Source organism: Shewanella sp. KX20019 (genome assembly GCF_016757755.1).
Classification (GTDB): domain Bacteria; phylum Pseudomonadota; class Gammaproteobacteria; order Enterobacterales; family Shewanellaceae; genus Shewanella.
The window spans coordinates 4,786,728-4,902,070 of record NZ_CP068437.1; the positions used below are offsets into that span (position 1 = coordinate 4,786,728).

87 protein-coding genes, 3 tRNA genes, 10 rRNA genes and 1 pseudogene (2 of these 101 cut by a window edge) are annotated in these 115,343 nt (G+C 44.4%); 41 read left to right on the forward strand and 60 right to left on the reverse strand.

Annotation, left to right across the window (positions count from 1 at the left end; genetic code table 11):
- The 3 genes from JK628_RS20725 to JK628_RS20735 form a co-directional block, all read left to right on the forward strand.
- Window positions 1–450, forward strand: the 3' portion of a protein-coding gene (locus JK628_RS20725) for a 3-ketoacyl-ACP reductase FabG2 (protein ID WP_202286797.1). 276 nt of this gene lie to the left of the window's left edge; the window shows 450 of its 726 coding nt (coding positions 277–726); its start codon lies off the left edge, out of view; its stop codon occupies window positions 448–450.
- Complete coding sequence (locus tag JK628_RS20730) at window positions 447–1,688, forward strand: beta-ketoacyl-ACP synthase (protein WP_202286798.1); 1,242 nt, start codon at window positions 447–449, stop codon at window positions 1,686–1,688. The genes JK628_RS20725 and JK628_RS20730 overlap by 4 nt, the downstream gene beginning before the upstream one ends.
- Before the next feature lie 165 nt (window positions 1,689–1,853).
- A complete protein-coding gene (locus JK628_RS20735) occupies window positions 1,854–2,180 on the forward strand; it encodes a rhodanese-like domain-containing protein (protein ID WP_202286799.1) in 327 nt (108 codons plus the stop codon).
- Window positions 2,181–2,243: 63 nt separating this feature from the next.
- On the opposite strand, the gene JK628_RS20740 is transcribed toward JK628_RS20735, so the two are convergent.
- From JK628_RS20740 to JK628_RS20765, 6 genes are all read right to left on the reverse strand, one after another.
- Window positions 2,244–2,837: an FMN-dependent NADH-azoreductase gene (locus tag JK628_RS20740; protein WP_202286800.1), complete on the reverse strand. Its 594-nt coding sequence runs from the start codon at window positions 2,835–2,837 to the stop codon at window positions 2,244–2,246.
- A 190-nt stretch (window positions 2,838–3,027) separates the two neighbouring features.
- Complete coding sequence (locus JK628_RS20745) at window positions 3,028–3,489, reverse strand: thioesterase domain-containing protein (protein ID WP_202286801.1); 462 nt, start codon at window positions 3,487–3,489, stop codon at window positions 3,028–3,030.
- A 6-nt stretch (window positions 3,490–3,495) separates the two neighbouring features.
- On the reverse strand, window positions 3,496–3,933 hold the full coding sequence (gene dtd / locus JK628_RS20750) for a D-aminoacyl-tRNA deacylase (RefSeq protein ID WP_202286802.1): 438 nt from the start codon (window positions 3,931–3,933) through the stop codon (window positions 3,496–3,498).
- Between the two features lie 21 nt (window positions 3,934–3,954).
- Window positions 3,955–4,524 carry a hypothetical protein gene (locus JK628_RS20755; protein ID WP_202286803.1) on the reverse strand — a complete coding sequence of 190 codons (570 nt, stop codon included), beginning with the start codon at window positions 4,522–4,524 and terminating at the stop codon, window positions 3,955–3,957.
- Window positions 4,521–5,477: an alpha/beta fold hydrolase gene (locus JK628_RS20760; protein WP_202286804.1), complete on the reverse strand. Its 957-nt coding sequence runs from the start codon at window positions 5,475–5,477 to the stop codon at window positions 4,521–4,523. Before JK628_RS20760 ends, JK628_RS20755 begins: the two co-directional genes overlap by 4 nt.
- 5 nt (window positions 5,478–5,482) lie before the next feature.
- Entirely contained in the window at window positions 5,483–6,442 is a 960-nt protein-coding gene (locus tag JK628_RS20765) for a virulence factor BrkB family protein (RefSeq protein WP_202286805.1), read from the reverse strand.
- A gap of 110 nt (window positions 6,443–6,552) precedes the next feature.
- Here JK628_RS20765 and JK628_RS20770 point away from each other — a divergent pair, with 110 nt between their 5' ends.
- From JK628_RS20770 to JK628_RS20815, 10 genes are all read left to right on the forward strand, one after another.
- Complete coding sequence (locus tag JK628_RS20770; RefSeq protein ID WP_202286806.1) at window positions 6,553–6,777, forward strand: hypothetical protein; 225 nt, start codon at window positions 6,553–6,555, stop codon at window positions 6,775–6,777.
- Window positions 6,778–6,823: 46 nt separating this feature from the next.
- Entirely contained in the window at window positions 6,824–7,471 is a 648-nt protein-coding gene (locus JK628_RS20775; protein ID WP_202286807.1) for a DUF2959 domain-containing protein, read from the forward strand.
- 82 nt (window positions 7,472–7,553) lie between these two features.
- Window positions 7,554–8,462, forward strand: coding sequence for a helix-turn-helix domain-containing protein (locus JK628_RS20780; protein ID WP_202286808.1), 909 nt, complete (start codon window positions 7,554–7,556; stop codon window positions 8,460–8,462).
- Window positions 8,463–8,794: 332 nt separating this feature from the next.
- Window positions 8,795–9,199, forward strand: a complete 405-nt coding sequence (locus JK628_RS20785; RefSeq protein WP_202286809.1) for a hypothetical protein — start codon at window positions 8,795–8,797, stop codon at window positions 9,197–9,199.
- Between the two features lie 297 nt (window positions 9,200–9,496).
- Window positions 9,497–10,198 (forward strand): hypothetical protein, encoded by a 702-nt coding sequence (locus JK628_RS20790; RefSeq protein WP_202286810.1) that lies wholly within the window; start codon window positions 9,497–9,499, stop codon window positions 10,196–10,198.
- A gap of 41 nt (window positions 10,199–10,239) precedes the next feature.
- Complete coding sequence (locus tag JK628_RS20795) at window positions 10,240–10,767, forward strand: fimbrial protein (RefSeq protein ID WP_202286811.1); 528 nt, start codon at window positions 10,240–10,242, stop codon at window positions 10,765–10,767.
- A 68-nt stretch (window positions 10,768–10,835) separates the two neighbouring features.
- On the forward strand, window positions 10,836–11,579 hold the full coding sequence (locus tag JK628_RS20800) for a fimbrial biogenesis chaperone (RefSeq protein ID WP_202286812.1): 744 nt from the start codon (window positions 10,836–10,838) through the stop codon (window positions 11,577–11,579).
- On the forward strand, window positions 11,576–14,089 hold the full coding sequence (locus tag JK628_RS20805) for a fimbria/pilus outer membrane usher protein (RefSeq protein ID WP_202286813.1): 2,514 nt from the start codon (window positions 11,576–11,578) through the stop codon (window positions 14,087–14,089). Before JK628_RS20800 ends, JK628_RS20805 begins: the two co-directional genes overlap by 4 nt.
- Window positions 14,086–15,339 (forward strand): fimbrial protein, encoded by a 1,254-nt coding sequence (locus JK628_RS20810; protein WP_202286814.1) that lies wholly within the window; start codon window positions 14,086–14,088, stop codon window positions 15,337–15,339. The genes JK628_RS20805 and JK628_RS20810 overlap by 4 nt, the downstream gene beginning before the upstream one ends.
- Entirely contained in the window at window positions 15,305–16,084 is a 780-nt protein-coding gene (locus JK628_RS20815; RefSeq protein ID WP_202286815.1) for a fimbrial biogenesis chaperone, read from the forward strand. Before JK628_RS20810 ends, JK628_RS20815 begins: the two co-directional genes overlap by 35 nt.
- 38 nt (window positions 16,085–16,122) lie before the next feature.
- On the opposite strand, the gene JK628_RS20820 is transcribed toward JK628_RS20815, so the two are convergent.
- Complete coding sequence (locus tag JK628_RS20820; RefSeq protein ID WP_202286816.1) at window positions 16,123–16,497, reverse strand: winged helix-turn-helix domain-containing protein; 375 nt, start codon at window positions 16,495–16,497, stop codon at window positions 16,123–16,125.
- Between the two features lie 458 nt (window positions 16,498–16,955).
- Between JK628_RS20820 and JK628_RS23525 the strand changes: the two are divergent.
- Together JK628_RS23525 and JK628_RS20825 are read left to right on the forward strand one after the other, a co-directional pair.
- Window positions 16,956–17,045 (forward strand): annotated as a pseudogene (locus JK628_RS23525) (DUF2959 domain-containing protein); the annotation flags it as partial.
- A 182-nt stretch (window positions 17,046–17,227) separates the two neighbouring features.
- Window positions 17,228–18,442, forward strand: coding sequence for a 4Fe-4S binding protein (locus JK628_RS20825; protein ID WP_202286817.1), 1,215 nt, complete (start codon window positions 17,228–17,230; stop codon window positions 18,440–18,442).
- Window positions 18,443–19,448: 1,006 nt separating this feature from the next.
- Here the strand turns inward: JK628_RS20825 and typA are convergent.
- Entirely contained in the window at window positions 19,449–21,278 is a 1,830-nt protein-coding gene (gene typA, locus JK628_RS20830) for a translational GTPase TypA (RefSeq protein ID WP_237524245.1), read from the reverse strand.
- A 718-nt stretch (window positions 21,279–21,996) separates the two neighbouring features.
- Here typA and glnA point away from each other — a divergent pair.
- From glnA to JK628_RS20855, 5 genes are all read left to right on the forward strand, one after another.
- Window positions 21,997–23,406: a glutamate--ammonia ligase gene (gene glnA / locus JK628_RS20835; RefSeq protein WP_202286819.1), complete on the forward strand. Its 1,410-nt coding sequence runs from the start codon at window positions 21,997–21,999 to the stop codon at window positions 23,404–23,406.
- 210 nt (window positions 23,407–23,616) lie between these two features.
- Window positions 23,617–25,794, forward strand: coding sequence for a carbohydrate-binding family V/XII (locus tag JK628_RS20840; protein ID WP_202286820.1), 2,178 nt, complete (start codon window positions 23,617–23,619; stop codon window positions 25,792–25,794).
- A 206-nt stretch (window positions 25,795–26,000) separates the two neighbouring features.
- Window positions 26,001–27,215, forward strand: a complete 1,215-nt coding sequence (locus JK628_RS20845) for a dicarboxylate/amino acid:cation symporter (protein WP_202286821.1) — start codon at window positions 26,001–26,003, stop codon at window positions 27,213–27,215.
- A gap of 221 nt (window positions 27,216–27,436) precedes the next feature.
- A complete protein-coding gene (locus JK628_RS20850) occupies window positions 27,437–27,865 on the forward strand; it encodes a hypothetical protein (protein ID WP_202286822.1) in 429 nt (142 codons plus the stop codon).
- A gap of 40 nt (window positions 27,866–27,905) precedes the next feature.
- On the forward strand, window positions 27,906–28,220 hold the full coding sequence (locus tag JK628_RS20855; protein ID WP_202286823.1) for a helix-turn-helix transcriptional regulator: 315 nt from the start codon (window positions 27,906–27,908) through the stop codon (window positions 28,218–28,220).
- A gap of 72 nt (window positions 28,221–28,292) precedes the next feature.
- Here the strand turns inward: JK628_RS20855 and JK628_RS20860 are convergent, their stop codons facing one another.
- Window positions 28,293–29,312 carry a WD40/YVTN/BNR-like repeat-containing protein gene (locus JK628_RS20860; protein WP_202286824.1) on the reverse strand — a complete coding sequence of 340 codons (1,020 nt, stop codon included), beginning with the start codon at window positions 29,310–29,312 and terminating at the stop codon, window positions 28,293–28,295.
- A gap of 252 nt (window positions 29,313–29,564) precedes the next feature.
- Here JK628_RS20860 and JK628_RS20865 point away from each other — a divergent pair, with 252 nt between their 5' ends.
- Window positions 29,565–29,867, forward strand: coding sequence for a hypothetical protein (locus tag JK628_RS20865; protein ID WP_202286825.1), 303 nt, complete (start codon window positions 29,565–29,567; stop codon window positions 29,865–29,867).
- Between the two features lie 49 nt (window positions 29,868–29,916).
- On the opposite strand, the gene JK628_RS20870 is transcribed toward JK628_RS20865, so the two are convergent.
- Both JK628_RS20870 and JK628_RS20875 read right to left on the reverse strand, forming a co-directional pair.
- The gene (locus JK628_RS20870) at window positions 29,917–31,014 is read right to left on the reverse strand and encodes an aminotransferase class V-fold PLP-dependent enzyme (protein WP_202289913.1); all 1,098 of its coding nucleotides are present in this window, start codon (window positions 31,012–31,014) and stop codon (window positions 29,917–29,919) included.
- 37 nt (window positions 31,015–31,051) lie between these two features.
- Complete coding sequence (locus tag JK628_RS20875) at window positions 31,052–32,227, reverse strand: PrnB family protein (protein WP_202286826.1); 1,176 nt, start codon at window positions 32,225–32,227, stop codon at window positions 31,052–31,054.
- A gap of 165 nt (window positions 32,228–32,392) precedes the next feature.
- Here JK628_RS20875 and JK628_RS20880 point away from each other — a divergent pair, with 165 nt between their 5' ends.
- The 5 genes from JK628_RS20880 to JK628_RS20900 all read left to right on the forward strand — a co-directional run bounded on the left by JK628_RS20880 (window position 32,393) and on the right by JK628_RS20900 (window position 36,351).
- Window positions 32,393–32,848: an Lrp/AsnC family transcriptional regulator gene (locus JK628_RS20880; RefSeq protein ID WP_202286827.1), complete on the forward strand. Its 456-nt coding sequence runs from the start codon at window positions 32,393–32,395 to the stop codon at window positions 32,846–32,848.
- A 119-nt stretch (window positions 32,849–32,967) separates the two neighbouring features.
- A complete protein-coding gene (locus JK628_RS20885) occupies window positions 32,968–33,570 on the forward strand; it encodes a TetR/AcrR family transcriptional regulator (RefSeq protein ID WP_202286828.1) in 603 nt (200 codons plus the stop codon).
- A gap of 123 nt (window positions 33,571–33,693) precedes the next feature.
- Entirely contained in the window at window positions 33,694–34,851 is a 1,158-nt protein-coding gene (locus JK628_RS20890) for an iron-containing alcohol dehydrogenase (protein WP_202286829.1), read from the forward strand.
- A gap of 104 nt (window positions 34,852–34,955) precedes the next feature.
- Window positions 34,956–35,633 carry a type 1 glutamine amidotransferase domain-containing protein gene (locus tag JK628_RS20895; RefSeq protein ID WP_202286830.1) on the forward strand — a complete coding sequence of 226 codons (678 nt, stop codon included), beginning with the start codon at window positions 34,956–34,958 and terminating at the stop codon, window positions 35,631–35,633.
- Between the two features lie 94 nt (window positions 35,634–35,727).
- Window positions 35,728–36,351 (forward strand): glutathione S-transferase family protein, encoded by a 624-nt coding sequence (locus JK628_RS20900; protein ID WP_202286831.1) that lies wholly within the window; start codon window positions 35,728–35,730, stop codon window positions 36,349–36,351.
- 78 nt (window positions 36,352–36,429) lie between these two features.
- Here JK628_RS20900 and JK628_RS23500 read toward each other — a convergent pair whose 3' ends face one another.
- Window positions 36,430–37,011, reverse strand: a complete 582-nt coding sequence (locus JK628_RS23500) for a type II secretion system protein (protein WP_272931635.1) — start codon at window positions 37,009–37,011, stop codon at window positions 36,430–36,432.
- 211 nt (window positions 37,012–37,222) lie between these two features.
- Here JK628_RS23500 and JK628_RS20910 point away from each other — a divergent pair, with 211 nt between their 5' ends.
- From JK628_RS20910 to glnG, 3 genes are all read left to right on the forward strand, one after another.
- Window positions 37,223–37,741 carry a DUF4124 domain-containing protein gene (locus JK628_RS20910; protein WP_202286833.1) on the forward strand — a complete coding sequence of 173 codons (519 nt, stop codon included), beginning with the start codon at window positions 37,223–37,225 and terminating at the stop codon, window positions 37,739–37,741.
- A gap of 179 nt (window positions 37,742–37,920) precedes the next feature.
- A complete protein-coding gene (gene glnL, locus JK628_RS20915; protein WP_202286834.1) occupies window positions 37,921–38,961 on the forward strand; it encodes a nitrogen regulation protein NR(II) in 1,041 nt (346 codons plus the stop codon).
- 17 nt (window positions 38,962–38,978) lie between these two features.
- Window positions 38,979–40,388, forward strand: coding sequence for a nitrogen regulation protein NR(I) (glnG, locus tag JK628_RS20920; RefSeq protein ID WP_202286835.1), 1,410 nt, complete (start codon window positions 38,979–38,981; stop codon window positions 40,386–40,388).
- Window positions 40,389–40,493: 105 nt separating this feature from the next.
- Here glnG and JK628_RS20925 read toward each other — a convergent pair whose 3' ends face one another.
- The 4 genes from JK628_RS20925 to JK628_RS20940 form a co-directional block, all read right to left on the reverse strand.
- Window positions 40,494–41,048 (reverse strand): porin family protein, encoded by a 555-nt coding sequence (locus JK628_RS20925; protein WP_202286836.1) that lies wholly within the window; start codon window positions 41,046–41,048, stop codon window positions 40,494–40,496.
- A gap of 240 nt (window positions 41,049–41,288) precedes the next feature.
- Window positions 41,289–41,843 (reverse strand): porin family protein, encoded by a 555-nt coding sequence (locus tag JK628_RS20930; RefSeq protein ID WP_202286837.1) that lies wholly within the window; start codon window positions 41,841–41,843, stop codon window positions 41,289–41,291.
- A gap of 173 nt (window positions 41,844–42,016) precedes the next feature.
- Window positions 42,017–42,886, reverse strand: coding sequence for a cation efflux pump FieF (gene fieF, locus JK628_RS20935; protein WP_202286838.1), 870 nt, complete (start codon window positions 42,884–42,886; stop codon window positions 42,017–42,019).
- A 106-nt stretch (window positions 42,887–42,992) separates the two neighbouring features.
- The gene (locus JK628_RS20940; protein ID WP_202286839.1) at window positions 42,993–43,475 is read right to left on the reverse strand and encodes a Spy/CpxP family protein refolding chaperone; all 483 of its coding nucleotides are present in this window, start codon (window positions 43,473–43,475) and stop codon (window positions 42,993–42,995) included.
- A 258-nt stretch (window positions 43,476–43,733) separates the two neighbouring features.
- Here JK628_RS20940 and JK628_RS20945 point away from each other — a divergent pair, with 258 nt between their 5' ends.
- Window positions 43,734–44,417, forward strand: coding sequence for a response regulator (locus JK628_RS20945; protein WP_202286840.1), 684 nt, complete (start codon window positions 43,734–43,736; stop codon window positions 44,415–44,417).
- The gene (locus tag JK628_RS20950; protein WP_202286841.1) at window positions 44,418–45,785 is read left to right on the forward strand and encodes an ATP-binding protein; all 1,368 of its coding nucleotides are present in this window, start codon (window positions 44,418–44,420) and stop codon (window positions 45,783–45,785) included.
- 152 nt (window positions 45,786–45,937) lie between these two features.
- Here JK628_RS20950 and JK628_RS20955 read toward each other — a convergent pair whose 3' ends face one another.
- Window positions 45,938–46,585, reverse strand: a complete 648-nt coding sequence (locus tag JK628_RS20955) for a TetR/AcrR family transcriptional regulator (RefSeq protein WP_202286842.1) — start codon at window positions 46,583–46,585, stop codon at window positions 45,938–45,940.
- 121 nt (window positions 46,586–46,706) lie between these two features.
- On the opposite strand from JK628_RS20955, the gene JK628_RS20960 reads away from it, so the two are divergent.
- Window positions 46,707–47,576, forward strand: coding sequence for a LysR family transcriptional regulator (locus JK628_RS20960; protein WP_202286843.1), 870 nt, complete (start codon window positions 46,707–46,709; stop codon window positions 47,574–47,576).
- A gap of 181 nt (window positions 47,577–47,757) precedes the next feature.
- On the opposite strand, the gene JK628_RS20965 is transcribed toward JK628_RS20960, so the two are convergent.
- From JK628_RS20965 to JK628_RS20980, 4 genes are all read right to left on the reverse strand, one after another.
- The gene (locus JK628_RS20965; RefSeq protein ID WP_202286844.1) at window positions 47,758–48,885 is read right to left on the reverse strand and encodes a hypothetical protein; all 1,128 of its coding nucleotides are present in this window, start codon (window positions 48,883–48,885) and stop codon (window positions 47,758–47,760) included.
- A gap of 159 nt (window positions 48,886–49,044) precedes the next feature.
- Complete coding sequence (locus JK628_RS20970; RefSeq protein ID WP_202286845.1) at window positions 49,045–50,289, reverse strand: hypothetical protein; 1,245 nt, start codon at window positions 50,287–50,289, stop codon at window positions 49,045–49,047.
- 481 nt (window positions 50,290–50,770) lie between these two features.
- A complete protein-coding gene (locus tag JK628_RS20975) occupies window positions 50,771–51,124 on the reverse strand; it encodes a cytochrome c3 family protein (protein WP_202286846.1) in 354 nt (117 codons plus the stop codon).
- Window positions 51,125–51,152: 28 nt separating this feature from the next.
- Window positions 51,153–52,673 carry a flavocytochrome c gene (locus JK628_RS20980; RefSeq protein ID WP_202286847.1) on the reverse strand — a complete coding sequence of 507 codons (1,521 nt, stop codon included), beginning with the start codon at window positions 52,671–52,673 and terminating at the stop codon, window positions 51,153–51,155.
- Between the two features lie 460 nt (window positions 52,674–53,133).
- Between JK628_RS20980 and JK628_RS20985 the strand changes: the two genes are divergently transcribed.
- On the forward strand, window positions 53,134–54,066 hold the full coding sequence (locus JK628_RS20985; RefSeq protein WP_202286848.1) for a LysR family transcriptional regulator: 933 nt from the start codon (window positions 53,134–53,136) through the stop codon (window positions 54,064–54,066).
- Between the two features lie 71 nt (window positions 54,067–54,137).
- On the opposite strand, the gene acuI is transcribed toward JK628_RS20985, so the two are convergent.
- On the reverse strand, window positions 54,138–55,118 hold the full coding sequence (gene acuI / locus JK628_RS20990; RefSeq protein ID WP_202286849.1) for an acrylyl-CoA reductase (NADPH): 981 nt from the start codon (window positions 55,116–55,118) through the stop codon (window positions 54,138–54,140).
- A gap of 236 nt (window positions 55,119–55,354) precedes the next feature.
- Between acuI and exaC the strand changes: the two genes are divergently transcribed.
- The 3 genes from exaC to JK628_RS21005 all read left to right on the forward strand — a co-directional run bounded on the left by exaC (window position 55,355) and on the right by JK628_RS21005 (window position 59,519).
- Window positions 55,355–56,875, forward strand: a complete 1,521-nt coding sequence (gene exaC, locus JK628_RS20995) for an acetaldehyde dehydrogenase ExaC (protein ID WP_202286850.1) — start codon at window positions 55,355–55,357, stop codon at window positions 56,873–56,875.
- A gap of 207 nt (window positions 56,876–57,082) precedes the next feature.
- Complete coding sequence (locus JK628_RS21000; protein ID WP_202286851.1) at window positions 57,083–58,636, forward strand: YjjI family glycine radical enzyme; 1,554 nt, start codon at window positions 57,083–57,085, stop codon at window positions 58,634–58,636.
- A gap of 7 nt (window positions 58,637–58,643) precedes the next feature.
- The gene (locus JK628_RS21005) at window positions 58,644–59,519 is read left to right on the forward strand and encodes a YjjW family glycine radical enzyme activase (protein WP_202286852.1); all 876 of its coding nucleotides are present in this window, start codon (window positions 58,644–58,646) and stop codon (window positions 59,517–59,519) included.
- A 3-nt stretch (window positions 59,520–59,522) separates the two neighbouring features.
- On the opposite strand, the gene JK628_RS21010 is transcribed toward JK628_RS21005, so the two are convergent.
- The gene (locus JK628_RS21010) at window positions 59,523–60,455 is read right to left on the reverse strand and encodes a LysR family transcriptional regulator (RefSeq protein WP_202286853.1); all 933 of its coding nucleotides are present in this window, start codon (window positions 60,453–60,455) and stop codon (window positions 59,523–59,525) included.
- 234 nt (window positions 60,456–60,689) lie between these two features.
- On the opposite strand from JK628_RS21010, the gene trmL reads away from it, so the two are divergent.
- The gene (gene trmL / locus JK628_RS21015; RefSeq protein ID WP_202286854.1) at window positions 60,690–61,151 is read left to right on the forward strand and encodes a tRNA (uridine(34)/cytosine(34)/5-carboxymethylaminomethyluridine(34)-2'-O)-methyltransferase TrmL; all 462 of its coding nucleotides are present in this window, start codon (window positions 60,690–60,692) and stop codon (window positions 61,149–61,151) included.
- 750 nt (window positions 61,152–61,901) lie between these two features.
- Here the strand turns inward: trmL and rrf (JK628_RS21020) are convergent.
- The 6 genes from rrf (JK628_RS21020) to JK628_RS21045 form a co-directional block, all read right to left on the reverse strand.
- Window positions 61,902–62,017: ribosomal RNA gene (gene rrf / locus JK628_RS21020) — 5S ribosomal RNA — on the reverse strand.
- A gap of 171 nt (window positions 62,018–62,188) precedes the next feature.
- Window positions 62,189–65,093 (reverse strand): 23S ribosomal RNA (locus tag JK628_RS21025).
- Window positions 65,094–65,490: 397 nt separating this feature from the next.
- Window positions 65,491–67,033: ribosomal RNA gene (locus JK628_RS21030) — 16S ribosomal RNA — on the reverse strand.
- 1,552 nt (window positions 67,034–68,585) lie between these two features.
- Window positions 68,586–68,701 (reverse strand): 5S ribosomal RNA (gene rrf, locus JK628_RS21035).
- 171 nt (window positions 68,702–68,872) lie between these two features.
- A 23S ribosomal RNA gene (locus JK628_RS21040) occupies window positions 68,873–71,777 on the reverse strand.
- A gap of 397 nt (window positions 71,778–72,174) precedes the next feature.
- A 16S ribosomal RNA gene (locus JK628_RS21045) occupies window positions 72,175–73,717 on the reverse strand.
- Together the 16S, 23S and 5S rRNA genes form the textbook arrangement of a ribosomal RNA operon.
- Before the next feature lie 1,484 nt (window positions 73,718–75,201).
- Here JK628_RS21045 and JK628_RS23585 point away from each other — a divergent pair.
- The gene (locus JK628_RS23585) at window positions 75,202–75,402 is read left to right on the forward strand and encodes a helix-turn-helix domain-containing protein (RefSeq protein WP_443020021.1); all 201 of its coding nucleotides are present in this window, start codon (window positions 75,202–75,204) and stop codon (window positions 75,400–75,402) included.
- 720 nt (window positions 75,403–76,122) lie between these two features.
- Here the strand turns inward: JK628_RS23585 and rrf (JK628_RS21060) are convergent.
- The 9 genes from rrf (JK628_RS21060) to JK628_RS21100 all read right to left on the reverse strand — a co-directional run bounded on the left by rrf (JK628_RS21060) (window position 76,123) and on the right by JK628_RS21100 (window position 86,362).
- A 5S ribosomal RNA gene (gene rrf / locus JK628_RS21060) occupies window positions 76,123–76,238 on the reverse strand.
- Window positions 76,239–76,253: 15 nt separating this feature from the next.
- Window positions 76,254–76,329: transfer RNA gene (locus JK628_RS21065), tRNA-Thr, on the reverse strand.
- A 70-nt stretch (window positions 76,330–76,399) separates the two neighbouring features.
- Window positions 76,400–76,515, reverse strand: a 5S ribosomal RNA gene (gene rrf / locus JK628_RS21070).
- A gap of 171 nt (window positions 76,516–76,686) precedes the next feature.
- Window positions 76,687–79,591: ribosomal RNA gene (locus tag JK628_RS21075) — 23S ribosomal RNA — on the reverse strand.
- 392 nt (window positions 79,592–79,983) lie between these two features.
- Window positions 79,984–80,059 (reverse strand) — tRNA-Ala (locus JK628_RS21080).
- Between the two features lie 64 nt (window positions 80,060–80,123).
- A tRNA-Ile gene (locus tag JK628_RS21085) sits at window positions 80,124–80,200 on the reverse strand.
- 89 nt (window positions 80,201–80,289) lie between these two features.
- Window positions 80,290–81,832: ribosomal RNA gene (locus JK628_RS21090) — 16S ribosomal RNA — on the reverse strand.
- 847 nt (window positions 81,833–82,679) lie between these two features.
- Entirely contained in the window at window positions 82,680–85,403 is a 2,724-nt protein-coding gene (secA, locus tag JK628_RS21095) for a preprotein translocase subunit SecA (protein ID WP_202286855.1), read from the reverse strand.
- Window positions 85,404–85,462: 59 nt separating this feature from the next.
- Window positions 85,463–86,362, reverse strand: a complete 900-nt coding sequence (locus tag JK628_RS21100) for a M23 family metallopeptidase (RefSeq protein WP_202286856.1) — start codon at window positions 86,360–86,362, stop codon at window positions 85,463–85,465.
- 27 nt (window positions 86,363–86,389) lie between these two features.
- Here JK628_RS21100 and JK628_RS21105 point away from each other — a divergent pair, with 27 nt between their 5' ends.
- Window positions 86,390–86,842, forward strand: coding sequence for a DUF721 domain-containing protein (locus tag JK628_RS21105; RefSeq protein ID WP_202286857.1), 453 nt, complete (start codon window positions 86,390–86,392; stop codon window positions 86,840–86,842).
- Window positions 86,843–86,849: 7 nt separating this feature from the next.
- Here the strand turns inward: JK628_RS21105 and lpxC are convergent, their stop codons facing one another.
- From lpxC to mraZ, 15 genes are all read right to left on the reverse strand, one after another.
- Window positions 86,850–87,770 (reverse strand): UDP-3-O-acyl-N-acetylglucosamine deacetylase, encoded by a 921-nt coding sequence (lpxC, locus tag JK628_RS21110; protein ID WP_202286858.1) that lies wholly within the window; start codon window positions 87,768–87,770, stop codon window positions 86,850–86,852.
- A gap of 177 nt (window positions 87,771–87,947) precedes the next feature.
- Complete coding sequence (gene ftsZ / locus JK628_RS21115) at window positions 87,948–89,120, reverse strand: cell division protein FtsZ (protein WP_202286859.1); 1,173 nt, start codon at window positions 89,118–89,120, stop codon at window positions 87,948–87,950.
- Window positions 89,121–89,151: 31 nt separating this feature from the next.
- Window positions 89,152–90,387: a cell division protein FtsA gene (gene ftsA, locus JK628_RS21120; protein ID WP_202286860.1), complete on the reverse strand. Its 1,236-nt coding sequence runs from the start codon at window positions 90,385–90,387 to the stop codon at window positions 89,152–89,154.
- A 3-nt stretch (window positions 90,388–90,390) separates the two neighbouring features.
- Window positions 90,391–91,155, reverse strand: a complete 765-nt coding sequence (locus JK628_RS21125) for a cell division protein FtsQ/DivIB (RefSeq protein ID WP_202286861.1) — start codon at window positions 91,153–91,155, stop codon at window positions 90,391–90,393.
- A 105-nt stretch (window positions 91,156–91,260) separates the two neighbouring features.
- Entirely contained in the window at window positions 91,261–92,730 is a 1,470-nt protein-coding gene (gene murC, locus JK628_RS21130; protein ID WP_202286862.1) for a UDP-N-acetylmuramate--L-alanine ligase, read from the reverse strand.
- A gap of 1 nt (window position 92,731) precedes the next feature.
- Window positions 92,732–93,829, reverse strand: a complete 1,098-nt coding sequence (gene murG, locus JK628_RS21135) for an undecaprenyldiphospho-muramoylpentapeptide beta-N-acetylglucosaminyltransferase (RefSeq protein WP_202289916.1) — start codon at window positions 93,827–93,829, stop codon at window positions 92,732–92,734.
- 8 nt (window positions 93,830–93,837) lie between these two features.
- The gene (gene ftsW, locus JK628_RS21140; protein ID WP_202286863.1) at window positions 93,838–95,058 is read right to left on the reverse strand and encodes a cell division protein FtsW; all 1,221 of its coding nucleotides are present in this window, start codon (window positions 95,056–95,058) and stop codon (window positions 93,838–93,840) included.
- On the reverse strand, window positions 95,051–96,367 hold the full coding sequence (gene murD / locus JK628_RS21145; protein ID WP_202286864.1) for a UDP-N-acetylmuramoyl-L-alanine--D-glutamate ligase: 1,317 nt from the start codon (window positions 96,365–96,367) through the stop codon (window positions 95,051–95,053). Before murD ends, ftsW begins: the two co-directional genes overlap by 8 nt.
- A 14-nt stretch (window positions 96,368–96,381) precedes the next feature.
- Window positions 96,382–97,464, reverse strand: coding sequence for a phospho-N-acetylmuramoyl-pentapeptide-transferase (mraY, locus tag JK628_RS21150; RefSeq protein ID WP_202286865.1), 1,083 nt, complete (start codon window positions 97,462–97,464; stop codon window positions 96,382–96,384).
- Complete coding sequence (locus JK628_RS21155; protein WP_202286866.1) at window positions 97,464–98,831, reverse strand: UDP-N-acetylmuramoyl-tripeptide--D-alanyl-D-alanine ligase; 1,368 nt, start codon at window positions 98,829–98,831, stop codon at window positions 97,464–97,466. Before JK628_RS21155 ends, mraY begins: the two co-directional genes overlap by 1 nt.
- Window positions 98,828–100,297 carry a UDP-N-acetylmuramoyl-L-alanyl-D-glutamate--2,6-diaminopimelate ligase gene (murE, locus tag JK628_RS21160; protein ID WP_202289917.1) on the reverse strand — a complete coding sequence of 490 codons (1,470 nt, stop codon included), beginning with the start codon at window positions 100,295–100,297 and terminating at the stop codon, window positions 98,828–98,830. Before murE ends, JK628_RS21155 begins: the two co-directional genes overlap by 4 nt.
- Entirely contained in the window at window positions 100,294–102,030 is a 1,737-nt protein-coding gene (locus tag JK628_RS21165) for a peptidoglycan D,D-transpeptidase FtsI family protein (RefSeq protein ID WP_202286867.1), read from the reverse strand. Before JK628_RS21165 ends, murE begins: the two co-directional genes overlap by 4 nt.
- The gene (ftsL, locus tag JK628_RS21170) at window positions 102,027–102,341 is read right to left on the reverse strand and encodes a cell division protein FtsL (protein WP_202286868.1); all 315 of its coding nucleotides are present in this window, start codon (window positions 102,339–102,341) and stop codon (window positions 102,027–102,029) included. Before ftsL ends, JK628_RS21165 begins: the two co-directional genes overlap by 4 nt.
- 8 nt (window positions 102,342–102,349) lie before the next feature.
- Window positions 102,350–103,306 carry a 16S rRNA (cytosine(1402)-N(4))-methyltransferase RsmH gene (gene rsmH, locus JK628_RS21175; RefSeq protein WP_202286869.1) on the reverse strand — a complete coding sequence of 319 codons (957 nt, stop codon included), beginning with the start codon at window positions 103,304–103,306 and terminating at the stop codon, window positions 102,350–102,352.
- 29 nt (window positions 103,307–103,335) lie between these two features.
- Complete coding sequence (mraZ, locus tag JK628_RS21180; protein WP_202286870.1) at window positions 103,336–103,794, reverse strand: division/cell wall cluster transcriptional repressor MraZ; 459 nt, start codon at window positions 103,792–103,794, stop codon at window positions 103,336–103,338.
- 579 nt (window positions 103,795–104,373) lie between these two features.
- On the opposite strand from mraZ, the gene JK628_RS21185 reads away from it, so the two are divergent.
- On the forward strand, window positions 104,374–104,700 hold the full coding sequence (locus JK628_RS21185) for a hypothetical protein (RefSeq protein WP_202286871.1): 327 nt from the start codon (window positions 104,374–104,376) through the stop codon (window positions 104,698–104,700).
- On the opposite strand, the gene glpK is transcribed toward JK628_RS21185, so the two are convergent.
- The 7 genes from glpK to leuA form a co-directional block, all read right to left on the reverse strand.
- Window positions 104,697–106,178 (reverse strand): glycerol kinase GlpK, encoded by a 1,482-nt coding sequence (gene glpK / locus JK628_RS21190; RefSeq protein ID WP_202286872.1) that lies wholly within the window; start codon window positions 106,176–106,178, stop codon window positions 104,697–104,699. The two genes, JK628_RS21185 and glpK, sit on opposite strands and share 4 nt — an antisense overlap.
- A 10-nt stretch (window positions 106,179–106,188) precedes the next feature.
- Window positions 106,189–106,710 (reverse strand): nuclear transport factor 2 family protein, encoded by a 522-nt coding sequence (locus tag JK628_RS21195; RefSeq protein ID WP_202286873.1) that lies wholly within the window; start codon window positions 106,708–106,710, stop codon window positions 106,189–106,191.
- A gap of 201 nt (window positions 106,711–106,911) precedes the next feature.
- Window positions 106,912–108,225: an outer membrane protein transport protein gene (locus JK628_RS21200; protein ID WP_202286874.1), complete on the reverse strand. Its 1,314-nt coding sequence runs from the start codon at window positions 108,223–108,225 to the stop codon at window positions 106,912–106,914.
- Window positions 108,226–108,737: 512 nt separating this feature from the next.
- Window positions 108,738–109,343, reverse strand: coding sequence for a 3-isopropylmalate dehydratase small subunit (gene leuD / locus JK628_RS21205; protein WP_202286875.1), 606 nt, complete (start codon window positions 109,341–109,343; stop codon window positions 108,738–108,740).
- 11 nt (window positions 109,344–109,354) lie between these two features.
- Window positions 109,355–110,755, reverse strand: coding sequence for a 3-isopropylmalate dehydratase large subunit (leuC, locus tag JK628_RS21210; protein WP_202286876.1), 1,401 nt, complete (start codon window positions 110,753–110,755; stop codon window positions 109,355–109,357).
- Between the two features lie 2 nt (window positions 110,756–110,757).
- Window positions 110,758–111,852, reverse strand: coding sequence for a 3-isopropylmalate dehydrogenase (gene leuB / locus JK628_RS21215; protein ID WP_202286877.1), 1,095 nt, complete (start codon window positions 111,850–111,852; stop codon window positions 110,758–110,760).
- Between the two features lie 64 nt (window positions 111,853–111,916).
- Complete coding sequence (gene leuA / locus JK628_RS21220; protein WP_202286878.1) at window positions 111,917–113,488, reverse strand: 2-isopropylmalate synthase; 1,572 nt, start codon at window positions 113,486–113,488, stop codon at window positions 111,917–111,919.
- A 517-nt stretch (window positions 113,489–114,005) separates the two neighbouring features.
- On the opposite strand from leuA, the gene JK628_RS21225 reads away from it, so the two are divergent.
- A protein-coding gene (locus JK628_RS21225; RefSeq protein WP_202286879.1) for a histidine kinase crosses the window boundary here: on the forward strand, window positions 114,006–115,343 show its 5' portion. It continues 411 nt past the right edge of the window; the window shows 1,338 of its 1,749 coding nt (coding positions 1–1,338); its start codon is at window positions 114,006–114,008; its stop codon lies off the right edge, out of view.

Below are 115,343 nucleotides of genomic sequence, written 5' to 3' on the forward strand. Positions count from 1 at the left end.
GATACCACCTTCCCTGCGATGACAGCATCTGAGTGGGACAGTGTAGTGCACACTAATTTGGATGGGTTCTACAATGTTATCCATCCGACTGTCATGCCAATGGTCCAAGCAAGACAAGGTGGTAGGATCATCACCATGGCCTCTGTTTCTGGTATTGCAGGCAACCGTGGCCAAGTCAATTACAGCGCCTCAAAAGCGGGCATCATAGGTGCCACTAAAGCCTTGTCGCTTGAGCTGGCAAAACGCAAAATCACTGTAAATTGTATCGCGCCGGGGCTGATTGAAACCGATATGGTGGCAGATATTCCTAAGGATATGGTTAACACTATCGTTCCGATGAGACGCATGGGCAAAGCCTCAGAAATAGCAGGACTGGCTAACTTTTTAATGTCGGAAGATGCCGCTTATATCACTCGCCAAGTGATCTCCGTTAATGGTGGCATGATATGAGCCATCTACCACGTAGAGTCGTCGTCACAGGCATAGGTGGAGTTTCCGCCTTAGGCCATGACTGGCCATCGATAGCGAATAATCTAAAGGCACAGAAAAACTGCGTTGTTCGGCTTGATGAATGGGATAAGTTTGAGGGATTAAATACCCGTTTAGCCGCGCCGATCACCGACTTTGAAAAACCGGCACATTATTCTCGCAAGAAAATACGCTCAATGGGGCGCGTTTCCATCATGGCAACACGCGCCAGTGAATTAGCTTTGATTGATGCCAACCTGCTTGATGATCCTGTGGTGACATCGGGCGCTATGGGTATTGCATATGGCTCATCAACTGGCAGCACCGACCCTATTATTGCTTTTGGCGATATGCTCAAAAGCGGTGATATGTCAGGCGTTACTGCAACCAGTTACATTCGAATGATGGCTCATACCACTGCCGTTAATGTCGGGGTGTTTTTTGGCTTAAAAGGTCGAGTGCATACCACAAGTAGTGCTTGCACCTCGGGCAGCCAAGGGATTGGTTACTCCTATGAAGCGATAAAATATGGCCAACAAGACTTGATGCTAGCAGGCGGTGGTGAAGAGCTATGCCCAACTGAAGCAGTGGTGTTCGATACTCTATTTGCCACCAGCACTCAAAATGATGCTCCATCAAAAAACCCAAAGCCATTTGATAAGCAGCGTGATGGCTTAGTGATTGGTGAAGGTGCTTGCACCTTAGTGCTTGAAGAGCTGGAACACGCCCAAGCCCGTGGTGCTAAAATCTATGCCGAAATTATTGGTTTTGGTACCAACTCCGATGGTTTGCACGTCACTCAACCAAATGCTGCCACGATGGAAACATCTATCCGACTGGCACTTAAAGATGCAGATATTGAAGCCAGTGCTATTGGTTACGTCAATGCCCACGGCACAGCGACAGACCGCGGTGATATCGCAGAGACTCAGGCCACCAGCGCAGTGTTTGGCCCATCGCAACCTATCTCATCACTAAAAAGTTACACCGGCCACACCTTAGGGGCTTGTGGCGCTCTTGAAGCTTGGGCAAGCATACAGATGATGAACGAGGGCTGGTTTGCGCCAACACTTAACCTCACTGAGATTGATCCCGAGTGTGGTGAGCTTGATTACATCAAAGATGATATTAGATTACTCGAGACAGATTATGTCATGAGTAACAACTTTGCCTTTGGCGGAATTAATACTTCGCTTATTTTTAAGAAGTGGTCTAGATAACAAATCTACAGCTACCAACCACATTCAATGAGAAGACGGGTTAGTGCACATAGCCGTTATACCTATAATGGAAAACAATCCATTAGAAAAAACTTATTGAAATAAACCTAATAAACGGTTTTAATAGTAACACTATTTTTTAAACTGCTATGGGAAGGAAAATCCATGTCTGAAGTTATACTTTCAAAGCTGTCTAACTGCCAACCTGGAGATAAGTGTTGGCAGCTTATCGAACAAGGTGCTACCGTCATTGATGTTCGTAGCCCTCAAGAGTTTGCCAGCGGACATCTACCCCATGCTATCAATGTTCCGCTAGATACCTTAGCGAGATGGGTTGAATGTATCGATAATTCAAAGCAGATTTTCCTATTATACTGCGGCGCAGGGATCCGGGCGCAAAAGGGCTGCGATATACTTAACGCCAGCGGTTTAGCCAGTGTCGTTAATGCTGGTGCCCTTAAAGATCTATTGGCTTGTAAGCCACAGCGCTAGCATCGCTTAACAACAAAAAGGCCGCTAATGTTAGCGGCCTTTTTGTTGTTAAGTGAAAAGTCATTATGCGCCGAGCAATGCCAGTTGTTGCTTTGCTTGCGCTAAGCCCTGCTCTGTTGCTTCAGGCCCCATTGCCAGTGCTTCGCCGTAGACGAATTCGACATCATCGATCCCGATAAAACCAAGCACGGTGCTAAGATAGGGAACGATATGATCAGAAACAGTATTTCTGTGCACGCCGCCTCGAGTACTAATGACGATAGCCTGCTTACCCTTGATTAAGCCTACTGGGCCATTTTCGCCATAGGTAAATGTCTCTCCAGCGCGCGCAATGAGATCAATCCAGTTTTTAAGCTGAGTCGGTATTGAAAAATTGTACATCGGCGCAGCGATCACAATAGTATCGTGATCTTTAAGCTCTTGAATTAGTTGATTAGACAATGCGACTACATCTTGTTGACGTTGAGATAAATCATCCCCACCTCTCATTGCAGATGCGATTTCACCATCTAAAACTGGAATGGGCTCTGCAGCAAGATCACGTACTGTAATTTCCTTTCCTTGAGCCAAATACTCTTGGCTAAGATGCGTAATCAATTGAGACGATTGCGAGTAATCACCTAAGATACTCGATTTCAATACTAAAACTTTCGACATAATGCACTCCATATAATAATGATCAAGCTAAGATGAATTGCATCGCTCAATCGAATAACGACAGTTTAGAGTGCTATAAAAAACAAAAATAGCGGATAAAGTTCGGCTTACCGTTCGATTAAATAGAAAGAAACTAGCAGCTAACTTCGCCAGCAGAACAAATCAAAACCACGAGTAAGCCTCGAATAGATCATGCAGAAGATTTAGGCAGACTAATAAAAACACCGTCGAACACGGCAGATAGTTTATCGGCGCAAAATAACTCTACGGTTAATGGAATCCGAGCACGCTTGCCTCGCTGCAACACTGACAGATCAGCACCTGCCCATGTTGTTATAGCCACAGGCGCCGCGTCTATTGGCGCGATATAGCGGATATGCGCGTCCGCCAGTACAATATCACCATCAATTTCGGCCAACTGTTGCTGCAACCACACCATGCCCCAACCTGTTAATGTCATCAGCGTATAAATACTGCCCGCAAACATGGTCTGATGCAGATTAACATTAGGTGCTAATGGTGCAGTGACACTAAATTCTTGATCTGTAAACGACAGCGGCCTAACCTGCATAAATTGGCTAGCGGGAATGGTTTGGTACCATGTTTGCTGCAATTGCGTCAGTAACGCAGTTTCATCATAAGACTGCTTCATCGCCAACTACATCTGCAGGTTAAACGTCACCGGGCCATCATTCACCAAGGAGACTTTCATATCTGCGGCAAATTCACCGGTTTGGGTATTCACCCCTTTCGACTGACAAAAATCAACAAAGGCGTGATAGAGTTGTCGCGCTTGATCCGGTGTGCCCGCCCCGGAAAAGCTCGGACGCAGTCCCCGCCCAGTATCTGCGGCCAAGGTAAACTGCGAAACAATGAGTAAACTACCGCCCGCCTGCTCAAGATTTAGATTCATCTTGCCATTTTCATCAGAGAACACGCGGTAACTCATGACCTTGGTGGCCAGTTTTTCCATTTTTGCAATATCATCTTCTCGCTCGACACCGAGCAACACCAAAAGACCTTTGTCTATTGCTCCAATGGTTACACCATCAACGACCACATTTGCTTCACTCACACGTTGAATCAAGGCTATCACTTAACACTCTCCGACTTAAACTTAAATTGATTTGAGTTGTTGCATCACAGGGATTGGTTTAATCACATCCTCTGAGCCTTCTGGCAGTGATTTTCCAACCTGACGCAAACCTTCATCGGTCCAAAGTATAAAGCGACGGATCTCCTCCATGCTTATGGTATCAACAAACGTTGCTGAGCCTTGCACCTGAATCACAGCGCCTTGCTCTCTCACCACAAACTTGGCGAAATTAAGCTTTTGATTGAGTGTACCGATCATTATCAAGATCTCTTTGCTGCCTACATATTTAGGGTGAATAGCATAAAAACGGCTCATCAAGATACGGTCGATACCATCAGGATTGATGCTTGGCTGCAGGATAAACTGACTATTATCAAAGTTTACCGCCACCCCATTAGGCCCAGCTTGAGTTGCTAAGTAATTTTTGCTAATTAAGGCTTCTAACAGCTTTGTTGACGCTTGTTCATTTGTCATGTCACCCAAAGTCACACTATCTGCTGCAATCGTCGTCACTTCAACGTCAGTGTTGTTTTCAGTTGCAGCGCAAGCAGAAAGGCTTAAGACCAAGCTCGCGATTAGTAATTTGTTCATCGGATATAAATTCCTTTCTCTATTTTTTGGGCCATTTCCCGTATGGCGTTCATGATTGCATTCGCCATTTTGACGTCTGCCAATGCATGATAGCCGCCGTTAACTTCCATCACTTTTATCTGATGATTTTCCTTATCTTGCAAAAAATTATGTACAACACCACTCGGACAAACCCAGTCTAACTCTCCTTGAATAATGAGTGTTTCCGCTCGAATATCCATCACAACTTCAGACAGTAACTCAAAAGCACCAAAGTAGTTATTAGCCACATAATATAGCTCAATGCTTGCTAGCGCCTGACTGAGAACGGTATTGTCATCAAATGACTCACACCCGGGGTAAGCTAACGCGACTTCCCAATTTAACCAACGCCTAACAAAATCCTGCCGAATGCTGGTAGAGGTATTTTCAAACCCATCTCGGTAACAGCTGAATAGTCCTTGTAGTTGCTTACCCGATGCAGCTGCCACACTAAAGGCCAGATGCTCTGCTGGAAATAATCGCGCTGCCCCCTGCTGACCATACAGCCACTGGATACTTTCAGGGCTAGGAACAAAAGCGCCCCATAGCACCTGCTTAGTCACTCTATTCGGATAAAGCCCTGCGTACAATAACGCCAGTGTTGCACCAAATGATCCACCTGCGAGCGCCCACTTAGTGATACCGAGCCACTCTCGCACCAGTTCAATATCAGTTAATAGATTACTGAGCTGGTTGTACTCAAGCCCTCCTCTTGGCCGCGAACGCCCCGCACCTCTCTGATCCATCATTATCACCTGATAGACAGATAGATCGAACAAATTTAACTCCTCTACTGAACAACCAGCCCCGGGGCCACCATGCAAATACAGTAAAGGGATACCGTCGATATTACCGTATTGTGCGATGTACAATTCATGTCCGTCACCAACGGTTAACCAGTCACGTGCTATCAACTTCGGCTGATTTAGCATCGGCTTTAAGTACCATTGTCAGATGTCGATTTAACCTGAACTGTATCTATAGGATCTTTATCGCCCGTTGCTGCCTCTATTGCTGCAGCCTCTGCTAATAATGTTGCTCGCGCCAGTTGTCGCTCGCGCAAATATTCCGGTAGAGCGGCAGTGATCTCTGCACCAACCAATACGATTACCCACGAGACATACACCCAAACAAACAAAATGGGGATCACCGCTAATGCTCCGTAAATAGCCTCGTAGCTCGGAAACTGAGTCACATAAAAAGCAAAGCCCTTCTTGCCAAGTTCAAACAACATTGCGGCGACAATCGCACCGAGCAGAGCATGAAAAAACTTAACTTTTTTGTTCGGTACCACCATATAAAGCAGCAAAAACGCGGCCACCGAAAAAATCATTGGTAGGCGCTCAATAATCAGCGGCACCACGCCAGACAGTTCAGAGTCGTGAAATAACTGCAGCGACACTAAATAGGAGGTCGCAACTAAGCTCGCCCCCACCAATACAGGCCCTAGCGTCAGCACCATCCAATACATTGAAAATGATACTGCAACTTGGCGCTTCTCTTTAGTACGCCAAATACTGTTAAGTGACTTGTCGATAGCGGAGATCAACATTAGCGCCACCACCACAAGAGCGGCGACTCCGACGGTAGTGCCTTTAGAGGCATTAGCCACAAATTCATTAATGTAGATCTGTACCGTATCTCCGGCAGCGGGTAAGAAATTGTCATACACGAATCCTTCCAACTGCTCACGAATGCCAGCAAAGACCGGAAAGGCCGACAACATAGAAAACATCACCGCCACAATCGGTACTAGTGACAGTAACGTGACGTAGGCTAAGTGCCCCGCTTTAATATTGACTTGGTCCTCTTTAAAGCGGCGCAGCAAATGTAAAAAAAATGCCCAAATACTCCACAGAAAAGACCGAAATTGATTCACTGCTATCTTATTTTTCACTTGTTACTCTTGATTCTGTTAAAGTTGTACCAAATCTGTACAAGGTTTTAGTTCTATATTGGTACAATAAAGCTTATAACCTTCTCTTTACAAGCATAAGGATTGAATTGATGTCACAACAGGGTTCCGCTGGCAATGTAATTGCCGCTATCGCAAGTTTTTTTATCGCTGGATTAGGTCAACTAGTTCAAGGCCGTATACTTACTGCCATTTTGTTCTGCTTGTTCACATATGCCGCATACGGTATTGCAAGTTTCACACTTGGCCTATTTTTAGTTGTGGCAATCCCATTGCATATTTGGTGCATCATTGATGCTGCGAGATTTAAGAGCTAATTAGTAACCTTATATTAAAGAGTGAATAGAAAAAGGTGATTTCAGGATGAATAAAGGTCTTTCAATTGTGCTTTTAAGCACCAGTTTACTACTCACTGGTTGCCAAAGTGCTTACTATGGCGCAATGGAAAAAGTCGGCTATCACAAACGTGACATCATGGTTGACCGTGTTGAAGACGCCAAAGAATCTCAACAGGAAGCACAGGAGCAGTTCAGCTCCGCTCTCGAAGAGATGCAAGCGCTGCTCAATCATGATGGAGGCGACTTAGAAGGTGCCTACAACAAAGCCAAAGATGAGTATGAGTCAGCCCGAGATGCAGCCGATGACGTGACTAATCGTATCGATAAAGTTGAAGATGTCGCCGAAGCGCTATTCGATGAGTGGCAGACTGAGATTAGCGAAATCAGCAAAGCTAGTCTACGCCGTAGTAGTGAGTCAAAACTGAAACAAACTCGTCGTTCATACACACAACTGCTCAAAAGCATGCGCCGCGCAGAGAGCAAAATGCCACCGGTGCTCACAGCGATGAAAGACAACATGCTTTACCTTAAACATAATCTCAACGCACAAGCTATTGGCGCGATTAAGGGTGAATTTACCAGTCTACAAACAGACATCTCAGGCCTTATCAAAGAGATGAACAAATCGATTGATGAGTCGACGAAGTTTATTGCCTCGCTGGAAGGTAAGTAAGTTATAGCCAAAATTAACATGCATAACTATAGGATTATATGCATGTTAATAGAGCATATTTCATGTCTATAAAGGAATCCATATGACCTTTGCAGTATTGCTACGACAATATCGACAATCAAATGCTTCCAATCAAGCAGAAGTGATTGAAAAACTGCGTAGTATAGATAGCTCCTTTGAAAAGCTTGATGAAACAACCTATTCTCGCTGGGAAAATGCAAAAACTACTCCTTCATTAATTAAGCAAGCTAAAATACTTATTAACTTATCAATGAAATCGGAGTTACGTCAATTAGTTACCAACCATTATACTCATAATAAGTCAACATTAGAAAAGACCATTTCAAATCGTTTTGGATTATATAAAAAAGCTGACACTCCCTACAAGATATTGTTAAATAAAGTGAATATTGAGCACCACAATTGCATTAGCAGTGAATATATTTCCTTTATGGAAGACTTTCACAAAAGCGTGTATTCAAGAAACCTAACAGCAAGTAAAATAGAGTTAACTAAAAACAACAAATCTGACATATATTACTTTAACAACATGCTGGGAAATACAATTGGTCACTTTGCGGTAACACAAGCAAAATGGTCATTACTGGAACCAGTTATAAGAGAGGAATATGAGTTAAACCATAACATAAATACCATAAATAAAGATTCGAAAATACTCTACTTGCTATCTGATTATTCTATTCATAAAGATATATTTCTTTACAAGCACAAGATAATAGCTGACATTGTTTATAATAATGACATTAGTTATGTAATAGCAAAAATGTATATCGGTTTACCACCGCTCCATGAACAATATAAGTTCAAAGTAATTGCTAGTGGACAAGAGGATGATATGGGGGTAAAACACAACCTTAATAAATTCCAATGGATCATGTGCCTAATTCCAGCTGAAAACATAATGACAGCAGTTACAGCTACAATTACAAGAGAAGATATAGATTTAGACATTATAATAACTAATAAATAATAATAATTATAATTACTTGCAATATCTAGGTATACTTTAGCATACCATAATAAAAAACATGAAATTAAATTATGTACAAAACAAAGTTAATATTCACACTGTTATTATATAGCAGCAATTTAACCGCGTCAGAACTACCCCATATAAGCATAAATCAACATCTATTTAAATGCGGACAACTTCCGCTAATAAAACTAAATCTAGTAAAAAAGGACATTGAGAACATTAATATAACTTTATATTTACAACAAAGCCATATAAAAGAACAGTTACAGACCTTCCCATTAGGCAAATACCTTTTAATCGCGAATGGGAGGGAATATATAACAGATTTGAAATCATCATTAAATGTTACTATGACTTACAAAAACAAAGAAACCATCACGTCAGTATACAGTATACCTTTATTCAGCATGGAAGAAATTGTAAGTGAGTCGAACTCCCTTTGCCCCCTATCTCCTATGGAAAGAAAACCAATTAATAACTGCCTAATAGAAAACCATAATAACATGACACTTTGGTCTATTGCATCAATATATAAGACTAGATGGAAGACCAATATATATGCTGCAATGCTTGGTATTTTTGAAACCAATAAAGACAAATTTCAAAATAAAAACATAGGTATAATGCTAAAAAACTCAAAATTAAAGTGCCCAACAAAAAAACTGTTATCTAGCTATCAAGATAAAAAAACTGCAAAAGAAATATTTCAATTATTGATAGGGAAAAACTAGTTGTTAAACCCCATTAAACCCCATTAAACCCCATTAAACCCCATTAAACCCCATTAAACCCCATTAAAGCCCATTAAAGCTTATTAAAGCTTATTAAAGCTTATTAAAGCTTATTAAAGCTTATTAAAGCTTATTAAAGCTTATTAAAGCTTATTAAAGTCCGTATCAGTTTAACACCAAGTATAATCCATTCTGAAAATTCAACAAAAACTAAAAGTTAACACGCTTATCACGCACAGTGACTAACATTTCGCAACCACTAGTTCACATCATTAACAGTGTTATTTGGAGTACAAATTGTCTAAATGTCGAATACTAAACTTATGTAACTCAAATGACCTTAAGTCTATACAATGTTTTTATAAACTACAAAGCATCGTAAATATTTCAGGAGATAGAGTAGCCTCAGAATTGCTGATTGACAGACTAAAACTAACTAGTAACCTCTACGATCTTGAGCGAAAGTTAAGGTTTGGTTCGCTTTGCGCGAATGCCTTAAATACAGCATCAAAGCTATCATTTGAAAAAGAACTATTTATTAATATTGAACGACGTAATCTTTGCGATATAAAGACACTGATTCACATTAGAGACGCGTCAATTAGTTTATGTGATCTAGGAGTGAAGCTAGTCATTGAAATAACGGAACGGAATTTATGTGGTAATTGCCCTAGAATAGCTGAAGGTTTAACGTTTCTAAGACAGTGTGCCATTAGCTTAGCGGTTGATGATTACGATTACATAAACTATGACTTCAGAGAAGATGAGGTCAAAAAGAATAACTATTATGAATATATAAAAATCACAATGGCTTCAAATGAGAATGAATTAAAAAAGATGAATGAATTCATAAAAATTTTATCTGAAACACATAAGATTATAATCGAAAGAATAGAGAATGAAAAAGAAATATACAAAATAGACCAAAAGTACATATGGGGCATGCAAGGCTTTGCTTTTTGTAACGGCGTCTCATTGCCTCACCATATATCATCGTAATAAGGTCACAAATTCTAACCACAACACAAAAAGAGAAAAACATGAAAAAAGTTATTTTAAGCTCACTACTAATAGGTTTAACCCCATCAATAAATGCACAAGCTTCCAACGAAATTACTTTTCTTGGCGAAGTAACTGCAAATACATGTGTAGTTAATGTTGAAGGGCTTGAAAATAGTCCTACAGTTTTATTGCCTACAGTAAGCACGTCAGAACTTACTGATCCAACAACCTATGCAGGGGGCACTGAGTTCGATATCAATGTTACCGGCTGCACCGTTGATGCCGTTAATCCAACTAATATTGGAGTAAAATTTGTTGCAAATCGTGCAACAGAATATGGAAACCTGACTAATACCGGCACAGCTGACAAAGTTGAAATTGCAATAAAAAGAAGTAGTACTTATATAGACTTTTCTGTTCCCGTGACAGATAGCGATGCAATCACAATTGCTAAGGGTGAAACATCCGGCTCTGCAACTTATAACGTTGAATATTACACTCACGCAGGTAGTGCGACCGCTGGTAGTGTAGTTGCATCTGTGCAGTACGCCATTACGTACCTTTAGAGATAAAACCAATGACTTAGGCTGCGACCAACTAATGTTGCAGCCTAAGCTATTTAACAGGAATAATTATGAGAAAATCATTTGCTGCTTTAGCTATCTTTATAATGTCTTACTCCCTATCGGGTGAAGCAAATGTAATATTAAATAAAACTAGAGTAATAATTAGTGAGGAGAATAATCAAAATGCACTATTGTTTACAAATAACGACAACCATCCAAATATAATTCAGTCATGGGTAACATCAAATAATGATATCGATGGAACATTTGAAAATGGATTAAGTAACTTTTTCATAACACCTCCGATTTTCAAAATAAATCCAAGTGAAAGCCAAGAACTTAAAATAAAATATATCTCAGAACAGCACAATCCTTTAGAGGAAAATCTATTCTATTTTCATTTCTTACAAATTCCACCAGTAAAAAAAACAAAAAATGACAGTAAAAACCAACTGGTTATCACTCAGAAGCACACTATAAAACTATTTTATAGACCGAAAGCTTTAAAAGACATTGATTTCAACATTAATACCGACCTGTTAGTTACACCGAAAAATATCGACTCAAACCTTGCTTTTTTAATAAAAAACACAAGTAAGTACTATGCAAACATTTTAAACATTAAGGTTAATGAATTACAACAAAAAAATACTATTTGGAATTCAAGAATAATGGTACTAAAACCAGGTGAAGACAAGTTATTGTTAACTAAAACCACTTACCTTAAAAAGTATAACAAAGTAACTTACCAGGTTTCATTAGTTGGGGATCATGGTGGACTAGTAAAATCTAACCATATAATTACTAAATGAAAAAATTATTAGCTATCTCTTTATTTCCGCTGATGTCGTTAGCCGAAAATCACAAGCAATATTACAGCATGTACGATTCGTACAAATATGACGACTCGGAAAAACATGATTCAGACGAATACTCCTTTGATGGTAAATTAGTATTTGGCGAAGAATATAATACAGATTTAAAGCAGATAACCAATGGCATATTCGACAATGGTAACTATTTATTGGACGTTTACATAAACGATAGAATAGTAAGACAAAATCAAGAGGTAAAAATATACAACCAACCTAACAGACCTTTAATATGCCTAGATAGAAAGTTTTGGAAGTTAAGTGGGATTAATATAACAGATAAAATAGTCAAAATAATAAATTCAAAAAGTGACTGTATTTCAACAGAAGAACTAAACATTGACATTGATTACAAAATCAACAAGAACGCTCTAAAAGTCTCTATGAACATCCCTCAAATTCACATGAGAAGAAGGCATGGTGATAATAAAAGAGATAGTTGGGACTATGGCCAAACAGCTGTATTTACAAACTACAACTCCAACATATTCGTAATAAAAGGTCGTAATGAACAGTCTGTAAATAGTCCAACACTCTCTGGACACCTTAGTTTAAATTCTGGTATTAACATAGGGAAATTACAAATCAGAAATCGAACATCTTATATTTTCAACCAAAACAAAGATCGTTACAGTGCTAATTGGAATTCATTTCAAACTTATGCAAATATTATACTTCCAGTACTTAACAGTAGTATTAGAATAGGTGATGCTTTTACACTAAGTAATACCTTTAGCTCAGTGAGCTTCATTGGTGCACAATTGAAATCTGACAAAAGGATGCAACCTCGATCGCAACAAGGTTATGCGCCAGTTGTTCGCGGTGTTGCTGCCAGTACATCAGAGGTAAAAGTTAAACAAAATAATGTAGTTATCTACCAAACAACAGTTCCAGCAGGACCATTTGCAATTGAAGATATTGTGACAACAAATGTTAGACGAGATCTTGAAGTAGAAGTCACTAATGTAAATGGTGAAATAAGCCATTTTATCGTGCCTTACGTAGCAACTAGTAATTCTTTACGAGAAAATACTAGTCAATACGAAGTTTCTATTGGAATTCTTGAAGAATTGGAGTCAAATCCGGCTTTTGTTGATTTGGTCTACGAACGCGGCATCAATAATATGTGGACATTAAACGGTGGCCTACGTATTTCAAAAAACTACTTTTCAGTAGGTAGTGGAGCAATAATAGCCTCACGTTTAGGTGCCCTTGGTTTTAATGCTGTATACGCACAAGCCAATTTAGGAGAGCAACATAGTCGTGGGTGGAAGCTAGGAGTCGATTACAGTAAATACTTTGCAACAGGCACCAATGTATCATTAGCAAATTATCAGTACTCAAGTGAAAACTTCATCGAACTAGGTTCAGTCGATGACGAGCTACATCGCCTACAAAGCGAAAATAACGCCCTTGATTTTAACAGTAAAATTCGAGATTTATCATCGGTAACAATTAACCAAAATCTTTCAGCGTTTGGTAATTTGTATACCAGTGCCTCCATGACTAATTATCGTGGAAACTCGCCTGCAACCAAACAGATTCAATTAGGATATAGCAACGATTTTGGTATTTTAAGTCTAAATCTATCGTATTTAAAGCAATTATCTAACAACAGTATTCAGCAGTTTAACGAAGATATCATATCGCTTTCATTATCTATTCCATTTGATAATATGCGTTGGAATAGTAACTTTAACAAAACCAAACATGCAGGTGAAAGCTACTCTTTAAGTATGGCTAATTTGCCCACAGAGCAGGGAAATGTAACTTACGGTATTCAGTTAACAAAAGACAACTCCAATAACCTTATTAACGGCAGTCTCAACAAGCAATTTAGTGCATTAAATCTGTCTTTAGGAGCCGGAGTTGGTGATGCTAACTATCAAGCAAATGCTAGTTTACGTGGTGGCCTAGTAATCCATAGTGGGGGGCTAACATTCAGTCAGCCGCTAGGCAACTCCTTTGCAATTGTAAAAGCAAAAGGAGCTGATGGTGCACAAGTTAATGGTCAAAATATTACAATTGATAATAACGGATATGCTGTAGTACCTTCCTTGACCCCTTATAATGAAAACCATATTTCATTAAACACTTCCAATACTCAATATGATATTGAACTGTCATCTAATGGGACATCTATTATTCCTGTAAATGGTGCTAGCGTTGAAGTTGAATTTGAGGTCGTCGCAGGTCAACCGATACTGGCACACTTTCAATTTAATAATGGAACAAATCTTGAACTTGGAAGCTATGTGTATGACGAAGATAATCAATTGCTTGGAATGATAGCCCAAGGCGGTTATAGCTACCTTAGAGTTGAAGATCTGCAGGGGGATTTGACTGTTAAATGGGGAAGGAAGTCCCAATACAGTTGCCAAACTAATTACCAAATTCCCGAACAGAATAATACTCAAAAATTAGCTAAACTAAAACTGGAATGTCTATGAAAACCACTATTAGAAACCTTTTTATTAGTCTGCTAATACTACCTTGTTTAGCGAATACTTCAAACGCCTCTTGTGTAAAGGTGACAGGGTGGACTGGTGCAACAGATAGCAATATTGGCCAACTTAACCTAAACCCGAGAGTAGTAAACCTTAGTATAACTGCAGATTCGAATGATAATGGAAAAATACTAAGTTCAGGAGTTGTATCCCCAGAACAGTTTGGCCAAATTGGAGGCTATGATCCAGAAACAGTGCTATTTCGTTGTGATCCTGGAGATATTAACGATATTTTTGAAGTCTATGCGACTAACGGTGATAACGCTTATAGTGGCTCTGTAGATGCAGGTGCAACATATGGATTCGAACATAGTTATGCTACCGCCTATCAAGATCTAGCGATTAGAATATCCCACGTTAATTCAGGACGTTATTTTTCAAAAAACTGGAATGAGTTTAAATTGACAAACTTAGACACTGATACGTCAGGCAGTATTCTAGTGAAAGTCAAGAATTTTAGCCCTATATCAGTTGAACTGCTCCGAATGGAGCATGGATATGGCTATAGCAGCAGTGGCAACTACGCCTATGCACAACCAGCTGGCTATATGACTATACGTGGGCCAGGCTTACACTCAGCTCTAGTTTCAGGAGCTAATTCAGCGTCCACAATTACTGGTTGGTTTAGTGGGTGGCCAATGGCCATTGGGCTAAGCGGTAATGTAACAATTAGACGCACTAATGAATGCGTTTTTTATACAGTGACCCCTGTAGTAACCTTTCCATTGATTTCCATTGCAGAGTTGCAAGCAGGGCAGACTAGGACTGCGCAGTTCAGTATATCTTACATCTGTGAAAATGGAGCGATATCAGGTACTGGGAGCAACGCTAACGCTATAGGAATTAAACCCAGTATTCAAGCTGGAGTTGCAGCAACAAGTCTTGGTTTGAAAACCAACGGCAATTCGGTAACTCACTTGCTTGATTACCAATACTCTTCTGGTGACGCTAGCATTGCAAAAGGTGTTGGAATTCGCATCGTTGATTCTGCCAGTAATTCACTAAACCTAATGTTAGATGAAAATAAATTTGGAGGGGGGGTTAAAGATGGCTGGAACCCTCTACTATCCACATCGGTAGGGTTACAAGTAGAAAACTATACAGCGACGCTTGAGGCATTACCAACACCTGACAATACAATTACACCTGGTCGAATACATGCAACAGCAAAAATATTTATCAGAGTTCAATAACATGAAATGGTTTATATATCTAATATTAATGATTGGAATGTTAATTTTATCACTGTGCCGCGCTAATGCCGGTGTTGTGCTAAATCAACAAAACAGGTTAATTTATGATAGAGATTCTATTAGACAACAATTTACTGTAACTAACCACAACAATTATGAAGTTATCACCAAACTATGGGTAAGTAAGTCAGACTTTAGTAATTCACCCGACTTAACCTCTGTTAACTTTATAGTAAGCCCACCTATAATCATATTAAAAGCAAAGCAAACTAAATCACTACATATAATTAGCATCAATAATGAGCAGTTCCCAACAGATAGAGAAAGTTTATTTTGGATAAATATAGAAGAACAAAAAAAAATAACTAAAAATCTATCTAAAAACAAGAATGCAATGCTACTTTCAATGCAAACTATGTATAAAGTTCTGGTTAGACCATCACACATTGTAAAGCCAAGCATTACTGCCTTCAAAAAACAAAAATTTAAACTTAACCACAAGGGTAGTTACTTAACCATTACAAACCCAACGCCTTACGTCATAACTTACAATAAAATCTCTCCTTATAAAAACTGTAAGAGTACGATTATATTTAGTGGAATAGTAAAACCTAAGTCTAGCCATAAGGTAAAGATAGATAAAGAATTTCTAAAGTGCCTAGAAGACAAAATTATATATAGCAATATAGATGATCAGGGGGACCACATACAAAACATAGGTGAAATAAGTAAAATACCACCTTAAATTCAATTAAACCTAACAATTCCATCTAAAAATCAAGTTCAACTGATCATTTTTATCGCATACCCTTTACAGCGAATTGTGATAAGTTCACAATGACTTCCTTTAATTAATGTTCTAGCTTGATGAATAAGTACTGGTAGACTATTGACTCCTACAACTTGATCTGGCCAGACATAATAAATTATGTCTGATTTAGATATAACTTTAGCTTCATTTTTTAACAAAATACAAAGTAACCTAATCACATTATCACTAACTAGTAAACGACTAGAATCATTTACTAGTTTATTAGCACTTTCTTTGTGAATACCTACAGTCTCCACTAAGCCATTGAATTTAGGGCACAACCTACAACTTAAATATTCATCATAAAGATCACACATGATATCACTCACTAATTTATCACCAACCATACATTCGCACTTCATTTAAAACTATATTTTATCTCAAAATAATTAAATCCGAATGGCATATCAAAAATATTATTATTACGTAATGCTAACTATAGCCATAAAAATTAATTTTATGTTAACCAACGCCTTACCTTTATGATAATAATAATTAATAATTAATAATTAATAATTAATAAAGCTTCTCATTTGCATTTACTATCCTAACTTTTCTGCATCAATCAAGATTTTTAGAGCTAGCGCACACATTTATACTTTTGCTTTGAACGATTTTAAAATAACTCACTCTTAGCTTTTATCTTCGAATCATTACTCAACGAAACTGTTATGAGCTTTATCGAATCATTAACCCTTAGCTTGGCGCTGACTTACAGTGTCAGCTTGCTTTATTGAAGTGGCAAAAAATGAGGGGCAGCGGCAAGTGGAGTATTGGTTTCCGCCGCAGTAATATCTAGCCTATATTGGCCTCGAATCGCTCAGGCCTTATCAAAGAGATGAACAAATCGATTGATGAGTCGACAAAGTTTATTGCCTCGCTGGAAGGTAAGTAAGCGATAACTAAAGTTCGGTTCCTAAGTCTGGAAGCTTAGGAACCAAATTTGTGAGCTTCAGCCTGAATTTTTATAGTTTAATCCTAAGTTTACGATCTTCCCCACAACCTACGTGCACAGTAAGAACTTCTTTCATTAAAAAGTTTCACAATAGTATCAATCATTATTGAACTGACGCCGTTATGAGCTTTATCGAATCATTAACCCTTACCTTGGCGCTGACTTACAGTGTTAGCTTGCTTTATTGGAGTGGCAAAAAATGGGGGGCAGCTGCAAGCGGAGTATTGGTTTCCGCCGCAGTAATATCTAGTCTATATTGGCCTCTAATCGTCGCTCTTGCCATTGCAGCCGTTATCATAGGTCTTGTTAGCAAGTTTCAACCTCGAATCGCTCAGGGAGATATGAGGAGCAATAATCTGCGGGATGGAGTTCAGCATCTACTCGCACTATCGATGTTACTAGTCGGAATACAGTTTGCGGTGAATAGTGCGCTGCTCAAAGCTGGGATTACCCCATGGTTAATGCGTCCTGATGTCGGCGATGCTTTTCTGCCTATTGCTGGCGGTATCGAACTCAAAGCGATCATCAGTCTCGGCATTTGGGATCAAACTCACCCAGCAGCTGCGGTAATGTTAACCGTAGTGTTATTAACAGGCTTGCTCTGTAAACGTGCTTTTTGTGGCTGGGCATGTCCACTCGGTTTGGCTGGCGAGTACCTCTACAAGCTCAGAAAGCGCTTTATAAAAGCTGAATATCTACCACCCGCTTGGCTAGATTGGCCGCTAAGAATGCTTAAATACCTCCTTTTACTCGCGCTGCTTTATATCATTGTGGGCATGCCTGCACAGGGAATACCTAATTACCTCAGTGGCAACTATCACAAGATAGCCGATCTAAAAATGGCGCTGTTTTTTATCACTCCCGGCTTAGTTACACTCCTTTGCTTCGGCTTTATTCTCAGCCTGTCAGCTTGGCGTCGACAGGGGTTTTGTCGCTACATCTGCCCTTATGGTGCTTTACTTGGCCTCGTCAGCTTTTTAAGCCCATTTAAAATTCGTCGCAGCACACAACATTGCTTAATTGAAAGCAAAGGCATGGACTGTGATAAATGCAGCCGCGCCTGCCCAGCTAATATTTCAGTACATACGCAGAAGGACATCCGCTCAGATGAGTGCCAAGCCTGCATGCGCTGCGTCTCCGCCTGCCCTAAAAAAGAGGCGCTGCATTTCAGTACACGCAACGGCATAAAGCTGTCAGCACGAGGCCTAACGATTGGCTTAATGGTGCTGTTGTTTTTAATTCCGCTTATCGCTTATCTAAGTGGATTTTGGGTAAGCCAAACCCCGACTGAAACTCGGATGTATTTGATCCAGCATTTAAACTCGATAGGACATTAGGGAAGGTTTGAGCATTAGAGGTACTAGGTACTAGGTACTAGGTACTAGCAAAGCATAAAATCAACATCAAAAGCCAAAGGGTGTTTTCTGTTGATTTCCTAGCAGGGCGTAGTCCGTCCTAGCAGTAAGCTGGCGAACATCCTAGTACCTTGGACCTTCTCTGCTTTCAGATAGGTTCTAAATTCTAGGCTCTAGCAAAGACGGTAAAATCTTAGACAAACGGCTTACGGCAAGCTTCACTTACGGTAAAAAACGAGAAAAGAGAAAAGCGACGGCATAAATGCCGACCTACTTTAAAAGATGTACTAGCAAAGCATAAAATCAACATCAAAAGCCAAAGGGTGTTTTCAGTTGATCTCCTAGCAGGACGTAGTCCGTCCTAGTACCTAGGACCTTCTCTGCTTTCAGATAGGTTCTAGGTTCTAACAAAGCATAAAATCAACATCAAAAGCCAAAGGATGTTTTCAGTTGATTTCCTAGCAGGACGTAGTCCGTCCTAGCAGTGAGCTGGCGAACGTCCTAATACCTAGGACCTTCTCTGCTTTCAGCTAGGCTCATTGACAATGAATAGCCCATTTTTAAAACTAAACTTTTGTTAATGGAGAAAGTTGGAACCATCTAAAACTTTCGCACTCTGATTATATGAGGCCAATGTTTATAAGCCATTTTTACTAGCTAACCACTTTAAAATGCCCTGCTAAATATTTGTTTTGTTCATCATCCCTACTGCGCACTCCTAATTAGGTTTGCCGCCAAAATTCAGTTTCAACGCTAGCGCACTGTAAATTGAACATAGATTTCGGCAATCCACATGGATTGCCTTTTTTTTTCTGAAGACTTTATAGCAATAACAAAGCGTATCTGCTCATTAAGTGGCAATGCCAATAAATGAATGGAACACTCTTATTCATCAATAGTTGGCTGGACATTAAAAAGCCCTGAACATTTTCATGTTCAGGGCTTGTTAATACTTAACCCTATTCAGGGTTGAAGCTAAACGAAACGATTACTTGCGGTTATGACGCTTACGCTCGTTTTCGCTCAAGAAACGCTTACGAACACGAATGTTCAGCGGCGTTACTTCTACTAGCTCATCATCATCGATGAACTCAAGCGCTTGCTCAAGTGTCATGTCGATATGTGGAGTTAGTACTTGTGCTTCATCAGTACCCGATGCACGCATGTTGGTAAGCTGCTTACCTTTCAAACAGTTAACTGTAAGATCGTTAGCGCGAGCATGTAGACCAACTACTTGACCTTCATAAACTTCTGCAGCATGGGTAATAAATAGACGACCACGAGCCTGAAGGTTAAACAATGCGAATGTCAGTGCTTTACCAGTTGCGTTAGAGATCAATACGCCACGAGCACGTTGACCAATATCGCCGCCTTTCACTGGACCGTAATGGTCGAATGAATGGTAAATAAGACCAGAACCTGAAGTCGCTGTCATGAAGTCAGTTTGGAAACCGATTAGACCACGGCTAGGGATAACGAAATCGATACGTACACGACCCTTACCGTCTAACTGCATATCCTTCATGTCACCCTTACGGATACCAAGTTTCTCGATAACGCTACCTTGATGCTCTTCTTCAACATCAACAGTCAAGTTTTCGAACGGCTCACACATCTCGCCGTCGATCTCTTTAACGATAACTTCTGGACGAGAAACTGCTAACTCGTATCCTTCACGACGCATGTTTTCAATCAAGATTGAAAGGTGAAGTTCACCACGACCTGATACGCGGAAACGATCTGGGCTGTCAGTTTCTTCAACACGTAGTGCTACGTTATGAACAAGTTCCTGCTGCAGACGCTCAAGGATGTTACGTGAAGTTACGTACTTACCTTCTTTACCAGCGAATGGAGAAGTGTTGACTTGGAAAGTCATTGTAAGTGTTGGTTCATCAACAGACAAAGCTGGTAATGCTTCTACAGTAGTAGGCGCACAAACAGTGTCTGAAATTTGCAGCTGACCAAGACCGGTAATCGCAACGATGTCACCAGCGTTAGCAATTTCAACTTCATTACGGTCAAGACCCATGTAACCTAATACTTGGCCCATCTTACCATTACGCTTCTTGCCATCAGCACCAACGATAGTTACCTGCTGGTTAGTTTTAACACTACCACGCTTGATGCGACCAATACCGATAACACCCACGTATGAGTTGTAATCGATTTGCGAGATTTGCATCTGGAAATCGCCTTCAGCGTCAGCGTCAGGGAATGAAACTTTTTCAACGATAGTTTCAAACAGAGGAGTCATGTCACCCTCTGATGTTTCTGGGTCAAGCGAAGCAAAACCGTTTAGTGCAGAAGCATAAACGATTGGGAAATCTAGCTGCTCATCGGTTGCGCCTAAGTTGTCGAACAAGTCAAATACTTGGTCGATAACCCAATCTGGACGTGCGCCTGGACGGTCAATCTTGTTGATAACAACGATTGGCTTAAGACCTTGAGCAAATGCTTTCTTAGTCACGAAGCGAGTCTGTGGCATTGGGCCATCAACGGCATCAACTAGTAGTAATACTGAGTCAACCATAGATAGAACACGCTCTACCTCACCACCGAAATCGGCGTGACCAGGAGTATCAACGATGTTGATACGGTAATCGTTCCACTTGATGGCAGTGTTCTTGGCCAGAATCGTGATACCACGTTCTTTTTCAAGATCATTTGAATCCATCACCCGCTCAGCGGCTTCTCCTCGAGTCTCAAGGGTTCCAGACTGCGCCAGCAGCTTATCAACCAAGGTAGTCTTACCATGGTCAACGTGTGCAATAATGGCGATGTTACGTAAATTCTCTAACACGGCTAAACCTCTTACCATCGGTATAAATATATAGGGGGGTACTGACAACAGCTAAACCAAACGAGTATAGTTGTTGCTATAAAAAGCGTGACATTCTACTCTAGGTCGCGACTATCTCACAGGATTATTTTTAACCAATCGTTAAAAATAACGTTGGCGCGTTGCTTTTTCTCGCCATAACGCCCGCTTTATATACACTTTTTATAATTCCCTTTGATGACATTATTTATATTGCTGATCTTTTTAAGTGTCTTTCTGAGTCGTTTAGCGTCATTTTAAGTTGCAATTCTTGTTAAACATCCTGTTTTATACCTTCTCTAGAGGTGTTTGTGGTTTAGCCTATTTTAAACGCTTAACCGTACAAGCAAAATATACTGTCTTTTATCTGAATAACACTTATCTACATTTGGTTGATTTTTCTTTGACTTATTCCCTATATAAATACCTAGGCCTTAGCTATTCTGTTGTCTCAATTTTATCAATAAACAACGGCTAGCGCATATTAAGACAAAGCAACTGCACAATAATGGCGCGTGCACCACTTTGATCCATCAAACGCACCGATGTGGTGCATCAAAATGAGTATGGTGTTTTCGTTTTAATTGATACTATATAAAGATCATGACGTTACATGATTGGCACGACTCTAGCTTTACAAAAAGCAGAATCGCACATTGCGCTAAACATTAAGATAAGAACAAAGGGATCACCCTTTACCCTACTCGGAGACTTTAGAATGTCAGCTGAATCAGTTTTACAACAACTAAAAGAATTAGAAGTTAAGTTTGTTGATTTGCGTTTTACCGACACTATCGGTAAAGAACAGCACGTTTCAATCCCAAGCCACCAAGTTGATGAAGACTTTTTCGAAGACGGCAAAATGTTCGACGGTTCTTCAATTTCTGGCTGGAAAGGCATTAACGAATCAGACATGGTGTTGATGCCAGATGCTGCAAGCTTCGTACTTGACCCGTTCACAGCAGAAACTACAGCCAACATTCGTTGTGACATTCTAAACCCAGGCACTATGACAGGTTACAACCGTGACCCACGCTCAATTGCTAAGAAAGCCGAAGACTATTTACGCTCAACGGGTATTGCCGATACCGTATTGATTGGCCCTGAGCCAGAGTTCTTCCTATTTGATGATGTTAAGTTCAGTTCTGGCATGCAGGGTTGTTTCTACAAGGTTGACGATGCAGAAGCGGCTTGGAACTCTGGTACTAGCTACGATGGCGGTAACAAGGGTCACCGTCCTGGTGTTAAAGGCGGTTACTTCCCTGTTGCACCTGTTGATTCATCACAAGATCTTCGTTCAGCTATGTGTCTTGTACTTGAAGATATGGGCCAAGTTGTTGAAGCGCATCACCATGAAGTAGCTACAGCTGGTCAGAACGAGATCGCAACCCGTTTTAACACGCTAACGCTTAAAGCTGATGAAGTTCAGGTACTAAAGTATGTTGTTCATAACGTTGCTCATGCATACGGAAAAACAGCGACATTCATGCCAAAACCAATCGTTGGTGACAACGGTAGTGGTATGCACGTACATCAATCTCTTGCAAAAGATGGCGTAAACTTATTTGCTGGTGACAAGTACGGCGGATTGAGCGAAATGGCACTTTTCTACATTGGTGGCATCATTAAGCATGCTCGCGCAATTAATGCCTTTGCGAATCCTGCGACTAACTCTTATAAGCGTCTTATCCCACACTTTGAAGCGCCAGTAATGCTTGCTTACTCTGCAGCAAACCGTTCAGCGTCGATTCGTATCCCTGTAGTACCAAGTGCTAAAGGCCGTCGTATTGAGCTGCGTTTCGGTGATCCAATGGCTAACCCATACTTAGCATTCTCTGCAATGTTGATGGCTGGCCTTGACGGTATTCAAAACAAAATTCACCCAGGTGAAGCAATGGATAAAGATCTATATGATCTTCCACCAGAAGAAGCGGCTGAAATTCCAACGGTTGCAACTTCACTTGAGAATGCACTTGAGTGTCTAGATGCTGACCGTGACTTCCTCACCCGCGGTGATGTATTTAGTAATGACTTTATCGACTCATATATCGCACTTAAATCTGCTGATGTTGAGCGTGTTAACCAAACGACTCACCCAGTTGAGTTCGAGCTTTACTACAGCTTGTAAACATAAACAATTGAGTTAATGGTGCGATTTTAATCGCCATTTAGAAAGCCCTAAGCGGAAACGTTTAGGGCTTTTTTGTGCTTATAAATCAATAATATTTTTTATCAGCTGCTGTGATTATTATAATGAACGGCTATAGTTATCTATTAAAGTGCCACACTGACAACAAGCCATAATATTAGCCAACCTATCGAAATAGAAGGACATGCTATGCTTGCCAAAATCTACTCCTATTGCCGCTCAATATTCGCCGTAATAATGGTGATCTCACTTGGCCAGGTCAATGTTAACGCCATTGAGTGGCCACAAGAGGTAGCTGAAAAAGAGGGCACTATTGTTGTATATCAACCGCAGCCTGAATCACTCAGCGGTAATATTCTGCAAGGGCGTGCGGCCATGTCTCTCGAGCTCATCGATAGAGATGAGCCTATTTTTGGCGCTTTTTGGTTTAGTGCACGCATCGACACCAATGCTGACAACGCTACGGTTAGAGACGTTAAAGTCACTCAGGTTCGCTGGCCCGAGTCGACAGCAACAGATGAACAACGCTTTACTGAAGTGGTAGAAAAAGCCCTCGGCAGCAGTAGTTTTAATATCTCGATGGAGCGCCTATCGGCCAGCCTTGCCAATGCAAAACAGGAAAAGCAAAGCTTAGAAAACATTAAGAACGATGCACCCAACATTATTTTCCGACAGCAACTCAGCGTACTGCTGTCTTTCGACGGCTCGCCGCAATTTAGAGAGATAGAAAACAGCCCATATGAGCGAGCGCTCAATACGCCCTTTGCTGTTGCACGTAATAAGCTGACTAAGAAGTTATACCTCAGTAGTGGCACATTCTGGTATACCGCCGACAACCCTATGGGTCCTTGGCAAGTGACCGAGTATCCGCCAGAAGATTTGGTTAACATGATCCCAAAGTCTGATGACGCTATGCTGGTCAAAAGTAGCGCTGCACCTGCCGTAATTGCTGTGAAAACAGCCACTGAACTAGTTGCAACGGATGGCAAACCCAGATGGAAAAGCCTGACAGCGGGCAAGCTACTTTATGTGAGCAATACCGAGACAGCGTGGATTAGAGAAGTTGCTTCTGGTGATATGTATTTGCTGCTGTCTGGGCGCTGGTTTCAAGCCAAGAAAGAAGCTGGTCCCTGGGCTTTTATTCGCGCAGATAAACTGCCCACGAGCTTTAATGACATTCCGCCTGAATCCGATATTGGTGGCTTACGTGTTTCAGTAGCAGGTACCACTGAAGCGGAACAAGCGATGTTAGATGCACAAATCCCCCAGACTGCCGCCATTAAGCGTAGCGAAGCGAAGCTCACCGTTGAATACGATGGCGAGCCAAAGTTTGATGCAATACCCGGAACCAAAGTCGCTTATGCGGTCAACACCGCGACTCAAGTGTTGAAAATAAACGGTCAATACTATGCAGTTGATAACGCGGTTTGGTTTGTCGCTTCAGCAGCTAAAGGGCCGTGGAAAGTGGCAGATAACGTTCCGACCGGTGAGATAGCAAAGATCCCCCCGAGTTCACCTGTATATAACACCACCTATGTAGAGATTTACGACTCCACCCCCGAGATTGTTTATGTGGGTTATACACCGGGATATATGTGGTCTTACCCATATTATGGTGTGCCAGTATATGGAACAGGTTGGTACTATCCGCCTTATTGGGGTCGTTACTATTACCCTAGACCACCGACTTGGGGACTTCATGTTGGTTATAACCCTTGGACTGGCTGGAATGTAGGCGTCAGCTGGAGCAACGGCTTCTTTCGGGTTGGTGTTGGCTGGAATGCTGGCTGGGGCAATCACCATTATCCCAGCCGATGCTGTGGCGGCTATTACGGGGGAGGTTATCGTCGCCCGGTAGTGATCAACACTGGAGATATTAATATCGGTAATAGTGTCAGTATTGGTAATCGCACTAATATTTCGAATAGGGTTGCCAAAAACAACCTTTCTGGCAACAGAGTAGGGGAAAATAACCTCTACAACCATCCTGAGAATCGTATTCGTAATGCCGATCCAAAGAGGGCAAATGACAATATCAGACAAGCGACTCACAACAAGAGCCGCACTAACAATGTCTTTGCCGATAAAAATGGCAATATTGCACGAGATAACAATGGCCAATGGCAAAGCCGCAGCAAAGGCAGTTGGACGCCGGCACCGGAAACCAAGCAGAGAGTTGAAGCAGGACTCAATAATCGTGATACCAGTAAGCCAATCACTATGCCATCGAGACCCAATACTGATATGAGTCGACCTACTAATATCAATCGACAAATAAATAATCACAATTTTGACCGCGAAGGACTAAATCGTTCCCGTAGCGCAAGGCAACATGGCGTGGCACGCGAAGGTCGAAGAGGCCGCTAATAAGCGATAATAGAGTATATTTAAGGCCTGTTAACCTCAGGCCTTACTATTTACCCCCGTCCCACCTGGAGATGTAGGATTCAGTAGCATGGGTATATCAACCTATCGATTGTTAGGTTGACACCCCCAACATGGCTAGATAGCTTAACGGGTAAACACATCATAAGTCAGTGTTCTGGCATCAAATAATAAGTGGATCTTCATCTATGTGGCAAAAACTTGAGCCCTATCGTTCTTCGATTATTTTACTGTCAGCGCTGCTGATGGGTGGCGCTATCGGTATCGTGCTACCTGACCTTGCCATTAAGCTAAAGCCTATAGGGCAAATATTTCTTAATTTGCTATTCATGATTATTGTGCCGCTCGTTGCTATCAGCGTGACCTCCTCTATCGCTCGCATGACCGATCTTAAGAAACTAGGTGTTATTCTCATCACCCTCTTTCTAGTATCCATTGTGATGGCGATTATCCCCGCTGTATCGATTGTTGGCTTGGCGTTGGCCTTTGATCCAGCCCAAGGCGTGGTACTCGATCTACATCAGCATGTGGAAGCGGGGGCTGGCAGCATGGATTTTGTGGGTCTGTTGACGACCAATGATTTTGTCGGCTTGCTGTCTAAATCTAATATTCTGGCGCTGATCATTATGTCGGTCATTGCCGGTATCGCCATTGGCCAATCAGGAAAAGATGGCGAAAAAGTCTCTGCCATGCTCGATAGCCTCAATACCGTTATCATGAAAATTGTATCAATATTGATGGTAGCGGCGCCCATAGGATTAGGCGCTTATTTTGCCTCAACCATGGCCAGCCAAGACACCGAGTTGCTCAGTACGTTTGCTCGCGCTATTGGACTCTTCTTTATTGTGGCGCTTATCTACTTCACTATTGGCTCGACTATTTACGCATGGGTAGGCGGCGGTACCAAAGGCGTGACTCAATTTTGGAAAAATGCTGTGGCGCCGTCTGTGACCGCATTAGGCACCAGCTCGTCTCTTGCCACGTTACCAGTGAATATCCGCGCCGCCAATAAAATGGGCATCAAAGAGGAGATAGCTGATATCTGCCTGCCCTTGTTAGTCAATCTCAATAAGGGTGGTGCTTCGATGACCACCGCACTAAAGATTGTGTTTATCTATTCGATATTGGGCTTAGATTTCACCGCCGATGTGTTTGCACTCACCGTGCTTATTTCAGTGTTGTCAGCCTTTATTATTAGTGGTGTACCTGGCGGTGCCTTTTTAGGTGAAATATTTATTGTCACCACTCTGGGGTTACCGATAGAGGTTATTCCTATTTTAGTCATTATTGGCGCGGTAACCGATGCTCCCGCCACACTGATCAATGTGATCCACGACCTCAATGCGACTCAGATCATTGAACGAATTAATGGTAAACGCTATAAAAGTGAAATTGCTGATTAACTACAGAACAAAATAACAGCACAACTATCTCTCACTATCTATTTTCAGACTGTAGTTAGCGAGAAATTGAAACCTTTATATTTCAACACCTTATCAATATGACAGTAACGATGTCATACGCCGATTGTATGACTGTCATATCGATGACGCCGTCTAAAGTTCAATTCTATGCTCAACTTGCTGCAGTCAAATTCAACTATCGACATAGCAAGGAGCACAATATGGAAAGCTTAATAACACCACATAAACTGGATACAACAATGGATAAGGTCTCAATTACAAACGGATATTGGTACTATTTTAATGATGAAAAGGTTCGAATTACTGCCCATGGTTCCGGGTTTTCAGGTCTAGAAACCATTTACATCAATGATGAAGTTGTTGCTGAAAAGCGTAACCTTGGGATGAAGAGTTCTCATGAATTTTGTTACGCTGGAAATGATTATGAAGTGACATTCCAAGTAAGTAACCTGCTGACTGCAGCGGTAGTCTGCACGCTTTACAAAAATGGCGAGTATGTCGCGACAGAAACCAAAGCCTACCTAAAGATGAGCAGCAAAGCTGCGCTCAAAAGAGTGTTTATGTTCTTCTTAGCAGGCATTTTATTTGGCGGAATTTCAGCTTGGCTTACATTCCAGTTTATGGGTTAAACTGATGCATATTAAAATCTTTAGATATGCGGAGTAGAACATGGATATTAGTGCTACAACCGTAAAAGATCTGCGGCTATCAAGAGGTTGGACACAACAGCATTTAGCCGATGCCTGCGATATCAGCTTGCGCACAGTGCAACGAATAGAAAAAGACGGCAGCGCATCAAATGAAACTTTATTAGGCTTGTGCGCGGTATTTGAGATTGAGCAAAAAACACTAGTTGTTATCCCAAGCCCTAGCCACCAACAGATGCAACAAGTGTCTTTACGGGCTCAGACGTTAACGCTCGCTTTCGCAACTGTGTGTGGTGGCTGCATAGGGGCGCTAATTATGTTCTTAGTGCTTAGCTGACAATTAATAAAGTCCAAGTCACTCACTTGGGCTTTATTAATTGTATATTGGGATAGAGTCTCAGCGATAAAATCAGTCTACCTGAGGCACGACATAAACCGCTACGCGGCCATTTTGCCCAGCTGCGATCACCGTCCCCCCATCAATAGCCAAGGTATAATAACCTTGAGTCTGGCCTTTAATTGATAGTGCTTGCCAACTAAAACCGTGGTCAAACGAGATATCCATAGCCAATTTCCCACTCGCTATACATCTTGCTTGATGACAAACCATGGCGGTTCTAAGTCCAGAGGTCGATTTACGGGTTTTATGCCAGACTTTCTCTTTCAGATACACCATATTGGCGTCATGCTTATCACGCTGCTGGTAATCTCCACCAACAACGAAAACATCATTCAAACTATTCATCGCCAGAGCGTAACCACCGGCAGTTTGTGTGTCATCATAGAGCGGAATGTGCGTTCTTTGCCAATATTCGCCAAAATCCTGCGAAGTATAAATAGAGCTACTGTAGCCGCCGGTGGTGAACCAGGCTTGACCCGCTTCACCGACCATAAGAGTGTTACCGCTAGCGGCAAATGCGACTTCACGATCCAGTATTTCAGGTAACTTACCTCGAGCAATTCGCTGCCAACTTTTACCGCCATCCCGAGTACGTAAAATTACAAAGCAACCGCCAACAGGATCCCCTAATAGCAATCCATTGTTTCTATCCCAAAAAGCAATTGAATCAAAAAAGCCCATTTCATGCTTGTTTTCAAGCAACAGTTGCCAAGAAGCCCCCTGATCTTCGGTAAGATAGAGTTTAGATAATGCTCCCTCACCAGCGCCCATCACGATTGCAGTGTTAGCATCAAAAACCTCAATATCGCGAAAATCAGTTAAAGGCTGATCCTTAATAGAGACATCAAGCCAAGTTTTACCTGAGTCCTTTGACAGGAAAACACTATTGTTGGAGCCACTAACCCACATAATGCCTGCAGCCGCAGCGCTGCCTCGAAAAGATAAACTCGCATCAATCTGCTGTGTTTGCCATTCGTCCGCCATAGCATTAACACTGCATAGGGCCAATAACAGTATGAATATCTTCATTAAACTCACCTTGTAAAACTGAAGTTATTTAACTATCAATTAATAATGCTTAATAGGCAACCTCGAATAAATATTTAGCTTTCTCCGCGCTTTTAAAACCAACCCATTCACCACCCACTACATTAGCCATTGTTTAAATAAGCTTTTATTAAACAATACTTTATATTGGGGGAATGTGAAAAACAGTTGGACAATAATCAACCAAGATGATAAAAATGTGACACACGTCACACTTTTATCAGGGGTAGCATAATGAGAAAAAACCTTACGACTTCATTAATGATGGCAAGCTTACTCTTTTCTGCATCAAGCTTCGCAGGAATGAATTCGGTAGCACAATGTAACGATTGCTCTAATACTGCAGCATTAGAAGCGGCAAAAACACTTAAAAGTGACAATGTTTATGTGGTTGATTTTGTAAACAGAACCGCTAAAAAGTATATCTCTGACAGCAACGGAAATACTGTCGCTGCCAATATGACTTTAGGTGAAATCACCCGCTTAAATCAGCGGTTTGATTATCGTAAAAGCTACCTTCATGCTGTTAAAAATTAATTTAAAAGTTAGCCTATTTGCTCTTTTGCCTTTGGCTAAAGAGCAATAATTACTTGCCTGCTGTTCTCACGAGTTCCAATAACCGCAAGATATCCGCTTCATCATTATATATATGCGGTGACACTCTTATACCTTGGCTGCGCGCATCAACACTGATGTTGGCACTTTTTAGGCTCGACAGTACCTGTGGCTGACGCTGACCAAAATTCAAGATCATCGTGCCACTGCGCTTATCTTGCTCTCGGGGAGATACCAGCTCACTATCGAGCTCATTGGCCACCAGCTCAATTAAATACTGATTATGTTGCCGCAGTTTGTCTGAGCCTAGTTGACAAAAATAATCAATACTGTGCGCCGCTATCGCATAGGGCGCTACAGAAGGTGTTCCGCCCCAAAACTTAAGCGCACTTTGATGGTACCTAAAATCATGAATGTCGAATTCAAAAGGGTTTTCATGACTGAACCAACCGACATCCTTGGGCTGACAATCTGCAATATGCAGGCTGTTTACCCATAAGTACGCGGCACCAGAGCCGCCACATAACCATTTGACACTAGAGCCAATCATAAAGTCTGCCTGTAGTGAACTTAAATCCAACGGAACAATACCTGCTGATTGAGCAATATCAATCAAGGTTAAAATGCCTCTCGGTTTTGCTACTGTAACAATGTCTTTTATTGGTGATAACTGTCCAGTATTAGAATAGGCATGACTCACAAACACCATATCAACATCTTTCGTTAGGTGAGCATCCCAAACATTAGCATCGGTAATATCCAGTGCTTTCGGGATAAACCGCAGCTCACAGTTTTTTGGCAACGCTTTTTTCAGTGCAAAGCCCATACTGGGGAAATCAATCTCACTCATTAAGATCACTGCATCATCACGTTGTAATGACGCGATAGACATCACCAATTTAGTGAGCGCACTCGAAAGATTCACTTGCGGACAAAATTCGCTGGCCGGGGCATTAAACATTTTCGATAAACCATTGGTAAAACGCTCAATAATGCCGAGCCAGTCTCCCCACGGCTCGACCCCAGAGTCTTGCCATGGCGCAAAAAACTGCTGCCTAAATGCAGCTTCCGCGGTTTTGAGTGGTCTGCCAACCGAATGATTTAACAGGTAGCTTCCAGGTGCGAGCATAAAATCTTGTTTATGGTTATTTGTTAAATCATCCACTTTAACTGGCCTCTAAGCTTGCTGTGAGCGACTTAATATCATCGTAGCGAGTATTGATATCACTGCGCTGCGCTGCTGCGCGTCTGTCGCGTAATTTCTCCAACGCATTAAGCAGCACAGGCAGCGGCGGACCACTTGCTGTGACCTTATCCATATGTTGTTGCTCCATGGTTTGGGAGGGGATAGCAATATACTTATTCACTAACTCATTATGGTGTTGAATTGCAGTTTGACCATGTAGTTCACACACCTCAAGAAACAGCCTTACGTTCTCTTTAAACCATGTTTCATGGTTTAAATGCTGCATTGCTAGCAGTTCATCCATAAAGCTGGAGCGGCGCATGCAGTCACGTAGAATGCTTTGATCTTCAGGCATCATATAGAGAAATTTATCCACCAACATTTGTGAATAACCGGGTTCATTGGCCGCGCAAAGCCCGAGTAGCATATCGATAACATTGATCCCGGCAAAATCACCGGCATTTGCGCCACGGTAAACCTGACTGCCTACGCGATACGGTTTGTAGTAAGGTCTAACACAATAGAAAAAGTCATCGGTATCTAGCTTTTTAAATAACTGTTTATTCGACTCTTTTACATCTATAAGTGCTTGCTTAGCAACCTTGAGTAGATCTGCGGTTATGGGATGAGAAATACCTAAAGGCTGTATTTTTAATAATGCATCTGCAGCCCGCTTATAAGCGAGAATGCCTTTAGTATTGTAATCAACGAACAGCTGTTCAGCAGGCAAGCTGGTAAATCGCTTATATAGGCCATTCTTAGCGCTATTGTGGGTGGTTAAATGGGCAGTGGCAAATCGAGGTGTGACACCAATAGAGGCACCGATATGCATAGCTAGCGCTGACGCTTCCGTTAATGGCGATACTTTCTCTCGAGAGGGTTCTGTTATCTCATGGCGGCGACACGCGGCCATATATAGCCCCACGTTACCCAACAAGTCAAAAGCATGATCAAAGCCTTCGTCGGTGTTACCCTCTGCCAACAGTGTCGCAATCATCTCCCGACCTTCAGCTTCCAATGCCATTTTAAGAGGCTCCCCAATACCTTCGACATTGGCGCGATCAACTTGATCTGCATACAGCAGTTCTAACTGGGTATTAAGCTCGACAAAACGGCTACGGATCCAGTGGTCAAAAGCCCGAGTATTCAATGTCATCTAGCAATTCCAATCGTTGTTATTATTTTGTTAAGTTAGCCTATCAGCATCTCCAGGGTTAAAATCGTCATTCTTCTGCCTATAACTTCCATTTACGATCGGAATCCACTATAAATTAAACTTATATTATTGAAATTAACCATAGAACTGAATTTGGAGTTTTCCTTGGACAGTAAAGATCTCAATATCCTCGCTATTTTGCAGAAACAGGGCCGGATTGCTATTTCTGAGCTCGCTGCAAGGCTAAATATGTCTGATACTCCTTGCCTTCGCAGAGTCAGGAAGCTCGAACAAACTGGAGTGATAAGCGGTTATGCAGCGCAAATAGAACCTAAGGAGGTCGGGCTCAATGTGGTGGTGTATGCCTTTGTGCGGCTCACTGAAAATTCAGATCACCACGCTGAACGGTTCGAAACCGCAATGCAAAATCTAGAGCAAGTGATGGAATGCTCAGTCGTCACCGGCGCACATGATTATGTTCTAAAAATTGTCGCCCGCGATCTCCTCAGCTACGAAAGCTTCGTCAAAAAGTCTTTGGGCAGTTTACATTGTATAGCCGGAATTGAATCAACTGTGGTACTGAAGCAAAACTTTTCCAGGAACACCTTACCGTTAAAATAAGCTATTATTCAATGAGTTACTCAAGAGCTACCTAGCCTAAAGCAAATAGGGAACACCTAATTATATCAATATCACACATTCACTAGACGACCGGTCTAATAGGGTTTAAGCTAACAGCTATGAAAATTGAATCTCAGCAAACACGTCAGCATATTATTGATTCTGGTTATAGCTTAATTTCGAGTAAAGGTTTCTCGAACGTGGGCTTGTCACAGATCTTAAAGTTTGCCGATGTTCCAAAAGGCTCTTTTTACCACTACTTCAAATCTAAGGAGCAGTTTGGTGAAGAGATCATTGACAGTTACTTCAAGGGATACCTACACAGTATTGATGAACTGTTTGACGCCAAAAACGGTTCTGGTCTTGAGCGACTCATGAGCTATTGGCTTCGCTGGCAGACAACTCAGAGCGATTGCAGTATTGACCAAAAATGCTTAGTGGTTAAGCTCAGCGCCGAAGTGGCCGATCTATCGGAGTCAATGCGCCTTGCGCTCGATAAAGGATCATCGGCCGTTATTGCGCGTCTTGCCCATTGCATTGAAGCAGGCATCAATGACCAATCACTGCCAGCTATGCAAGCTGACGTTACCGCAGAAACCTTATATCAGCTTTGGTTAGGCGCTAGCTTAAAAAACAAACTGTCACGTGATCCAGATGCAATTGGACGCGTATTGCAAGTAACCAAAGCCCTGTTGGCACAGCCTATCCCCGTGCTGAAATAGCCAACAGCTTTATCTCATCCCGCCTACGCTTAAGGCGGGTATTTTTTAACTACTTACTAGACGACTGGTCTACTAAGCAGACCATACTCATTCGATAACACGTGTCGATAGATAGGAAAGATTATGAACAGCTTTGACTATTACAACCCAACTCATATCAGCTTTGGTGAAGGTAAGATCGCAGAACTCGACAATTTGGTCGCAAAAGACGCAAAAGTATTAATACTATTTGGCGGCAATAGCGCCAGAAGCACCGGCACCTTAGATGAAGTAAAAGCAGCACTTGGACAACGTAATGTTGTGGAGTTTGGTGGTATTGAAGCCAACCCTACTTACGAAACATTAATGCTCGCAGTTGATGTTGTGAAACAACAGAATATTGATTTTCTATTAGCCGTTGGTGGCGGCTCTGTGATTGATGGCACTAAATTTGTTGCCGCTGCGGCACTGTTTGAAGGTGAACCTTGGGATATTCTTTTAAGCTGGGGCGCAAAAGTGACTCAAGCTCTGCCATTCGGCACGGTGTTAACCTTGCCAGCCACAGGTTCGGAAATGAACAGCGCAAGTGTTGTTACTCGTAAAGAGTATCAAGCAAAGCTCTCTTTCATGAGCGATCATGTCTATCCAAAGTTCTCTGTTTTAGATCCAAGTAAAACCTTTACCCTGCCCGAGCGCCAAGTCGCCAATGGTGTTGTCGATGCGTTTATTCACATCACAGAGCAGTACTTAACCTACCCAGTTAATGCCCCAGTACAGGACCGATTTGCCGAAGGTTTACTGCAAACCTTGATCGAGCTTGGACCAAAAGCCCTCAGCGAGCCAAAAGACTTTGACGTTAGGGCCAACCTAATGTGGGTAGCCACAATGGCGCTAAGTGGCGTTATTGGTCGCGGCGTTCCCCATGACTGGGCAACACATATGATTGGCCATGAGCTGACTGTGCTGTATGACATCGACCACGCTCGCACTATCGCTATTGTGCTGCCAGGAATGCTCGATTGCCGTCGTGACGGTAAGCAAGAGAAATTGCTGCAATATGCGGATCGCGTTTGGGGCATAACCCAAGGCTCTAACGATGAAATTATCGATGCAGCCATCGCTAAAACCCGTGAGTTCTTCGAAGCCATGGGCATTAAAACCCGTCTTTCTGATTACGGTTTGGACGCTAATAGCATCGACCAGATAATGGTACAGCTAGAAGCTCACGGCATGACTGCATTGGGTGAAAAACAAGATGTTGATTTAGCCATGAGTCGCAAGATCTTAGAGCGCAACCTGTAGCAACACTGCGGCTCTCAAAGCACTCCCCAATAAACATAACGTAATCGCCCGTTTATCAAAGCGGGCTCAGCCTAAAACAATTGAGCATGAACAAGGAATTATAAATGAACGTATTAATGGTACTGACCTCACACGATAAATTGGGCGATACAGGTTTAAAAACAGGCTTTTGGTTAGAGGAGTTTGCCAGCCCTTTTTACCGTTTTAAAGACAGCGGTTTTAACGTCACCCTAGCTTCTCCGGCCGGTGGCCAGCCACCGCTTGATCCAAGCAGCGAACAAGCTGATTTTCAAACTGCCGCGACCGATAGATTCAATAAAGATAGCGACGCAAAGCAGCTGCTTGCTACAACTCAGATACTTGCTGACATTAATGCTGCAGAATACGACGCCGTATTCTATCCTGGTGGCCACGGGCCATTATGGGATCTGACCAATGATGCCAACTCTATCGCATTGATTGAAGCCTTCTATCAAGCGAGCAAGCCTGTCGGTCTCGTGTGCCATGCTCCTGGCGCACTAAAAAATGTCAAAGCCGCTGACGGTACTCCGTTAGTTGCTGGCAAGAAGGTAACAGGCTTTACTAACACTGAAGAAGCTGCCGTGCAACTCACCGATATCGTTCCTTACCTTGTTGAAGATATGATGCTCCAACACGGCGCGCTATACAGTAAAGGCGATGACTGGACGAGCTACTTAGCCGTTGATGGCAATTTGATCACAGGTCAAAATCCAGCATCTTCTGAAGTGGTTGCCGATGAGATCATTAAGCAACTAGGCTAAGTTGGTATTTAGTCAGTAAATCGACTGTGGCATATGGTTAAGTATGCCACTTTATATGAGCTTTAGTTAACTGCGCTTTTGTCAGGGACAGCCAATGATCACCTTGCATCACTTAAACAAATCTCGCTCTAAACGTATTATCTGGCTACTCGAAGAGTTAGAGCTTGATTATCAAATCAAAGCCTACCAACGAGATAGCCAAACATTCTTAGCACCACCAGAGCTTAAAGCCATTCACCCACTCGGTAAGTCACCGGTAATCGAGTATAACCAGCAGGTTATAGCGGAGTCAGGTGCCATTACTGAGTATCTAATTGATACTCACGCGGCTGGAAAGTTGGCACCAGAAAAAGGCAGTAGTGATTATGTAGAGTATCTGCAATGGCTACACTTTGCCGAAAGCTCAGCAATACTGCCACTATTGCTTAGAATGTTTGTTGCCAAAGACGGATGCCAAACCAATTTTATGGAAGGCTACGCCGCGGTAGAAACAGACAAAGTGCTTAGCTATGTCGACCAGGCATTAGCAGGCAAGCGCTACTTGGTGGCGGATAAGCTCACCGGCGCTGATATCATGATGTCGTTTATCGTAGAGTTGTTAGTTGCTAGCGGGGAGACAGCGAAATACCCCAATATTGCGACTTACGCACAGCTATTAGCCCTGCATGCTAATTGTACTAAAGCTGGTGAGATTGAGCAGCTGTACGATAATAGTTAAACGACTACAAAAAAGGCAGCCCAATGGCTGCCATAAATTTATCCCCATCCAGCCTGTAGATGCAAGATGGGTATAAAACTAGCTGCAATCTGTTAGATCAAGCTCCACGATTGGTTGCGTACCTAGGCCCACTACATTGTTGCGGTTAGGGGTGAAGTAATATAAATAGCATTTTTCATCGTTATTATTACCTATACTATTACCCTGTGGAAAGATGACAAAACCTCTCCCCCGCTCGCTGCTATAACCACGATTATTAAACCAATTTCGCCCCTTCTCGCGGACACACCATGCAGTAGGATGACTCTCTGGACATTCATTACCACTCGCAAGGTTCGTCACACTATCAAAGTCTACAATATGAGCGAAAGTACTGCTCCAGCGACCATCAGGGTATTCCCCCCTAACTTCAATATTCTCACCCGAGTCCAGCGTGAAAGATCGGTTATTACTACTGAGATTTTCCGGCCTAAGAGCTATTTGCGCGGCAACAAGATCACGAGTGGATTTTAAGCTGCCTTGCATGCCTTTCAGCACTGAAAGTTCAGCATCACTTCTTAGATCTATGAATTTAGGCGCTGCAATAACGGCCAATATCCCCAGTATAATAATAACAACCACGAGTTCTATTAAGGTAAAACCACGATATATTTTACTCACACTAAACTCCCTACCTCTGAATTCCATTTCCAAAACATACATAGCTATCTGCGCACTACATACCTAGTATCAACATTAGCACATAAAGAGCAGCCTTCTAATAACACCCTGTAGTTTGGGCAAATTGTCAAATTTCCATAAACAAAGTCCATGATTTATTGTTGAAAAGGCGCTAGTCTGAGTGAGTTAATGTGCCACAAAGGAACTCACAATGCGTCTAGGTTTATTGGTTTTAATACTGCTTGTCAGCCCTGTTATCCATGCGACTGTATATAAATGGGTAGATCAAGATGGCAAAATACACTTTTCTGATCAGCCAGTAAAAAATGCAGAAGTTGTCGAATTTAACAAAAATACAGAGAATCAAGTCAAGCTTTCCCCGCCGCAAAATCAATCAGAGCGCAATCTATCGCCCACTGCCGATAAAATTAACTACAGCATGCGTGTCGTCTCCCCTACCGAAGAGGAAACAATAAGAAGTAACGAAGGAGATATTGCTATCGCACTGCAGATTGAACCTGAACTTGCTCCTTCGCATCTATTAGTGCTGTTTATGGACGGCAAGCAACAGAGCGAGGCTCAACAAAGCGGTTCGTTCCAAGTGTCAAATGTCGACCGTGGTGAACATACATTTGTGATCAAAGCACTAGCACAAGACGGCAAACTACTTGCATCAACTCCTCCAAGAAAAATATTTCTTCACCGGACAATACAGAACAGAGCAAGATAGCACTACCAGCTGTTAAAGAATATTAAGATAACACCTTTAAATACATCAACTTAACAATGTTGACTTAATATTATTGTTCCGATGAAGTCTGGTTGCAGGCCGCACCAATTTGGTGCACCATAGTGGTGCATTCGAGTTAGAACCCCAACATGGTGCAACTGATTAAAGCGGAGTAGCAGATGGATACAGGTTTATTGCTCAATCATCTAGTGACAGCTGTGCTCGTTATCAATGACGAGCTAGAGCTGCTTTACACTAATGTCGCTACTGAGCAGCTTTTGGGCGTGAGTAATAACAAGCTCCTTGAACTGAGTCTGCCTGAACATTATCAGACATTGGCCGTTGATCTTCCGATGTTGCAATTAGCCATTAAAAATAACCAAGGCCTCACCGTCAATACTGTTTCACTGGTCACTCTTGACGGCCAACAGCACACTGTTGATGTGACGCTAACCCCTATAGAACAAGAGCACAGACAGGCCTTGTTAGAGCTACGACAAGTCGACCAACAAAGGCGTATCCACCAGCAATTAACCCAAGATGCGCAGCAGCAAGCAGCTCAATTCCTTGTCAGAAATCTCGCTCATGAAATAAAAAATCCACTAGGGGGATTAAGAGGTGCCGCGCAGCTGTTATCTCGGGAACTTGAAGAGCCAGAACTCAAAGAGTTTACCGACTTGATTATTGAACAAGCTGATCGCTTAAGAGGATTAGTTGACAGACTATTAGGCCCACAGAAGCCGACACAGCACAGTCTTTATAATATCCATGAAGTCATCCACAAGGTGTTGCAACTGGTTAATTTGACCCTGCCCGACAATGTCAGCTTGACCCAAGATTATGATCCATCGATCCCTGATATCGAAATGGATCCAGATCAACTACAACAGGCTGTACTCAATATTGTACAAAATGCAGTGCAGGCACTCGATGTTGCGGGCGGTAATATTAGTATAAAAACACGTACTCAGCATCAAGTGACAATTGGCACACAACGGCATAAATTAGTATTAATGCTATCAGTCATCGATAACGGACCCGGCATTAACCCCGACTTAATGGATACGCTCTTTTATCCGATGGTCACAGGACGTGAGCAAGGATCAGGCTTAGGGCTATCGATTGCCCATAATTTTGCTCGATTACATGGCGGTCGCATTGAGTGTGACTCCTCTGTAGGACGCACCGAATTCACCATTACTTTACCCATCATTAGCTAAATGAGGAAAACAACAACATGACTGAACAAGTATGGGTCCTCGATGACGATAGCTCTATTCGCTGGGTACTTGAAAAATCATTACAAGGCGCCAAGCTCAGCAGTGCAAGTTTTGCTGCAGCCGAGTCGTTGTGGGACGCTCTAGAAACTTCTGAGCCCAAAGTGATTGTGTCTGATATTCGCATGCCCGGCACTGATGGCTTAACGCTGCTAGAGCGTCTCCAAAACCATTATCCCCACATTCCCGTTATTATTATGACGGCTCACTCCGACCTTGATAGTGCGGTAAGTGCTTATCAAGCTGGAGCTTTTGAGTACTTGCCTAAACCCTTTGATATTGACGAAGCCATTTCACTCGTTGAACGCGCTATCACTCACGCCAACGAACAAAGCAATAGCAGTACGCCAGCAGAACCTGTCATCGCCACGCCTGAAATCATCGGTGAAGCACCGGCAATGCAAGAGGTGTTTAGAGCCATCGGCCGCTTATCTCGTTCGTCAATTAGCGTATTGATTAATGGTCAGTCAGGTACAGGTAAAGAGCTTGTCGCCAGCGCACTGCACAAACATAGCCCCCGAAAAGGTAAGTCATTTATTGCGATTAATATGGCTGCAATACCAAAGGACTTAATCGAGTCTGAGCTGTTTGGTCATGAGAAAGGTGCTTTTACCGGGGCGGGAAGTGTTCGCCAAGGCCGGTTTGAACAAGCAAATGGTGGCACGCTGTTTTTAGATGAAATTGGCGATATGCCTTTAGACGTGCAAACTCGCTTATTGCGCGTGTTAGCCGATGGTCAGTTTTATCGTGTCGGCGGCCACTCTCCGGTGCAAGTTGATGTGCGTATTATTGCCGCCACCCACCAAGACCTAGAACAACTGGTACGTAAAGGTGATTTTAGAGAGGATCTGTTTCATCGCTTAAATGTGATTAGAGTGCATCTGCCGCCATTATCGCAACGACGAGAAGACATTGCTCAGCTGGCACGCCACTTTTTGATCATCGCAGCAAAAGAGATCGATGTAGAGCCAAAAATATTGACGAAAGAAACAGCCAATAAACTTGCAACACTGCCCTGGCCCGGCAATGTTCGCCAGCTAGAGAACACCTGTCGCTGGTTAACCGTCATGGCCTCAGGACAGGAGATTTTGCCACAAGATCTGCCACCTGAACTAATAGAAGAAACCACAGCATCTCATAATGAACATACTGCGACTAACGACTGGGAAACGGCACTAAAACGGTGGATAGATCTGCGCCTAGCCGAGGGAGAAAGTGACTTACTTACTGAAGTCCAGCCCGCTTTCGAGCGCATTTTGCTGGAAACAGCCCTAAAGCATACCAATGGCCATAAGCAAGAAGCCGCTAAACGTTTGGGCTGGGGGCGCAACACCTTGACCCGTAAGCTAAAAGAGTTGGCAATGGAGTAATCTCATTAACAAATGCCCCCAAGTCCAAAGCTAGAAACTAAAAAGGATATCAAACGATATCCTTTTTTAGTTTCAATCTTGTACGGTAATAGCCGCAACTTTTGACTAGAACTGGTAATGTATTCCTAGAGTCACATTTGCGTACTCAGCATCAAAATCATCCAGATCATAATCATCCGTTTCAAGTGCAGCGGAGGTAAAATCATAGCCTAAACGAATGGTTAGTTTTTCGGTTAGCGCGGCATTAACGCCGGCACCAGCTATCACACCGATCCCAGAGAAATCCAACTCTTCAGACCCGCTCTCAAAAACCAATGCAGCAGACGCTAGACCGACTTTACCGTATACAGAAAACGTATCGTTTATCACCCATGTGAACTTGGGCGCAGCCGAAAATGAGCCAGCGTTGACACTAATACCATCCTCTTCGAGAAAGTCATTTGTGCCATATAGCGCAGCTTCTATGCCAAACCACTCATTGAAGTTGTAGCCGCCGTAGAGACCATAGCTTTGGCCTGATTCAGATAGATCTTCAATGTCAGCTGAAAAGGCGCCAATTTGACCGCCTACATATGCTCCAACGCGATCCGTCTCTGCAGAAGCAACACTTGAAGCCGTGAGTCCACAGACCATCATCGCCACAATAGCTATTCTATTCATGATTTAATCCCTTACCTCGTTTTTGAAGCTGGCAATCTATCACGAATCTCACCTTCGATATGTAATACCCTGTAATTATTAGTAATTTTCATATTGCCGGCAAAGGTAGCGGCTAAGGCTGGATATTCTATTTGGAAAAATAGCAGGCAAGCATATTAAGTAGAGGCAAAACCTGAACAACAAAAAAGGATATCAAACGATATCCTTTTGGTTGTTAACTCATAGCTTCAGTCATTGTGACTAGAACTGATAATGCATACCGAGCGTTACGTTTGACAAATCCATATCGATATCGCCGGCACCAAAATCGTCAGAATCAAGCGTAGCGGCGGTAAAGTCATACCCTAAACGAAGAGTTAATTTTTCAGTAAGTGCAGCATTAACACCAGCACCCACAGTTAAACCAAAACCAGAATAATCGATGTCTCTTATCGGGCTGTCAATCACCATAGCAACTGAAGCAACACCTACTTTACCGTATAACGAAAATGTATCGTTAATAACCCATGTAAACTTAGGTGTGACTGAAAATGAAGCAGCAAAAACATCAAAATAATCTTCATCAACGAAGTTATTGGTAACGTAAAGCGTACCTTCTAAGCCAAACCATTCATTGAAGTTATAGCCACCATAAGCACCATAGCTTTGGCCTGAATCACTTTCATTTTCAATATCAGCTGAAAATGCACCTATTTGGCCACCAACGTATGCGCCAACGCGATCCGTCTCTGCTGAAGCCATGTTGGAAGTTGCCAATCCTAATACTGCTAACGCAACAATTGATACTTTTTTCATGGTTATTCCCTTACATCGTTTTTAATGCGCAGGAATTTAGCACAGCAAAGATACGAATTGCGACAACTATGTGTAACCAATTATATTTATTACTTATTCAAAACTAACCAAGTACAGAGGGGTAACAATAAATACAAAAACCACCTTCTACATTTACTCGTTGACCATCATAATTACACAGGGTCTTGATGGATAATCACCTCTGCATCACTAAACTCATGCCGGATCCTAATAGATGTATCAACGGCTATGGTATGGGCTAGTTCCAAACTCAGCGAACCATCTAACTCTAGATGAAATTGAATAAACATAGTCTTACCAGACTCTCTTGTTCTTAGATCATGGATCCCCTTAACCTGCGGATCAGCAATGGCGATCTCGGTGATTTTAAGTCGGGTATCATCATCTAACTCTCGGTCTAACAAAGATTGTACTGACTTATACGCTAAGCCGATGGCTTGCTGACCAATGAAAAGTGCAATCAATACAGCAAACAAACCATCGGCCCACCACCATCCATATTGCGATAACACCAATGCCAATAACACTGCGGCATTCAAGAACAAGTCCGACTTATAGTGCAGCGCATCAGCCTCTACTATCGTGCTGGAGGTTGCCGCCAATGCTCTTTTCTGCAGCATAACCAAGGCAAAGGTAAGCACTATTGCAATAATAGAGACAATCACCCCAAGCGTGGCATGCTTCACCTCAACAGGATTGATGAGCCGCTCACCACCATGGAATAAAAGCAGAAATGCAGATCCGAGAATGAACGCTGACTGAGCAAGTGCAGCTAACGGCTCAGCTTTACCATGACCGTAGCGATGATCTTGATCGGCGGGTACGATGGCATAGCGGATAGCAATAAAATTGACGATAGATGCCAAAGCATCTGCAAAAGAGTCTGTTAAAGACGCCAGCATACTGGCTGAACCAGAATACATCCATGCGGCTAACTTTATAATGATAAGGGTTAAGGCTGTAGCAACCGCAGCGCGGCTAGCAAGCTTAACCCAAAAGTCATATTGGGAAGTGTCATTCATAAGATCTGTTTACGAGTCAATGTAAGGGAAGTCCAGACCTTAAGTTTATATTAAACGGAGGGAAAACTGATGACTCCCCTCATGTTTAATGTCTATTTTATGTAAATTATCTTTTGTGGTGTTTGTTCTTAGCAAAACGTTTCTTAAATTTTTCTTGCTGCTCTGGTGTCAGCAGTTGATAAACTTGGTTTTGCAGCTTCATCATATTGACTACTTTTTGCTGACGATCTTCCTGTTTAGCCGCTAATGCTTGCTTAACTTCAGTCTCATTGAAGGTGTCTGCAGTGATAAACTCGAGCATCTGAGTTTTTTGAGCTGCTCGCTCCTCTTGTGATGGACGATTTAGCTCCATCTCATCACGGTGCGAGCTCAATATCGCTTTTACTTGTGTTTTCTGTTCATCCGATAGATCTAATCCGCGAAACATCTTACGCATTTTATCATGATGTCCGCCGCGCTCACCTTTCATCTGATGATACGATGATTTTTCTTGCTCAATCTGCTCTTCAGCCATGCTAACAGCAGCTGTAAATACCGCAGTGCTAGCCACTATGGCCAGCAGACTTGCTTTCAAAGTATTCTTTTTCATATGGTAGCCTCTTCTCAGTTCGATTTAGCGTCATTACGCTAAGCAGTTTCAACGGTTACCAGTGTAGCCATTGCAATGTAAGTGAGGGTTTCTTTTGCGTAAAACTCTGTAAAGCAAACGCAGCAAACGTTAATAGCCACTTTGCTCTACTCACAGGAAACAGAGATGCCCCCCCTTTACATTGAATTACACTCCTAAACGGCAATTGACATCAAACAGGGTATACTGCTGATATTAAGTGTAAGAAAAAGGGTTAGCATGAGCCGTATACTGTTGATAGATGATGACTTAGGTCTTTCGGAATTACTAGCACAACTACTAGAACTAGAAGGGTTTGAGCTGACACTAGCCCATGACGGCCAAGCTGGACTCGATCTCGCATTACAGCACACTTTTGATCTTATTTTGCTCGATGTAATGCTGCCTAAACTCAATGGTTTTGAGGTATTACGTGCGTTACGTACCAAGAAACAAACTCCAGTGCTGATGCTAACAGCACGAGGCGATGAGATAGACAGAGTTGTCGGCCTAGAAATTGGCGCAGATGACTACCTCCCCAAGCCATTTAATGATCGCGAGTTAGTCGCGCGTATTCGCGCAATCATCAGACGAACTCATATACAAGCCAGTGATAATGTTCAAACGGTTCACTCCTTTGGCGATCTCAGTTTAGATCCAGCTCGTCAAGAAGTGCATTGCCAAGACCAACTTATCATTCTGACCGGTACTGAATTTAGTCTGCTGTTTGAATTAGTGCAAAATGCAGGTGAACTAGCCACTAAAGAGATACTTAGTGAGAAGGTCCTCGGCAAGAAGCTGATGCCATTTGACCGAAGTTTAGACATGCACCTATCTAACTTACGTAAAAAAATGCCCGAACGTAATGATGGTCGTCCACGCGTTAAAACCATTCGTGGCAAAGGTTATATCTGGTTACCCTAAATGTCATTGAGAAAAAACCCCAACAATATTTTTGTAAAATTGCTACTCGGTTTTTGGCTGTGTAGCTCTTTGATCATCGCCTTAATCGGCATGATGCCGCTACTACAGCAAAACCACGATCAAACAGAGCTCCCTCCTCATCTCGAGAACATGTTGTCAAAGCTGGCACAGAGAATCATTGATTCACCACAAGTACTGCAACCCGATAGTATGAAACGTTGGAGTCGCTTCAAAGAGAAAGATGGTCGCCCAGTGAGGCTCTATCTTGTCGATGAAAATTCAAATGTGCTCAATACCCGTAAACCTTCGCGAGCGCTGCGTCGGTTTATGCTGATGGCAGATGAAGCGGGTAAACCGATAAAACACCAATTTAGAGATGAGCTGTTATTTGGCCCTTATGAATTCAAAGTTAGGGGTAAGCAGTACGCTTTATATGGCCGCTTACCCGAACACCACCCTCGACCTTGGTTTTTATTTTTTATCGACAACAAAATAATCACCTTAAGCATTGCTATCTTATTGTCTGGACTACTTTGTGGATTATTTGCTTGGCATCTCGGCAAGCCACTACGCTCCCTTAAGCGCAGTGCCGACGCTTTAGCCAATGGCGATTTAAGCAGTCGTGTCGACAGTGCTACTGCCAAGCGTAATGATGAAATAGGACAACTTGCACTAGCGTTTAACGGCATGGCTGATTCTGTTGAAGATATGGTTAAAAGCCAGCAGCGGTTAATAAGTGATATATCTCATGAACTGAGAACACCACTAACTCGACTCAAACTGTCGCTAGCCCTTAGCCGTAAAAAAGGTCAAGAAACCCAGGAAACTCAACGAATCGAGTACGAAGCGGATCAGTTGGAACAGATGATTGCCGAGCTGCTAGAACTGTCACGAGTTAAGCTCAATGCCAGCGAGTCTAAGCGCAACTTAGAACTTGCGGAGGCCTTAAGCCAAGTGTTGGACGATGCTGATTTTGAGGCTCAGCAACAAAACAAACAACTACACATCGACATCGATGAATCAATACGGGTGCCACTTTACCCAAAACCACTGTCTAGAGCCGTTGAAAATTTACTGCGTAATGCGATTCGATATGCACAATCACAGATTATCATTCGGACTTCGGTTACTGACGAGTTAATCAAACTTGAAATTATCGATGACGGACCAGGGATCCCTGATGCTGGCGACTTAGAGGCTATATTTAAACCCTTCTATCGTCCGCAATCAGCAAGAGATAGAGAGTCTGGCGGCTGGGGATTAGGTTTAGCGATTGCTGAAGCGGCGGTGACAGCACATCAAGGTCAGATAGCAGCGGGAAATATCGAACCCCATGGACTCATTGTGACGATTAGCCTACCGCGTTAGCCGCAATTTGCGGCTTCAGTTTTCATGCCTAGGTGACTTGATTAGAAGCTTCGATTAAATGCCGACTTAGCGCAAGCATTTCTGCCGCAGTTTTCCCCAATGTATATCGTCCGGGCTGTGGCTCACCTTGATTATATTGCGACTGCCATTTTCTAAGCCGCGCTTGCCGTCACTTCTAATGACGCAAGCCAGTTCTTATAGTCGCTCAACTTGGGGATGCGCTTATCAGAATGGCCCATTAATTGTGACAATGCGTAACTAAACTGATGGTATAAATTAGCATCATTATAGTGCTTACTCGCATCGTCACAGTTGATCTGCGCGCCGCGTACATAGTTGGCCACCAGCTCTGATCTATTAAAGCCCTCAACAATACCAACTGCTTTGATTAACTGATGATTCCATTGAACATAGTCGCCATACGCTAGCTCGAAAGCACAACGATGCTCTTCAGTGGCTTGCTCAAGAAGTTCAGGGTTTGGCATGACTCTTGAGATAATAAAACGGTCATGTAAAAGGTCGTCACGAATTGACCAACAATGATGCATTAAAAAGCGTGTTAAACAGTCTTGATACAGGCTCTGGTCGATAACGGCTCGCTCCAAGCGCCTTCTAAAGTGCGCCGTAGCCACCGTTACCATTAAATCCGCTTCGCTTGGAAAATGATTGTAGATAGTGCCTTTAGAGATCTGACTCGCTTCAACCAAATGAGAACGGCGTAGATCAAAACTTTTATGGCCACGCAGGCACCGCTCCGCAACGTCAGTTAAGTAGCGTTCTCGCTGTTGCCAATTACTCATGTCGACCTCTTCACAGTTTTAACATCTCATCTATTTACAGTTCACAACCATAAGGTAGCAACCTATTAGTCTCATCGATATTGAGTAATACTGATAGCATCATGAATAAACTCAATAGCCCATGCTGAAAATAGAACTTTTGGAAAGCTTTATCGCGGTAGTTGAATGTGGAAATTTGTCTAAAGCAGCGGATAAATTGTGCCGTACACAGTCAACTATAAGCTTACAAATCAAGAAATTAGAAGAAAGTGTCGGCCAGCCGTTGTTATTGAGAGACAACAAAGGCGTCACTCTAACAGAGTCTGGAAAGACGCTACTTAACTACGCTTATAAAATGATGCAGCTCAGCTCTCAAGCGATTGATGAGCTAAAAGATTGTCAAAACCGTGAGGTAATGCGCCTTGGGGTACCAACGGATTACATCAACCGTTATCTCGGTAGCTGCTTGTTGGAGTTTATTCGTGAGTTTACCTGCATCGAGCTAGTGATTGATACAGACGTCAGCGGTAACCTTTATAAGCGGCTTCATAACGGTGAGTTCGATGTGATTGTTGCCACTCACTGGCAAGCTCCCGCAGCAGGTCATGGTGAACTGCTATTTGAACGTCGCTTTCACTGGGTAGCGGCAAAGGGCGGCAATGCCCACAAGCGCGATAGCATACCTATGGCACTCTACCCTGAAAACTGCCCTATTCGGGCCCAGGTCTTTGCCAACCACCAGATATCGATGCGTCCGATCAATGTCCTGCTTTCCACTCCCTCGCCCAATGCTTTGTGTATGGCGGTTGAGAACGATTTAGCGATAGCGCCAATCGCAGAGTTCCGTATCAACGACAAGATGGAAATTCTCGACCCGGTTAAGCACAACATTCCTCCTCTTCCTGTCTTCAATGAGTCTCTATACCTCAATCCTGATACACAAACTAAGGCAACCAATCAATTAATCACTTTGATTAAGGCCAATGTCGAAAATCTGGCGACATCACAATAGACGCAGATTTATCACCAAAATAACCCCAGCCTGTAACTTAGCTCTTAACAATTCAGCAAAGTGACACAAAAAACACCAACCACGTGTATGTGGTTGGTGTCGGCAACATAGCCAAAAGATCTTTATGAACAAACTACCGGGAGCTTTGGTAACCTATCCATACCTCTAACTTCCAAATCCTTTAGAAGTAGTAACCGAAGTTGATGTTAACTCGCTTATCCCAGTCATCGCCCATTTCAGGAAGACCGACATGGTCATTATTCGCCGTTGAGAAGGTAATGTTCTTACCCATGATAAAATCGATCATGGTATAAGTTGCACCGGCAGAGATGGCGACACCAGTTACGTTTTGCAGGCTGTCATCATAGCTGCTGTCAGCTACATCGGGGGTCATCAAGCCAAAGTCGTTATAGAACTTCAGGCTTCCCCAATCAGTTGTAACTGTTTTCGCGATATTCGCACTATAAGCCTGCCCTTTTGAGGCAATTTCATACTGCCAGCTCACTACTGATACACCAATCTTGTTGGCATCAGCACTGTCGGCAGCATCATACTCATACTGCATAGCTTGTAACTGCAGGTTCCAGCCATTGAAGCTGCTATCGAGGTGTGCCGCTACGGCATAACGATCGCCGGTATTACCTGTTTTGCTGTTGTAGATCTGCCCAGCTTCGACCGAACCACCGAATGTGGTTGAACCACCTTCATGTTCCATGGTGTAGGTCTGGCGCAGGTTTAACTGGTTAGTCTCTTCATTATTGTACTCGGTGCCATTGATAGTGCCGGTGTAGAGATCGGTGGCATAACGTTTATTTTCACTTGCACCGTATTCGGCATTCTTATAGAACGCCATATCGGTATGCCAGCCATTTTTCTCATAAACTGCCTTTACACCAATATCATGATCGTCCTCGAAACCAAGGTAGTAAGGAATACCGAACCAGAAGCTATTAGATATAAACCCTGGGTTACCAAATGGCACCTTGTTAATACCAAACTGAAGCTGCCAATCTGTATTCAGTTCATAATAGCCATAACCATACTTAATATAATCAGTACCGGAGGTGAATCGATACTCTGCAGACAGTCCCCAATCACCAGTTTTACCATTAAACTTAATAGCAGCCATGTCGAATGTTAAGTCGCCGCCTTTATCTTTTGAACTTTCACTATAATCTTTATAAGCGTAGTTTACACGTACTGCTCCACCGATATTAATACCATCTTCAGCCTGAGCTAAAGTCGAAACTCCAGATAGTGCAATAGTACTCGCAACCATAGACAGCAGAAACTTACTCATTTTCATCATTATCACCATTTATATTATTTTGTTTTTATTTTCAGCCAAGCACTTAAACTGAACATACACACCGAACTATATTTAAAATTTCAATCCCGGCTTACTACGCACATATATTTTGGTCGTAATAAACCGGAATATTAATGTGGAATAATCAAAGTTTGATTATTACCATTTTACTTTAGTCAGATCACACTGAATAACTTCACCGCGGTTTGCAGGGGTACCAGGTTTTTTAGCCGACTCACAAAGCAATGTTGTGCCATAGTCATTACGTTTATCATGTGCATTACTTCTTGCCCAGACAGACACAATTGCACGCTCTTCCGGTTTAGCTTCACAGCTGCCATCTACATCAAACGCATGAATGGTATTCTGATGGAAGTACAACAGAGGATCTTGCTCTGCACTCCCCGCTTGCCACATAGAGGCTTCGTTGGCCTGGCTGGCATCGAACTGCACCCGGCGCATCTTATTATCTTCTTTTACCGTCTTAACCAACGGAGAGTCTTCTCTTACCGCAAAGCTCTTGAATTGCTTGGCACATGCCGGCTTACGCATGTTGTAGTAGATCTCTGAGATGGCGTGGTTGTGGTATGGATACAGGGTATCGACAGATTGCACCGTCATTCCCACTTCTGCACCGACCTTTTCGCCGTTAATTTCATCGATGCGCAACAAGCCCCAATGGCCAAATATTTCGGCGTAAGCGTAACCACCACGAATGTTGTTGAAGTTTTTATCGTTACGCTTGCTCTCTTCACCATACATAGGGAACCAACCGGCAGCCGCCCATAAGTTTGGCAGTGCATTTGCACTCACATCATATGGAAAAGAGGATGGCATTTTCACCTCGTTGCCTGTGACCATCTTGGCGAAGTTTTTAGTGAACTTCTGCCCTATCTTTCTGACCTCTTTATTGGTCACTTTAGTATTAAAAAACTCTTCGAACGATGTACGCTTAGCCCACTGTGCTACCGGAGAGTTTTTCTCTAGTTCGCCACCAGGGCTGTAGATCCAGCTAACATCTCTTCGGGCACCAAAACATTGCTTGGCTTTTTCAGGGTTATTGATCACCTGGTGGATATTTTTCACCATGATCTTCATGTCACGGCGATCCATGATGCACATTTTCTTACCACCTTGGGTGGAGTCAAATAGCGCCTCATCTGAGTTAATACAGTTGCTCTCTTCACCATTTGTTAATGCATGAGCATAGGCTTTTAAGTAAGTTAGTGTCTCATCCCATAGAATATCTACATACTTCTGATCTGCTTTTGAATAGTTTGGCACTTCACCCAAGCACACAAATTCAGCATCTTTAATATCATTGCTATCGAGAAAACTTGGAGTCTCTACTGCATAAGCACTATTAGCCAATGCTAAGCTTAAAAAAATCACACTTTTTTTCATAATAGTTCCATCACCATATCGTATTATATTAAGAGTAATCTCTTATTTATTTAATTAACTTTTATATTTAACTATGAAGATCTTCTTGCACTACAATTTAAAACTTTAAAGATATATTATTACAACATTAAATTTAAAACTGAACTTACATCTCAAACTAACACAGCAACTCAAATTAACTTCACAATATTGAATTGGCTTCACACTTTTAATTTCTTTTGCAATTCGCTTAATCATTATTTCGTCAGCAATACATTTAACTAGCTAACATTTGAATTTATTTAAACTTTAAAAAACCGCCTCCCCTAATAACATTAAGGAAGGGGGCCATAGAAAACTAATAAGAAATGGATTTTATCTTTGCAGGGATATTTATTCCTTAATAGTAAACATGAATAACATTTGAGATAAATCAAATACCAACCGTAAAAAGATGGGATATTTACGGTTGGTTTAAACTAATTACAACTAAACGTAATTATTACTCTTTATGCTTGTCGAACTTGAAGGTATGACAGTTGTTGCACATTGGTTTCTTAGGCTGATGCTCGCCATGACATTCCTGGCACGGGAGCTCTTTGCCGTAATGAAGGTTGTTATGTGGGTTTTGCCACTGCTCCTCTTCGCTACGGGCTGTTTGCTCGGCTAAGTCATCAATATCATGGCACTGTAAACAAGCCTGATCCGACGGGAACTGCTTAATACCATTGTCATGACAGGTTTTACAGTCTTTTCCAATCACTTCCTTATGGTATTCACGTTGCTCAACCGCTTGAGCTGATAGCGTCAATAGGCAACCGAATGTTAGCGCCAATACGGCTTTTAATTTAATCATCACTCATTCCTTCTATTATCTGGCAAAATTAGGCTTTCATAACACTGCGTGCAGCTGTCATACCCATCACCATGCATTCAGGAATTGAGCAACTACCTAACCGGCTCACACCATGAACACCACCGCATACTTCACCCGCTGCATACAGGCCTTTAATTGACTGACCAGTGAAGCTGTCTTTCACTTCAGCCTTAGTATTGATCTGCACACCACCTTGGCAGTAGTGAACTTTTGGCCATAAACGAACCACGGTAAATGGCGCTTCGATGAACTTGTCTTTGGCCTTAGTCATGTTCTTGCCAAACTGCTTATCATCACCAGATTTTACATATTCGTTGTACTCTGTAATCTGAGCTTTCAGTGGCTTAAGTGGTACTTCAAAATGCTTAGCCAACTCTTCAATTGTGTCGAACTTCCAACCTACGTTGTACTTAATTACTTTTTTAGTGTTCGGATGCTTCTTAGAATCCTTGTAGCTAGTGATCAAGATAGGAGGTAGCGCTTCACCTTTCTCATCACGACAAGCCAGCTCTGCGTCAGCACGAGTCTTTCGGTCGGCTATTTCGTTCATGAAGCGCTTACCCGTTAAACGGTTCACGGCCATTGAATGAGGGAAATTGTAGATAGAGTAGTTAGACACATAACCAAACCCACCTTCATCAGGTGATGCCCATGGGCCAGACTGGATGTGAGCTAAATGTACAGGAATTGCCCCTAAGCGGAACATCTCATACATACCTTCGCCCGTTGCACCTGGTGCATTAGTACAGCCCACTTCAGAAGTTAGGGTAGGATCCTGTGCCATGCGTAAATCAACATTCTGTGCAAAGCCACCCGTAGCCATAATCACGCCACGTTTTGCACGAATATTAGTAACTTCACCAGGTTGTTCTTCGCCAAAGTGGTAATTTTCACGCATTTTAACGCCAACAACCTCGCCCTTCTCACTCACTAAGAAGCCTTCAAACTTCGTACGATTATGAGTATGAACGCCGAGTTTTCGACACTCTTTAAGTAAGGGCTGAGTAATACCAGCACCACAACTTACAGTTGTTTGGTAAGTACGAGCAACAGAATGACCACCTAATTGTTGTAGATATGGATGGAATTCAGAGCCAGCGTCCATTGTCATTTGCAGTGCTTCAACGGCATGCTCTGCGACGTGACGTAATAAAGCTTCATCAGCAATACCACGACCCGCTTTCATCTGATCATTTACCATTCTATCTACAGAGTCTTGTACGCCTTCTTGCTTTTGCATCGGCGTCACAGGCGCTGCAAACAAGCCACCGTTGATGGCTGAGTTTCCACCAAAGTAAGACATCTTCTCGAAGATATGCACATCTTTTGCGCCTTTACGCGTGGCTTCAATTGCCGCCGCTAAGCCTGCAAAACCTGAACCTATAATCAGGACTTCTACTTCTTTGTCCCATTTAACACCGTCCGCTTTTTCAGAAATGGCCATTGCTGGCGCAGCCATTGCAACACCCGCAGCAGCTCCCATTCCTTTAATGAAATTGCGGCGTCCTAGCAGATCTTTATTACTCATCTGTCATCACCCTATTTGATTTATTAGACGCAGTAATAATATGACTGGAACCAGTTCCAAAACGGGAGTTAAGCGGATGTTTATTTAAAACAATATGACAACATGCAGGAATTCAAGCATAGATCCAATGTTTAAGATTTTTACTACTTCTGGAGTATTTTGGAATGAGTTCCAAATAATGCGCAGCCACTAATTATCAACGAATAAAGCCAATGTAGTTCTGGCTTTAGACGCATTTACTTGCATTATACTGTCGATCATAAATCACAACTATATGGAAGCCTCGATGACTATTTGGAGAAACTAGCTGAAGTTACTTTATTGTAAAAAGTATCTACTTCTGCACACTATTAATTAAAATAGTGTCGGAAGGAGATAGAACATTATCGAGCAAGGAGCTTCTATGGCATGATTGCGTTCATACTTTTGAAGAAACAGCTCAAGGCAGGCAAAGAATATAATGGAATTAGAAGAGATCTACCGCCAAGACCTAAGCCTGTTAATCGCCCTGCAAATCTTGGTTGAAGAGCGCAGTGTTACACAAGCAGCTAAGCGATTACACTTAAGCCAATCAGCTACAAGCCGTATTCTTGCACGCCTTAGAGATATGCTCGATGACCCGCTATTCTCCCGCGTTGGCCAACATCTTGTTCCAACCCAGTTTGCACTTGATTGCTATCAGCAGCTGCAACAACCCACAGGGCAGCTCATTAGCTTATTAACCCCAAAGGCATTTATTCCACTTGAGTGTGAGCAACAGTTTTCTATTGCTGTAACTGATTATGCCATGCAAGCTTTAGTGCCCTTTATTCTGCCAAACATTTATCAGCAAGCTCCCAATATTAAAATTGAAATATTACCGGTGCAACATAGGGAATTGCAGGCACAACTGAGTGTGAAGGGAGCAGATATGGCGATTTGTCGTGCGATAAGTCAATGCGGACAACTGCAACATACCTTATTGGGTAAAGTCGGTGTCAGCTGTTTATTGTCACCAAACCATCCACTGGCAGATAGCGATATCACTCTCGATGATTACCTGCATTATCCCCACGCAACCATTGCAATAAGTGATGGTGTTAAAGCCTTGCTCGACGATGCCATAAGCCAGTACCCAGCACGTACAGAATTGCTGAGGACACCTCATCTCGATACCGCCTTAGCTTTACAATCAATTAACCCACTAATCATTACGCTACCTGAAGGCATGGCAGAACTAGCAGCCCAACGGCACAGGCTCAAGGTCAAACCACTTCCTTTTAAGCTCCCTAGTTTGGATTACAACTTATTCTGGCATTCTCGTAGTGAACAGGATAAAGCGCAGCAATGGCTGCGTAACGAGATTACCTCTGCAACTCAAAGCTTGTTAAGCCAGTCTCCACAGAACTGCTAAACAATATAGCTATCTAAAATTGAGATAAAAAAGCCCAGCTATTAACTGGGCTTTTTTATATAGCGAAAGAATTAAAGCTTAACCAATACTCGACCTGTGACTTGCCCTTTAATTATGCGTTGCGCAAATTCAGGCACCTGAGCAAGTGCGATAGTCTCGCAAGCATCTTGATAATAGCTTGCAGGAAGCAACTTAAGCACATCTTCCCAAGCTGTTTGGCGTTTCTCAAACGGACAAGATACAGAATCAACACCTAGCAGGTTTACCCCTCGAAGGATAAATGGCATCACGGTAGTTGGCAGTGCAAAGCCGCCAGCAAGACCGCAAATGGCAGCAGCACCGCCATATTGCATTTGTGCTAATGCTGTAGCGAGTACCTTGTTACCGACAGTATCAACAACACCAGCCCAACGCTGCTTTTCTAACGGTCTAGAATCAATTTCAAGCTCGCTACGCTCTATCACTTCGCTCGCACCTAGCTTTGTCAGTAGAGTGCCATTTTGCTCAACACGACCAGAGCTTGCCACGACGCGATAACCTAACTGCGCTAGCAAGGTCACCGCAACACTGCCGACACCACCACTGGCACCAGTAACGAGTACATCACCATCATTGGGTTTTATGCCTGCTTGCTGTAGTGCTTGTACACACAACATCGCCGTTAAACCTGCAGTGCCAATTTGCATCGCTTTGGCAGCATCGCAATTGGCAGGCATAGGGACTAGCCAATCAGCTTTAACACGTGCTTTCTCAGCTAAGCCACCCCAATGATTTTCACCAACCCCCCAACCCGTTAAAATAACTTTGTCACCCGCTTTATAGCGCTCATCACTCGATTCAAGCACTGTACCTGCAAAGTCGATCCCCGGCACCATAGGGAAGTTACGAATAATCCGACCGACACCAGTGACAGCTAAGCCATCTTTGTAGTTCAGTGATGAACATGCTACATCGACTAACACCTCACCTTCTGGCAAGTCAGCCTCTGAAATTTGACAAACATTAGCTTGGGTAAGCTTTTCCTCTTGGGTCAAAACAAGTGCGTTAAACATGACAAATTCCTATTTAAACTGATGGGAGAAGCATAGGCCATAAACCTTTATGACTAAAGTGCATATTTTGCATGGAGACAATGCACAGAATGCATGTAGTACGAAAATTTAAACTACCGAGCAGTAATATAGCGAATTAACCTAGCAGCGGACTACTCGACTTTATTCCTATACCTCAACGGTTACTTTGAGACTACACTGAGTTGTCGCAAAAAAAACGTACAAGGAATATAAGTATGATTTATAGCAAACCAGGAACACCTGACGCCATCATTAATTTCAAATCGCAATATCAAAATTTTATTGGTGGTGAATGGATTAGCCCCGTTAATGGTCTCTATTTTGATAACCCTTCACCCGTCGACGGTAAAGTGTTCTGTCAAATCCCTCGCTCCGATGCTAGCGATATTGAACTTGCACTCGACGCCGCCCACAACGCTAAAGATAACTGGGGCAAGACCTCAGTCACCGAGCGCGCTAATATCCTATTGCGGATTGCCGACCGTATAGAACAGAACCTAGAACAGCTTGCCGTAGCCGAGACTTGGGATAACGGTAAAGCCGTACGCGAAACGATAGCTGCTGATCTACCTTTGGTGGTCGACCACTTCCGATATTTTGCGGGTTGTATTCGTGCCCAAGAAGGCAGTGCCGCCGATATTGATGCCAATACTGTTAGTTATCATTTTCCGGAGCCGTTAGGTGTTGTAGGGCAAATTATTCCTTGGAACTTCCCTATCTTGATGGCGGCATGGAAAGTTGCTCCAGCATTAGCCGCGGGCAACTGTGTGGTGTTAAAGCCCGCAGAGCAGACCCCAGCCTCGATTCTTGTGATGCTTGAGCTAATTGAAGATCTGCTCCCTAAAGGTGTACTTAATGTGGTGAATGGTTTCGGCAAGGAAGCGGGACAAGCCCTCGCTACCAGTACTCGAATCGCTAAACTGGCATTTACCGGCTCAACCGAGGTGGGTCATCACATTTTGAAATGTGCTGCGGAGTCGTTGATCCCATCAACAGTTGAGCTTGGTGGCAAGTCACCCAATGTCTATTTTGCTGACGTTATGGATCATGAAGATGAGTATCTCGATAAAGCCGTAGAAGGCATGCTTCTAGCCTTCTTTAACCAAGGTGAAGTCTGTACTTGTCCATCACGCGCATTGGTCCAAGAGTCTATTTACGACAAGTTTATCGCTAAGGTGATCGAACGCTGCAAAACCATTAAACAAAGTAATCCACTCGACACTGATACTCAAGTAGGTGCTCAGGCGTCGCAGGAGCAGTTCGATAAAATCCTCAGTTATCTGCAGATCGGCAAAGATGAAGGTGCACAGGTACTGGTGGGTGGCGATCTCTGCCAACTTGAGGGGGATCATAGTCAAGGGTTTTATATTAACCCGACTATTTTAAAGGGCACCAATGACATGCGGATCTTCCAAGAGGAGATCTTCGGCCCGGTAATTTCAGTCACCACCTTTAAGGATGAAGCCGAAGCCTTAGCCATTGCCAATGATACCCAGTTTGGCCTTGGCGCTGGAGTATGGACACGTGATATGAACACCGCTCAAAGAATGGGGCGCGGAATTCAAGCGGGCCGCGTATGGATCAACTGTTATCATGCATATCCGGCTCATGCAGCCTTTGGCGGGTATAAAAGGTCTGGTATTGGTCGTGAAACCCATAAAATGATGCTAGACCACTACCAAAATACTAAGAATCTCCTTATTAGCTACGATATTAATCCACTCGGATTCTTTTAAATAACATCAGTATTTTAGCCACATCAAAAGCCAAGTATAGCGGGTGACTTCACAGCTGCTATGTTTGGCTTTACTATCACAGTTAAAAGTGAGGCCAATCCCACTGAATTTCCATAATAGAAAAACCTCCTTGCCCGCTTTTCACTATAGGAATCCTTCAGCTAAGCCTTAATATAGTACCCATAATATTTTAATGGATACTACGCCATGACCTTACAAGAGCGACTCTCTCAGATCACCCGCGACCCAACACTTTCCCCAAAGCAAAAATCTAACTTCTTAGCGCTAGAAGCTGATTCGAGCTTGCCATATGTTGCAGTGTCTGAGCTTGTTAAACAGGCTATGGTATCTGGCATTATCGGCGATATGTTTGAAGGCCATGCACCGTTTAAGCCTCGATATGTTTTGCCTGATTATGCAAAATATCTACAACAAGGCTCTGAATATTTAGAACTTAGCCCGGCGAAAAACCTAGATGAGGCACTTAATGCGCTAACCATCATTTACCACCACGTCCCATCAGTGACAAATATTCCGGTATATCTAGGCCAACTCGATGAGATTTTACTGCCCTACTGTCAGGAGCTCGATAGCGAAAGCCTATATCGTAAGCTCAAGCTATTCTGGATAATGCTAGATCGCACCCTTCCTGATGCCTTTATGCACGTTAATATCGGACCAACCGATAATATCGTCTGCCGCACGATTTTAAGAATTGACGCAGAGCTTAAACAGATCGCCCCCAACCTAACATTTATGTACGACCCACAAACGACGCCCGACGAATTATTACAAGTGGCAGCGACTAATATTTGTGAGTGCAGCAAGCCACATATTGCCAACTACCCAATGCACGCCAATGCTTACGATAAAAGAGGTTTTGGTATTGTTAGCTGCTATAACTCATTACCTCTTGCTGGCGGCGCTAACACCCTAGTTAGGCTTAACCTCAAAGAGGTTGCATTGAAAGCAAAAAACATTAATGATTTCTTTGACAATATCTTGCCAAAATACTGTCAGTTAACTTATGAGTTAATTGACGCTCGCTGTCAGTTTTTACATAAAGAATCTAACTTCTTCAATAGCTTCTTAACCAAAGAGGGCCTCATTGAGGAATCTCGCTTTGCCCCTATGTTCGGCATTTTCGGCATGGCTGAGGCCGTGAATATTCTACAAGGCAATCCAGAATTAACTGAATCGCATACGGAAAAACCAAGCCCTCACTACGGACATCATCAAGCGGCTAATGAGCTTGGACATAAAATATCAAAAGCACTGGATGCCATCGTCAAGTCAACGCCTGTTGCCTATGGATATAACGAACGCGCTTTATTGCATTCTCAGGGTGGTATCAGCCTAGATAGAGATGTCACGCCAGGAGTGCGTATTCCTTATGGCACTGAGCCAAATCCCATAACCCACATTAAAGCATTGGCAGAGCATCATCAGTATTATACCTCTGGGATCAGCGATATTCTCACGATTGATGAAACGGTTAAATCAAATCCACAGGCGATGTTCCAACTCTGTAAAGGCGCATTAAAGCTAGGTTTCCGCGAGTTTACCGCTAACGTCGCCTCTAACGACTTGGTCCGCGTCACAGGTTATATGATTAAACTATCTGACATTGCCAGATTCAAAGAGCTTGGTTCACGAACCAATACCACAGGATTAGGTGCAGAAGCGGCTGTAAACACTAAGATCCTTGAGCGGCAGCCACGAGTCGTTGCCCATGAAATGGCGCCAAGCTACACCAAGTAACGCCAATATGAATAAAGTCGCAATCGTCAATCAAATAATTCCTTTCTCTTGTGTCGATGGGCCTGGCAGCAGGCTTGTCATCTTCCTGCAAGGATGCAATTTTAACTGTAAGAATTGCCACAACCCCCACACAATAAACTTGTGTGACAGTTGCGGCGATTGCGTATCGACGTGCCCAGAAAAAGCACTGACACTGATTACTGATAACAGTAGAAATCAAGTTATTTGGGATGAAGAACTATGCAGCCAGTGCGATATTTGTCTATCCGTTTGCCCTAAGCAGTCGACACCAAAAATACGGCAGTACAGCGTAGAGCAGCTAATCGACCTAATACGTTCTCAAGTACACTTTATTAACGGTGTCACTGTCAGTGGGGGCGAAGCGAGTCTACAACTGCCTTTTATTATCTCGTTATTTCGAGCTGTGCAATCAAGCCCTGATTTAGCACACCTAGACTGCATAATAGATAGCAATGGTAGTTTAAGCCTCAATGGTTGGCAGCAAGTTCTACCCTACATAAAAGGGGCGATGATTGACCTTAAAGCTTGGCAAGAAGATACCCACAACTACATTACTGGACGAGGTAACCATCGTATTTTCAGCACATTAAAGATGCTAGCAGAGCAGGAAAAGTTGTATGAGGTGCGCTTACTGCACATTCCAGAAGTAAGCGACTTTGACAGTGAAATCGACGCCGTAGCTCGCTATTTAACTCAACTTCCGTCGAATGTACGCGTAAAGCTAAATGCATTTCAACATCATGGCGTTACAGGAGAGGCATTAATGTGGCCAACTTGCACTGAGGCGCAAATGCGGCAACTTGCCAATGCTCTGGCTCGGCGTGGCGTAAATAACCTTATTTTACCTGACATCTATCTATAGACATTACTGGAACTGCTGCCGTGTAAAGGCGACCAGCTGTTCATAGAACCATCGCTGAGCTGGATCGTTCATGCTCTGCTTGTGCCACACTAAACTGTAAGCAACCTCACCATAATCGAGTGGTAGCGCCTTAGTCACTAATCCTTGAGCCTGAATCGCATTTTCGGCCCAATGGCGTGAGCAGGTAAATAACAGCTCGCTGTGATGGCACATTAGCGCCGCGCTACCAAAGTCTGCCACAGTCAAAGGTACCGCTCGATTACGCGCCTGCTGTGCCAGTTTCATTTCAAAAAAGGGACGATTCAGATCCGTATCACTAATACCGATATGGCTATATCCAAGATAGTCATCTATAGAGATGCTGGTCTGGCTTGCCAAAGGATGAACTGGATTCATTAAACATATCATCTCATCATTTATTAAGCTCTCCCACACCAATTCATGTTGGGCAATAGGCGGCTGGCTGCGATCATGGGGCAACATGATAAAATCCAAACTACCCTTGGCTAATCCGTCAAAACCGACACTGTCCTTAGCAAAAATATCCAGCCGAATATTAGGAGCTAGTAGCAGTATATGAGCAGTTAATTTAGCTGCGAGTAACTCAAAGGTGCTCTCTCTCATCGCTAGTGAGAACCTACCTCGATAAGCCGCGGGGCTAAACGCTTCTTGATTCACTAGCAGGTTCATATCACTGATGATCTGATGTACGTTTGGACCTAAACGACGCGCTAGAGGGGTAGCGACGAGTTTGTTACCGTGCCGGTAAAATAGATCGTCACCTAGACTTTGCCGCAGCTGGCTTAGTGTTTTACTTACCGACGAAGCACTTAAGCATAACCGTTCAGCACTAACAGTCACACTCAGCGTATCGAGCATCACATGTAAAGTGATCAAGTGTTTCATACTGATCCGTGAGAGTTTGGCGAGGTCCATAACAATGCCCAAGGTAAACCGTGTATAGAGATACTCAAATATAGAGATAAATAAGCGTTAGGTATATCAGTAATCCCCATAATCTAGAGTTCCTTCACGCTGAATGGCTATTTTCCGCAAACCAATTTTTACCGTATAATGCACTATTCATTGAGTCTTGATCGAATAAGAGCATTCGAACTCTTCTTTGCAGATTAAAATAATCTCAGCTCATACATTTTTAGGCAGGCCAGCATGTTTCATATAGCGCTTTACGAACCCGAAATAGCTCCAAATACCGGTAACATCATCAGATTGATCGCTAATAATGGCTGCAAGCTGCACTTGATTGAACCATTAGGATTCGATTTAGAAGATAAAAAGCTGCGCCGTGCCGGGTTAGATTATGCAGATCTGGCCAATGTAATTCATCACAAAAACTTTGAGTCGTTTCTTGCAGCAATGCAAGGCAAGCGAATTATGGCGTGTACTACTAAAGGTAGCCGCCCACATTCAGAGCTCAGCTTTAAACAAGATGACGTATTGCTGTTTGGGCCTGAAAGCCGAGGCCTCCCTGCCGATATTATTGATTCAATTCCTACTGAGCAGCGCCTGCGTATTCCTATGATGTCGACGAGCCGTAGCCTTAACCTTTCAAATGCAGTCGCTATCATCAGTTATGAAGCTTGGCGACAACTAGATTACCAAGGTGCGTAATCACCAAGCAGATCTAGAGACCTGCTTATGTCGTTCTTCAGCCCAAATGGTCTCTGCCTACATGTACATATAATACGATAAAGCCTTTCTCTTAAGGCTTCATCATATCTAGCCACTAAAAACCCGACATTTCTGCTTATTGCCACATCTACAAGCAAAACAAGAAGAAACCATTACAACGATTCCATCGTTATCCAGTCTGCTGTATTGATGACATTCGCTGATAGTTCTAAATCTATTGATCTAAAATCCACTCAGATTGTCTCTAAAATTACAGACGTAAAAAAACCGTTGCGTTAGCAACAGGCTATTCACTCTCTTACGAGACCGATATTAAAAAGAGCCGCGTCTGGAAATGAGCTACTCTTTATTATCCTCGCGGGTGCCGCATGGGCATATCGACCACACTGCTACTCTCGTTTTAGAGTGGGGAAAAATGCCGTTAATCCATACTCATAACGACTCAAAATCACAAATCGAAGACATAAAAAAGCCCGTTGCGCTAGCAACAGGCTATTCACTCTCTTTCGAGACCGATATTAGAAAGAGTCGCGTCTGGAAATGACCTACTCCTTATTATCCTCCTCAAAGTGGACACATGGGCATATTGACCACATAGTGGCTCTCGTTTTAAAGCTGGGAAAAATGCCGTTAATCCATACTCATAACGACTCAAAACCACAAATCGCAGACGTAAAAAAGCCCGTTGCGTTAGCAACGGGCTTAATACTCTCTTTCGAGAAATTAGGCGCCTGGAAATGACCTACTCTCACATGGGGAAACCCCACACTACCATCGGCGATACTGTGTTTCACTTCTGAGTTCGGAATGGGATCAGGTGGGACCACAGCTCTATGGTTTCCAGACAAATTTGGTTATTACTTTCAGCTTTTAAAAAGCTAAAGGTAAAAAGTTTAGAAAGCTGATACTCGCTACCGCAAGTAATATTAAATTATTGAGTCTTACACACACATTAAGTGCTTCTAATTCTGGTTTCTGTCGAAACATCAGTCTCATACAAAACCCATCAGGGTTGTATGGTTAAGCCTCACGAGTCATTAGTACAGGTTAGCTCAACGCCTCACAACGCTTACACACCCTGCCTATCAACGTCCTAGTCTCGAACGGCTCTTTAGAGGAATTAAATTCCTAGGGATGACTCATCTTAGGACTCGCTTCCCGCTTAGATGCTTTCAGCGGTTATCGATTCCGAACGTAGCTACCGGGCAATGCTATTGGCATAACAACCCGAACACCAGCGGTTCGTCCACTCCGGTCCTCTCGTACTAGGAGCAGCTTCCTTCAATCATCCAACGCCCACGGCAGATAGGGACCGAACTGTCTCACGACGTTCTGAACCCAGCTCGCGTACCACTTTAAATGGCGAACAGCCATACCCTTGGGACCGACTTCAGCCCCAGGATGTGATGAGCCGACATCGAGGTGCCAAACACCGCCGTCGATATGAACTCTTGGGCGGTATCAGCCTGTTATCCCCGGCGTACCTTTTATCCGTTGAGCGATGGCCCTTCCATACAGAACCACCGGATCACTATGACCTACTTTCGTACCTGCTCGACGTGTATGTCTCGCAGTTAAGCTGGCTTATGCCATTGCACTAACCGTACGATGTCCGACCGTACTTAGCCAACCTTCGTGCTCCTCCGTTACTCTTTGGGAGGAGACCGCCCCAGTCAAACTACCCACCAGGCACTGTCCCGAACCCCGATTCAGGGGCCGCGGTTAGAACATCAAAACTACAAGGGTGGTATTTCAAGGTTGACTCCACTTCATCTAGCGACAAAGCTTCAAAGTCTCCCACCTATCCTACACATGTAGGTTCAATGTTCAGTGCCAAGCTATAGTAAAGGTGCACGGGGTCTTTCCGTCTAGCCGCGGGTATACGGCATCTTCACCGCAATTTCAACTTCACTGAGTCTCGGCTGGAGACAGCGTGGCCATCATTACGCCATTCGTGCAGGTCGGAACTTACCCGACAAGGAATTTCGCTACCTTAGGACCGTTATAGTTACGGCCGCCGTTTACCGGGGCTTCGATCATGAGCTTCTCCGAAGATAACCCAATCAATTAACCTTCCGGCACCGGGCAGGCGTCATACCGTATACTTCCTCTTGCGAGTTTGCACAGTACTGTGTTTTTGATAAACAGTTGCAGCCACCTGGTATCTGCGACTGCCAACAGCTTAGGGAGCAAGTCCCATCACCGTCGGCAGCGTACCTTCTCCCGAAGTTACGGTACCATTTTGCCTAGTTCCTTCAGCCGAGTTCTCTCAAGCGCCTTGGTATTCTCTACCCAACCACCTGTGTCGGTTTGGGGTACGATTCCTACTAACCTGAAGCTTAGAAGATTTTCCTGGAAGCATGGCATCAACTACTTCAGTCCCTTAGGACCTCGTCATCAACTCTCAGCATTGCAATTTAATGCGTATTCCCGGATTTGCCTAAGAATACTGCCTACAGCCTTAAACGCGGACAACCAACGCCGCGCTAGCCTAGCCTTCTCCGTCTCTCCATCGCAGTTAGCAGAAGTACAGGAATATTAACCTGTTTCCCATCGACTACGCCTTTCGGCCTCGCCTTAGGGGTCGACTCACCCTGCCCTGATTAACATTGGACAGGAACCCTTGGTCTTTCGGCGAGGGAGTTTTTCACTCCCTTTATCGTTACTCATGTCAGCATTCGCACTTCTGATACGTCCAGTGTGGGTTACCCCTTCACCTTCAACCGCTTACAGAACGCTCCTCTACCGCTTGCTAGTAAACTAGCAAACCCATAGCTTCGGTGTATTGCTTAGCCCCGTTAAATCTTCCGCGCAGGCCGACTCGACTAGTGAGCTATTACGCTTTCTTTAAATGATGGCTGCTTCTAAGCCAACATCCTAGCTGTCTAAGCCTTCCCACATCGTTTCCCACTTAGCAATAACTTTGGGACCTTAGCTGATGGTCTGGGTTGTTTCCCTTTTCACGACGGACGTTAGCACCCGCCGTGTGTCTCCCGTATAGTACTCATTGGTATTCGGAGTTTGCAAAGGGTTGGTAAGTCGGGATGACCCCCTAGCCTTAACAGTGCTCTACCCCCAATGGTATTCGTACGAGGCGCTACCTAAATAGCTTTCGAGGAGAACCAGATATCTCCCGGTTTGATTGGCCTTTCACCCCCAGCCACAAGTCATCCGCTCATTTTTCAACATAAGTCGGTTCGGTCCTCCAGTTGATGTTACTCAACCTTCAACCTGCCCATGGCTAGATCACCGGGTTTCGGGTCTACACCTTGCAACTAAACGCGCAGTTAACACTCGGTTTCCCTACGGCTCCGCTATTCGCTTAACCTCGCTACAAAATGTAAGTCGCTGACCCATTATACAAAAGGTACGCAGTCACGGTCTCAAGAACCGCTCCCACTGCTTGTACGTATACGGTTTCAGGTTCTATTTCACTCCCCTCACAGGGGTTCTTTTCGCCTTTCCCTCACGGTACTGGTTCACTATCGGTCAGTCAGGAGTATTTAGCCTTGGAGGATGGTCCCCCCATGTTCAGACAAGATGTCACGTGTCCCGTCCTACTCGTTTTCACGTAAAGTTAGTTTTCATGTACGGGGCTATCACCCTGTGCCGCTGTGCTTTCCAACACATTCCACTAACACCCTCTACGCTTAAGGGCTAATCCCCGTTCGCTCGCCGCTACTAGGGGAATCTCGGTTGATTTCTTTTCCTCCGGGTACTTAGATGTTTCAGTTCCCCGGGTTTGCCTCACAACACTATGTATTCATGTTGTGATACTCACTTATGTGAGTGGGTTTCCCCATTCGGACATCGTTAGCTCAAATGCTTGTTACTAGCTCGCCAACGCTTTTCGCAAGTTACTACGTCCTTCATCGCCTCTGACTGCCAAGGCATCCACCATATACGCTTAGTCACTTAACCATACAACCCAAATAAGTCTCTATGAGAAATAATCGTTGTTTCAAGCGGGTAAGCTCAAAACAGTCGTATCGTAACTAATGGTTTCTACTTTCGCCAAAATTAGAATTTTTAACTCGTAACCGTTAAGTCACAAGCCAAGACACTTAATGTTTAAGTGTTTAGAACTCAATTTTTTAATTTCGCGCTAATCCTATAAATAACAATACGATAAATCGTAGCTGCTATCCCTTTCAGATTAACACTATCAGCTTTCCAAATTTTTAAAGAACGATATCACTGCAACAAGGCAGGATATTTTGTCGCTCGCCTCAACTCAATTAAGAGATAAGGAGAACAAGCAATCTGTGTGGACACTCAAACGTATTTGCATACTTCAGATGCGAGTTAGTCGTATAGGTAAGGAGGTGATCCAGCCCCAGGTTCCCCTAGGGCTACCTTGTTACGACTTCACCCCAGTCATGAACCACACCGTGGTAAACGCCCTCCCGAAGGTTAAGCTATCTACTTCTGGTGCAGCCCACTCCCATGGTGTGACGGGCGGTGTGTACAAGGCCCGGGAACGTATTCACCGTAGCATTCTGATCTACGATTACTAGCGATTCCGACTTCACGGAGTCGAGTTGCAGACTCCGATCCGGACTACGACCGGCTTTGTGAGATTAGCTCCACCTCGCGGCTTTGCAACCCTCTGTACCGGCCATTGTAGCACGTGTGTAGCCCTACTCGTAAGGGCCATGATGACTTGACGTCGTCCCCACCTTCCTCCGGTTTATCACCGGCAGTCTCCCTAAAGTTCCCACCATTACGTGCTGGCAAATAAGGATAAGGGTTGCGCTCGTTGCGGGACTTAACCCAACATTTCACAACACGAGCTGACGACAGCCATGCAGCACCTGTCTCATAGTTCCCGAAGGCACACCAAAATCTCTTTCGGCTTCTATGGATGTCAAGAGTAGGTAAGGTTCTTCGCGTTGCATCGAATTAAACCACATGCTCCACCGCTTGTGCGGGCCCCCGTCAATTCATTTGAGTTTTAACCTTGCGGCCGTACTCCCCAGGCGGTCTACTTAATGCGTTAGCTTGAGAACCCAGTGTTCAAGACACCAAATTCCGAGTAGACATCGTTTACGGCGTGGACTACCAGGGTATCTAATCCTGTTTGCTCCCCACGCTTTCGTACATGAGCGTCAGTCTTTGTCCAGGGGGCCGCCTTCGCCACCGGTATTCCTTCAGATCTCTACGCATTTCACCGCTACACCTGAAATTCTACCCCCCTCTACAAGACTCTAGTTTGCCAGTTCGAAATGCAGTTCCCAGGTTGAGCCCGGGGCTTTCACATCTCGCTTAACAAACCGCCTGCGTACGCTTTACGCCCAGTAATTCCGATTAACGCTTGCACCCCTCGTATTACCGCGGCTGCTGGCACGAAGTTAGCCGGTGCTTCTTCTGCGAGTAACGTCACAGCTGTTGGTTATTAACCAACAACCTTTCCTCCTCGCTGAAAGTACTTTACAACCCGAAGGCCTTCTTCATACACGCGGCATGGCTGCATCAGGCTTTCGCCCATTGTGCAATATTCCCCACTGCTGCCTCCCGTAGGAGTCTGGACCGTGTCTCAGTTCCAGTGTGGCTGATCATCCTCTCAGACCAGCTAGGGATCGTCGCCTTGGTGAGCCATTACCTCACCAACTAGCTAATCCCGCCTAGGTTCATCCAATCGCGGAAGGCCCGAAGGTCCCCTCCTTTCCCCCGTAGGGCGTATGCGGTATTAGCAGTCGTTTCCAACTGTTATCCCCCTCGATTGGGCAGATACCTAGGTATTACTCACCCGTCCGCCGCTCGACACCTCAGGAGCAAGCTCCCTTGTGTTTCCGCTCGACTTGCATGTGTTAGGCCTGCCGCCAGCGTTCAATCTGAGCCATGATCAAACTCTTCAATTAAAGTTTTTTGCTTTACCCCGTTAAGAGCAAAGCGGCTCAATGAATTATACTGTTTTTCAAATATCCGAAGATATTCGAAGTTTACATATTGCTATGGTCACTCAGTGGTTCATTGAGTTAATATTTTTGATTGCTCGTCCTCTACTAGAGAGAGCGAAGCAATTTCGAATAACTCAACACCTGTGAGTGCCCACACAGATTTGCTTGTCATATTGTTAAAGAGCGTGACATCAATCTTTCAGATGTCGCCGAAGACGCTAGGTCGTTGGCTTGAGGAGGCGTATTCTACACTCTCCAGTGTCGGCGTCAAGAGCTTATTTTAAGAAGTTTTTCAAGCGATGATTTCTTAATCACTCTCGTGAAATCAATCATTACCCGAAGCCCTTAAAGCGCTTGTCACCTGAGGCTAATTTCCGAAGAAGTTAATCTCTCTAGCACTGCTGCAAGTCCCGTACTACCTAGCTTTTGCTAAGAGCGATTGGCCTGCTGTGCCGTGTCAGTGGATGCGCATTATAGGCAGTTCCTGACCAAGCGCAAGCGCTTTTATCAATTAAAACAACCTTTTTTAAAAGACACAGAATAACCACAACCTACACACCACTTACCCCCAAGGTTATCCACAATAGTAGGCGAACCACAGAAAACACATTGAGATGGGATATATATCTTAGTCCATAATGAGCAACTTGCACGCTCCATAACTGAATAGTTTACGCTTTATTTTTAAGCGATTAATCCTCTACCCCGCAACCACAGAAGGAGAGTTCTTACACTCCACAGGCCGACTGTAGCCCACCTTGATTTTTACCTGACTTAATTTTACAGCTAACACCAGACAAACCACCAAGACACCATGTGAATAATCAGCCAGATCCACCCTATATTTTAATTAGATCTAAGATGTCTAAAGTCAGATAGGAAAATATGAACCTCATAAGCTCCAGCAAAAGTAGGATCCAGTATTCAAAGGAGTATAAAACGACTGTTGCTTATAGAAAGGGAAAGAGAAGTAGCCGTTCACACCTTAAGTGTGCCCTGCGCAGTTAAGATCTAGAGCCTGTGACTCAATTACAGGAGAACACAAACCAATGAACTGTACGTTTATCCTTGTAAAACTCACCTTCCAGCTGCATGAGTAGTAATATCCACTAATTAACAACTGGGTTTATACGTAGGCTTAGAATTAAAAAACACTAGATAGAGGGACACAAAAAGTGGCACATCACGGTCACGCTAGCGTTCTACTAGATCTAGTTAAATCGTAAAGCTGTTTTAGCTAGCAAGGTGGGGGGATCAAAGATATTAGCTCCCACACAGGCTATTCACTCTCTTTCGAGACCGATATTAGAAAGAGCCGCGTCTGGAAATGACCTACTCTTTATTATCCTCGCGGGTGCCGCATGGGCATATCGACCACACTGCTACTCTCGTTTTAGAGTGGGGAAAAATGCCGTTAATCCATACTCATAACGACTCAAAACCACAAATCGCAGACGTAAAAAAGCCCGTTGCGTTAGCAACGGGCTTAATACTCTCTTTCGAGAAATTAGGCGCCTGGAAATGACCTACTCTCACATGGGGAAACCCCACACTACCATCGGCGATACTGTGTTTCACTTCTGAGTTCGGAATGGGATCAGGTGGGACCACAGCTCTATGGTTTCCAGACAAATTTGGTTATTACTTTCAGCTTTTAAAAAGCTAAAGGTAAAAAGTTTAGAAAGCTGTTACTCGCTACCGCAAGTAATATTAAATTATTGAGTCTTACACACACATTAAGTGCTTCTAATTCTGGTTTCTGTCGAAACATCAGCCTCATACAAAACCCATCAGGGTTGTATGGTTAAGCCTCACGAGTCATTAGTACAGGTTAGCTCAACGCCTCACAACGCTTACACACCCTGCCTATCAACGTCCTAGTCTCGAACGGCTCTTTAGAGGAATTAAATTCCTAGGGATGACTCATCTTAGGACTCGCTTCCCGCTTAGATGCTTTCAGCGGTTATCGATTCCGAACGTAGCTACCGGGCAATGCTATTGGCATAACAACCCGAACACCAGCGGTTCGTCCACTCCGGTCCTCTCGTACTAGGAGCAGCTTCCTTCAATCATCCAACGCCCACGGCAGATAGGGACCGAACTGTCTCACGACGTTCTGAACCCAGCTCGCGTACCACTTTAAATGGCGAACAGCCATACCCTTGGGACCGACTTCAGCCCCAGGATGTGATGAGCCGACATCGAGGTGCCAAACACCGCCGTCGATATGAACTCTTGGGCGGTATCAGCCTGTTATCCCCGGCGTACCTTTTATCCGTTGAGCGATGGCCCTTCCATACAGAACCACCGGATCACTATGACCTACTTTCGTACCTGCTCGACGTGTATGTCTCGCAGTTAAGCTGGCTTATGCCATTGCACTAACCGTACGATGTCCGACCGTACTTAGCCAACCTTCGTGCTCCTCCGTTACTCTTTGGGAGGAGACCGCCCCAGTCAAACTACCCACCAGGCACTGTCCCGAACCCCGATTCAGGGGCCGCGGTTAGAACATCAAAACTACAAGGGTGGTATTTCAAGGTTGACTCCACTTCATCTAGCGACAAAGCTTCAAAGTCTCCCACCTATCCTACACATGTAGGTTCAATGTTCAGTGCCAAGCTATAGTAAAGGTGCACGGGGTCTTTCCGTCTAGCCGCGGGTATACGGCATCTTCACCGCAATTTCAACTTCACTGAGTCTCGGCTGGAGACAGCGTGGCCATCATTACGCCATTCGTGCAGGTCGGAACTTACCCGACAAGGAATTTCGCTACCTTAGGACCGTTATAGTTACGGCCGCCGTTTACCGGGGCTTCGATCATGAGCTTCTCCGAAGATAACCCAATCAATTAACCTTCCGGCACCGGGCAGGCGTCATACCGTATACTTCCTCTTGCGAGTTTGCACAGTACTGTGTTTTTGATAAACAGTTGCAGCCACCTGGTATCTGCGACTGCCAACAGCTTAGGGAGCAAGTCCCATCACCGTCGGCAGCGTACCTTCTCCCGAAGTTACGGTACCATTTTGCCTAGTTCCTTCAGCCGAGTTCTCTCAAGCGCCTTGGTATTCTCTACCCAACCACCTGTGTCGGTTTGGGGTACGATTCCTACTAACCTGAAGCTTAGAAGATTTTCCTGGAAGCATGGCATCAACTACTTCAGTCCCTTAGGACCTCGTCATCAACTCTCAGCATTGCAATTTAATGCGTATTCCCGGATTTGCCTAAGAATACTGCCTACAGCCTTAAACGCGGACAACCAACGCCGCGCTAGCCTAGCCTTCTCCGTCTCTCCATCGCAGTTAGCAGAAGTACAGGAATATTAACCTGTTTCCCATCGACTACGCCTTTCGGCCTCGCCTTAGGGGTCGACTCACCCTGCCCTGATTAACATTGGACAGGAACCCTTGGTCTTTCGGCGAGGGAGTTTTTCACTCCCTTTATCGTTACTCATGTCAGCATTCGCACTTCTGATACGTCCAGTGTGGGTTACCCCTTCACCTTCAACCGCTTACAGAACGCTCCTCTACCGCTTGCTAGTAAACTAGCAAACCCATAGCTTCGGTGTATTGCTTAGCCCCGTTAAATCTTCCGCGCAGGCCGACTCGACTAGTGAGCTATTACGCTTTCTTTAAATGATGGCTGCTTCTAAGCCAACATCCTAGCTGTCTAAGCCTTCCCACATCGTTTCCCACTTAGCAATAACTTTGGGACCTTAGCTGATGGTCTGGGTTGTTTCCCTTTTCACGACGGACGTTAGCACCCGCCGTGTGTCTCCCGTATAGTACTCATTGGTATTCGGAGTTTGCAAAGGGTTGGTAAGTCGGGATGACCCCCTAGCCTTAACAGTGCTCTACCCCCAATGGTATTCGTACGAGGCGCTACCTAAATAGCTTTCGAGGAGAACCAGATATCTCCCGGTTTGATTGGCCTTTCACCCCCAGCCACAAGTCATCCGCTCATTTTTCAACATAAGTCGGTTCGGTCCTCCAGTTGATGTTACTCAACCTTCAACCTGCCCATGGCTAGATCACCGGGTTTCGGGTCTACACCTTGCAACTAAACGCGCAGTTAACACTCGGTTTCCCTACGGCTCCGCTATTCGCTTAACCTCGCTACAAAATGTAAGTCGCTGACCCATTATACAAAAGGTACGCAGTCACGGTCTCAAGAACCGCTCCCACTGCTTGTACGTATACGGTTTCAGGTTCTATTTCACTCCCCTCACAGGGGTTCTTTTCGCCTTTCCCTCACGGTACTGGTTCACTATCGGTCAGTCAGGAGTATTTAGCCTTGGAGGATGGTCCCCCCATGTTCAGACAAGATGTCACGTGTCCCGTCCTACTCGTTTTCACGTAAAGTTAGTTTTCATGTACGGGGCTATCACCCTGTGCCGCTGTGCTTTCCAACACATTCCACTAACACCCTCTACGCTTAAGGGCTAATCCCCGTTCGCTCGCCGCTACTAGGGGAATCTCGGTTGATTTCTTTTCCTCCGGGTACTTAGATGTTTCAGTTCCCCGGGTTTGCCTCACAACACTATGTATTCATGTTGTAATACTCACTTATGTGAGTGGGTTTCCCCATTCGGACATCGTTAGCTCAAATGCTTGTTACTAGCTCGCCAACGCTTTTCGCAAGTTACTACGTCCTTCATCGCCTCTGACTGCCAAGGCATCCACCATATACGCTTAGTCACTTAACCATACAACCCAAATAAGTCTCTATGAGAAATAATCGTTGTTTCAAGCGGGTAAGCTCAAAACAGTCGTATCGTAACTAATGGTTTCTACTTTCGCCAAAATTAGAATTTTTAACTCGTAACCGTTAAGTCACAAGCCAAGACACTTAATGTTTAAGTGTTTAGAACTCAATTTTTTAATTTCGCGCTAATCCTATAAATAACAATACGATAAATCGTAACTGCTATCCCTTTCAGATTAACACTATCAGCTTTCCAAATTTTTAAAGAACGATATCACTGCAACAAGGCAGGATATTTTGTCGCTCACCTCAACTCAATTAAGAGATAAGGAGAACAAGCAATCTGTGTGGACACTCAAACGTATTTGCATACTTCAGATGCGAGTTAGTCGTATAGGTAAGGAGGTGATCCAGCCCCAGGTTCCCCTAGGGCTACCTTGTTACGACTTCACCCCAGTCATGAACCACACCGTGGTAAACGCCCTCCCGAAGGTTAAGCTATCTACTTCTGGTGCAGCCCACTCCCATGGTGTGACGGGCGGTGTGTACAAGGCCCGGGAACGTATTCACCGTAGCATTCTGATCTACGATTACTAGCGATTCCGACTTCACGGAGTCGAGTTGCAGACTCCGATCCGGACTACGACCGGCTTTGTGAGATTAGCTCCACCTCGCGGCTTTGCAACCCTCTGTACCGGCCATTGTAGCACGTGTGTAGCCCTACTCGTAAGGGCCATGATGACTTGACGTCGTCCCCACCTTCCTCCGGTTTATCACCGGCAGTCTCCCTAAAGTTCCCACCATTACGTGCTGGCAAATAAGGATAAGGGTTGCGCTCGTTGCGGGACTTAACCCAACATTTCACAACACGAGCTGACGACAGCCATGCAGCACCTGTCTCATAGTTCCCGAAGGCACACCAAAATCTCTTTCGGCTTCTATGGATGTCAAGAGTAGGTAAGGTTCTTCGCGTTGCATCGAATTAAACCACATGCTCCACCGCTTGTGCGGGCCCCCGTCAATTCATTTGAGTTTTAACCTTGCGGCCGTACTCCCCAGGCGGTCTACTTAATGCGTTAGCTTGAGAACCCAGTGTTCAAGACACCAAATTCCGAGTAGACATCGTTTACGGCGTGGACTACCAGGGTATCTAATCCTGTTTGCTCCCCACGCTTTCGTACATGAGCGTCAGTCTTTGTCCAGGGGGCCGCCTTCGCCACCGGTATTCCTTCAGATCTCTACGCATTTCACCGCTACACCTGAAATTCTACCCCCCTCTACAAGACTCTAGTTTGCCAGTTCGAAATGCAGTTCCCAGGTTGAGCCCGGGGCTTTCACATCTCGCTTAACAAACCGCCTGCGTACGCTTTACGCCCAGTAATTCCGATTAACGCTTGCACCCCTCGTATTACCGCGGCTGCTGGCACGAAGTTAGCCGGTGCTTCTTCTGCGAGTAACGTCACAGCTGTTGGTTATTAACCAACAACCTTTCCTCCTCGCTGAAAGTACTTTACAACCCGAAGGCCTTCTTCATACACGCGGCATGGCTGCATCAGGCTTTCGCCCATTGTGCAATATTCCCCACTGCTGCCTCCCGTAGGAGTCTGGACCGTGTCTCAGTTCCAGTGTGGCTGATCATCCTCTCAGACCAGCTAGGGATCGTCGCCTTGGTGAGCCATTACCTCACCAACTAGCTAATCCCGCCTAGGTTCATCCAATCGCGGAAGGCCCGAAGGTCCCCTCCTTTCCCCCGTAGGGCGTATGCGGTATTAGCAGTCGTTTCCAACTGTTATCCCCCTCGATTGGGCAGATACCTAGGTATTACTCACCCGTCCGCCGCTCGACACCTCAGGAGCAAGCTCCCTTGTGTTTCCGCTCGACTTGCATGTGTTAGGCCTGCCGCCAGCGTTCAATCTGAGCCATGATCAAACTCTTCAATTAAAGTTTTTTGCTTTACCCCGTTAAGAGCAAAGCGGCTCAATGAATTATACTGTTTTTCAAATATCCGAAGATATTCGAAGTTTACATATTGCTATGGTCACTCAGTGGTTCATTGAGTTAATATTTTTGATTGCTCGTCCTCTACTAGAGAGAGCGAAGCAATTTCGAATAACTCAACACCTGTGAGTGCCCACACAGATTTGCTTGTCAGATTGTTAAAGAGCGTGACATCAATCTTTCAGATGTCGCCGAAGACGCTAGGTCGTTGGCTTGAGGAGGCGTATTCTACACTCTCCAGTGTCGGCGTCAAGAGCTTATTTTAAGAAGTTTTTCAAGCGATGATTTCTTAATCACTCTCGTGAAATCAATCATTACCCGAAGCCCTTAAAGCGCTTGTCACCTGAATCAAATCTCCGAAGAAGTTTAACTCTCTAACACTGCTGCAAGTCCCGTGCTACCTAGCTTTTGCTAAGAGCGATTGGCCTGCTGTGCCGTGTCAGTGGATGCGCATTATAGGCAGTTCCTGACCAAGCGCAAGCGCTTTTATCAATTAAAACAACATTTTTTAAAAGACACAGAATAACCACAACCTACACACCACTTACCCCCAAAGTTATCCACAATAGTCGGATAAACGAGTAAGCTAACCTCGGGCCGGGATATACATTCTAGTACAGATGTGTAAACTTGCACGGCTTAGAAAATGATACTTTTACCTAATCGTCCGATCTTCCTATATAGAATAAGTTAACTACCTAGCTCTGAGCTGCCTCAACCTAAACTTAGTCACTTACGTCATTCTCGGTTTTATGACCACGCGGGGGACTATTACCCTGACCTTAAACAGTTCCCACTAACTGACGAAACAAGCTAACTTACTAGAAAGTAGCTAGTGCTGCTATGACAAGTGAAGATAGGAAAATTGAACAATGATGATGACAACAAAACTACAACTATATTAGTTTTTCTTACATGCTGCCTTATGTAGCCCTTAGAAACATCTATGACCAATATATGCGGTTCTAAAATCAGACTCGGAGACAGGCGTTGGCTAGCCTAGGTGCTCTGCAGCAATGAACCTCGAATGTACTAAAGCATGATTGAATAGGTACTGATAATAGAGTAATACAAAGAGCCGTTATTAGTGAGCGTATAACTCCCGCTCAAAAAGCATAGACTATGTATGGCTCATTACCTTAGTAACCATAATTGGCACTCGCAAGAAACTAAGTACATGTGAAGCCCCCGCAGACGGATCAGACTACTGGTAGCATCTCTATTTCTTAAAGGGCACAGCCAAAAAGAAGTCAATAATAGACTTAAAGTTACCCGTGGAAGTGTTAATACATGGATTGCAAATTATCTGGCTTACCACCTCAAAGTGCTGAATGCCAAAAATAACAAAGGGCATAGCTATCTCACTTTATGCTAAGGCAACTTAGAGGCTATATAAAGCATAATGCATCAAGGCCTCTGGTGAAGGGCTGACTTGGGACACTATTCAACAATATACTCAGCTACATTTTAATGCCAATTACCACCAAAATTCCATTTACAAACTACTATCGCAGTTAAGGTTTAGCTGGATAACCAGCCGTTCCAAGCACCCTAAACAATCACTTGAGGCACAAGTGGCTTTTAAAAAAGTTCCAACTAGAAACGCTACTTCCCCCCAGGTAGCGTAGCGTTCGAGCGCGTGGATATTTAGCTTCAGGATAAGACTCGCTTTGTTCAACAAAACACAACGATACGTTTGTGGGCAAGAAAAGGCGCGCGCCCGAGATCGGTACACCAACATCTATCACTGATATCCCGAAGAACAAATCCTGGTCAACACCAGGCTATTGTTATGGATGGTGCAAGTTCCTATACCGATAATATCGCAGATAAATTTAACAATCTCAATATTATCAAGTTACCTCGCACTCTACAGACCTCAATCCTATCGAACAAGTCTGGAGCTGGTTACGACATCAGCATCTAACTAATCGCAGCTTTAAAGGGTACCAGGATATAGTGGATTGCTTGGAATAGTTTATCAATGACTCAAATAGAGTTATGTCGCCTTACAGAAGGGAATGGGCAATAGTGACTGAATGTTAAGATGCTATGGTATTCGATGTTCAAAACCACAAATCGCAGACGGAAAAAAGCCCGTTGCATTAGCAACGGGCTTAATACTCTCTTTCGAGACTGATTCTAATAAACCTAGGCGCCTGTCATGGCCAGCTTTGAGACCATTTATATGCATCAATGGCATTTCCTACTTCCTGTAGGTCACTAGCTCTTCGCGTTCATCGTCCGCATCAAGCTTCGCTTGATAAGCACTGCCTCTTCACCCTACTCCACATGGGTAAACGAAAAAATCCCTAGCGCAGAGCGCTAGGGATTCATCGTTATTAGGCGCCTGGAAATGACCTACTCTCACATGGGGAAACCCCACACTACCATCGGCGATACTGTGTTTCACTTCTGAGTTCGGAATGGGATCAGGTGGGACCACAGCTCTATGGTTTCCAGACAAATTCTTTCAAAATGGTGCTGATACCCAGAATCGAACTGGGGACCTCATCCTTACCAAGGATGCGCTCTACCGACTGAGCCATATCAGCAATATCGTGCGTTAATCTATTTGTCTTATGTGAAATATCACTGCATTTAAATAAACGACTTAAATTAGGCGCCTGGAAATGACCTACTCTCACATGGGGAAACCCCACACTACCATCGGCGATACTGTGTTTCACTTCTGAGTTCGGAATGGGATCAGGTGGGACCACAGCTCTATGGTTTCCAGACAAATTTGGCTATTACTTTCAGCTTTTAAAAAGCTAAAGGTAAAAAGTTTAGAAAGCTGTTACTCGCTACCGCAAGTAATATTAAATTATTGACTCTTACACACACATTAAGTGCTTCTAATTCTGGTTTCTGTCGAAACATCAGTCTCATACAAAACCCATCAGGGTTGTATGGTTAAGCCTCACGAGTCATTAGTACAGGTTAGCTCAACGCCTCACAACGCTTACACACCCTGCCTATCAACGTCCTAGTCTCGAACGGCTCTTTAGAGGAATTAAATTCCTAGGGATGACTCATCTTAGGACTCGCTTCCCGCTTAGATGCTTTCAGCGGTTATCGATTCCGAACGTAGCTACCGGGCAATGCTATTGGCATAACAACCCGAACACCAGCGGTTCGTCCACTCCGGTCCTCTCGTACTAGGAGCAGCTTCCTTCAATCATCCAACGCCCACGGCAGATAGGGACCGAACTGTCTCACGACGTTCTGAACCCAGCTCGCGTACCACTTTAAATGGCGAACAGCCATACCCTTGGGACCGACTTCAGCCCCAGGATGTGATGAGCCGACATCGAGGTGCCAAACACCGCCGTCGATATGAACTCTTGGGCGGTATCAGCCTGTTATCCCCGGCGTACCTTTTATCCGTTGAGCGATGGCCCTTCCATACAGAACCACCGGATCACTATGACCTACTTTCGTACCTGCTCGACGTGTATGTCTCGCAGTTAAGCTGGCTTATGCCATTGCACTAACCGTACGATGTCCGACCGTACTTAGCCAACCTTCGTGCTCCTCCGTTACTCTTTGGGAGGAGACCGCCCCAGTCAAACTACCCACCAGGCACTGTCCCGAACCCCGATTCAGGGGCCGCGGTTAGAACATCAAAACTACAAGGGTGGTATTTCAAGGTTGACTCCACTTCATCTAGCGACAAAGCTTCAAAGTCTCCCACCTATCCTACACATGTAGGTTCAATGTTCAGTGCCAAGCTATAGTAAAGGTGCACGGGGTCTTTCCGTCTAGCCGCGGGTATACGGCATCTTCACCGCAATTTCAACTTCACTGAGTCTCGGCTGGAGACAGCGTGGCCATCATTACGCCATTCGTGCAGGTCGGAACTTACCCGACAAGGAATTTCGCTACCTTAGGACCGTTATAGTTACGGCCGCCGTTTACCGGGGCTTCGATCATGAGCTTCTCCGAAGATAACCCAATCAATTAACCTTCCGGCACCGGGCAGGCGTCATACCGTATACTTCCTCTTGCGAGTTTGCACAGTACTGTGTTTTTGATAAACAGTTGCAGCCACCTGGTATCTGCGACTGCCAACAGCTTAGGGAGCAAGTCCCATCACCGTCGGCAGCGTACCTTCTCCCGAAGTTACGGTACCATTTTGCCTAGTTCCTTCAGCCGAGTTCTCTCAAGCGCCTTGGTATTCTCTACCCAACCACCTGTGTCGGTTTGGGGTACGATTCCTACTAACCTGAAGCTTAGAAGATTTTCCTGGAAGCATGGCATCAACTACTTCAGTCCCTTAGGACCTCGTCGTCAACTCTCAGCATTGCAATTTAATGCGTATTCCCGGATTTGCCTAAGAATACTGCCTACAGCCTTAAACGCGGACAACCAACGCCGCGCTAGCCTAGCCTTCTCCGTCTCTCCATCGCAGTTAGCAGAAGTACAGGAATATTAACCTGTTTCCCATCGACTACGCCTTTCGGCCTCGCCTTAGGGGTCGACTCACCCTGCCCTGATTAACATTGGACAGGAACCCTTGGTCTTTCGGCGAGGGAGTTTTTCACTCCCTTTATCGTTACTCATGTCAGCATTCGCACTTCTGATACGTCCAGTGTGGGTTACCCCTTCACCTTCAACCGCTTACAGAACGCTCCTCTACCGCTTGCTAGTAAACTAGCAAACCCATAGCTTCGGTGTATTGCTTAGCCCCGTTAAATCTTCCGCGCAGGCCGACTCGACTAGTGAGCTATTACGCTTTCTTTAAATGATGGCTGCTTCTAAGCCAACATCCTAGCTGTCTAAGCCTTCCCACATCGTTTCCCACTTAGCAATAACTTTGGGACCTTAGCTGATGGTCTGGGTTGTTTCCCTTTTCACGACGGACGTTAGCACCCGCCGTGTGTCTCCCGTATAGTACTCATTGGTATTCGGAGTTTGCAAAGGGTTGGTAAGTCGGGATGACCCCCTAGCCTTAACAGTGCTCTACCCCCAATGGTATTCGTACGAGGCGCTACCTAAATAGCTTTCGAGGAGAACCAGATATCTCCCGGTTTGATTGGCCTTTCACCCCCAGCCACAAGTCATCCGCTCATTTTTCAACATAAGTCGGTTCGGTCCTCCAGTTGATGTTACTCAACCTTCAACCTGCCCATGGCTAGATCACCGGGTTTCGGGTCTACACCTTGCAACTAAACGCGCAGTTAACACTCGGTTTCCCTACGGCTCCGCTATTCGCTTAACCTCGCTACAAAATGTAAGTCGCTGACCCATTATACAAAAGGTACGCAGTCACGGTCTCAAGAACCGCTCCCACTGCTTGTACGTATACGGTTTCAGGTTCTATTTCACTCCCCTCACAGGGGTTCTTTTCGCCTTTCCCTCACGGTACTGGTTCACTATCGGTCAGTCAGGAGTATTTAGCCTTGGAGGATGGTCCCCCCATGTTCAGACAAGATGTCACGTGTCCCGTCCTACTCGTTTTCACGTAAAGTTAGTTTTCATGTACGGGGCTATCACCCTGTGCCGCTGTGCTTTCCAACACATTCCACTAACACCCTCTACGCTTAAGGGCTAATCCCCGTTCGCTCGCCGCTACTAGGGGAATCTCGGTTGATTTCTTTTCCTCCGGGTACTTAGATGTTTCAGTTCCCCGGGTTTGCCTCACAACACTATGTATTCATGTTGTGATACTCACTTATGTGAGTGGGTTTCCCCATTCGGACATCGTTAGCTCAAATGCTTGTTACTAGCTCGCCAACGCTTTTCGCAAGTTACTACGTCCTTCATCGCCTCTGACTGCCAAGGCATCCACCATATACGCTTAGTCACTTAACCATACAACCCAAATAAGTCTCTATGAGAAATAATCGTTGTTTCAAGCGGGTAAGCTCAAAACAGTCGTATCGTAACTAATGGTTTCTACTTTCGCCAAAATTAGAATTTTTAACTCGTAACCGTTAAGTCACAAGCCAAGACACTTAATGTTTAAGTGTTTAGAACTCAATTTTTTAATTTCGCGCTAATCCTATAAATAACAATACGATAAATCGTAGCTGCTATCCCTTTCAGATTAACACTATCAGCTTTCCAAATTTTTAAAGAACGGGCTTAAAAAAGCCAAAGATAAAGTTTTCGTTTATCTTTGGCATCTCTATCCAATGCATGCCTCACTTATCAGCTAGAAAAGTAAGTCTACTAAATCATCAAATGATAATTAGCAAAGTAAATGGTGGAGCTATGCGGGATCGAACCGCAGACCTCCTGCGTGCAAGGCAGGCGCTCTCCCAGCTGAGCTATAGCCCCATTTACATGCAGTCAAACAAAATACGTTAATACAAAATCTTCATTTAGGAGAAACAAAAGATTTTGGTGGGTCAGAGTGGACTTGAACCACCGACCTCACCCTTATCAGGGGTGCGCTCTAACCAGCTGAGCTACAGACCCAACGTATATTGCTCTTTCTTTATAACAAGCATATCTGTGTGAACACTCAAACGTATTTGCATACTTCAGATGCGAGTTAGTCGTATAGGTAAGGAGGTGATCCAGCCCCAGGTTCCCCTAGGGCTACCTTGTTACGACTTCACCCCAGTCATGAACCACACCGTGGTAAACGCCCTCCCGAAGGTTAAGCTATCTACTTCTGGTGCAGCCCACTCCCATGGTGTGACGGGCGGTGTGTACAAGGCCCGGGAACGTATTCACCGTAGCATTCTGATCTACGATTACTAGCGATTCCGACTTCACGGAGTCGAGTTGCAGACTCCGATCCGGACTACGACCGGCTTTGTGAGATTAGCTCCACCTCGCGGCTTTGCAACCCTCTGTACCGGCCATTGTAGCACGTGTGTAGCCCTACTCGTAAGGGCCATGATGACTTGACGTCGTCCCCACCTTCCTCCGGTTTATCACCGGCAGTCTCCCTAAAGTTCCCACCATTACGTGCTGGCAAATAAGGATAAGGGTTGCGCTCGTTGCGGGACTTAACCCAACATTTCACAACACGAGCTGACGACAGCCATGCAGCACCTGTCTCATAGTTCCCGAAGGCACACCAAAATCTCTTTCGGCTTCTATGGATGTCAAGAGTAGGTAAGGTTCTTCGCGTTGCATCGAATTAAACCACATGCTCCACCGCTTGTGCGGGCCCCCGTCAATTCATTTGAGTTTTAACCTTGCGGCCGTACTCCCCAGGCGGTCTACTTAATGCGTTAGCTTGAGAACCCAGTGTTCAAGACACCAAATTCCGAGTAGACATCGTTTACGGCGTGGACTACCAGGGTATCTAATCCTGTTTGCTCCCCACGCTTTCGTACATGAGCGTCAGTCTTTGTCCAGGGGGCCGCCTTCGCCACCGGTATTCCTTCAGATCTCTACGCATTTCACCGCTACACCTGAAATTCTACCCCCCTCTACAAGACTCTAGTTTGCCAGTTCGAAATGCAGTTCCCAGGTTGAGCCCGGGGCTTTCACATCTCGCTTAACAAACCGCCTGCGTACGCTTTACGCCCAGTAATTCCGATTAACGCTTGCACCCCTCGTATTACCGCGGCTGCTGGCACGAAGTTAGCCGGTGCTTCTTCTGCGAGTAACGTCACAGCTGTTGGTTATTAACCAACAACCTTTCCTCCTCGCTGAAAGTACTTTACAACCCGAAGGCCTTCTTCATACACGCGGCATGGCTGCATCAGGCTTTCGCCCATTGTGCAATATTCCCCACTGCTGCCTCCCGTAGGAGTCTGGACCGTGTCTCAGTTCCAGTGTGGCTGATCATCCTCTCAGACCAGCTAGGGATCGTCGCCTTGGTGAGCCATTACCTCACCAACTAGCTAATCCCGCCTAGGTTCATCCAATCGCGGAAGGCCCGAAGGTCCCCTCCTTTCCCCCGTAGGGCGTATGCGGTATTAGCAGTCGTTTCCAACTGTTATCCCCCTCGATTGGGCAGATACCTAGGTATTACTCACCCGTCCGCCGCTCGACACCTCAGGAGCAAGCTCCCTTGTGTTTCCGCTCGACTTGCATGTGTTAGGCCTGCCGCCAGCGTTCAATCTGAGCCATGATCAAACTCTTCAATTAAAGTTTTTTGCCCCACTCGGTTAAGAGTGAAACGGCTCAATGAATTATACTGTTTTTCAAATATCCGAAGATATTCGAAGTTTACATATTGCTATGGTCACTCAGTGGTTCATTGAGTTAATATTTTTGATTGCCGACATTCCGAAGAACAGAAGGCAATTTCGAATAACTCAACACCTGTGAGTGCCCACACAGATTTGCTTGTCATATTGTTAAAGAGCGTGACATCAATCTTTCAGATGTCGCCGAAGACGCTAGGTCGTTGGCTTGAGGAGGCGTATTCTACACTCTCCAGTGTCGGCGTCAAGGGCTTATTTTAAGAAGTTTTTCAAGCGATGATTTCTTAATCAGAAGTCATAACCCGAAGCCCTTAAAGCGCTTGTCACCTGAATCAAATCTCCGAAGAAGTTTAACTCTCTAACACTGCTGCAAGTCCCGTACAACCTAAGCTGTTGGCCTGCTGTGCCGTGTCAGTGGGTGCGAATTATAGGGAATTACTGAGCAAGCGCAAGTGATTTTTAAAGAAAAAAAGCCCTTTTTTCAATGTTTTTACTTAAACACACTTTAGCCACCACTTACCCTCAGAGTTATCCACAAAAGTTAGATGGAACGCCGATTTAACATACAACACCGCATATAAAATTCGGTTTCCAACATGGGCAATATAGTAGTAGATATGTAATTTAGGCTCCTTGCTCCAGAGAACTGGGCTTAAACTCTCACTATCGTCATGAGCCGACCTAATGAAGTACGTTGCTATGGTGATACAGGACTAGCATAAAAATTCAGACAATAAAAAAGGGCGACTTCTCAGTCACCCTTCTATTACTTAATACAGCTAGTACTCTTAAGTTAGTTTACCGTGGCACTGTTTATACTTCTTGCCTGAACCGCAAGGGCAAGGATCGTTTCGGCCGACTTTCTCGCCGTCACGCACTTGTGGTTGTGTCGCAGCTAATGCAGCACTTTCTTCTGCTCCAACGAGTGCTTCGGCTGCTGCATGTTGATAGTCACGACGGATCTTTGCATCTTCTTGACGACGACGCTCTTCCATCTCTTCGACATCAGATTGCGCTTGTACCTGCACTTTAGACAAAATACTGATCACGTCATGTTTAAGTGATTCTAGCATCTGCTGGAACAATTCAAATGACTCACGCTTATACTCTTGCTTAGGGTTCTTTTGTGCGTAGCCGCGCAAATGAATCCCTTGACGAAGATGATCCATGGCAGAAAGGTGTTCTTTCCATAGTCCATCCAAGGTTTGCAACATCACGGCTTTTTCAAATTGACGCAGTACAGACTCACCTACCATCTCTTCTTTAGCTTTGTATGCGTTAATCCATGTATCAACAATACGCTCACGTAATGTCTCCTCATGAAGATCATCTTCTTTATCTAACCACTCCTGAACAGGTAGACTCATTGAGTACTCTTGCTGCAAGCGCTGCTCTAGACCTGGCACATCCCATAATTCCTCTACTGACTGAGGTGGAATATATTGGTCCATCAATTCATTAATGACGTCGGTCTGAATGTTAGTGATAGTATCTTTAATACTTTCAGCATCCATAAGCTCATTACGCTGAGCATAAACAACTTGACGCTGATCATTTGCAACATCATCAAACTCAAGAAGTTGCTTACGAATATCAAAATTACGCGCTTCTACTTTACGCTGTGCGTTTTCAATAGCGCGAGATACCCATGGATGCTCAATAGCCTCACCCTCTTCCATACCAAGCTTCTTCATCATTGAAGAAACGCGGTCAGAAGCAAAGATACGCATCAAGCTATCTTCCATAGATAGATAGAAACGAGATGAACCAGCATCACCTTGACGACCAGAACGACCACGAAGCTGATTATCGATACGGCGAGATTCATGACGTTCTGTACCTAGGATATGTAAACCGCCAGCATCAACCACTTCATCATGACGAATTTGCCAATCAGCTTTGATTGCCGCTTTCTGTTCACTTGTAGGGTTAGCAATGGCTTCAATTTCCATATTCCAATTGCCGCCTAACACAATATCCGTACCACGACCTGCCATATTAGTTGCAACAGTTACAGCACCAGTACGACCAGCCTGAGCTACGATATCAGCTTCACGTTCATGGAATTTAGCATTCAGGATCTCATGTGGGATCTTTTGCTTCTTCAATAAGCTGTGAAGTAGTTCTGATTGCTCGATTGATACTGTACCCACTAATACCGGTTGCCCGCGCTCGCGGCAGCCAATGATATCTTTAACAATAGCGGCATACTTTTCGTCAGCAGTAAGATAAACCAAATCTGGATTATCGATACGTACCATAGGACGGTTAGTCGGTACAACTACTGTATCAAGCCCATAAATATGCTGAAATTCGAATGCTTCAGTATCGGCAGTACCCGTCATACCAGCCAATTTCTTATATTGACGGAAGAAGTTCTGAAAAGTGATCGATGCTAAAGTTTGGTTTTCATTTTGAATATGAACCCCTTCTTTCGCTTCTACCGCTTGATGTAAACCTTCAGACCAACGACGACCAGGCATAGTACGGCCAGTATGTTCATCGACAATGATAACTTCATTATCTTGAACAATATAATCAACGTCTTTTTCAAATAGCGTATGAGCACGTAGCGCTGCATTGACATGGTGCAGCAACGAGATATTCGCTGCAGAATACAGTGAGTCACCGTCGCCTAACATGCCACGCTCAGTCAACAATACTTCGACCTTTTCTTGGCCACGCTCTGTCATATGAACTTGTTTTGCTTTTTCATCGATAGAGTAATCACCTTCACCAATCTCATCTTCAGTATCTTCTTTCTCTTGCTGGATCAGATTTGGGATAAGGGTATTAATCTTAGTGTAAAGCTCTGAACTATCTTCGGCTGCACCTGAAATAATCAGTGGTGTACGCGCTTCATCGATAAGGATTGAATCGACTTCATCGATAAGTGCGTAGTGCAAAGGACGCTGCACTCGTTCAGCTGGCGAGAAAGCCATGTTGTCACGAAGGTAATCAAAACCAAATTCGTTATTGGTTCCGTAAGTAATGTCAGCATCGTAGGCCGCTTTTTTCTCTACCTGACCGAGACCCGCTACGTTAATACCAACGGTTAACCCTAAAAACTCAAATAGAGGACGGTTATTCTCTGCATCACGTCCAGCGAGGTAATCGTTCACGGTAATGACATGAACGCCTTTACCCGTCAGGCCATTTAGGTATGCAGGCAAAGTTGCGGTTAACGTTTTACCTTCACCGGTACGCATCTCTGCAATACGGTTACTATCTAGGATCATGCCGCCAATCATCTGCACATCGAAATGACGCATTTCGAACACACGCTTTGATGCTTCACGCACAGTTGCGAACGCTTCAGGCAAAACAGAATCTAGCGTTTCTCCTGCATCAAGCCGTTCACGGAAATGTATTGTTTTTGCTTTTAAGTCTTCATCTGATAGTTGTGCGTACTCTTCTTCGAAACCATTAATTTTATTAACGACTTTTCCGAAAGCTTTAAGCGTACGATCGTTGCGACTACCAAATACTTTTGTCAGTAATTTACCAAACATCTGAACCACTTCTATGTTGTTGGCCAAGTCCCTTTGAGAACCTGAAAGCCTAATTTAGATTAACCTGCCTTGCGGTAGACATATTTTTGCGGATCAATTTGCCGCCCACCACGCAACACTTCATAGTGCACATGAGGCCCGGTTGAGCGCCCTGTACTTCCCATTACAGCGATTCTCTCGCCTTTAGCGACCACGTCGCCTACAGTTACTGACAAAGCTTTATTGTGGCCATAGCGTGTTCGAAGACCATTACCATGATCAATTTCAACGAGCTCACCATAACCAAACATCTTCTCCGCCCACGTAACAACACCACCTGCAGTAGCGATTACGTCGACGCCCTCTTCTCCAGCAAAGTCGATGCCTTTATGCATCGTTCGCTTACCGTTAAAAGGATCATTTCGTAAACCATAGGGCGAGGATAACCAACCTTTTTTAATTGGTCGCCCAGATATATAACGTTCTTCATCTATATGGAGATTAGATGCCACCGTTTCAAGTAGTGAGAGCTGAACATTATTATTATCCATTCTTGACACCAGCGCATCCATATCGGCAATGAGCTGATCGAGTTCGATGTTAGTACCTAATTCACTGATACCACCAACACCAACTTCTGAAGAGAAATCAAATTGTTCTTCTAATTGATTATTTAAAGCAACTTGCTGACCCAACGCTTCTAAACGAGTGAGCTTAGCTTGCATACGTGCAACGTGGGCGACTAACATTGACAATTGAGTTTCAGTTGCGCTCTTTAAAGAGATCAACTCGCTCTTTTGCTCTTCACGAGCTAAGCGTTCATTATCAGTATTAGTCTGTTGCTCTATAAGCTGCTTGGCATTGTGCTGATAAAGACCCGTGCTTGCTGCAATGAGCAAGATGGGTAAAAGCAGCCAACGCTTTCCCGGTTGCCAGCGTGTGGCACCGTTTCGACCTTGAATAAAAACTGTTACACTCATAGCCTAATTAAGCCATTTTATTATCATATGAAAAAGCCCCCACAGGATCTCAGTCAATTACTGCATCAGCAAGGGAACATGCCCAACTTAGCTGAAAAAGCAGAACTGCTATTACACTTAGATCACTACGTAAAAAAAGTGCTTACTGGTCCAGTGATAGAGCAGCTAAAAGTTGCCAATCTACGCCAAGGTACCTTGGTTATTGAAACAACAACGGCTGCTTGGGCTGCTAGAATAAACTTCCAAAAACCCAAGATACTGCAAACACTGCAAGCCGAAACGCTACCCATGCTTACCGCTATCGAAGTCAAAGTCAACCCAAGCTTGTTAATGTATGCAACAAAACCCAAACCCGCTCACAACCATATCAGCGAAACGGCGGCGGCTCACATTGAAGCATTAGCGGAACATGCAGAAGGAACACTAGCGGTAAAACTAAAACGGCTGGCTGCATTAGCCAGCCGTTCAAGGCAATCTTAATTCACATTTAAGCGAATACTGCACCCGCAGGTACTGAGAAGCTTACTGGAGCGTCTGCCTCTGTCTCGAAGCTTACGATTTCCCATGCCTCTTGCTGAGCAAGCATTGCACGTACTAACTGGTTGTTTAATGCATGACCCGTCTTATACGCACAGAACTCACCAACTATAGCGTGACCAGCTACATAAAGATCACCAAATGCATCTAGTATCTTATGCTTAACGAACTCATCCTCATAACGCAGGCCATCGGGATTGAGAACTCGATATTCGTCAAGCACTACGGCGTTTTCCATACTGCCACCAAGAGCAAGATTATTCGCTCTTAAATATTCAATGTCTCGCATAAAACCAAAGGTTCTAGCACGACTAATATCTTTGATAAAAGCAGATGATGAAAAATCCATTACCATGTGCTGCTGACTACGGGCAATTTCTGGATGATCAAAGTCAATTGCAAAATCAACTCTAAAACCTTTAAAAGGTTTCAATTCAGCCCATTTATCACCATCTTCAACACGGATAGGTTTAGTAATCTTGATGTATTTCTTAGCAGCTGCTTGCTCTTGAATACCTACTGATTGCAGTAGGAATACAAAAGGACTCGCGCTACCATCCATAATCGGTATTTCAGGTGCATCAACTTCAATAATTGCATTGTCAATGCCCAAGCCAGCGAGTGCCGCAAACAGATGCTCAATAGTGGATATACGAACACCATCATCATTAACCAGCGCAGTACACATTGTCGTTTCACGAACTTGATCGGCTACAGCTGGAATTTCAACAGCAGGAGTCAGATCGGTACGAACAAGAATAATGCCTGTATTAACTGGTGCGGGTTTAACGATCAAAGTTACCTTGTTGCCGGAATGCAATCCAACACCAGTAGTTTTAACTATTTCTTTGACTGTTCTTTGAAAAATCATGTATTTACCCGTTTATTCGCTCAACAAAAGAGCATGAACCACACACTTTTTAACCATGTATGGACATTGCTGGTTGCAGATATTAGCATATATTTGCCAATTCACCAAAAACGACTCCGCTTTCAGGCAATACATTAGTACAACCTTATACCGCGCAACACTCTATTAACATTCACTTTAATCTGCTTGTTTACGCAAAAAAGCTGGAATATCTAAGTAATCAAGGTCGTTCTTTTTCTCAACCGCTGGTGCTACAGCAGGTTGGGTTGCCGCTGCTGTATTGCCGTGCGTTAACGTAGGCGAAATAGGATCTTCCGCATCTAGCTTTTCCACTGGCACTATCGGCTCAGGACGTGAAACGGGTTTGGTTACTAGCTGAATATCAGGCTTTTTCTCAGCACCAATACCTGTTGCTACTACTGTTACGCGCAATTCATCTGACATTTCAGGGTCAATTACTGCCCCTACTACCACTGTCGCATTATCAGAAGCGTAGGCTTTCACGTGGTTACCCACGGTTTCAAACTCTTCGATACTCATATCCATACCAGCGGTGATATTAACTAGTACGCCACGTGCGCCAGCTAGATCAATATCTTCCAATAGTGGACTGGCTACAGCGGCTTCAGCGGCTTCTTCAGCACGATCTTCACCACTTGCTACACCAGTTCCCATCATGGCATTACCCATTTCTGACATCACGGTTTTCACATCGGCGAAATCGACGTTAATCAGACCAGGACGAGTGATCAACTCAGCGATACCTTGCACAGCGCCCAGCAGTACATTGTTAGCAGCAGCAAAAGCATCAAGCAGCGATGTACCACGACCCAGTACCTTCAGTAGCTTCTCGTTTGGAATGGTGATCAACGAGTCTACGTTCTTAGCAAGCTGCTCAATACCTTGTTCAGCGTAGGTCATACGCTTTTTCCCTTCAAATGGAAAAGGTTTGGTGACTACAGCGACCGTTAGTATCCCCTCTTCACGAGCGACTTCAGCAACCACAGGCGCGGCGCCGGTACCTGTTCCTCCGCCCATACCCGCTGCAATAAAGATCATGTCAGATCCCTTAATTGCATTACGAATGCTTTCTCTGTCTTCTTCAGCTGCTAAACGACCTATTTCAGGGTTAGCACCAGCGCCTAAACCCTTGGTCACATCACGACCTAGCTGAATAGTGGTGCCTGCTGATGACTTACGTAATGCTTGCGCATCCGTATTTGTCGCTACGAATTCAACACCTTCAATATTGTGCTTAACCATATGTTCGATAGCATTACCGCCACCGCCACCAACACCGATGACCTTAATCACCGCTTCATCTGTATGACTATCCATGATCTCAAACATGGTCTTTTCTCCGTTTGCCTGCGTTACTAAATTAAAATTCGCCTTTAAACCAACTTTGGACCCGATTCCAAAGACTGGTTACCCCTTGCCGCTCAGGACGCTCAAATTGACGCTCAATGACTCTGCGTGCTCCATAATGAAGCAGCCCGACTCCAGTTGAGTAAATAGGCTGATCCACATATTCATATAATCCTTTGACTGGCAATGGCTTTGCCATTCGTACTGGCATGCCAAATGTTGCTTCAGCGATATCAACCGCCCCTTCTATTGATGCCGTTCCGCCTGTTAGTACGATGCCTGCAGCCACTTGGTCTTCAAGTCCACAATCGCGTAACTGCTTTAAAATCAATTCAAATAGCTCTTGGTATCTTGGCTCAACCACTTCAGCCAGAGTATGTCGTGACATGCTACGAGATGGGCGCCCGCCAACGGACGGGACTTCAATGCTGTCCTCTCGGCTAACCATAGAGCTGCGCGCACTTGCATGCTGCACCTTAATTTGTTCAGCATGGGATAACGGTGTGCGGAAAATTTTTGCAATGTCGTTAGTCACCTGATTACCTGCAACTGGTACCACTGCACAATGGCGTAATGCACCATTGGTATAAACCGCTATATCCGTTGTACCGCCGCCCATATCGACTAAGCAGACACCTAGGTCTTTTTCGTCGTCAGTTAACACTGAATCTGCTGATGCGATGGCTGAAAACACTAAGTCATCGACTTTTAGACCGCACCGTTCAACACTCTTAGTAATATTTTTTGCCATATCATTAGCACAGGTAACGATATGCACTTTGGCCTCCATACGCATACCAGACATGCCAATAGGGCTCTTGATACTATCTTGGACATCGATGGCATACTCTTGCGGTAACACGTGTAAAATACGTCTTTCCGTTGGAATTTTTACTGAGCGTGCCGTATGGATAACGTTGTCGACATCTTCTTGGGTCACCTCTTCATCATTAATCGATACCATGCCATTTTCGTTCTGACATTCGATATGCTTGCCTGAAATACTCAGGTAGACAGAAGATACCTGGCAATCTGCCATTAATTCCGCTTGATCGAGTGCTCGTTGCACGCTGCGTACAATAGAATCAAGATCGTTTACACCACCTTTATCCATACCTCTCGAAGGATGATTGCCTAGGCCGACAATACTGATCTCACCGTCAGGCAATACTTCGCCAATGATCACAGCAACTTTCGAAGTTCCTATGTCCAAAGCAACGATCAGATTTCTATCTAGATTCTTAGTCATTAATTAACGGCTCTCTGTTTGTGCATCATCCCAATCTACGGCCAGTCCTGTGTCGTAGCGCAAATCCACCATCCCTACCTTTTTGTCTTGCGCTGCAAGCCTGGGGTAGACATAAATAAATCGTTGTATCCTTGCCATACTATCTTCGCGGCCAAGCTCGAGCTTGATACCGTTATTTAACTCTGCATGCCATGCATGCCTTGCACTTAAGCTTAAACTCTGCAAACTAAATCCATTGATGGTTAATAACTCTCCCAGCTGTTGGTAGGTTGTTAACACTGATTTACCTTGCGATTCAGGTCCCGAGAGCGAAGGCAAGCTCGGTATACCTTCTCTTATTGGAGCGTCAAATACCTCGCCATAAGTATTGAGCCAAGCATCGCCGTTCCATTGGGCAACGGGGATTTGTTCGACTAAATACACTTTTAACTTAGCGGGCCACTCTCGCCTAACCGATGCTCGATAAACCCATGGCAGCGCTTCCAATGCTTGTTGCACTTGATTAACATCTGCAGAAAAAAAGCTTCGTTGCATTAAATCTTGTAGTGCAACTTGAATATCTCTATCTGCGGTGTAACGCCGCTCGCCCTTAATCGCAACAGCTTCTATCGGCAACGCATCCGCATCATTCAATACGGTATTGAGCTTATAAGCCGCAGCTGAAAGCCCGATTAAAACACACAATAAAAACACTAACCCAAAGCATAAATACCAGTCCGTTTTTAACAATAAAACTCGAACACGTTGGCCTTTATCGCTCCAAGACATCTTCACACCCTCTTTTGAAGTCGCAAAGACAGAAAGCCAGCCATTATATAGACCTTATTCTGAGGGTCAAAATTTGCCGCATAACTCACTGTATATCTTTCTAAGTTACGCATTTTTCTCATCTGCTTCTTTTAAATCAAAGCCCAAATTTGACTGTGCCAAATTTCGTGATAACAAGCCAATGTTGCCGGCGCCTTGAGTGAGAAGTAGATCACCGTTTTGAAGTATTTCCGGCAACACTGTCTGCAACTGTTCTGCGCTGGCTACAAATACAGGTTCAAGCTGACCCCGGACGCGGATAGAGCGACATAATGCACGACTATCAGCGCCGGGGATAGGCGCTTCGCCAGCGGCATATACATCAAGTAATAACAAGCAATCAACTTGAGACAGTACCTCGACAAAGTCTTCGTAAAGATCGCGAGTACGGCTGTAACGATGTGGCTGATAAATCATAACTAATCTTCGCTCCGGCCATCCCTGTCTAGCAGCCTTAATGGTGGCTGCTACCTCACTTGGATGGTGTCCGTAATCATCGACGAGTTTAATCTCACCTTTACTGGTTTCAAAATCACCAACTTGCTGAAAACGGCGCCCAATGCCTTGAAACTCTGCCAATGCTTTTATAATTGCTTCATCTTCTATGTCATCTTCACTTGCCACTGCAATTGCCGCTAGTGCATTGAGGACGTTATGCTCCCCAGGCAGGTTTACCGACAGCTGCAGATCTTCAACACCATTACGCTTAACGGTAAACTGGCTGCTATAACCTGTTTGCGAGAAGTCAGTTGCTTGCACATCAGCTTCTTCACTGAAACCATAGGTTACGATTTTTCGGCTAAAACGCGGTAATAGCTCACGTACGATAGGATCATCGATACACACTATCGCCACCCCATAGAAAGGCAGGTTATGGATAAAGTCGACAAATGTCGTCTTTAACTTTTCAATATCACCACCATAGGTATCCATGTGGTCAGCTTCTATGTTGGTCACCACACTGACCATAGGTTGCAGGTGTAAAAAGCTCGCATCACTTTCATCTGCTTCGGCAATTAAATAGCGACTATGGCCTAGGCGAGCATTAGTGCCCGCGCTATTTAACAAGCCACCGATGACGAAGGTCGGATCGCGATCAGCCTCGCCATATACACTCGCAATTAAGCTTGTGGTCGTGGTCTTACCATGAGTACCAGCGACTGCCACACCATGACGATAACGCATCAATTCGGCTAACATTTCAGCACGCTGTACTACGGGAATACGTAACTCTTTGGCAGCAACCAGCTCTGGGTTATCGGCACTAATCGCCGTCGAAACCACCACAACATCTACATCTTTAACTTGACTGGCATCATGGCCAATATGAATAACTACACCTAACTGCGCTAATCGTGCTGTGACCGCATTTTCAGCAATATCCGAGCCACTCAGCTTATATCCCTCGTTAACAAGCACTTCCGCTATGCCACCCATACCAGCACCACCTATTCCAACAAAATAGATATGCTTGACCCGACGCATTTCAGGGATCATGGTTCTTAGCTGCGAATACTTCTCTGCTTTGTTACTCATCTCAACCCTTTTCCGCTAATTTAATACAGACGTCGGCGACTCTTTGTGTTGCATCAAGCACCGCCACATCTCGGGCGCGCTCGCCCATCTTGCATAACTCTGTTCTGTCCGATGCGAGCATTGACAGTTTGCTGATCAGTTTGCTGCTATCAACCAATGGTTGAGGTAGCAGAAATGCTGCTCCAGCCTCAACTAATACTTGCGCATTCTTAGTTTGGTGATCATCAACCGCGTGGGGGTATGGCACCAATAAGCTCGGTAACCCTACGGCCGCTAGCTCTGAAACCGTCAGTGCGCCAGAGCGACAAACAACAACATCTGCCCAGCGATATGCTGATTCCATATCATCAATAAATTCAGCCACTTTCACGCTGCCATCTTGCCCTAGATGCTGGTATTCACTTTTCACCGACGCTAAATTATTGCGTCCAACTTGATGCCATACCGTCATAGAGTGTGTTTTACTCACTCCCTCAAGAACACTTGGCATCACCTCATTAAATACTTTTGCACCGAGACTACCACCAACAACTAAGACTTTAAGCGCATCCTCTTCGCACGCTGAATCCCGATTGCCACCAAGAGCGATTAACTCTTTACGGATAGGGTTACCAACAGTCTCTGCCGTCACATCGGTAAAGGTACCTGGAAATGCACATAGCACCTCGCTAGCCACCTTTGATAATAATTTGTTGGTCATCCCTGGAATCGCATTTTGCTCATGCAGTACCAAAGGGATCCCAGACAGTTTGGCAGCAACACCACCTGGACCGCTGGCAAAGCCGCCCATGCCCATGACCACATCAGGACTAAAGTCTTTGATCACTGCGCGAGCCTGCATAACAGAGCGCAACACTTTGAACGGCGCAGCTAATTTACGCAGTAAACCATTGCCCCTCACTCCCTTAATATCGATAAAATCGATATCAAAACCATGTTGAGGTACCAACCTTGCTTCCATTCTGTCTGCTGTGCCTAACCAGCGCACTTTCCAGCCTTGCTGGCTTAAATATTTAGCAACCGCGAGCGCCGGAAAGACATGACCGCCAGTGCCGCCTGCCATAATTAAAATGCGCTTTTCTCGTGCTTGCTCAGTCATTAATTCACTCATTGTTTTAGACCTCGGCCCTCTACAGCTTGGATCACACTTAATCTTCTTTCATAATCAATTCGTATCAACATCATTGCCGCTGCGGTCATTACCCATAGGCTACTGCCGCCATAACTGATAAATGGCAAGGTTAACCCTTTAGTGGGCAACATACCGATACTCGCGCCGACATTGACCACCGTCTGAAAACAGATCCAGATACCAATACCGTAGGCAAGATACCCATCGAATGCTCGCTCTAGAGCAAGGCACATATTGCCCAACTTTATCGCCCTCAGTGCAACAAAGAGCAGTACGGCAAGCACGATAATAATGCCAACAAACCCAAGTTCTTCACCGATAACAGCAAAGATAAAATCGGTATGAGCCTCAGGTAGGTACTCAAGTTTCTGAATACTATTACCTAGCCCTTGACCAAACCAATCACCACGACCATATGCCATTAGCGACTGTGTTAACTGATAGCCGCTGCCAAATGGATCTTGCCACGGATCTAAAAAGGAAGTAACTCGGCGCATACGGTAAGGCTCTAGTGCGACCAAGGCCACGAACGCGAGTATCCCAGTCAAAATTAACGCGAAAAAGTCGAGTAGTCGTGCACCGGCTAAGAATAACAACCCAACGGTTCCGACAAACAGCACCACTACGGTGCCCAAGTCTGGCTGCATCAAAATAAGAAATGCATACACCGCAAATACTGCTATTGGTTTATAAAACCCTTTAGCATTCTCTCTAATCTCTTGGTGGCGCCTAACTAAATAGCCCGCCATATATATTGCAAAAACAAACTTGGCTATCTCTGCAACCTGTATTCTAATCGGACCGACAGATAACCACCGCGTCGCGCCATTTACCGTCGTTCCGACAAATAACACTGCAACTAGCATGATGCCGACAATGAGCAGTAAAAACGGGCTGAAACTTTGCCAATGACGCATCTCTATTTGTAAGACGACGGCAGCAATGATACCGCAACCCACCAAGTAGGCGCCGTGGCGCCAAACAAAATGAAATGGATTACCGGTTAGGCTCTGCGCTTCAGGCATCGAAGCCGACATAACCATCACAAACCCAAAGCAGATCAACGACAACACAGCAAACAGTAATGCACGATCATACAATTGCATTCCCGGCGCAGATCTATCTGCAAACAAGTTTGATAGCGACCATTTAAAGCGGTTGCTAAACAGACTAAGCTGCTTTTCCGAGCTAGGCATTTAACTTGCCAACTTCGGCACGAAAATCATCACCACGAACCATAAAATTGCTGTACATGTCTAAGCTGGCACACGCCGGGGACAGAATTACAATATCACCCGCGGTTGAGACCTTATTCGCTAAAGTGACGGCTTCAGCCATGGTTGCAACGGTCAATGCTCCCTCTTTCAAAGCCGCAATTTTGTCACCATCTTGGCCAAGGGTAATTAAAGTACTGACTTTATCTAATGCACTTGCCAACGCCGAAAAATCAGCGCCTTTACCATCACCGCCAGCGATAAGAATCAACTCTCCTAAATGCTCACTTAATCCATCAATAGCTGCAACGGTAGCACCGACATTGGTGGCTTTTGAGTCATTGACATAGGTCACGCCAGCGATATCAGCAACCACTTCACAGCGATGGGTGAGCCCATTAAATTGCTTTGCCACATCGATAAGATATTGACGTTCGATGCCTGCCGCTGTCGCCAATGACATTGCCGCTATTAAATTGGCATGGTTATGACTCCCCACTAAGGCAACATCAGCAATCGCCATAATCTGACTACTTCCATGTACAATTTGCCCCTCTACCACTCCCCAAGCATCAACTTCAGGAATATCTAAACCGAAGCTATTCTGGTTCATTGGGCTATTGGGTAACGTCAGCAGATCTTCTCGATTAAACAGCACGCTCTTACTTTGATCATAAAGATTCAATTTGGCTTGGCGATAAGATTCCAAATCACTATAGCGATCCATATGATCTTCGCTAATATTCAAACATGTCGCTGCAATGCAGTTGAGACTATGGGTTGTTTCCAGTTGGAAACTCGACAGTTCAAGTACATACAGCGCTTTCGGCTCGAGTAGCAGATCCAACACCGGAATACCGATATTCCCCCCCATAGCGTAAGACAGTCCTGCAGCTGCAGCCATCTCTCCCACTAAGGTGGTGACCGTCGATTTACCATTGGATCCCGTTATTGCAATAACACAAGCGGAGCTGGCCGCTAAAGCCCTCGCAAATAGCTCAACATCACCAATGACCTCAATACCCATATCAAATGCCGCACGCACTTCTGGCGTTTCAACCGAAATACCTGGGCTAATAACAATCTGCGATGCCTGGACTAAATAACGGCAATCAAAGCCACCTGTAATCAACTTCACCTGCGGATAGTTAGCCGCGAGCTTGTCAGCTCCAGGAGGCTGCATTCGACTGTCCATCACCAAGGGGGTTATCCCTTGCTCACACAAGTAGCGCACAACAGATAATCCTGTTGCACCCAAACCTAAAACGATGTGTGAATACTGCTGCGCCATGTTATATGTCCGTATTATCTAAGCTTCAATGTTGCTAGTCCTAACAGAACTAGGAACAAGGATATGATCCAAAAACGCACGATAACTCGTGGTTCAGGCCAACCTTTCAACTCATAATGGTGATGTATCGGTGCCATACGGAAAATACGTTGGCCCCTTAACTTATATGAGCCCACCTGCAAAATAACCGATACAGTCTCCATGACGAAAACGCCGCCCATGATGACCAGTAAGATCTCTTGACGTACTAATACAGCTATCGCGCCGAGTGCAGCACCAAGAGATAACGAGCCAACATCGCCCATAAAGACTTGGGCTGGGTAGGTGTTAAACCATAGAAACCCTAACCCTGCGCCCACTATCGCAGTGCAGACAATCACCAGTTCACCCGCCCCGGGGAGATAAGGGATATGAAGATAGCTTGCGAATTGCACGTGGCCAGAAAGATAAGCGATCAATGCAAATGCAGCAGCGACCATCACCGTTGGCATAATTGCTAAGCCATCGAGTCCGTCGGTTAAATTCACCGCGTTACTAGAACCTACGATAGTGAAATACACCAGTACGATAAAGAAACCACCAAGTTGTGGCATCACATCTTTAAAGAAAGGTACTACTAACTGGGTTTCACCTGCTGTTTCAGCCGAAGCATAGAGGTAAAATGCAATCAAAATGGCAGCCAAGGACTGCAGCAGATATTTCCATCTTGCTATCAAGCCTTTAGTATCTTTGCGAACAACTTTACGGTAATCATCAATAAAACCAATGGTGCCGAAGCTGGCTAACACAAACAGCACAACCCAAACGTAGCGGCTACCCAAATCACCCCATAGCAATACGCTGATGAAGACACCAGCAAGAATAAGTAAACCGCCCATTGTCGGCGTTCCACGCTTACTAAAGTGTGACTCTGGACCATCGTTACGCACAACTTGACCAATTTGCAATAACTGCAAACGTTCGATCATCTTTGGTCCCCACCAAAGACTAAACACCAATGCTGTCATCAAGCCTAGAATGGCTCTAAATGTGACATAAGAAAATACGTTAAACCCACTGTAAAATTGGGTTAAATACTCCGCCAGGTAAACCAGCATTAAACAAACTCCCCGCGACCAAAGGCCATTGTTAAAGCGTCAACTACACGTTCCATTCTCGCACTACGAGAACCTTTGACTAATATGGTGATATCTCCAGCAAGATTATTAATATAAACTATTAATTCTTCTACTAATTCCTTGATATCTTTATAGTGTGTAGCACCAAAAGCAATACTTGCAGCTTCACTTAGCTCACCAACACAAAACAGTGCATCAACACCTCTTGTTTTAGCTTCTTCGCCTAGTTCAGCGTGCAAAAGGGCGGCATTGTCGCCTAATTCCCCTAAATCGCCCAGCACTAAACACCGATTCCCCTGAATTTTTTGCAACCAGTCAATCGCAGCACCGACCGAGGCTGGGTTAGCATTGTAACTATCATCAATAACAGTTACGCGGCCTAGACTCGTTGGCAACATTCTTCCTTTTACTGGTTGAAGTAAGCTTAACCCTTGGCAGATATCATTTAATGTCAGATTTAGCGCCAAACATATGCTTGAGGCTGCTAATGCATTAAGAACTTGATGACGCCCTACAAGCGGTAACACCACTGACTCTTTTTGCTCTGCGTATGCGATATTGAAGCTGTATCTACCGCCTTTATCCGCTTTTAATTCTGTCGCTTTAACGTTGGCATCTGCACTAATAGCGAACGTTATTTGCGCTAAATGCTTTGACGCATCTAACATTACAGCGACAAATTCATCATCAGCGTTGATAATCGCTGTGCCATCTGCTGCCACGTGGTTGAATATTTCTGATTTTGCCTTGGCGACACCGGCTAAAGAACCAAATCCTTCAAGATGCGCCGAAGCCACATTATTAACCATCGCAACACTAGGCTTTACTAAGCTAGATGTGTAATCGATTTCACCAGCGTGATTAGCGCCTAACTCAAAAACACCAAACCGATCGCCAGCCTGCAAACGCAATAGCGTCAGCGGTACGCCAATCTCATTATTAAAGTTGCCCGCGGTATAAAGTACTTGATGATGCTGAGACAAAATTGTCGCCACCATCTCTTTAACACTGGTCTTGCCATTTGAACCGGTCAATGCCACACAAACGGGCGCTAGCTTTTGACGCACATACGCGCCTATCTCGCCCATTGCTCGCTGACTGCTATCAACAACAATCTGCGCAGCAGCCACTGGCAGAATACGCTCAACCAACACCGCTTTTGCGCCATTATCTATCGCAGACGCAACAAAGTTGTGCCCATCAAAGTTATCGCCTTTCAATGCAACAAAAAGAGTCTTGCCATCCACCGCTCGGCTATCACTAGACACCTCTTCAATCGACATATCTTCGCCATGAAGCTTACCGCCGATGTGGCGAGCTAATTCAGCCAACGATAGTGTTATCACGTGTTACCTGCCGCTATCGCCTGAGTAAAGGCGCGTTCGTCATAATTTAATTTTTCACCATTAACTTCTTGGTAAGTTTCATGCCCTTTACCAGCCAGTAATACCATATCACCCGCTTTAGCCTGCGCAACGACCTCTCTGATCGCTGTTTTTCGATTAACTTGTGACAATGCTTTATGTGGCTCGGTAAATCCGCCAAATACATCCGCGATAATATCTTCAGGGTTTTCGCTGCGAGCATTATCACTGGTAACCATTACCCGGTCTGCGAACTGCTCCGCACTGCGAGCCATCATCGGACGTTTACCTGAATCTCGGTCGCCGCCACAACCAAACAAACACCAAAGCTGCCCTTTACAATGCACTCTCAATGCCTGCAATGCCTGCTCAATCGCATCGGGGGTATGTGCGTAATCAACAACTAAAGTGACGTTATTAGTCGTCGTAAAACGTTCCATCCGTCCAGCAACCGGGATTAGCTCATGGGCTGATTTAATCAGCGTGGCCATGTCTTCACCGACCAGATATAGCGCACCTAACGCCGCCACTAAATTAGACAGGTTAAAGTCGCCCAGCAATGGCGATTCCAACTTGGCTTCTCCCTCAGGCCATACTAAGGTGCATGACACTCCACCATCATGATATAGGCACTGTTTGGCATAAATATCGGCCTTGGTATCACCTTTAATGCTGAACCCTAGCGTTTTAGCAGCAGAGGTTTGTGCTAACCACGATGCGCCCGTTGCGTCATCGCAATTGATCAACCCTGCCCGCAAAGAGCTAAAATGAAATAGTCGCTGCTTTGCTGCACCATAAGCTTCCATCGTGTGATGATAATCAAGGTGGTCTCGACTCAGGTTGGTAAATACCGCCACGTCAAAAGGCACCGCTTCGACACGGCCCTGCACTAACCCGTGGCTAGAAACCTCCATCGCACAGGTATCAGCATGGCGATGTTCAAAGCCTTGTAACTGCTTAATGAGGGTAATCGCATCCGCTGTAGTATTGCCACTGTCGACCAGTTGGCCCCACAAGCCATTACCTAACGTTCCCATAACGGCAGTTTGCTTAGATTGAAGCTGTTGTAACTGAGCAATGAGCTGGGTTACCGATGTTTTTCCATTCGTTCCCGTCACGCCGATAATGCGCGGGCGTTGACTCGACATTGGGTAAGCCTGAGCAGCAAGCGCTGAAACTTGTCGATTTAACTGAAAGAAAGCAATTTGTAATCCAGCTTCTGAGGTGATGCAGCCATGCTCTTCCGGCGAGTCAGTATGTACCAACACAGCCACAGCTCCCTTTTCAAAGGCAGCCTTAATATACTGTCGTCCATCGACCTGGTAACCAGGTACAGCAACAAATAGGTCTCCCGCTTTTAGCGCACGGCTATCAAGCGTTAGATCATTAAATACTTCTACTCCTGAATAGTGGAACCAAGGAGCAAGTAGATCTCGAATTAACATTATTCTGCACTCCTAGATAAAGCCGCTAAACGAACTTTCTCGCGACTAGAAATGGGTTCTACATTCAACATTTGCAATGCAGCTGACATCACTGATGCAAACACCGGGGCGGCGATGTCGCCACCATAATACCGGTCGCCTTTAGGTTCATTAACCACAACAACAATGGCAAGCTTTGGGTTATGTACTGGCGCCACGCCCGCAAAAATTGCGACGTAATCTTCACCATAACCACCTGCAACGGCTTTACGTGCTGTGCCCGTTTTGCCTGCAACAGGGTAGCCCTCGATATGTGCTTTGCGCGCTGTACCGCCTTTCTCGGTTACACCAACAAGCATCTCCATCACGCTCTGCGCTACTTCAGCAGATATGACTTGAGTGCCTTCTGGTTTTTGTTTGAGCTTTAAAATTGAAACAGGATACAGCACACCTTTACTGCCGAGCGTGGCGTACAGTCTAGCTATCTGCAAAGGGGTTGCCATTAAGCCATAGCCAAAAGACAGGGTCGCGCGCTCAAACTCTGACCATCGTCTGCGGTCATGGATTAAACCTGAACTCTCGCCCCCGAGGTTAATCCCAGAATAATTACCTAACCCCATCGCTTGATAAGAACCTAATAGCTCTTGCACTGGCATTGATAAGGCAATTTTACTCATGCCAACGTTACTTGAGTGAACCAGAATTCCACTGAGTGAAAGATCACCATAATTGCGGGTATCACGCACTATTTTGCCACCGATACGCATGCGACCAGGGCCGGTTTTAATAATGTCATCAATTTTAATCGTGCCAGCTTCAAGCGCTGCTGCAACCACAAATGGCTTGATAGTAGAACCAGGCTCATAGGCATCAGTCAGCGCACGATTTCGCATCCGATAGCTTTGTAAGTTTTCACGGGAATTTGGGTTGTATGATGGCGTATTGGCCATCGCCAGCACTTCACCAGTATTGACATCGAGCACCACAATTGAGGCTGATGTTGCTTGGTTAGCTTCAGTGGCTTTTTTTATCTCTCTATATGCCAACTGCTGAATACGTTGATCAATACTCAGTACCAGATCATTCGGGCTTTCACCCTCTTGCACCATGTCCAAACGTTCAACTACGTGGCCATCGCGAGATTTTCGTACCTTCTGCTTACTCGGCGTGCCCGTTAGCCAATCATCGTAGGCATTCTCAATCCCTTCGATACCAAGATCATCAATATTGGTAATACCCACTAACTGTGCCGATATTTCGCTGGTTGGATAGTAACGACGTGATTCAGGCCTTAGATAGACACCGGGCAGTTTAAGTTTTTTGATATAGTCAGCAACAGCCGGGGTCACTTGGCGCTTCAAATAGGTGAAGCGTTTACGCGGATTAGCTTGCACCCGCTTGAGGATTTTATCTTTCGGTTCATGCAATACATCGGCTAATGCTTGCCAGCGACGCATGTCGACAAAACCGTTTTCATCGTGCACCACTTTAGGATCGGCATAAACCGCCTTAACGGGTACACTGACGGCTAGCATTTCACCATTGCGGTCGGTAATTAAACCACGCTGCACTTCACGGCTAGTGGTTCTTAAGGTGCGCATATCGCTTTCATGACGCAGCTTTTCGGGCTCAATGATCTGAATATAGGCCGCTCGGCCAATCAGACTAGTAAATAACAGGCAAACAAACGCCACAACAACGTATAAACGCCATTGAATTAACTGTGGTTTTTGTTTCCGCTTCGCCTGTTTATTCATGGGACTCTGACTACCACCTCTTCTCTAGGTAATGGACGCCTCATATTGAGCTCTTTTGTCGCCATTCGGGTTACCCTGCTATGTTCTGAGCGAGACTGCTCTTCAAGTAGCAGGTTTCGCCATTCAATATCTAATCGGTCTCGTTCTTGTAACAACTGCTCCCATTGACTGGTGTATTTGCGGCCTTCATAGCTGGTATACACCACAGCAACCGCATTGAGCATGACTAACAACGCGACAACCATGACCCATTTGTGGTGCCACAAATCTAGCAGCACAATTCGGGTTAGGTTCAACTGCGATTTACTCACCCCAGGCTCTACAGTGACTCAAGATCGTAAGGTAAGCGCTCGCCAATACGCAGTACTGAACTGCGCGCTCTAGCATTACGTTCTATCTCTTCCGCTGATGGTTTAATCGCTTTGCCTATGCCTTTCAACTTGCGTGTCTTATTAATTTCAGCTTCGGTAATAGGCAGGCCATGTGGCACACTTTCCCCTTGGCTATGGCGACGAATAAAGCGTTTAACCATGCGATCTTCTAGCGAGTGGAAGCTGATCACAGACAAACGTCCCTCTGGCGCAAGCACTTTCAATGCCCCTTCAAGCGCTTGATCAATTTGTTCTAACTCACTGTTGATATAAATTCGAATAGCCTGAAACACCCGTGTTGCGGGGTGCTTATTACGTTCTTTGTTCTTGGTTATACGCGCGATAAGATCGGCTAATTCTTTGGTACGTAAAAATGGCTCTTTCTCTCGGTCTGCCGCAATACAGCGGGCAATATGTCGCGAGTTTTTCTCCTCACCATAGGTCTTAAACACCCATGCCATATCTTCAATCTCAGCGCGGGCTATCCATTGAGCTGCAGTTTGGCCTTGTGAATTATCCATACGCATATCAAGCGGGCCATCGCGTAAGAAACTAAAACCGCGCTCAGCGTCATCTAATTGCGGTGAAGACACACCAAAATCAAGTAACACACCATCAATTTTGCCTTTAAGACCCAGCTCCTCTACATATTGTGCTAACTGGCCGAAACCGCCATGCACGATCTGGAAGCGACTGTCGTCTTTAAACTGCTCGGCAGCCGCAATCGCTTGCGGATCTCTATCGATAGCGATTAAACGACCGTTAGGGCCTAACTGTTCAAGTACTTTCCTTGAATGACCACCGCGGCCAAAGGTACCATCAATGTAGATGCCATCTTCCCGTATATTGAGTCCTGCGACTGTTTCTGTCAGCAAGACTGATAGGTGTTCAAATGATTGTGTCATGTTCATCTTCTATTGGTTGATATCACTCGTTAGAGCGAAAAGTCAGCTAAACGTGGGTTAGCTGCTAAATCTTCATTAAGAATCGCAATGCGACTCTCTTCAATCTGTTGCTGCCATGCAGCTTCGTCCCACAACTCAAATTTATTGAGCTGACCGACTAGCATCGCGCGTTTTTCCAAATTGGCATATCGGCGCAATGGTGTCGGCAGCAGAACGCGGCCATTGCCGTCTAATTCACATTCATGGGCATAGCCAAGCAACATGCGCTTGATCGCGCGCTCAGTTGGCTGAGTATCTGATAGTTGGGATAGTTTAGCGGCAACTTGCTGCCACTCTTGTATTGGATAGAGCAGTAAACAAGGTGATTTAATATCGACAGTAATCACTAATTGGCTGTTATGATGGGCGTGCAAAGGCTCACGGTACCGCTTCGGCATCGCGATTCGTCCTTTAGCATCTAAGTTGATAGCGCTCGCCCCAGAAAACACCCTAAGTCATCCTTGTTAATTCTTTAATATCCACAAATATCCACAAATATCCACAATTCCCCACAACAGCTAAGTTTATGGACAGAACACAAGAATTGTCAAGGGCTCGCCTCTATTTAAACTCCAGTAACCAAGCGGGTTAGCAGCCAGTTTTAATCTAATTGCAATCGAGTGCACAAATAGGGATTTTTGTGGGAGCAAGGTCATTCAAAGATTCTAATAAGTAGGAAAAACAGACAGTAGAGAGTCATATAGTGGATCTTCTGTAGCACTCTAGTGGTGTTTTTGCCCATCACCGCTGCATTAATGAAGTCTAAATTAGGCTGATTATTTGAAAAAAAGCCGTTCTCAAAAAAAAATGACAAGATAAGGTTAACGATATTTAACCCATTTACAGCGCTAAGCACTGAGTCGCAATCTAATCATCAGCAAGCCTACGCGAACACTTAACCCTTAATGCACTAAAGAGCATTAATCTTCGATTTTAACCACCAATTTCAATAAATCGCCAAAATAGACTAAATTTTAATCGATAACGGCCGATATATTAGCTATCAATAACTTATAAAGGGGGGCTATATGATCAGTTTAGACAGTGTTTATGCCATGCTTGCGCGGCCACAGATGCGTGAGATTAAACAGAAAAATGGCGTTAAGCCGGTGGATAACAGTGCCGCGATTGCGGCGGATAGTCATGAACAACCGCAAACACAGCTACCGCCGAATTTAGAGAGACGTCAATCCCGAGAAGATCGACGCAAAAATTCAGCGGACCTTTATCAATTAGACCCCACATTAGAAAGACGAAAAAACGATGTCGAAGATAGGCGTGATGATGAAGAGCGACGTACTTCATCGGATAATGAAGATGATTCGCCCTTTCCGCATATAGACGTTAACATTTAACGTGTTCTAGCCACTGCCTCTTGCCAACCATCATATAAGACGGCCCTAGCATCATCATTTAATTGCGGTTTAAAGCGACGATCTATTCCTGCTTTATGCTTTAGTTCTACTGTTGAATTCCAAAAACCAACCGCTAAGCCAGCCAAGAATGCAGCCCCCATAGCCGTGGTTTCAGTTAACTCAGGACGCAATACTTCAACATTGGTAATATCTGCTTGAAACTGCATTAAAAAGTCATTAGCTACTGCGCCACCATCGACCTTAATTTGCTTAAGTTGCACACCACTGTCTTTGCTCATTGCATCGAGCAGATCTCGACTCTGATAGGCAATAGCTTCCAGCGCTGCACGAATAATATGATTTCGATTGGCGCCGCGTGTCAGCCCAACTAATGCACCGCGGGCCTCAGGATCCCAATAAGGGGCACCTAATCCAACAAATGCGGGCACTAGATACACTCCATTGGTGTCATCGACTTTCGAGGCAAAGTACTCAGTATCTTGCGCGTCTCGAATAAGACCTAACTCATCACGCAGCCATTGAATGGTCGCGCCGCCCATAAAGACTGAACCTTCGAGCGCATAATTAACTTCGCCTTTAGCCCCTACCGCAATAGTGGTGAGCAAACCATGTTTAGACTTCACCGCTTCAGTGCCGGTATTCATTAATAAAAAACAGCCGGTACCATAGGTATTTTTTGCCATTCCTTCATCAATGCATAGTTGGCCAAACAGCGCTGCTTGCTGATCGCCCGCAATCCCCGCAATGGCAATACGGCCACCCTCGCCTGCAATACGGGTATGACCATAAATAGCTGACGACGGTTTAACTTCAGGAAGAATTGCGCGTGGGATATTCATTGCCTTCAGTAGCTTTTCATCCCACTCTTGCCGATGGATATTAAATAATAGTGTACGTGAGGCATTGGTCGGATCGGTGACATGGACTTTACCTTCGGTCAGTTTCCAAACAAGCCAAGTATCAATGGTGCCAAATAGTAACTCGCCTCTTTCAGCGCGTGCTCTTACGCCATCAACATTGTCTAATATCCACTTAATTTTGGTGCCAGAAAAGTAAGGATCTAACAGCAAGCCAGTAGCATCTTTAACGTAATCTTCCAGCCCTTGGGTTTTCAATTCATCACATATCTCTTTGCTTCTTCTACATTGCCACACAATGGCGTTATAAACTGGCTTACCTGTGACTTTATCCCAAATAACGGTAGTCTCGCGCTGATTGGTGATCCCTATTCCTGCTACATCCTCACTATGGATATCGGCCCTTGCCAGTGCTTCTATTAGCGTTGAGCTTTGGGAAGCCCATATCTCCATGGCATCATGCTCTACCCAACCCGGTTTAGGATAAATTTGGCCAAACTCTCGTTGAGAGCTCGCAACTATGTTGGCCTCATGATCAAACACGATGGTTCTAGAGCTGGTAGTGCCTTGATCAAGCGCTATGACATATTTCTTTGACACAAAAACTTCCTTATTGACGTGTATCTTGTAGTAATTCTGCTTGCACGCTAGCGCCGTTATCTACTGACGGTTCACATACATGTGCAGGGTAATACCACACAGCATTAATTTTTTCTTGCTGCAATTCATATACCCCTATACTACATTGGCTATTCAATTCACCTTCATCACTCCAGGTAACTCTCTCAACCGTGCTGACATAATTAGCGGAGCTAACCACTTGAGTCAGTGTCGCTTTAGCATCGGCGAGTGTTGCAAAATAATCTGCCATCGCCGCACCGAGTTCATTTTTTGACGAGGTCTCGGTCAGCATTTTTGTACCGGAGAGATTAAACCAATGCACTGAATCGGTAGTGTACGACAACAGTCTCTCGACACTATGGTCGTTAAACGCTTGGACAAATTTTTCGACAACCGCCACAGGGGCAGTTGTGGTCGCTTTAATTGGCACATCGCTCTCAGCAATTGAATATAAAGGGTATAAAACGATAAGCAATGCGTTAAATGACAATATCAACGTTTTGGCACTCATAGTGTTCCTCATATTATTGTTATTAGTTTGAGCTTGCTCGGAGTCGGCACCCAGACTAACTCCTACTCTTTTTTACCACAAAACCCAGCTAATAATCCAACGCCCTTAGAAAGCAAAAAGCCTCGCAATGGCGAGGCTTTTACTTTTTAACAGATAACATTATCGTTTAGATAATGTCATCCCGCTAACAATATGATCAGTTTAGAAACGGTAACTAGTTTGAATACCGACTAACAAAATATTACCGCTGGTCGTGCCGGTAAAAGTACCACCAAAATGTGCAGATGAATCATCTGATGGGATACCTGGACGGGGCTCAACCACTGGAGATTCATCAGCAAAAATGTAAGTCAGGCCAAAATCCATATCGAAGTTTTCGCTAATGCGGTAACCCATACCGGCACTCAACCAGAGACGATCCATTTCAGGAATCGTTAAAGTGCGGTTTGCATCTGACACAGCAGACTTATCAAGAGCAATACCCGCTCTCATGCTAAGAGTATCGTTTAGCTGGTAGGTTGTACCCAGTGCAAAACGATAGTTATCTTCCCAATTCTCTTGCTTCACTAGCTGAGTCGGCTCAGATAGCGCAGGAATAACGGCTTCAAGCTTGTCAAACGAACTCCAATCAGTCCAGTTGATGCTGGCATGGATCGCTAACTTCTCACTTAATTGATGGAATGACGCAATTTCAGCAGTTGCTGGCAATGACAGCTCCATAGAGCCTGCCATGTTCATATTTGGATCCATAGGGTTAAACGCTAAACCTTTAGCATCACCTTCAAGATTTTGATCGACCGCTGAGCGGTAGTTAAATCCGATACGGTTATCGGCATTGACCTGCCACGCACCACCTAACTGCCAGCCCCAAGCGGTGTCATCGCCTTCCATGTACTTAAGCGTTGTTCCCTTCGGCACTGGCAAGTTACCGACTGGCGTCGGTAGAACGGTATCAGCAGAACTTTTAGCACCAATGCTACCTTCGCCAATAACAAAACGTACTCCAGCACCTATGCTAAATTGCTCATTAATACGGTAAGCCACATTCGGGTTAATTTCGATTGTGGTCACTGACGCTTCATTACCAAATTGAGTACCGCGGAAATCATCATCAAGCTCGGTCGCCATGCCAAAGTTACTGCCAAGCGCTAAACCGACAAACCACTGCTGGTTTATCTGATGCGAAACATAGAAGTTTGGAATAACAGCATCGTCAGCAATATCCATTGCCGAGGTAGGGTTAGTACCATCGGTATAGGTCACTTCGCCATTGATATCAATATTCGGCATAACCAAAATGGCGCCAGCCGTCATTTGGGTACCTGTTAAATAGGTAAGCATCGCTGGATTACGAAACTGCGCCGCAGCGTTATCAGCCATTGCCGCTTCACCAGCAAATGCACGACCAAGGCCCGTAGCCGAGTATTCTGCTAGCTGAAATCCAGCTGCTTGAACCTGTGTCACATTCCCCAAAAGTACCGAGCTAACGGCAAGTGTTAATAAACGCTTATTCATTTGTATTCTCTAATTATGTAATTACAACAAGTAGAGTAATCACTCCACTTAAAAGTGCAGCGGATTTTACAAGCACAGAATATCTTTACAAGCGCTTTAAGAAAAACAGCATAAAACACCACACAAAGAAGCGCATCACAGTGAGAACGAATCACAGGTCACGTTCTAATATTGAAAACAGGATACAAACAGGTAAAAAACGTCGCTGAAATAGATATTGCAAAATAGAAAGTTAGAAAACAAAATCAGTAAATACAAAAAGATACAAACGCAAAAACAAAAGAACAAATGTTCACTAAAAAAGTAGGCTTTCAGCAGCACAAATCACTAGCCTAAATAATGCAGTACTCTGCAATCTACATAAAATATCAATTTACTACTTAATTACAACACCTTAACTATTGCAGGGTTACATTTAAAACAAAAGCCATTTAGGTTTAAACCTAAATGGCTTCCTTGAAACAATAGCCTGGTACAGATGTACGCTTAAAGTTTACATCTTAAGCCATAGATCAAACTCGCCAAGCGGGGAGGTTTGCTTCATAACTCGCAATTGCATCCGATTGCGCTAACGTCAATCCAATCGCATCCAAACCATTCAACAAATTATGTCTGGCAGAACCTGCTATTTGAAAGCTAAACACCGCCCCTGACGGTGATGTTACGGTTAATGCTTGCAGATCAACATTAACCTCGGCGCCTGGCTGCGCTTCAATCTCGGTGATTAACTGATCGACCTGCGCTGCCGTTAAACGCACCGGCAACAAACCATTATTGATTGAGTTACCATAAAAAATGTCGGCAAAGCTCGGAGCTATAATGACTTTTAGGCCAAAGTCAGCCAGTGCCCATGGGGCGTGCTCTCGACTAGAACCACAGCCAAAGTTCTCTTGCGATACCAAGATCGAAGCCCCCTTATAGCGGGGTTTGTTTAGACTAAAATCGGGATTAGGTTGATCGCCAGCGTCGTCAAGATAACGCCAGTCATGGAATAGGTGAATACCAAAGCCATCACGAGTCACTTTTGACAAGAACTGCTTTGGAATAATCTGGTCGGTATCAATATTTGCGCTTTCAATGATAACCGCAAGCCCTGTGTGTGCAATAAATGGTTGCATAACTTAACTCTCTAGTAAGGTTTACGGATATCAACAAAATGGCCTGCAACAGCTGCTGCAGCGGCCATAGCGGGACTCACCAAGTGAGTACGGCTACCTCGCCCTTGTCGACCTTCAAAGTTACGGTTACTGGTCGAGGCGCAGCGATCGCCAGCTTCTAACTTATCGTCATTCATGGCCAGACACATAGAGCAACCAGGCAAACGCCACTCAAAGCCTGCATCCAAAAATATCTTATCTAAACCCTCTGCTTCAGCTTGCTCTTTCACCAGTCCAGAACCTGGCACCACTATCGCAGTCACCCCTTGGGCTACTTGACGCCCTTTAGCATGAACCGCTGCAGCGCGAAGATCCTCAATACGAGAGTTAGTACATGAGCCAATAAAGACCTTATTAATACCTACATCTGTCATTAAAGTGCCTGCACTCAAATCAACATATTCAAGTGCTTTCTCAATACTCGAACGAACAGTTGAATTACTGGCATCAATTGGATTAGGCACCAATTGGTCAATCGCGACGACTTGCCCAGGGTTGGTACCCCAGGTTAGCTGTGGAGCGATATCCGCCGCTTCAAGTGTCACAGTCGCATCAAATACTGCATCAGCGTCTGTTTTTAATTCTGCCCAAGCCGCTACGGCTTGTTCCCAATTGTCGCCTTTCGGGGCGAATTCGCGACCCTTTAAGTACGCAGCGGTGGTTGAGTCAGGTGCAATCATGCCTGCTTTGGCGCCCATCTCGATAGCCATATTACACACGGTCATGCGGCCTTCCATGGTAAGATCTTCAATAGCTTCACCACAAAACTCGACCACGTAGCCAGTACCGCCATCCATACCAATCTTACCGATAATGGCTAATACGATATCCTTTGCGGTAATGCCATCAGCGACGTGACCACGCACCTCAATCTTCATGGTCTTGGCCTTTAGCTGACGTAATGTCTGCGTTGCCATTACATGTTCAACTTCCGAAGTGCCAATACCAAAAGCTAATGCACCAAAAGCACCGTGGGTTGCAGTATGAGAATCGCCACATACAATCACGGTGCCCGGTAGGGTAATACCCAACTCAGGACCCATAACATGCACAATACCTTGGTTTTTATGGTGAATATCGTAAAGACGCACACCAAACTCTTTACAGTTGCGCTCCAATGTCTGCACCTGGGTGCGCGCCATAATGCTTAAGGCATCTAAGCTAGCACTAGTGGTAGAAGTATTGTGATCCATAGTGGCGAAGGTCTTTTCTGGGGCGCGCATTTTGCGACCCGCTACTTGCAAACCACTAAATGCCTGCGGCGATGTCACTTCATGGACTAGATGTCTATCGACATAGATAATTGGCGCTTCACCTTCGGCAGCAACCACAATATGGTCATCCCATACCTTTTCATATAACGTCTTAGCCATTGTTAAACACCTTCTCTTACAAGTTGAGCAATATAATCGCCCATTTCACGGGTTGATTTCGCATTATGACGCTCTTCACTCGACAGTAGCTCACCCGTTAAATAACCATCGCTTAGTGCTTTACCTACCGCAGATTCAATCGCTGTAGCGGCTGCATCTTGCTTTAAGCTATGACGTAGTAATAGTGCAGCAGACAAAATCTGCGCCACTGGATTAGCAATACCTTGACCTGCAATATCTGGCGCACTGCCACCGGCTGGCTCATATAAGCCAAAACCTGCGCTGTTCATGCTGATAGATGATAACAGGCCCATAGAACCGGTTAGCATGGCAATTTCATCTGAGATAATATCGCCAAATAGGTTCGAACAAAGCATCACATCGAACTCATCTGGACGACGTAATAGCTGCATGGTCGCGTTATCAATATAGATATGTTCAAGCTCAACATCTGGATAGTCTTTGGCGACCGTTTCAACCACTTCACGCCATAGCACCGAACAAGCCAACACATTTGCCTTATCGACAGAGGTGACTTTTTTACGGCGCCCTTGAGCAGTCTCGAAGGCAATCTTCGCGATACGCGTGATCTCTTTGCGGCTATAGCGCATGGTATCAAAAGCTTCTTCGTTTTCGCCCTCACCTTGACGACCTTTAGGCTTACCAAAATAGATACCACTGGTGAGCTCGCGTACACAAAGTACGTCAAAACCACGCGATGAAATATCGCTGCGTAGCGGTGACATATGCTCAAGCCCAGCATGCAATTTAGCCGGGCGCATATTACAAAACAGTTCAAAGTGACCACGCAGAGGCAACAAGGCTCCGCGTTCTGGCTGATCATTTGGCGCTAAATGTTCCCACTTAGGACCGCCGACAGAGCCAAAAAGAATAGCGTCTGCGGCTTCACAGCCTTTTAGAGTTGCGTCAGGTAAAGGGCAACCTTGATTATCAATAGCGGCGCCGCCAACATCATAATCCGTATATTCAATAGAAAGCGCGAAGCGTTCCTCTATAGCCGTTAGCACTTTACGGGCCTCTGCCATGACTTCAGGACCAATACCATCTCCAGCCAACACTGCTATTTGATAACTCATACGACAATTAACTCCTTTAATTTTTCTAAATTCGGCTACATCTAATCATTACTGTGTTTAACCTCTAAACACAGCCTAGCTCTTGTTTATTCTGCTTAATTTTCTGCTTACAATCAGCGACTTTATCGGCTCGCCACGTTAGGTTCATCACATGAACTAATGCTTTAACAGAGGCCTCTACAACGTCGGTCGCAAGCCCTACACCATGAAAATTCTGCTGATGATAACTGGCGGTAATGTCAACCTGACCCAGCGCATTTTGCCCTTCGCCTTTTGCGCCAAGTTGGTAGCTAGTAATATCAATCTCACAACCACTCGCACGTGCAACGGCTTTATAAGCAGCATCGACAGGGCCATTACCAATAGCGGCTTCGGTAACGGTCTCACCATTAACTTCAACTTTAACCGTGGCTGTTGCGCTGCCTTCGGTAGAATCTGAATGCACCACTAACTGCTGTAATTTAAAATGATCATCATCTTCGGCTTGTGCTTCCATAAAGGCTAGCGCTTCAAGATCGTAATCAAATACCTGGCCTTTTTTGTCCGCTAACACCAAGAAATCGTTATACAACACATCCATATCGTAATCTTGCTCACCATAGCCAAGTTCGCTCATGCGGTGCTTAATCACGTGTCTTCCAGAGCGTGACGTCATATTCAGGTTGCTACGGTTCAAACCGATACTTTCTGGCGTCATGATCTCGTAAGTATTCTGTGCCTTTAACATGCCATCTTGATGAATACCGGAAGAGTGAGTAAAAGCGTTAGCCCCCACTATCGCCTTGTTTGCCTGCACCGGCATATTACAAAGCTGACTGACCAAACTCGAGGTACGATGGATCTCTTTGGCATTAATGCCAGTCTCTAATCCCAACGCGCCTTTACGAGTTGATAGGATCATCGCGATCTCTTCTAACGAACAGTTACCTGCACGTTCACCAATACCATTGACGGTACACTCAATTTGGCGGGCACCATGTTGCACCGCAGTAATAGAGTTGGCCACCGACAAACCAAGGTCATCATGACAGTGAACTGAAATAACAGCTTGGTCAATATTCGGTACACGATTAAACAGAGTCTGAATAATGCCACCAAATTCACTCGGTACCGTATAACCGACAGTGTCAGGAATATTAATCGTGCGAGCACCAGCTTTAATCGCCTCTTCAACCATTCTACAAAGGTTATCAATCGGCGTACGGCCGGCATCTTCACAGGAAAACTCAACATCATCGGTAAATCGGCGCGCATACTTAACAGCACTCACAGCCATTTCCAACACCTGGTCAAAAGAGCGCTTAAGCTTATTTTCAACATGAATTGTTGAGGTTGATATAAAGGTGTGGATACGGAACTGATCGGCCACCGATAATGCCTGTGCCGCCGCGTCTATATCTTTCTCTAGGGCTCGTGATAGCGCACAAACTCGGCTATTTTTTACGGTTCTAGCAATGGTCTGTACCGACTCAAAGTCACCCGGTGATGACACCGGAAAGCCCACTTCCATAACATCAACGCCAAGACGTTCCAATGCCAAGGCAATTTGAAGCTTCTCTTTAACCGTTAAACTGGCTGCTAATGCTTGTTCGCCATCACGTAGCGTCGTGTCAAATATAATCACGCGGTCAGACATCTATTATCTCCATTGAACTTCAAGCGTTCAGTTATTCTTTCAGGCAATTTAAATACAAAAAACCCCGCGTATTATGCGCGGGGTTTATAAATGCAGACTTTCTCAAGCGTGTAGCACTATATCCGCCGCGCAGTAACTGCGAGAGTGAGAATGAGGAGTCGGAATAGTGTGCTTGTATGTTTCATTGTTTATTATTCATCTTTATTAAATAATTATTCCAGCATGAGTTGCTGCTTGGGTTAATTTTTAACGCGAGCAGCGACCAGTGTCAAGTCTAAATTGCTCAACTTTAGCATTTATCAAGCCGAACATTGCTTGAAAAAAACTCAACCTTAGACTTTAAAGTCGCCAAACAATAAAAGCACGCAATATTATTGCTATGCTGTACTCGAAATAGACTTATGTCGCAATATTCTCAACTGTTTAGCTTTTTTATGCATATTTTTATATAAAATAGTTATAATGACGCCGTTCTGCTAATGGAAAGCGGATTAAAGAGTCACCACCGGAGCTAAAAATGGATTTTAGGATCATCGTACTTTGTCTCGCATTCTGGATTTCGCCAGTATTGGCGAGTACGTTGGAACAACTTGAGCAATTAAATACCCTGGTATTTCAATATCCAAGTCAAGCACTGTCGGAGATTAATGCGCTTGAAAGTAATTTTGTCGGTATGCCAAGATCTGACTCGACATTAATGCGTTTGAGTGCACTAAAATGCGAATCCTACATTCAGCTTGGCGAAAATTCAGCGGCAATCAATCTCGCACGTTTAAGCGAAGCTAAAGCAAAACAGTTAAAGCTTGAACAAGCTCGTCCCTACTTTTTAAACTGCATGGCGCAAGCTTATGCTAATTTCGGTGACTATCAACAAGCATTACCGCTGCTATACTCTTCAATTTCGTTGTCACGCCAACTAAAGCAACCGCAAGCTTTGATCAGTGGTCTATGGCTAAGAAGTCAGCTTAATGCCGATGTTAACCACAACAACGCGGCTATTGAAGATCTGCGATTAGCCCTCGACATCTACCCTGACATTAGTCAACAAAAGCAAAAATGGACCTGGCCACCTAAAGGTTACTTGTACTCATCAATGGCCAAACAGTTAGCAGCGATAGGTGAGCCAAAAGAGGCGGAGATCAAGCTTAAAAAGGCCTTGAGTGAAGATACAACACAAGGAAAGGTACACCTTTTTATTGCTCTTGATATGGCTAAATTTGCTCAGAAAAACCTGCAGCCAAACCTGCGAGATAAGTATACGCAGCTAGCCAGAGCTAAACTCGCCGAACTGGGTACACCACTGGAGCTTGCGATTGCTTATAAAGCAATTGCGCTGATTGACTTTAACAGTGGAAAATATAGCAGTGCCGAGCAGCTCATCAATCTAAGTTTAAATACATTTCGTAAGGAAGCGGATGCGATTAGCACCATTAGTGTTTTATGGCTAAATGCACAAATTAAGCTAAAACAGCACAATGAAACTATGGGTTTGACGCTAATGGAGCAAGCCATATCATTGGCAAAAGAAAATGCTCGCTACTCAGACTTAAAGAGTTGCTATGCCACATTGGCAACTTACTTTGCAGCACAAGGCAATTTCTCATTGGCATATCAATATCAGTTAAAACAATTAGATGCACTAGAAAATGAAACTCGTTCTATTAAGAATATTTGGCTATCACAGCTAAAGGCAGATTTAAGCCGACAAGAGCAAATCACCCCCGCAAAAATTCCGGTTATCGCGGCGGCAATACCCAATGGGATGATACCCAGTTCTTTGTTTCCGATCGCAATAGCAATCATCGGCCTAATTATATTTGTTACCTGGTATCAAAAAAGGGCGCCACAACAGCAA

Coding starts and splice junctions, on each gene's coding strand:
- JK628_RS20730 (WP_202286798.1), top strand. CDS start 447: ATGAGCCATCTACCACGTAGAGTCGTCGTCACAGGCATAGGTGGAGTT.
- JK628_RS20735 (WP_202286799.1), top strand. CDS start 1,854: ATGTCTGAAGTTATACTTTCAAAGCTGTCTAACTGCCAACCTGGAGAT.
- JK628_RS20740 (WP_202286800.1), bottom strand. CDS start 2,837: ATGTCGAAAGTTTTAGTATTGAAATCGAGTATCTTAGGTGATTACTCG.
- JK628_RS20745 (WP_202286801.1), bottom strand. CDS start 3,489: ATGAAGCAGTCTTATGATGAAACTGCGTTACTGACGCAATTGCAGCAA.
- JK628_RS20755 (WP_202286803.1), bottom strand. CDS start 4,524: ATGAACAAATTACTAATCGCGAGCTTGGTCTTAAGCCTTTCTGCTTGC.
- JK628_RS20760 (WP_202286804.1), bottom strand. CDS start 5,477: ATGCTAAATCAGCCGAAGTTGATAGCACGTGACTGGTTAACCGTTGGT.
- JK628_RS20770 (WP_202286806.1), top strand. CDS start 6,553: ATGTCACAACAGGGTTCCGCTGGCAATGTAATTGCCGCTATCGCAAGT.
- JK628_RS20775 (WP_202286807.1), top strand. CDS start 6,824: ATGAATAAAGGTCTTTCAATTGTGCTTTTAAGCACCAGTTTACTACTC.
- JK628_RS20780 (WP_202286808.1), top strand. CDS start 7,554: ATGACCTTTGCAGTATTGCTACGACAATATCGACAATCAAATGCTTCC.
- JK628_RS20795 (WP_202286811.1), top strand. CDS start 10,240: ATGAAAAAAGTTATTTTAAGCTCACTACTAATAGGTTTAACCCCATCA.
- JK628_RS20800 (WP_202286812.1), top strand. CDS start 10,836: ATGAGAAAATCATTTGCTGCTTTAGCTATCTTTATAATGTCTTACTCC.
- JK628_RS20805 (WP_202286813.1), top strand. CDS start 11,576: ATGAAAAAATTATTAGCTATCTCTTTATTTCCGCTGATGTCGTTAGCC.
- JK628_RS20810 (WP_202286814.1), top strand. CDS start 14,086: ATGAAAACCACTATTAGAAACCTTTTTATTAGTCTGCTAATACTACCT.
- JK628_RS20815 (WP_202286815.1), top strand. CDS start 15,305: ATGCAACAGCAAAAATATTTATCAGAGTTCAATAACATGAAATGGTTT.
- JK628_RS20820 (WP_202286816.1), bottom strand. CDS start 16,497: ATGGTTGGTGATAAATTAGTGAGTGATATCATGTGTGATCTTTATGAT.
- JK628_RS20825 (WP_202286817.1), top strand. CDS start 17,228: ATGAGCTTTATCGAATCATTAACCCTTACCTTGGCGCTGACTTACAGT.
- typA (WP_237524245.1), bottom strand. CDS start 21,278: ATGGTAAGAGGTTTAGCCGTGTTAGAGAATTTACGTAACATCGCCATT.
- glnA (WP_202286819.1), top strand. CDS start 21,997: ATGTCAGCTGAATCAGTTTTACAACAACTAAAAGAATTAGAAGTTAAG.
- JK628_RS20840 (WP_202286820.1), top strand. CDS start 23,617: ATGCTTGCCAAAATCTACTCCTATTGCCGCTCAATATTCGCCGTAATA.
- JK628_RS20845 (WP_202286821.1), top strand. CDS start 26,001: ATGTGGCAAAAACTTGAGCCCTATCGTTCTTCGATTATTTTACTGTCA.
- JK628_RS20850 (WP_202286822.1), top strand. CDS start 27,437: ATGGAAAGCTTAATAACACCACATAAACTGGATACAACAATGGATAAG.
- JK628_RS20855 (WP_202286823.1), top strand. CDS start 27,906: ATGGATATTAGTGCTACAACCGTAAAAGATCTGCGGCTATCAAGAGGT.
- JK628_RS20860 (WP_202286824.1), bottom strand. CDS start 29,312: ATGAAGATATTCATACTGTTATTGGCCCTATGCAGTGTTAATGCTATG.
- JK628_RS20865 (WP_202286825.1), top strand. CDS start 29,565: ATGAGAAAAAACCTTACGACTTCATTAATGATGGCAAGCTTACTCTTT.
- JK628_RS20870 (WP_202289913.1), bottom strand. CDS start 31,014: ATGCTCGCACCTGGAAGCTACCTGTTAAATCATTCGGTTGGCAGACCA.
- JK628_RS20875 (WP_202286826.1), bottom strand. CDS start 32,227: ATGACATTGAATACTCGGGCTTTTGACCACTGGATCCGTAGCCGTTTT.
- JK628_RS20885 (WP_202286828.1), top strand. CDS start 32,968: ATGAAAATTGAATCTCAGCAAACACGTCAGCATATTATTGATTCTGGT.
- JK628_RS20890 (WP_202286829.1), top strand. CDS start 33,694: ATGAACAGCTTTGACTATTACAACCCAACTCATATCAGCTTTGGTGAA.
- JK628_RS20895 (WP_202286830.1), top strand. CDS start 34,956: ATGAACGTATTAATGGTACTGACCTCACACGATAAATTGGGCGATACA.
- JK628_RS20900 (WP_202286831.1), top strand. CDS start 35,728: ATGATCACCTTGCATCACTTAAACAAATCTCGCTCTAAACGTATTATC.
- JK628_RS20910 (WP_202286833.1), top strand. CDS start 37,223: ATGCGTCTAGGTTTATTGGTTTTAATACTGCTTGTCAGCCCTGTTATC.
- glnL (WP_202286834.1), top strand. CDS start 37,921: ATGGATACAGGTTTATTGCTCAATCATCTAGTGACAGCTGTGCTCGTT.
- glnG (WP_202286835.1), top strand. CDS start 38,979: ATGACTGAACAAGTATGGGTCCTCGATGACGATAGCTCTATTCGCTGG.
- JK628_RS20925 (WP_202286836.1), bottom strand. CDS start 41,048: ATGAATAGAATAGCTATTGTGGCGATGATGGTCTGTGGACTCACGGCT.
- JK628_RS20930 (WP_202286837.1), bottom strand. CDS start 41,843: ATGAAAAAAGTATCAATTGTTGCGTTAGCAGTATTAGGATTGGCAACT.
- fieF (WP_202286838.1), bottom strand. CDS start 42,886: ATGAATGACACTTCCCAATATGACTTTTGGGTTAAGCTTGCTAGCCGC.
- JK628_RS20940 (WP_202286839.1), bottom strand. CDS start 43,475: ATGAAAAAGAATACTTTGAAAGCAAGTCTGCTGGCCATAGTGGCTAGC.
- JK628_RS20945 (WP_202286840.1), top strand. CDS start 43,734: ATGAGCCGTATACTGTTGATAGATGATGACTTAGGTCTTTCGGAATTA.
- JK628_RS20950 (WP_202286841.1), top strand. CDS start 44,418: ATGTCATTGAGAAAAAACCCCAACAATATTTTTGTAAAATTGCTACTC.
- JK628_RS20955 (WP_202286842.1), bottom strand. CDS start 46,585: ATGAGTAATTGGCAACAGCGAGAACGCTACTTAACTGACGTTGCGGAG.
- JK628_RS20960 (WP_202286843.1), top strand. CDS start 46,707: ATGCTGAAAATAGAACTTTTGGAAAGCTTTATCGCGGTAGTTGAATGT.
- JK628_RS20965 (WP_202286844.1), bottom strand. CDS start 48,885: ATGATGAAAATGAGTAAGTTTCTGCTGTCTATGGTTGCGAGTACTATT.
- JK628_RS20970 (WP_202286845.1), bottom strand. CDS start 50,289: ATGAAAAAAAGTGTGATTTTTTTAAGCTTAGCATTGGCTAATAGTGCT.
- JK628_RS20975 (WP_202286846.1), bottom strand. CDS start 51,124: ATGATTAAATTAAAAGCCGTATTGGCGCTAACATTCGGTTGCCTATTG.
- JK628_RS20980 (WP_202286847.1), bottom strand. CDS start 52,673: ATGAGTAATAAAGATCTGCTAGGACGCCGCAATTTCATTAAAGGAATG.
- JK628_RS20985 (WP_202286848.1), top strand. CDS start 53,134: ATGGAATTAGAAGAGATCTACCGCCAAGACCTAAGCCTGTTAATCGCC.
- acuI (WP_202286849.1), bottom strand. CDS start 55,118: ATGTTTAACGCACTTGTTTTGACCCAAGAGGAAAAGCTTACCCAAGCT.
- exaC (WP_202286850.1), top strand. CDS start 55,355: ATGATTTATAGCAAACCAGGAACACCTGACGCCATCATTAATTTCAAA.
- JK628_RS21000 (WP_202286851.1), top strand. CDS start 57,083: ATGACCTTACAAGAGCGACTCTCTCAGATCACCCGCGACCCAACACTT.
- JK628_RS21005 (WP_202286852.1), top strand. CDS start 58,644: ATGAATAAAGTCGCAATCGTCAATCAAATAATTCCTTTCTCTTGTGTC.
- JK628_RS21010 (WP_202286853.1), bottom strand. CDS start 60,455: ATGGACCTCGCCAAACTCTCACGGATCAGTATGAAACACTTGATCACT.
- trmL (WP_202286854.1), top strand. CDS start 60,690: ATGTTTCATATAGCGCTTTACGAACCCGAAATAGCTCCAAATACCGGT.
- secA (WP_202286855.1), bottom strand. CDS start 85,403: ATGTTTGGTAAATTACTGACAAAAGTATTTGGTAGTCGCAACGATCGT.
- JK628_RS21100 (WP_202286856.1), bottom strand. CDS start 86,362: ATGAGTGTAACAGTTTTTATTCAAGGTCGAAACGGTGCCACACGCTGG.
- JK628_RS21105 (WP_202286857.1), top strand. CDS start 86,390: ATGAAAAAGCCCCCACAGGATCTCAGTCAATTACTGCATCAGCAAGGG.
- lpxC (WP_202286858.1), bottom strand. CDS start 87,770: ATGATTTTTCAAAGAACAGTCAAAGAAATAGTTAAAACTACTGGTGTT.
- ftsZ (WP_202286859.1), bottom strand. CDS start 89,120: ATGTTTGAGATCATGGATAGTCATACAGATGAAGCGGTGATTAAGGTC.
- ftsA (WP_202286860.1), bottom strand. CDS start 90,387: ATGACTAAGAATCTAGATAGAAATCTGATCGTTGCTTTGGACATAGGA.
- JK628_RS21125 (WP_202286861.1), bottom strand. CDS start 91,155: ATGTCTTGGAGCGATAAAGGCCAACGTGTTCGAGTTTTATTGTTAAAA.
- murC (WP_202286862.1), bottom strand. CDS start 92,730: ATGAGTAACAAAGCAGAGAAGTATTCGCAGCTAAGAACCATGATCCCT.
- murG (WP_202289916.1), bottom strand. CDS start 93,829: ATGACTGAGCAAGCACGAGAAAAGCGCATTTTAATTATGGCAGGCGGC.
- ftsW (WP_202286863.1), bottom strand. CDS start 95,058: ATGCCTAGCTCGGAAAAGCAGCTTAGTCTGTTTAGCAACCGCTTTAAA.
- murD (WP_202286864.1), bottom strand. CDS start 96,367: ATGGCGCAGCAGTATTCACACATCGTTTTAGGTTTGGGTGCAACAGGA.
- mraY (WP_202286865.1), bottom strand. CDS start 97,464: ATGCTGGTTTACCTGGCGGAGTATTTAACCCAATTTTACAGTGGGTTT.
- JK628_RS21165 (WP_202286867.1), bottom strand. CDS start 102,030: ATGAATAAACAGGCGAAGCGGAAACAAAAACCACAGTTAATTCAATGG.
- rsmH (WP_202286869.1), bottom strand. CDS start 103,306: ATGACACAATCATTTGAACACCTATCAGTCTTGCTGACAGAAACAGTC.
- JK628_RS21185 (WP_202286871.1), top strand. CDS start 104,374: ATGATCAGTTTAGACAGTGTTTATGCCATGCTTGCGCGGCCACAGATG.
- JK628_RS21195 (WP_202286873.1), bottom strand. CDS start 106,710: ATGAGTGCCAAAACGTTGATATTGTCATTTAACGCATTGCTTATCGTT.
- JK628_RS21200 (WP_202286874.1), bottom strand. CDS start 108,225: ATGAATAAGCGTTTATTAACACTTGCCGTTAGCTCGGTACTTTTGGGG.
- leuD (WP_202286875.1), bottom strand. CDS start 109,343: ATGCAACCATTTATTGCACACACAGGGCTTGCGGTTATCATTGAAAGC.
- leuC (WP_202286876.1), bottom strand. CDS start 110,755: ATGGCTAAGACGTTATATGAAAAGGTATGGGATGACCATATTGTGGTT.
- leuB (WP_202286877.1), bottom strand. CDS start 111,852: ATGAGTTATCAAATAGCAGTGTTGGCTGGAGATGGTATTGGTCCTGAA.
- leuA (WP_202286878.1), bottom strand. CDS start 113,488: ATGTCTGACCGCGTGATTATATTTGACACGACGCTACGTGATGGCGAA.